Here is a 111,686-nt window from a genome sequence, read left to right as displayed (position 1 = left end):
GGCGCGCGCCGTGACCGTCGAAGGACGGCGTCCGCGCCGCGCGGGCCGTGACGCGGGTGCTCCCGCGTCGGACGACGCCCGTGCCGACGACGCGGGCCGCGGCGACGGTGCGGGCCGTGCGTCGGCCCAGGACCAGGGCCGCGCGCAGGACCAGGACCGCGCGCAGGACCAGGACCGCAGGGACCAGGGTCGCGGCCAGGACCAGAACCGCGGCCAGGACCAGGAGCAGGACCGCGACCAGCGCAACCCACGGCGCGACGACGAGGAGTCCGGGGGACGCCGTCGGCGTGGCCGGTACCGCGACCGCGACCGCAAGGGCCGCCGCGGCGGTCGGGGCTCCCAGGGTGACCTGCCGTACGACGAGCCCGAGGTCGCCGACGACGACGTGCTCCTGCCCGTGGCGGGGATCCTCGACATCAAGGACAGCTACGCGTTCGTGCGCACGTCGGGCTACCTGCCCGGCGACAACGACGTGTACGTGTCGATGAACCAGGTCAAGAAGCACGGCATGCGCAAGGGCGACGCCATCATGGGCGCCGTCAAGCAGCCGCGTGACGGCGATCCGCAGCCCCAGGGCCGCGGCTCCAAGGTCAACGCCCTCGTACGGCTCGACTCGATCAACGGGATGAACCCGGACGAGGCCCGCCGCCGGCCCGAGTTCGGCAAGCTCACGCCGCTCTACCCCCAGGAGCGGCTCCGGCTCGAGACCGAGGCGAACGTGCTCACGACGCGCGTGATCGATCTCGTCGCCCCCATCGGCAAGGGCCAGCGCGGCCTCATCGTCTCCCCGCCGAAGGCCGGCAAGACGCTCGTGCTGCAGGCGATCGCCAACGCGATCACCACGAACAACCCCGAGGTCCACCTCATGGTCGTGCTCGTCGACGAGCGCCCCGAGGAGGTCACGGACATGCAGCGCACGGTCAAGGGAGAGGTCATCGCCTCGACCTTCGACCGACCCGCGGACGACCACACCACGGTCGCGGAGCTCGCGATCGAGCGCGCCAAGCGCCTGGTCGAGCTGGGCCAGGACGTCGTCGTGCTGCTCGACTCGATCACCCGGCTGGGCCGCGCCTACAACATCGCGGCGCCCGCCTCGGGTCGCATCCTGTCGGGCGGTGTCGACTCGAGCGCGCTCTACCCGCCCAAGCGGTTCTTCGGCGCGGCGCGCAACATCGAGAACGGCGGCTCGCTGACCATCCTCGCGACCGCGCTGGTCGAGACGGGGTCCAAGGCCGACGAGGTCATCTTCGAGGAGTTCAAGGGCACCGGGAACATGGAGCTCAAGCTCTCCCGGCAGCTTGCGGACAAGCGCATCTTCCCGGCGGTCGACGTGGACGCCTCCGGCACGCGGCGCGAGGAGATCCTCATCCCGGCCGACGAGCTCAAGATCAGCTGGAAGCTGCGCCGCGTGATGAGCGCGCTCGACCAGCAGCAGGCGATCGAGCTGCTGCTCAACAAGCTCCGGGAGACCCACTCGAACGTCGAGTTCCTCCTCCAGGTGCAGAAGACCACGCCGACGGCGCCCGGTCACCGCGAGGACTGAGCCCGCTCGTAGGTCACGACGCCCCCGGCACCCAGCGGTGCCGGGGGCGTCGTCGTCCTCGGCGTGATCCCGACCTCGTCCCGCCGGACCGTGGAGTCCTCGCGCCGCCGGGGGTGCGCACGTTCTGCGATCTCCTGCTGATGCGGCGCCCTCAGGTGACGGGCGGACGAGCGCGGGCGGCGGCCGCGAGGCCGACCGCCTGGGCGCGCACGAACGCGCGGTCCACGACCGCGCCGTGCCCCGGGACGACGACGTCCCGCGCAGCCATCCGCCCGGCGAGGGCGGTGAGCTGGCGCGCCCAGCGGGCCGGGTCGCTGTCGATCTCGAGGCTCGGCTCACCCGACTCCTCGACCACGTCCCCGACCACCCACACGCCCGCGTCCGGCACGTGCACCACGAGATCGCACGTCGTGTGGGCGACGTCGAGAGGGCGCAGCACGAGGTCGCGACCGCCCGGCCGGATCGTCGTCGTGCGCGGGACCGGGACGTCCGGGGGAGCGAGGTCGACGTCGTCCCACGGTGCGTCGTCGTCGGGTGCGTGGTCGCCCGCGTGCCCCGTGGCGAGCTCGGCGGCCTCGTGCTCCGCGAGGTGCACGATGTAGCGGTGGTGCGCCCAGCTCGGGACGTCGGCGTACGCGCTCGCGCCGAACGCGTGGTCCCAGTGGGCATGCGTGAGCACGAGGCCGACGACGGGCGCGGACGTCACCTCGGCGAGCAGCCCGCGCGCACGGCGCGCCTGCGTGGGCGACCCGAGCGCGTCGACCACGACCACGCCGTGGGGCCCGACGACGGCCGTGGTCGAGACGTCGATCGCGTCGGGCCGGTGCCGTAGCACCAGCACCCGGTCCGCGACCTCGACCCACGACTCCACGGTGCCGAACCTAGCGGGGAAGATTTCGACCGGCGCCGCTGTTCTGGCAGACTGTCCCCTTGGTCTCCGGTTCACGTGGGCATCCGCCCACGACCCGGCGTCCCCGTGACGAGGAGAATCCTGTGAAGAGCGACATCCACCCGGAGTACGTCGAGACGACGGTGACCTGCACCTGCGGGAACACGTTCACGACGCGGTCCACCGCGACCTCCGGCCACATCCACGCCGACGTCTGCAGCGCCTGCCACCCGTTCTACACGGGCAAGCAGAAGATCCTCGACACCGGTGGCCGCGTGGCCCGGTTCGAGCAGCGCTACGGCAAGAAGGCCGACGCCGCCAAGTAGCATCCCGCCGCCGGCGGAGCGAGCACCCCGTGGTGCGGCTCCGCCGGCGTCGTCATGTCCGGGCAGGGCCGGCGGACGCCGGACGAGGAGGAGCGCGTGAGCGACGGCTTCGAGGCAGCGGCACCACTGCTCGACGAGCACGCCCGGATCGAGGCCGAGCTCGCCGACCCCGCGGTGCACGAGGACCAGTCACGCGCTCGCTCGCTCGCACGCCGGTACGCCGAGCTGGGCCCCGTGGTCGCGGCGTGGTCGCGCTGGCGCGCCGCGTCCGGTGACGCGCAGGCCGCGGCCGAGCTCGCGGACGACCCGGGCTTCGCGGCCGAGCTCCCGGCCCTGCGCGCGGCCGAGGACGAGGCCGCCGACGCGCTGCGGCGTGCGCTCGTCCCGCGCGACCCGGACGACGCGCGTGACGTGCTGCTCGAGATCCGCGCGGGTGAGGGCGGTGAGGAGTCTGCGTTGTTCGCGGGAGACCTGCTGCGCATGTACCAGCGCTACGCCGAGCGCAAGGGCTGGCGCACCGAGGTCCTCGAGTCCACGGCGTCCGACCTGGGCGGCGTCAAGGACGTCACGCTCGCCGTCAAGGCGCGTGGCACCACGGCCCCCGAGGACGGCGTGTGGGCGCACCTGAAGTACGAGGGCGGCGTGCACCGCGTCCAGCGCGTGCCCGTCACCGAGTCCCAGGGCCGCATCCACACGTCGGCGGCCGGGGTCGTCGCGCTGCCCGAGGTCGAGGACGCGGGCGAGGTCGAGATCGACCCGAACGACCTGCGCATCGACGTGTACCGGTCGTCGGGCCCGGGCGGGCAGTCGGTCAACACGACCGACTCGGCCGTGCGGATCACGCACCTGCCCACCGGGCTCGTCGTCTCGTGCCAGAACGAGAAGTCCCAGCTGCAGAACAAGGAGCAGGCCCTGCGCATCCTGCGTGCCCGGCTCCTCGCGGCGCGGCAGGAGGAGGCCGCGGCCGAGGCCTCGCAGGCGAGACGCTCGCAGGTGCGCACCGTCGACCGCTCCGAGCGCATCCGCACCTACAACTTCCCCGAGAACCGCATCGCGGACCATCGCACGGGCTTCAAGGCCTACAACCTCGACCAGGTGCTCGACGGCGACCTCGACCCGGTGATCCGCTCCGCGATCGAGGCCGACGAGACCGCGCGCCTCGCCGCCCCGGGCGCGGGGTCCGCGTGAGCCCCGCCGCGCCTGCGGGCCCGCCTCCGTTGCGGGCGCTCGTGCAGGGCGCCGGCCGCGTGCTCGCCGAGGCGGGCGTTCCCTCGGCAGCGCACGACGCGCACGCGCTCGCGGCCCATGTGCTCGGGGTCGACAGGATCGAGTGGGCCCTCGCGCCTGCGGACGCGCCCGACGGGTTCGCCGAGGCGTTCGCGGCCGTGGTCGACCGGCGTCGTCGTCGCGAGCCTCTCCAGCGCATCCTCGGCCGTGCGGCGTTCCGTCATCTCGAGGTCGAGGTGGCGGACGACGTCTTCATCCCGCGTCCCGAGACCGAGGTGGTGGCGCAGGTCGCGATCGACGAGGCCGCGCGGCTCGTACGCGAGGGCGCCCGACCGCTCGTCGTCGACCTCTGCAGCGGCTCCGGGGTGATCGGGATCAGCGTGGACGTCGAGGTCGACGCCGCGAGCGTGGTCGCGGTCGAGCTCTCGCCCGCGGCGGCGCGGACGACCGAGCGCAACGCGCGCCTGTGCGGTGCCCCCACCCACCGCACCGTGCCCGGGGACGTGCGTGACCCCGGTCTGCTCGCCGAGCTCGCGGGTGCCGTCGACGTCGTCGTCGCGAACCCGCCGTACATCCCGCCCCACGCCGAGCCGCTCGAGCCCGAGGTGCGTGACCACGACCCGGACCTCGCGCTCTACGGGGGAGGGGCCGACGGCCTCGACGTCCCGCGCGCCGTCGTCGTCGCAGCGGGGCGTCTGCTGCGCCCGGGCGGGCTCCTCGTGATGGAGCACGCCGAGGTCCAGGCCGCGGGAGCGCGTGCGGCCGTCGACGCGACCGGCGCGTTCACCGACGTGCGGAGCGAGGTCGACCTGACGGGACGCGAGCGCATGGTCGTGGCTCGACGGGCCACGACGGACGGCACGGGTGCCACGGCGACCTCCGACGGCGTGAAAGACTCGCGGCCGTGAGCAGCGTGATGGATGCCACCGACCCGGCGAGCTGGGGCCCGGCCCTGGACGAGGCGGTCCACGCCCTGGGTCGCGGCGGCCTCGTCGTGCTGCCGACGGACACCGTGTACGGCATCGGTGCCGACGCGTTCGCACCGCCCGCCGTCGCGGCCCTGCTCGCGGCCAAGGGACGCGGCCGCCAGATGCCGCCGCCCGTGCTCGTGCCTGACGCCCGCACCCTCGACGGTCTGTGCACGGACGTGCCGGACGAGGTCCGGGCACTCGTCGACGCGTTCTGGCCCGGCGGTCTCACGGTGATCTGCCGCGCGCAGCCGTCGCTCGCGTGGGACCTCGGCGAGACCCACGGCACGGTGGCCGTGCGCATGCCGGACCACCCCGCGGCGCTCGCCCTGCTGCGCCGCACGGGTCCGCTCGCCGTCTCGAGCGCCAACCGCACGGGCAGGGCCGCCGCGCTCACGGCCGACGACGCCCGCGCACAGCTCGGCGACGCCGTGCACGTCTACCTCGACGCAGGCACCGCCCCGGGTGGCGTGGCCTCGACCATCGTCGACGCGACGTCAGGCCTGCGGCTCGTGCGCGACGGAGCGATCAGCCTCGAGCGGTTGCGCGAGGTGGCCCCCGTGACGGGCCCGGACGACGCGGCGTCGTCCAGTGACGCCGTGGGTGGCCGCGGGTGAGGGTCTACCTGCTGGTCATGCTCGTCGCGGCGGCCGTCACGTACCTGACCACGCCGCTCGCGCGCTGGGTCGCGCTGCGCACGGGGGCGATCACCGCCGTCCGCGCGCGTGACGTCCACTCGGTGCCCACCCCGCGCCTGGGCGGGCTCGCGATCCTGCTCGGGATGGCGGCCGCGCTGGTGCTCGCGTCGCAGATGCCGTTCCTGGCCGGGGTCTTCGACTCACGCACGGCGTGGGCGATCCTCGGCGGCGCCACCCTGGTCGCGCTGCTCGGTGCCGCCGACGACGTGTGGGACCTCGACTGGTTCACCAAGCTCATCGGCCAGGTGCTCGCCGCGGGCCTGATGGCGTGGCTCGGCAACGTCCAGCTCGTCTCGGTGCCGATCGGCGGACGCACGATCGGCTCGGCCTGGCTCTCGCTCGCCGCGACGGTGCTCGTGGTGGTGATCGCGATCAACGCGGTCAACTTCGTCGACGGGCTCGACGGGCTCGCGGCCGGGCTCATCGCGATCGGTGGCGCCGGGTTCTTCGTCTACACCTACCTCCTCACGCAGGACGTCAGCCGCACCGACTACTCCAACGTCGCGACCGTGGTGATGGCGGTGCTGGTGGGCGCGTGCCTCGGGTTCCTGCCGCACAACTTCCACCCCGCCCGCATCTTCATGGGGGACTCGGGGTCGATGGTCATCGGCCTCACGATCGCGGCGGCGGGCATCGTCGTCACGGGGCAGATCGACCCCGCGATCGTCTCGGAGCAGCAGGCGATCCCCGCGTACCTGCCGATCCTCCTACCGGTCGCGATCCTCGTGCTGCCGCTGCTGGACATGGGCCTCGCGGTGATCCGCCGGGTGGGAGCGGGCAAGTCGCCGTTCCACCCCGACGCGCGGCACCTGCACCACCGGCTGCTCCAGCTCGGTCACTCGCACCGGCGCGCGGTCGTCATCATGTACCTGTGGACCGCGCTCGTGGCGCTCGGCGCCGCGGCCCTGGCCCGCTGGAGCGCGACGACGACGCTCGCCGTCGTCGGCGTGGGCGTGGTCGCGAGCGTCGCGCTCACGCTCGGCCCGCTCCGCGGGCGCGTCCGCCGTCCGTCCCACCACCGAGGAGCCTGATGTCGACCGAGCCGACCGAGCCCGCAGAGCCGGACCCCACGGTGCCCGAGGGTGCCGCGGGGGCCGCGGGGACGAGCGCGCAGGCCGAGGCGGTGCGCGCGGTGCTACGCCGGGCGCTGCGCGACATGCTGGTGCTCGTCGCCGTCCTCGCGGTGGTGGGGATCGCCGTGGGCGCCTGGGTCGCGGGGGCGCCCGGGGTGTGGGGCGCGGTGATCGGGGTGGTCGTGGCTCTCGTGTTCAGCGGGACCACTGTGGTGAGCATGCTCCGCACCGCCGAGGCCCCCGCGGCCACGACGGCAGCCGTGATCCTCGGTGCCTGGTTGGTCAAGATGATCGTGCTGGTCGCGCTGTTCGCGATGCTCCGACCGCTCGACTTCTACGACCGCAACGTCCTGGCCGTCGTCGTCGTCGTGGGTGTGCTGGGCTCGGTCTACCTCGACTACCGCGCGGTCACGCGCGGTCGAGTTCCCTATGTCGAGCCGGACGGTGGCGACGCGCCGGAGGCCTGACCGCGTCCAGGACCAACGTCCGTGGACCGGCCGTGTGAAAGACTTCACAAGTTCCGGACGGCGGTCGGATCGCCCTGCCGGATGGGTTACGATTTCGGCGATCCAACAAGGCCTGGTCCCGATGGCGTGCCCGCAGTCCGGCAGCCGAGGGGACCCACGACCCGGGGGAGTGCGCTCTGTCCACCGTCGCGACGAACCTGCTGCTCGCCGCCAGCGGTGACGACGGTGGGTTCCACCCCCCGTCGATCGCCGAGTTCTTCCCCGCCGGCTTCCTCTTCGAGGGCACGCCGTTCGAGATCAACCGCATCATCCTCGTCCGCATCGTCGCGGCCGTCGTCCTCATCGCGGTCTTCGTGATCGCGGCCCGCAAGGCCAAGCTCGTCCCGGGCCGCGGGCAGAACGTCGCCGAGATGATGCTCGACTTCGTGCGGGTCAACATCGCCGAGGAGACCCTCGGCCACAACGCGCGGCGCTTCCTGCCGATGCTGACCACGATCTTCTTCGCGGTGCTCGCGTTCAACATCACGGGCGTGATCCCGTTCCTCAACATCGCGAGCACCTCGCTCATCGGCATGCCGATCGTGCTCGCGCTGTGGGTCTACGTGATGTACCTCGCCGTGGGCATCAAGAAGTTCGGCGTGGGCGGGTACCTCAAGAACAACCTCTTCCCGCCCGGGATGCCCAAGGTGCTGTACGTGCTGGTGACGCCGATCGAGGCGCTCCAGGTGTTCGTGTTCCGGCCGGCGACGCTCGCGCTGCGACTCACGGCCAACATGATCGCGGGGCACCTCATCCTCGTGCTCTGCTTCGGCGCGACGCACTTCTTCCTCTTCTCGGCCGGCGGGGCCCTCAAGGCGATGAGCGCGCTGTCGCTCACCGCGGGTGTCGCGTTCACGCTCTTCGAGATCCTCGTCGCCGCGCTGCAGGCCTACATCTTCACCCTCCTCTCCGCCGTGTACCTCAACATGGCGGTCGAGGAGGAGCACTGATCGACCGCTCATGCACCGCATGAGCACCGACACGACGTCCGGGCACCCGGGCGCCCAACGGAAGGAACACGCACGTGGACACCACTACGCTCGCTGAGGTCAGCGGCAACGTCGCGACCATCGGTTACGGCCTCGGCACGCTCGGCCCGGGCATCGGCCTCGGCATCCTCATCGGCAAGGCGCTCGAGGGCATCGCGCGTCAGCCCGAGGTGGCCGGTCAGCTGCGCACCACCATGTTCATCGGTGTCGCCTTCGTCGAGGTGCTCGCCCTGCTGGGTCTGGTCGCCGGCTTCCTGTTCGGGGCGTGACCGCAGTGCTTGCCGAGGTGCTGGCTGCCGAGCCGGGCGAGGAGGTGCAGGGCCTCAACCTCCTCATCCCGGCGGACTACGACATCATCTGGTCGCTCGTGGTCGCCGTGATCATCGGGATCGCCTTCTACCGGCTCGTGCTGCCCAAGTTCACGGCCGTGCTCGACGAGCGCACCGAGAAGATCGAGGGCGGCCTGGCCAAGGCCGAGAACGCGCAGGCCGAGGCCGCGGCGGCGCTCGCCGAGTACCACCAGCAGCTCGCCGAGGCGCGGGCCGAGGCCGGTCGCATCCGTGAGGAGGCGCGTGCCGAGGGCAACGCGATCGTCGCCGACCTGCGGCAGAAGGCGTCGGACGACGCGGCGCGCATCCTCGAGAACGCGCAGCGCCAGATCGAGGCCGAGCGTCAGCAGGCCGCCGTCGCGCTGCGGGCCGAGGTCGGGACGCTCGCGACCGAGCTCGCGTCGCGCATCGTCGGCGAGGCCCTCGCGGACTCGGCTCGGCAGACGCGCGTGATCGACCGCTTCCTCGACGAGCTCGAGGAGACCACGGTCGCGAGCTCGACCAAGGAGGCGTGATGCGAGGCTCGAGCCAGGCCTCCCTCGAGGCCGTCGCCAGCGGGTTCGACGCCGTGCTGCGGACGGCGGGGGGCGACGCGGCGACCCTGGGGGAGCAGCTGTTCTCCGTGGTCGACGCGCTCGACGGCTCGGGCTCGTTGCGGCGGGCGCTGAGCGACCCGTCGCGCGACCCGCAGGCGAAGGCGGGCCTGGTGGCGAGCCTCCTGACGGGCAAGGTCGACGACCGTGTGGTCGAGGTGGTCTCCGCGGCCGCGCGCGCCCGTTGGTCGGCCGAGCAGGACCTGGTCGAGGCCGTCGAGGAGCTCGCGGCCGAGGCGGTGCTCGCCTCGGCCGAGAACGCGGGCGACCTCGCCCAGGTCGAGGACGACCTCTTCCGGTTCGGTCACATGCTCAGCGGCCAGCGCGACCTGCGCCGGGCGCTCACCGAGCGCAGCGCCGGGGCGGACGAGCGCGGGCGCCTGGTGCGCACGCTCGTCGAGGGCAAGGTCGAGCCCGCGACGCTGCAGCTGCTCGAGCGTGCGGCGCGCGCGCCGCGCGGACGCAGCATCACGGCGTCGATCTCGCTGCTCGAGCGCCTCGCGGCGCGCCGTCGCGAGCGTCTCGTCGCGTCCGTGACGGCGGCGACGCCGCTCACGAGCGCGCAGCAGGAGAGGCTCGCGTCGATCCTCGAGCGCGCGTACGGCCGCACCGTCCAGCTCAAGGTCTCCGTGGACCCCGAGGTGATCGGCGGCGTGCGGGTCGAGGTGGGCTCCGAGGTCGTGGACGCGACCGTGCTGGCGAACCTCGAGGACGCACGACGCCGGCTGGCGGGCTGACGCCGGCACCGACCACCGGGACCACCGCCCCACGGCGGGTCCTGCGCAGAACATGACGACCGCACCACCGGTGGGGTCACGACAGGAGAGATGACCATGGCTGAGCTGACGATCAAGCCCGAGGAGATCCGGGCGGCTCTGGACAGCTTCGTGAAGTCGTACGAGCCCACCGGCGCCGTGCGCGAGGAGGTCGGCCGCGTGACGCTGGCCGGCGACGGCATCGCGCAGGTCGAGGGCCTCCCGGGTGCGATGGCGAACGAGCTGCTCGAGTTCGAGGACGGCACCCTCGGGCTCGCGCTCAACCTCGACGTCCGCGAGATCGGCGTCGTCGTGCTCGGCGAGTTCACGGGCATCGAGGAGGGCCAGACCGTGCGACGCACGGGCGAGGTGCTCTCCGTGCCCGTGGGCGACGGGTACCTGGGCCGCGTCGTCGACCCGCTCGGCAACCCGATCGACGGCCTCGGTGAGGTCGCGACCGAGGGCCGTCGTGCGCTCGAGCTCCAGGCACCCGGCGTGATGGCGCGCAAGAGCGTGCACGAGCCCCTGCAGACCGGCCTCAAGGCGATCGACGCGATGATCCCGATCGGTCGCGGTCAGCGCCAGCTCATCATCGGCGACCGCCAGACCGGCAAGACGGCCATCGCGATCGACACGATCATCAACCAGAAGGCCAACTGGGAGAGCGGCGACCCGACCAAGCAGGTCCGCTGCATCTACGTCGCCATCGGGCAGAAGGGCTCGACGATCGCGTCGGTGCGCGGTGCGCTCGAGGACGCAGGTGCGCTCGAGTACACGACCATCGTCGCGGCGCCCGCGTCGGACCCGGCGGGCTTCAAGTACCTCGCGCCGTACACCGGTTCGGCCATCGGCCAGCACTGGATGTACGACGGCAAGCACGTGCTGATCATCTTCGACGACCTGTCGAAGCAGGCCGAGGCCTACCGTGCCGTCTCGCTGCTGCTGCGCCGCCCGCCGGGCCGCGAGGCGTACCCCGGTGACGTCTTCTACCTGCACTCCCGCCTGCTCGAGCGCTGCGCGAAGCTCAGCGACGAGCTGGGCGCGGGCTCGATGACGGGCCTGCCGATGATCGAGACCAAGGCGAACGACGTGTCGGCGTACATCCCGACCAACGTCATCTCGATCACCGACGGCCAGATCTTCCTCCAGTCCGACCTCTTCAACGCCGACCAGCGCCCCGCCGTCGACGTCGGCATCTCGGTGTCGCGTGTCGGTGGCTCGGCCCAGGTCAAGGCGATGAAGAAGGTCTCCGGGACGCTCAAGATCGACCTCGCGCAGTACCGGTCGCTCGAGGCGTTCGCGATGTTCGCCTCGGACCTGGACGCGGCCTCGCGTCAGCAGCTCACCCGTGGCGCGCGCCTCATGGAGCTCCTCAAGCAGCCGCAGTACTCCCCGTACCCCGTCTCGGAGCAGGTCGCGTCGATCTGGGCCGGCACCAAGGGCAAGCTCGACAAGGTCGCTCTGTCGGACGTGCGCAGGTTCGAGCAGGAGATGCTCGACCACCTGCGCCGCCACACCGACGTGCTGTCGACGATCGAGGAGACGGGCCAGCTCTCGGAGGACACCGAGAAGGCGCTCGAGACCGCCGTCGACGACTTCGCCCAGGGCTTCGTCGCGGGGGAGGACGCCGAGCTCACGACGGACGCGACCCTCGCGGACGGCGAGGAGGCGGACGTCGCGCAGGAGCAGATCGTCACGCAGAAGCGGGGCTGAGCCATGGCAGGCCAGCAGCGCGTCTACCGGCAGCGGATCCGGTCCACCCAGTCGCTCAAGAAGATCTTCCGGGCGATGGAGCTCATCGCCGCGTCGCGCATCGGCAAGGCGCGGGACCGCGTGAGCGCCGCGTCGCCGTACGCCCGCGCGATCACGCGTGCGGTCTCGGCGGTCGCGTCGCACACCGACATCGACCACCCCCTCACCACCGAGCGTCCCGACGCGAAGCGCGTCGCGGTGCTGATGGTGACCTCCGACCGCGGCATGGCGGGCGCGTACTCGGCGTCGGTCATCCGGGAGGGCGAGCGGCTCATCGAGCAGCTCACGTCGGAGGGCAAGGAGGTCGTGCTCTACGTCGCCGGCCGTCGCGCGGTGTCCTACTTCACCTTCCGCCACCGCGAGATCACGGGGCAGTGGACGGGCTCGTCGGACTCGCCCTCGGTCGAGACCGCCGAGGAGATCGCCCAGACCCTGCTCCAGGCGTTCCTCGCCGACCCGGCCGACGGCGGCGTGGGCGAGCTGCACGTCGTCTACACCGAGTTCGTGAACATGGTCACGCAGACCCCGCGCGTGATCCGGATGCTCCCGCTCGAGGTCGTCGAGGGCGTCGCGGACGACACGCACGAGGCCCTGCCGCTCTACGACTTCGAGCCGTCCCCGGAGGTGGTGCTCGACGCGCTGCTGCCGCGGTACATCTCGAGCCGTATCTACGCGGTCCTGCTGCAGGCGGCGGCGTCCGAGCTCGCTGCCCGTCAGCGCGCGATGCACACGGCGACCGAGAACGCCGAGGACCTCATCCGCACGTACACCAGGCTCGCCAACCAGGCCCGCCAGGCCGAGATCACCCAGGAGATCAGCGAGATCGTCTCCGGCGCGGACGCGCTGGCCTCGGCCTCCTGACGGCTCCCCACGCACACGACCACCGACCCGCTGCACACCACCGGAGAGACCATGACTGCCACCACCACCGACGCCGCGGCCCAGCCGACGGGTGCTCCCGGCACCGGCCGGGTCGCGCGGGTCATCGGCCCGGTCGTCGACATCGAGTTCCCGACCGACGCGATCCCGGAGATCTACAACGCGCTCGAGGTCGACATCGACCTCACGGCCCAGGGCGAGGACGAGACGGCGTTCACGCTGCGTCTCGAGGTCGCGCAGCACCTCGGTGACTCGATGGTCCGCGCGATCGCCCTCAAGCCGACCGACGGTCTCGTGCGCGGCGCCGTCGTCCGCGACACGGGCGCGCCCATCTCGGTGCCCGTCGGCGACGTCACCAAGGGCCACGTCTTCGACGTCACGGGTGAGGTGCTCAACCTCAAGGAGGGCGAGAAGCTCGAGATCACCGAGCGCTGGCCGATCCACCGCAAGCCCCCGGCCTTCGACCAGCTCGAGTCGAAGACGCAGATGTTCGAGACCGGCATCAAGGTCATCGACCTGCTCACGCCGTACGTCCAGGGCGGCAAGATCGGCCTGTTCGGCGGTGCCGGCGTCGGCAAGACCGTCCTGATCCAGGAGATGATCTACCGCGTCGCCAACAACCACAACGGCGTCTCGGTGTTCGCGGGCGTCGGCGAGCGGACGCGTGAGGGCAACGACCTCATCGAGGAGATGACCGACTCGGGCGTCATCAAGCAGACGGCGCTCGTGTTCGGCCAGATGGACGAGCCGCCGGGCACGCGTCTGCGCGTCGCCCTGTCGGCCCTGACGATGGCCGAGTACTTCCGTGACGTGCAGAAGCAGGACGTGCTGCTCTTCATCGACAACATCTTCCGCTTCACGCAGGCGGGCTCGGAGGTCTCGACCCTCCTCGGGCGCATGCCCTCGGCCGTCGGCTACCAGCCGAACCTCGCGGACGAGATGGGCCAGCTCCAGGAGCGCATCACCTCGACCCGCGGCCACTCGATCACGTCGCTCCAGGCGATCTACGTGCCCGCGGACGACTACACGGACCCGGCGCCTGCCACGACGTTCGCGCACCTCGACGCGACCACCGAGCTCTCGCGTGAGATCGCCTCGCGCGGTCTGTACCCCGCCGTGGACCCGCTCGCGTCGACCTCGCGCATCCTCGACCCCCGCTACGTGGGTCAGGCGCACTACGACGCCGCGGTGCGCGTCAAGCAGATCCTGCAGCGCAACAAGGAGCTCCAGGACATCATCGCGATCCTCGGTGTCGACGAGCTCTCGGAGGAGGACAAGATCGTCGTGGCGCGCGCCCGGCGCATCCAGCAGTTCCTCTCGCAGAACACGTACATGGCCGAGCAGTTCACGAGCGTCCCCGGCTCGACCGTGCCGCTCAGCGAGACGATCGAGGCGTTCACCAAGATCGCGGACGGCGAGTTCGACCACATCGCCGAGCAGGCCTTCTTCAACATCGGTGGTCTCGAGGACCTCGAGAAGAACTGGGCCCGCATCCAGAAGGAGCTCGGCTGAGTGTCGCCGACCCTCGTCCTGCCGTCCGAGAGCTAGGAGTCACCGTGGCACACCTGGAGGTCGAGCTCGTCGCGACCGACCGCAAGGTCTGGTCGGGCGCCGCGAGCATGGTCAGCGCCCCGGCGGCCGACGGCGACATCGGCATCCTGCCGGGACACGCACCCCTCCTGGCCGTCCTGCGGCCGGGAGTGGTGCGCATCCACCCGCGTGAGGGGAGCGAGCGCACCGTCCGCGTGGGCTCGGGCTTCCTCTCGGTCGACACGGACCGCGTGACCGTCGTGGTCGACCAGGTCGAGGACTCGGGCACGGTGGACGTGTCCGCCGCGGCACGCCGCTGACGGGCCCGCTGCGGTGGAGGCGCTCGGCTGGGTGGTGATGATCGGGCTGCTGCTCGCCGTGCTGCTGCTCGTCGGGCTCTTCCTGTCACGACAGCGCACCCTCTCGCAGCGGGTCGGCTCGTTCGCGTGCTCGCTGCGCCCGGCCGGCACGGGTGAGGCCGCGTGGACGCCAGGGATCGCCCAGTACACGACCGGCCGTCTGGTGTGGTGGCGCACGCTGTCGCTCGCGCCGCGGCCGGCGCACGGCTGGTCGCGTGCCGAGCTCACGCTGGTCGAGCGCGTCAGGCTCGACGAGGTCGACCACGCGGGCCAGCAGGTGCTGCTGGTGCGTTGCTGCCACGGTTCCGAGACGTTCGAGCTGTCGATGAGCGACGCGGCCTGCGCGGGTCTCGTCTCGTGGCTCGAGTCGGGCCCCCGCCCCGTCGGCCGCGTGATCTGACGCGACCGCTCCGCCGTCCCAGCGGCCCCTTCCTCCCGTCACCGTCACCCGTCACCGCCGAGGAGGCCACGTGAGGCTCGTCGTGGCGCGCTGCGCCGCCCGCTACACCGGGCGGCTCGCCGCGCACCTGCCGCTCGCGACCCGGTTGCTCGTCGTCAAGGCGGACGGCAGCGTTCTGCTGCACTCGGACGGCGGCTCGTACAAGCCGCTCAACTGGATGAGCCCGCCCTGCACCATGGCGGTGGTGGCGCCCGACGCCGAGGCCGTCGAGAGGGGTGTCACGGCCGTGTGGTGCGTGCAGCACACGAAGTCGGACGACAGGCTGGAGATCGACCTGCACGAGGTGCTGCACGACTCCCAGCACGAGCTGGGTGTGGACCCAGGACTCGTCAAGGACGGCGTCGAGGCGCACCTGCAGGCGCTGCTCGCCGAGCAGATCCAGCTGCTCGGCGACGGTCACACCCTGGTGCGCCGCGAGTACCCGACCGCGATCGGACCGGTCGACATCCTCGCGCGTGACGCGGGCGGGGCGTCGGTCGCCGTCGAGATCAAGCGCCGTGGCGACATCGACGGTGTCGAGCAGCTCACGCGCTACCTCGAGCTGCTCAACCGGGACCCGCACCTGAGCCCGGTGCGCGGCGTGTTCGCGGCGCAGGAGATCAAGCCCCAGGCGCGCGTGCTCGCCCAGGACCGCGGCATCACGTGCCTGGTGCTGGACTACGACGCGATGCGCGGCGTCGACGACGTCGCGTCCCGCCTGTTCTGACCCGCCCGGCACGCCTTCCAGCGCGTGGCCCGGCAGGATGGGGCCGTGGAGAACGCAGCCGCACCCGACCCCCACGACGCGCCGCTGGACGCCGAGCTGCGGCGGGCGCGGCTCGCAGCGCTGCGTCGCTCGTACGCACGCGCCCAGCTGCGCGAGGAGGATCTCGCGCCCACGCCGGTCGAGCAGTTCCACGCGTGGTTCGACGACGCCGTGCACGAGGGACTCACCGAGCCCAACGCGATGGTCCTCGCGACCGCAGCGCCGGACGGGACGCCGTCGGCCCGGACGGTGCTCCTGAAAGGGGCCGACGAGCGCGGCTTCGTGCTGTTCACCAACCACCGCTCCCGCAAGGGCACCGAGATGCTCGCCAACCCGCGCGCGTCCCTCGTCTTCCCCTGGTTCGAGATCGACCGTCAGGTCGTGGTCACCGGGGTCGTCGAGCAGCTGCCCCGGGCGGACTCGGCGGAGTACTTCGCGAGCCGACCGCACGACTCGCGGCTCGGTGCGTGGGCGAGCCCCCAGTCGAGCGTGGTGGCCGACCGTGCCGAGCTCGACGCCGCGTTCGACGCGCTCCGGACCCGGTACCCGGAGGGCAGCGACGTGCCGCTGCCGGACCACTGGGGTGGCTTCCGCGTGGTGCCGCAGACGGTCGAGTTCTGGCAGGGGCGCGCGTCGCGCCTGCACGACAGGCTGCGCTACCGCAGGGTCGACGGCGGCTGGGGGATCGAGCGCCTCGCGCCCTGACCGGTGGCCGCGGGGCGACGTCGCACGGGGGTGTCCTTCCCGCGAGCGGGAACGCTCCCGAACGGTGGGACGGTGAGCGCGAATCGGTTCGACCCGTGCATCATGTGGCCCCATGACGACGACGCCATCCGGCCGCACCTTCCCCGACTCGTTCGTGTGGGGAGCGGCCACCGCCTCCTACCAGATCGAGGGCGCCGTCAAGGAGGGCGGCCGCGGTCCGTCCATCTGGGACACCTACTCGGGCACCCCCGGGCGCACGCTCGACGGGCACACGGGAGAGGTCGCAGCCGACCACTACCACCGCACGGCCCAGGACATCGCGCTCATGAAGGAGCTGGGCCTCGACGCCTACCGCTTCTCGATCGCGTGGCCGCGCATCCAGCCGACGGGCTCGGGTGCCTTCAACCCCGAGGGCCTCGACTTCTACTCCCGCCTGATCGACGACCTGCTCGAGGCGGGGATCGACCCGGTCGCGACGATGTACCACTGGGACCTGCCGCAGGACCTCGAGGACGCGGGCGGCTGGCCGGCACGTGACACCGCGCTGCGCTTCGGCGACTACGCCCGCAAGCTCGTCGAGACCTACGCCGACCGCGTCAAGGTGTGGACCACCCTCAACGAGCCGTGGTGCTCGGCGTACCTGGGCTACGGCTCGGGCGTCCACGCACCGGGCCGGACCGACGGGGCCGACGCCCTCGCCGCCGTCCACCACCTCAACCTGGCCCACGGCCTCGGCGGACGCGCGGTGCGTGAGGTGCTCGGCGACCGCGCGACGCTCTCGCTCACGCTCAACCTGCACGTGGCCCGGCCGGACGACCCGACGTCGGAGGCCGACGTCGACGCCGCCCGCAAGATCGACGCCCTCGCGAACCGGGCGTTCCTCAACCCCGTCCTCGACGGCCACTACCCGCAGGACCTGCTCGACGACACGGCGAAGGTGACCGACTGGTCGTTCGTCCAGGACGGTGACCTCGCGATCACGCACACCGAGCTCGACGTGCTGGGCGTGAACTTCTACTCGACGCAGCGTGTGCGCCGGTTCACGTTCGACCACGAGAAGGCGATGGCCGACGGTCACGGGGCGTCGAAGGCGTCCGCCTGGGTGGGGGCCGACGACGTCGAGTTCCTCCCGCAGCCGGGGCCGTACACCGCGATGCGCTGGAACATCGACCCGTCCGGGATGACCGAGCTGCTCACGGGTCTCGCGCGGACGTACCCGGACCTGCCGCTCATGATCACCGAGAACGGCGCCGCGTTCGACGACGAGGTGAGCGCGGACGGCCGGGTCCACGACGTCCAGCGGGTCGACTACATCGCGCGCCACCTCGAGGCCGTGGGCCAGGCGATGGACGCGGGCGCCGACGTGCGCGGCTACTTCGTGTGGTCGCTCATGGACAACTTCGAGTGGGCCTACGGCTACCACCGCCGCTTCGGGATCATCCGGATCGACTACGACACGCTCGAGCGCATCTGGAAGGACTCGGCCTACTGGTACCGCGAGGTCACCCGCACGCACACGCTGCCGCCGGTCACGGCGGCCGCGACCCTCGCGGGCTGAGTCCCGGGCCGCTCGCCATGCCGTCCCGACGTCGCGGGAGGCGCCCCTGGGCGTCCGAACACCCCGAGCTCGACCTCGAGCGCGCCCGGGGTGGGAGCCGCGTCGAGCACGGGCCGGACGGCGACTGGGTGGTGCGCACGGTAGGCGCGGCGAACGCGACCAAGGCCTACCTCTGTCCAGGGTGCCGGCAGGAGATCCCGCCCGGGACGGCCCACCTGGTCGCCTGGCAGCAGGACCACCTGCTCGGGCCCGAGGCCGCCGTCGGTGACCGCCGCCACTGGCACACCGGGTGCTGGCGGCACCGTGGGAGCCGACGGTGACGTCGGCCGGGACGAGCGGCGGTGGGGTGGCGCCGGCCGGGACGGCGCGCACGGTCCGTCCGCGGCTGGTCGCGAGCGACCTCGACGGGACCCTGCTGCGACCCGACGGCACGATCTCCGACCGCACCGCACGCACCCTCGCCGCGCTGCACCAGGCCCGGATCGACGTCGTCTTCGTGACGGCACGGCCGCCGCGCTGGGTCGACGAGGTGGCCCACGCGGTCGCGGGTCACGGGGTCGTCGTCTGCCTCAACGGGGCCTTCGTCTACGAACCTGCTGCGGGCCGCGTGCTCGAGGCGCACCCGATCGGCGACGCGCTGGTGCGCGAGATCGTCGGGGACCTGCGCGCGGCCCTGCCGGGTGCGGCATTCGCCGTCGAGGGCGTCGCCGGCATCGCCTCGGAGGAGCACTTCGACCACGGGGAGCACCCGGTGCCGCACGGCGCCCCGGTCGGCCTGCTGGTCGAGGAGCTGCTCGACGGCAGTGCCGGCAAGCTCCTCGTGCGGTGCCGCGGCACGAGCACCGACGCCCTCGTGGCCAGGGTCGAGGAGGTCCTCGCCGGGCGCGCGGTCGTCGCCAACTCGGGCGCCGTGGGGCTCGCCGAGGTCTGCGGGCCCGACGTGAGCAAGGGCATCGCTCTCGCGCGCTGGGCCGCCTCGCGCGGTGTCGCGCCCCACGAGGTGTGGGCCTTCGGGGACATGCCGAACGACCTGCCGATGCTGCGCTGGGCGGGCCGGGCGTTCGCCGTCGCGAACGCGCACCCCGAGGTGCTCGCGGCAGCGCACGAGGTGTGCGGCTCGAACGCGGACGACGGCGTGGCGGCGCGCCTGGAGATGTTGCTCACCTGAACGCATGCGCGGGCCGGACGACGGGCCGGGGACGCCGACGGCGGACTAGGCTCGACAGCGGTCCGCGGCGGGCGCGCAGGCGCACGAGGAGAGGGAGACGATGACGAAGGACGGCATGCTCCGGCTGCACACCCTGCGGCAGGGGGAGCCCACGCTCCCGCTCGTGCTGCTGCACGGCTTCCCCCTCGACCACCGCATGTGGCTCGACGTCACCGACCTCCTGGCGGGCGACCGGACCGTCTACGCCCCCGACCTGCCGGGCTTCGGCCGGTCGCCGAGCGGGCCCGACGTGGCCGAGGGCCTGGGGCGGGACAGGGCCGTCGCGTCGCTCGAGGTCATGGCCGACGGCGTCGCCGCCGCGCTGCGCGCTTCGGGTGTCGAGCGCGCCGTCGTGGCCGGCCTGTCGATGGGCGGCTACGTCGCGATGGCGCTCGCCGAGCGTCACCCGGAGCTCGTCGCGGGTCTCGGGCTGATCGACACCAAGCCCACCGCGGACGACGACGCGGCGCGGGCCCGCCGGCTCGAGCTCGCGGACACCGTGGTCGCGGAGATGCGCGTGGACGCCGTCTTCGGGATGCGTACCTCGGTGCTCGGTGCGACGAACCGCGTGGCGCGACCGGACCTCGTCGAGCGCATCGAGCGTTGGATCCGGGACCAGGGGCCCTACGCCGTCGCGTGGGCCCAGCGGGCGATGGCGGCGCGACCGGACCGCACGGAGGTGCTGCGCGCCTTCGAGGGCCCCGCGGTGGTCGTCGTCGGTGACGAGGACGAGATGGTCTCGATCGACGTGGCGCACGAGATGGCGCAGACCCTGCAGGACGCCAGGCTCGTCGTGGTGCCACGTGCCGGGCACATGACGAGCAACGAGAGCCCCGAACCCGTGGCCTCGGCGCTCACCGCTCTGCTGCGGCGGGCCGAGCAGCGCGACCGCGCCGCGGCGGAGGCGCAGGGCTGAGGCTCAGCCCCGTGCGGGCGCGTCGCCGAGCGCGATCGCGAGGGCGTCGGCCAGGTCGATCGACTCCCCGTCCCGCGCGCCCTTGCCGAGCACGAGCGGCGGGTCGCTGGGCTCGAGCGTGGCGCCACTCAGGCGCGCCCGGAGGCTCGCGGGGACGTTGAGCAGGTAGAACGCACCATCGGTGCCCACCGCGACGGACTCGTTGCGGCGCAGGTACCAGCCCTCGGTGCTCGTCCGGTAGCGGCTCCTGCCGTCGTAGCTGCGGGCCTGCAGCCGGACCGGGGCGATGCCCCGACGCCGCGCCTCCTCGACGAACTCCAGGAGCATCTCGTGCGCGCGAGCCGACTCGACGGCGCGGCGACGTTCGAGGGCCTCGGCGTGCGCCGCCGCGGCGTGCGTGCGGTGGTCGCGCCAGTCCTCGTCAGCCACGGCCCTTGCGTGGTCCGGCCGGCTCGGCACGGGCCTCGTCCTCGTCCGGCGCGACGGCGTCCTCGGGCTCGTCCTCGTGAGGTCCAGCGGCCTCGGGCTCGTCGAGGTCCAGGTCGAGATCCTCGTCGGCAGAGCCGTCGGCGGCCTCGGTGTCGTCGGTCGCGGCGGGGGCTTCCTCCCCGGCGGCGTCCTCCCCGGCGGTCTCGTCGTCGGCGCTCTTCTCGACAGGCTCCTCGTCGCCCTCGCCGTCGGTGGCGTCCTTCGCCTCGGCCGGCTCGAGATCCGCGGACGTGGCGTCCACGGACGCGTCCTGCTCAGGCTCCTCGCCCACGATCGCGGTGGTCTGCGCCTGCGCGTCCTCGTCCGGGACGACGTCCCCGGCCGACGCGGCCTCGAAGCGCGCCGCCATGTCGTCGGCACGTTCGAGCGTCTGCCGGTTCGGCACCGGGTCGTGGCCCAGCAGGTTCCGCAGCTCGTCGAGGTAGGACGTGATCGACTCCCGCTGGCGGTTGAGGTCCTCGACCTGACGCTGGGCGCTCGTGCGCTCGCGCTCGGCCTCGGTCATCGCCTCCGACAGCGTCTTCTCGGCGTGCTCACGGGCCTCGGCGACCACGCGGTCGGCGTTGCGGCGGGCGTTGGAGAGGAGGTCCTTCGCGTGCTCGTCGGCGTCGCGGCGGATCTTCTCGGCCTGCTCGAGCGCGTTGGCGACGCGCTGCTCGGCCTCCGCGGCGTGCGCCTCGGCGTCGGCGACCAGCCGCTCGGTCTCGGCACGCGCGGCCTCGTGGCGCTCGGCGTCGGCGCGCTCGGCGGCCTCTCGTCGCGTGGCCACCTCGACCTCGGCGTCCGAGAGGAGGCGCTCGGCCTGCCCGCGGAGCGCCTCGGCCTCGGCCTTGGCGCTCGCACTGAGCTCGGCGGCCGCCCGGCGAGCCTCGGTGGTGAGGCGGTCGACCTCGAGCCGCGTCCGCTCGCGCAGCTCGCTCGTCTCGCGCTCGGCGACGGCGCGCAGCTCGGCGACCTCGCGCTCGGTGGTCTCGCGCAGCTCGGTCGTCTCGCGCTCGGTGGTCTCGCGGAGCTCGGTGGTCTCGCGCTCGGCCGTCGACCGCAGGTGCGTGACGTCCCGGGCGGCGCTCTCACGCAGCTCGGCGACCTCGCGCTCGGCCGTCGTGCGCAGCTCGGTCACGTACTCCTCGGCCTCGGTGCGCAGCGCGGTCACCTCGGTGTCGAGCTCGCTGCGCGTCGCGGCGACCTCGTCGGCGACCGCCGAGCGCAGCTCGGCCACCTCGCGGTCCGCCGTCGCGCGGACGAATCCCGCGTACTGGTCGGCCTCGGCGCGCAGGGCGGCGGTCTCGGTCTCGGCGCGCCTCAGCGTCGCGCGTGCGTCCTTGTCGGCCGTGGCCCGCACACCGTCGGCGTACTCGGTGGCCTCCGAGCGGAGCGTCGCGGCGTCGGCCTCGGCCGCCCGGGTCATCTCGGTGACCGCGTCCTGGGTCGAGCGCCGCAGCGTCGTCGTCTCGGTCTCGGCCTGCCGCCGGAGATCGGTCGCGTACTGCTCGGCGTCGCTGCGCAGGGCCGCGGCCTCCGCCTCGGTGCGCTGGCGCAGCTCGGAGGTCTCGGCGTCGGCGGTCGCGCGCAGGTCCTGCGCGTAGTGCTCGGCCTCCTCGCGCTCGCGCGTCGTCTCGGCCTCCGTGGTGCTGCGCAGCTCGGCCGCGGCGCGTTCGGTCGTGACCCGCAGCTCGGTGGTCTCGCGCTCGGCCGTCGCCCGGAGCGTGCCGAGCTCCCGCTCGAGGCTCGTGCGCCGCTCGCTCTCCTCGGTGGTGATCGCGCTCTGGATGCGCGCGGCCTCGCGCTCGGCCGAGCCGACCAGCTCCTCGGCACGGCGCTGGGCAGAGCTGAGCGTGCTCTCGGCCTCCGAGCTCGCGGTCGAGCGGACCTCCTCGGCCTCGCGGCGAGCCGTGGCCAGCAGCTCGGCGACCTCGTTCTCCGCGCGGGCGCGCATCTGCCCGGCGGCGAGCTTGGCGCGGGCGAGGGCGTCCGCCGCCTGGGCGTTGGCCTGCGCGACGACGTCGGACGACTGCTCCTCGGCCGAGCGCAGGAGCTGCTCGATGCGCGAGCCGAGGCCCGAGTAGGTGGGTCGCTCGGCCTCGCGGAGCTGTCGGTGCGCCTCCGAGAGCTCGCCCGCCACCTGCATGGCGCGGGCGTCGAGCTGCTCGACCTGGCTCCGTGCCTCCTCGAGCTGCTGCTCGAGCCGCTGCAGCCGCTGCTCCACCTGGACGCGGTCGTAGCCGCGCATGACCACGGGGAACATCGAACGCTCGTCGGCCACGGCCATCCTCCTCGGGCGACGGCGGTCGCCGTCGTGTCGGTCCTGCGCGTCGTGCCCGCCCTGCGCCCCGCGACGGGGGCCTCAGGCACCGCCGTCCAGCGTATCGGTGGACGGGCGCGGGACGTAGTGGCCGGCGGTACCCGCCTCGGCCCGCCGTCCCGAGCGCGTCCCGGGCGCGTGTCACGCGGACGCGAAGAGGCTGTGTGCTCCTCGTGAGGGACGTCCCGGACCCCGGCTCCCGCGCGCCCGCGCCCTGCGCCCTCGCCTAAGGTGGAACGTCACGTCGGAAGGGACGATCCGTGCTGCAACGCGTTCTCGCCGCCCTGCTGTGCCTGCTGGGGCTGGCGGCCATCGGCCTCGGGGTCGCCTCGGCGACCCTGTGGCGCGCCTCCGACACGCTCGCGGCCTCGGCGACGCCCGCGTCGGGCACGACGATGGTCGTGACGGCGCCGGGCGTGCTCGATCTCGCCGCCGACGAGGTGACCGTGCGCGCAGATGCGCCCGGCGCGGTCGTCGCGCTCGGCAGGACCAGCGACGTCGAGGCCTGGGTGGGCGACGACGCGCACGCCGTCATCACGGGCCTCGCCGATCTCGAGACGCTCGCGACCGACGCCGTCGCTGCCGTGGAGGAGGCTCCCGCCGACGGTGAGGAGGCTCCTGCGGAGGGTGAGGAGGCTCCTGCGGAGGGTGAGGAGGCTCCCGCCGAGGGTGAGGCGGCGGCACCGGCTCCCGCGCCCGATCCGCGAGGGTCCGACCTCTGGATCGCCGAGACCTCGGGCGAGGACGCGGCGCAGCTCACCTGGCAGGCGCAGCCCGGTCGGTGGAGCGTGCTCGTGGCGAGCACGGGTGAGTCCGCGACCGCACCGACCGTGACCCTGACCTGGCCGCAGGAGGTCACCACGCCGTGGCTGCTCCCGGGCGTGGGTGCGGGCGCCGTCCTCCTGCTCGCCGGTCTCACCTGGCTGGCCCTGCTCGTCCTTAGGTCGCGGCGCGAGCAGCGTGGACCTGCGGTGCCCGCGCGGGTACCCGCGACCGTGGGCGCCGAGGCCGCGAGCGCGGCGACGCCGTCCGGACCGCACGCCTCCGCGTCGGGCGCAGTGCCCTTGACCGCGACGACCTCGCTCGGGACGATCTCCGGCCCGGGCGCGGGCGCGGGCCCGGGCCCGGCGCCCGGGCAGCCCCTCACACGCCGCCAGCTGCGCGAGCTCGAGCGCACCGGTCAGATCGGCCCGGCGACGACGGGGTCGCTCCCCGTGGTGCCGCCCGCCGCGCAGGCGCCGGCAGAGGATGCCGCGTCGGCGGCGCCCCGGGCGACGGGAGGGCCTGCCGCGGGGGCGCACGCGCCGACGCCACCCTCGCCCCCCGCTGGATCCCAGCGCGCGACGACCGGTACCGCGTCTGCCGATGCGCCTGAGCGCGCGAGCGCCGGACCGGCCCTGGGAGCCGGCGTCGTGCCCGCGGCAGGACGCCACGCGCCGCCGACCGACGGTGCCCGGCCTCCCGTCGCGGCGGAGGGCGCCGGGGAGCGGCCGACGTCGTGGGTCGAGGCGGTGCGCGCCGGGCGGTTCCCCACCGCCGCGCGCGCGGGCACGGAACGGTCCGACCGGCCCGCGCAGGCCGGCCGGCCCGCTCCGTCGGACAGCCCTGCGCAGTCGGACAGCCCCGTGCAGTCGGACAGCCCGGCGCAGTCGGACAGGCCCTCGGCGGGTTCGCACGCCGGGTCCGCCCCGGTGACGAGGTCGGCGACGGGCGCCTCGCCGTCGGCGACGCGGCCGCCTGCCGCGGGCAGGCCACCGACCGAGGACGACGTGGCTCCCGCCTTCCGCTCGCGGCTCGCGGCGCGCTTCGCCCGGCGCCCCCGGCCCGACGGCGACGGCGCGCGTGCCGACGCACCTCCAGCGGGATCCGGTCCCGCACCGACGCCCGTCACACCCGCGGAGCCCGTCTGGACGCCGCGGCCGGGACAGCAGGGTGCCGGTGCGTCGGCCGACGCGTGGCGACGCGCGTGGGGCTTCGCACCCGGGGAGACCGAGCAGCGCGACGAGAAGGACGACACCGACGAGGGAGGGGCGCGATGACCCGCACCACGGCGCGCCGCGTACGCGCGGCACTCGCGGCGGGCGCGCTCGCCATGGTCGCCGCCTGCAGCACGCCCCTGCCCGAGCCCAGCCCCGAGCCCGCCCCGGCGGTGCCTCCTGCCGCAGTCAGCACGGAGCAGGTGGAGCGGATCCTCGCGGACCTCGACGCGGTGCTCGCGGCCGGCGACGAGGCGGAGGACGCCACAGCCCTCGAGCCTCGGATCATCGGCCCCGCCCAGACGATCCGCGAGGCGCAGTACCTCGTGGGGGACGAGGGCGAGGCCCTCACCACGATCCCGACCACGGCGCAGACGGTCGCGGTCGAGGCGACCGACGCGTGGCCCCGCACGATGTTCCTCGTCACGGACCCGCCCGAGGACCTGCAGGCCCCGTTGCTCCTGACGCTCGTGCAGCCGACGCCGCGCGACCAGTTCCGGCTCTGGTCGTGGGCGCGCCTGTTCCCCGGCGTGGAGATGCCGGCGACCACGCAGCCGCAGGCAGGCAGCACCCCCGTGGCAGTGGACGACGAGTCCCTTCGGCTCTCGCCGGCGGCGACCCTGGCCGCGTACCTCGACAGGCTCTCCCGCGGGACCCGCTCCGAGCACTGGGAGACCTTCGGGGAGGATCCGCTGAGCACGGGGATCTTCCAGACGCGTGACGCCTACCGCAGCCTCGTCGAGGACAAGGGAAGCCTCACGGAGACCCACGAGGCCCTCGACTCGGGCCCCTACGCGATCGGCACGGCCGACGGCGGCGCCATCGTCGTCGGCTCGTTCCGCACGGTGACGACGATCACGCTCGACGACAGCACGCTGACGATCGGTGACGAGACGGCGGAGCTCGTGGGCACGGACACGCTCGAGTCCAACCTCACCCTGAGCTGGGTGAGCGTGGTCGCCTTCCACGTGCCGCCCGCGGGCTCCGAGGAGCCCGTCGAGGTGCTGGGCGGCGAGCACGTCCGTGTCGCCGTGACCGGCGAGTAGCCTGCCTGCCGGACGACCCGTTCCCGACCTGGAGAAGCGACCCGACATGACCCAGCCCACCGGTCCCCAGCCGCGACTCGACGTGCGTGGCGCCGTCGACCTCTCGGGCCTCGGCCGCACGCCGACGCCGGCGCCCGGCGGCCCCGCGTCCGGAGCGGGCGCCCAGGCCCAGGGCGCCGTCGTGGACGTGACCGAGGCGACGTTCGCCGACGTCGTCCAGCAGTCGCTCGAGGTGCCCGTCGTCTTCAGCCTGTGGGCCTCCTGGAGCGAGGCGAGCAGCACGGTGACGGCCGACCTCGCGCGTCTCGCGGGTGAGCTCGAGGGCAGGTTCCTGCTCGCACGCGTGGACGTCGAGGGGTCACCCCAGATCGCGCAGGCCTTCCAGGCGCAGTCCGTGCCCGCGGTGGTCGCGGTGCTCAAGGGGCAGCCCGTGCCTCTCTTCCAGGGTCCGGCGTCGTCCGAGGACGTGCGCGCGGTGATCGACCAGCTGCTCCAGGCCGCCGCCGCGAACGGGGTGACCGGTCGGGTCGCCGTCGAGCAGACCCCGCAGGCCGACGAGCCCGAGGAGCCGCCGCTGCCCCCGCTCCATCAGGCCGCGTTCGACGCGATCGAGCGGGGTGACCTCGCCGCCGCGGCCGAGGCCTACGACCAGGCCCTGCGTGAGAACCCGCGTGACGACATGGCCTCCGCGGGCCGGGCGCAGGTCGCCCTGCTCGAGCGGACGCGTGACGTCGACCTCGCCGCCGCGCGCGAGGCCGCGGCGCAGCGCCCGGACGACGTGGCCGCCCAGCTCGCGGTCGCCGATCTGGACCTCCTGGGCGGCAAGGTCGACGACGCCTTCGCGCGTCTCGTCGACCTGGTGCGGCGCACCGCGGCGGACGAGCGCGAGCAGGTGCGCGTGCGCCTGGTCGAGCTCTTCACCGTCGTCGGCGACGCAGACCCGCGCGTGCTCGCGGCACGGCGGGCGCTCGCCAACGCCTTGTACTGACGGGCGTCAGGTCGGCCGTCAGCGGTCGATCGGTGCCTGCTCCTCGGGTACCAGGTAGAGCACACCCAGCGGCGGGACGCGCAGGTCGACCGAGAACGGCTGGGCGTGGTGCGGCACGTCCCGCGCCTCGACCCGGCCGAGGTTGCCCACGCCGGAGCCCCCGTACACGTCGGCGTCGGTGTTGAGGGCCTCGCGCCAGCCCCCGGCCTGGGGGAGGCCCACGCGGTAGCCCTCGTGAGGCGTGCCGGCGAAGTTCACGACCACGACGACGCAGCGTCCCTCGCCGTCACGTCGCACGTAGGTGAGCACGTTGTGGCCTGCGTCCTGCGCGTCGACCCACTCGAAACCGGCGGGGTCGGAGTCGAGGCGCCACAGGGCGGGCTCACCCCGGTAGAGGTGGTTGAGGTCCGTCACCAGGCGTGACACCCCGGCGTGCCGGGCGTCGTCGAGGAGGTGCCAGTCGAGGCTGCGACCCTCGGCCCACTCGGCCGCCTGGCCGAACTCGCCGCCCATGAACAGCAGCTGCTTCCCCGGGTGGGACCACTGGTAGGCGAGCAGGGTGCGCAGCCCTGCGGCCTGCTGCCAGTGGTCACCGGGCATCTTCGCGAGCAGCGAGCCCTTGCCGTGCACCACCTCGTCATGGCTCAGCGGCAGCACGAAGTGCTCGGAGAACGCGTAGACGAGCGAGAAGGTCACCTCGTGGTGGTGGTAGCGCCGGTTGATCGGCTCCTCCGCGAGGTAGCGGAGGGTGTCGTTCATCCAGCCCATGTTCCACTTGAGGCCGAAGCCGAGGCCTCCCGCGTCGGTCGGGGCCGTGACGCCCGGCCAAGCGGTCGACTCCTCCGCGATCATCATGATGCCCGGGGTCCGGCGGTAGGCCGTCGCGTTGGCCTCCTGGAGGAACCGGATCGCCTCGAGGTTCTCGCGCCCGCCGTGGACGTTGGGCCGCCACTGGCCGTGCGAGCGCGAGTAGTCCAGGTAGAGCATCGAGGCGACGGCGTCGACCCGGAGGCCGTCGACGTGGAACTCCTCGAGCCAGTAGGTGGCGTTGGCGACGAGGAAGTTGCGCACCTCGTTGCGGCCGAAGTTGAAGACGTAGGTGCCCCAGTCCGGCTGCTCGCCGAGCAGGGGGTCGGGGTGCTCGTACAGCGGGCTGCCGTCGAACCGTCCGAGCGCCCACTCGTCCTTGGGGAAGTGGGCCGGCACCCAGTCGAGGAGCACACCCACGCCGGCCTGGTGCAGGCGGTCCACGAGGTGACGGAAGTCGTCGGGGTGGCCGAACCTCGCCGTCGGCGCGTAGTACGAGCTGACCTGGTAGCCCCACGAGCCCCCGAACGGGTGCTCGGCCACGGGCAGCAGCTCGACGTGGGTGAAGCCGAGCTCGGTGACGTACTGCGTGAGCTCGTCCGCGAGCTCGCGGTACCCCAGCCCCGGTCGCCACGAGCCCAGGTGGACCTCGTAGACGCTCATCGGACCGTGGTGGGGGTCGCGGGCGGCCCGCGCGCGGAGCCACTCGTCGTCGCCCCAGGTGTGGTGCGAGTCGACGACCACCGAGGCCGTGGCCGGCGGGACCTCGGTGCCCCGCGCGAGGGGGTCCGCCTTCTGCCGCCACGACCCGTCACGCGTGAGGATCTCGAACTTGTACCGCGCGCCCGCACCGACGTCGGGGACGAACAGCTCCCACACGCCGGTGCTGCCGAGCGAGCGCATCGCGTGGGCGCTGCCCTGCCAGTGGTTGAAGTCGCCCACCACGCGCACGGCGCGCGCGTTCGGGGCCCAGACCGCGAACGACGTGCCCTGCACCTCGCCCAACGTCCCCGGGTAGGAGCGCAGGTTGGCCCCGAGCACCTTCCAGAGCTCCTCGTGCCGACCCTCCGAGATCAGGTGGAGGTCGACCTCGCCGAGCGTCGGCAGGAAGCGGTACGGGTCGTCGGCGGTCGTCGTCGACTCGCCGTACGTCACGCGCAGGCGGTAGTCGGGGATCGCGGCGGCGCTCACGGCGCAGCGCCAGATCCCGTGACGCTCGTGCTCGGCGGCATGCTCGCCGTCGGCGGTCACGACGACGACGGCATCGGCGAGCGGTCGCAGCACGCGGAAGGTGACGACGTCGCCCTCGGGGCGCGTGTCGAGGTGCGCGCCCAGCACGCGGTGCGGGTCCTGGTGGGTGCCCGAGGCGATCGCATCGAGCTCCTCGACCGGGACGGGTCGGGGCTCGGGGGCGAGCCGTGCCGACGCGGACGGGGGGTTCGGCGGCAAGGTCATGCCGTCCACCCTGCCACGCACCGTGCCACCCTGCACGGGTTGCGTGCGCCCGGCTCTCAGCCGGGCGGTGCAGCGGGCGGGTCGGAGACCAGGCGGTCGACGCCCGCGAGGGGGATGTGCTGCCAGTCGGGCCTGTTCCGCGCCTCGTAGACCACCTCGTAGAGCGCCTTGTCGAGCTCGAGGGCGTGCAGCACCGCGGAGTCACCGGCGCCTTCCGCGGCGCCGGCGTGCGCGGCGTCGGCGTGCGCGGCGTCGTCGAGCTCGGCGACGTAACCGGCGACGAGGCGCTCGCGCGCCCGCTCGACCCACGCCGGTGAGGTCGCGTGCCCGACGGCGGCCGCGTAGTCGAGCGAGCGCAGCATGCCGGCGAGGTCACGCAGCGCCAGGTCGGGCCGGGTGCGTTCCTCGGCCGACGCCTGGGGCTCGCCCTCGAAGTCGAGCACGCGCCAGCCTTCGGGCGAGTGGAGCACCTGGCCCAGGTGGTAGTCACCGTGGACGCGTTGGAGCGGGGGCAGGCGCTCGACCGTCGCGAGGCGGCCGAGCACCCGCTCGACACCGGCGGCGCGGTCGCCCAGCTCGGGCACCGCGTCGAACGCGGCGCGGGCCCGCTCACGCAGTACGTCGGCGACACGGTCGAGCGACGCGACGTCGTCGGGCACGGGCAGGGCGGTCCGCAGGGCGCGGTGCATCTGGGCCGTCGTCCGGCCCAGCTCCTCCGCCAGGTCGCCCAGGTCCTCGCCCGCCGCGGCCCGCTCGCACGCGAGGCGGAACCCGTCCTCGGCCCTCGGGACGAGCTCGCTCAGCACACCGAGGTGCCCGACGACGCCCTCGAGGTCTCGCGGGTCGGGCCACCGCGCCGCGAGCCACGCGAGCGGACGGGGGACGCCCGTCCAGCCGACCGAGCTGAGGGCGAGGGGGACCTCGACGTCGGGGCTCGGGCCGGGTGTCAGTACGCGGAAGACCTTGAGGATCCCGGCGGGGCTCGCGGCGGGCAGGAGCACCGAGGTGTTCGACTGCTCGCCCTCGAGCACCCGCATCTCGCGGACGGCGGCGTCGACCTCGGCGGCCCTGGCGTCCGGGGCACGGGGGTGCGGGTCCGCGGGTGTCGCGGCGGCGAGCCAGGCCCGCACGAAGGCGGGGTCGTGGGGGCCGTCGCGCACGGTGAGGGAGCCGAGGGTGCCGAGCACGGCCCGATCGGGCGGGTCGTCGGCGTCCTGGGGACGGCCGCCGTCGCCGTCGCCGTCGCGCAGGGTGAGCGGCACCTGGAGCACGCCGCCGGTGGGCAGGGCGAGCAGCCGCACCTCGACGCGGGCTCGCCCGAGCGGGTCGGGCAGCTCGAGCCGGGCGACTGGCCGCAGCTCTCCCTGGGCGCCCTTGGCGGGGAACCACCGCTGGTCGCCGAGCGACTGCGTGAGCAGCGCGTGGAGCTCGTCGGCGCGTGCGGCGGTGGCGGACTCGTGGCTCTCCGTGGTGTCCATCACACTCCCCATCCTCGGGCGAGGTCGCGCCGCGCGCGCGTCGGGCTCAGGGTCCGGGGGTCACCGTGAGCCAGAAGAAGTCGCGTGACCCGAGGGTGACGGTGCACGTCCCCGCCTCGCTGACGGACGGGAACCCGGCGCCGCCGAAGACGTCGTGCAGCTCGTGCCCCGCGTGGTCGGGCAGCTCGATCGTGGCCGAGCGCGGCGTCGACGCGAGGTTGGCGATGCACAGCACGGTCTCGTCCGCGTTCACCCGCAGGTAGGCGAGCACCGAGTCGTGGTCCGCGCGCAGGGCCACGAAGTCACCCGTGCCGAACACCGGGTGCTGCCGGCGCACGGCGAGCATCCCGTGGACCCAGTGCAGCAGCGACGTGGGCTGCGCGAGCTGGGCCTCGACGTTGATCGTGCTGAAGTTGTGCACGAGGGACTGGATGACGGGGAGGTAGAGCTTCCCTGGGTCCGCCGTCGAGAAGCCCGCGTTGCGGTCGGGCGTCCACTGCATCGGCGTGCGGACGGCGTCACGGTCGGGAAGCCAGATGTTGTCGCCCATGCCGATCTCGTCGCCGTAGTACAGGCACGGACTGCCCGGGAGCGAGAGCAGCAGTGCGTGGGCGAGCTCGATCTCCGCGCGGGAGTTGTCCAGGAGCGGTGCGAGGCGGCGCCTGATGCCGACGTTGGCGCGCATGCGTGGGTCGGGGGCGTACCACCCGTACATCGATGCGCGTTCCTCGGTCGAGACCATCTCGAGGGTGAGCTCGTCGTGGTTGCGCAGGAACGTGCTCCACTGGCCGCCCGCGGGCACCTGGGGCGTGTCGGCGAGGATGTCGACGATCTGGTTCGCCCGCTGGTCCTTGATCGAGTAGAAGATGCGCGGCATCACCGGGAAGTGGAAGCACATGTGGCACTCGGGCGCCTCGGCGGTCCCGTAGTAGGGGATCACGTCCTCGGGCCACTGGTTGGCCTCGGCCAGCATGATCCGTCCCGGGAACTCGGCGTCGACCATCGCGCGCAGCTCGGCGAGGTAGGCGTGCGTCTGCGGGAGGTTCTCGCAGTTCGTGCCCTCCTCCTCGAACAGGTACGGGACGGCGTCGAGGCGGAACCCGTCGACGCCCAGCCGCAGCCAGAAGCGGGCCACGTCCTTCATCGCCTCGCGCACGTGCGGATTCTCGAAGTTGAGGTCGGGCTGGTGGCTGAAGAAGCGGTGCCAGAAGTACTGGCGACGGACGGGGTCGAACGTCCAGTTGGACGTCTCGGTGTCCACGAAGATGATGCGTGCGTCCTGGTACCGCGACGTGTCGTCGGCCCACACGTAGAAGTCGCCGTACGGACCCTCGGGGTCGGAGCGCGAGGCCTGGAACCACGGGTGCTGGTCGCTCGTGTGGTTCATGACCAGGTCGATGATCACGCGCATGCCGCGGGAGTGCGCCTGCTCGAGCAGCTCGACGAAGTCCGCGATCGTGCCGTACTGCGGGGCGATCGCGGTGTAGTCGGACACGTCGTAGCCGCCGTCGCGCAGCGGCGAGGGGTAGAACGGCGGGAGCCACAGGCAGTCCACGCCCAGCCACTGGAGGTACTCGAGGCGGTCGACGAGGCCCCGCAGGTCGCCCGACCCCGCTCCGCTCGAGTCGGAGAACGAGCGGAGCATGACCTCGTAGAAGACGGCCGTGCGGTACCACTCCGGGTCGTCGGCGAGGCCGCGAGGGCTGATCTCTGGCAGGTGCGCGGTGGGCTGCGGGCGCGCCGGCAGCGCGCGCGCGGGATCCACGGTGCGGGGGTGGCCGGTGTCCACGGGCGCGGGCTCCTGGGTGTGGTCGACGGTCACAGCGTCCTCACGGAGAGCACGTGGGCGCAGCGGCTCCACGGGTCGAGACGGACGTAGGGCCGGGCGCCCCACGCGTACGTCTCTCCCGAGAGGAGGTCGTGGGCCGCGAAGGCGGGGGAGACGCCGTCGTGCGGCGCGTCGACGCCGAGAGCGGCGAGGTCGAGCTCGACGACACCCTCCCGGGTCTGGTGCGGGTCGAGGTTGACCACCACGATCACCGTGTCTGCGCGGCCGTCGGGTGACTGCGCAGGGGTGACGTGCCGGGAGAAGCACAGCAGCTGGTCGTCCGTGGTCGGATGGACGGTGAGCCCGCGCAGGCGGCGCAGGGCCACGTGGTCGCGGCGGATCTCGTTGAGCTGCGTGAGGAGTGTCGCGACGCCGAGCTCTCCGGCGCGTTCCCAGTCGCGGGGCTTGAACTCGTACTTCTCGTTGTCGATCTGCTCCTCGACCCCGGGCCGCGGCACGTTCTCGACCAGCTCGTAGCCCGAGTAGATGCCCCACGTGGGGGAGCCCGTCGCCGCGAGCACGGCGCGGATCGCGAACGCGGCCGCCCCGCCGTGCTGCACGTAGGGCGTGAGGATGTCGTGCGTCGTCGGCCAGAAGCTCGGGCGCATGTAGGCCGATGCGGGTCCCGAGACCTCCTCGAGGTACTCCGCGAGCTCCTCCTTCGTGTTCCGCCACGTGAAGTACGTGTAGGACTGGTGGAACCCGATCCGCGCGAGCGTGTGCATCATCGCCGGCCTGGTGAACGCCTCCGCGAGGAACACGACGTCGGGGTGCGCGTCGTTGACGTCCGCGATCAGGCGTTCCCAGAACGTCAGCGGCTTGGTGTGCGGGTTGTCCACGCGGAAGGCCGTGACGCCGTGGTCGATCCACACCTGGAGCACGCGGCGGATCTCGGCGTAGATGCCCTCGGGGTCGTTGTCGAAGTTGAGCGGGTAGATGTCCTGGTACTTCTTGGGCGGGTTCTCCGCGTAGGCGATCGTGCCGTCGACGCGTGTGGTGAACCACTCGGGGTGCTCGGTGACCCACGGGTGGTCGGGTGAGCACTGGAGTGCGAGGTCGAGCGCGACCTCCATCCCGAGGCCGCGCGCACGGTCGACGAACGCGTCGAAGTCCGCGAACGTGCCGAGCTCGGGGTGGATCGCGTCGTGACCGCCGTCGGGTGAGCCGATCGCGTACGGCGACCCGGGGTCGCCCGGCTCGGTGTCGAGCGAGTTGTTGCGGCCCTTGCGGTAGGTGGTCCCGATCGGGTGGATCGGGGTGAGGTACACCACGTCGAAGCCCATGTCCGCGATCGCCGGCAGGCGCTCGGCGGCGGTGCGCAGCGTGCCCGAGCGCCAGGTGCGCGTCGCGTGGTCGTACGACGCTCCCTCCGAGCGGGGGAACATCTCGTACCACGAGCCCACGAGGGCGAGCTCGCGCTGCACCTCGAGCGGCAGCGTGCCCGACGGCGACACGTGCTCGCGCAGGGGGTGGGCGGCGAGCGCCGCGCGGACCTCGGGCGAGAGCGCGGCCGCGAGCCGGGCCTGCGGCGGGCGACGCGTGTCGGCCAGCGCGGTCACGGCGTCACGCAGCACGTGCGCGTGCTCGGACGCCATCTCGGGACGGTCGGCGCAGCGGGTCAGGAGCGCGTGGCCCTCGGCGAGCATGAGCTCGACGTCCACGCCGGCCGCGACCTTGATCTCGGCGTCGTGGCTCCAGGTGCCGTACGGGTCGGACCAGCCCTCGACGCGGAAGGACCAGCGACCCGTGCGGTCGGGGACGACGTCGGCGCGGTACGAGTCGAGGCCCGGGTTGACGACACTCATCCGCACGCGCTGGTGCTCGTTGCCCTCGGGGTCCACGAGCACGGCCGTCGCCGCGACGGCGTCGTGCCCCTCGCGGAACACGGTCGCCGTGATCTCGACGGCCTCACCCACGACCGCCTTGGCCGGCCAGCGGCCGCAGGCGACGGACGGCCCCACGTCGAGCACGGGGATCCGGCCGATGACGGGGACGTGCGCGGGGTGCGCGTCCGCGGGTGCGCTGGTCGAGGGACGGGCCGGCGGGGTGGCGGCCGGGACGGCGCGGTCCGCGCGCCCGGCGGCGCGGTACGCGGGCCCGGCCGTGGGGGTCGCCTCCGCGGGGGCGACCGTGGTCGGCGGTGGCGTCGGCGAGGCCTGGCGGGACGGGCGGCGAGGCGGGCGCGCGGGGGGCTGGGTCGGCGTCACACGACGAACCTACCCACGGCGCGCGGGGGTCGGCATCTGCACGGCGCGACGGCGGGGCGTGTCGGTGCGCGCTCGCCGGTCTTTCGGCTGAATGCTTGCAGAATCTTGCAGCAAACGTTGGGTCCTGGGACCTCCACCCCTTAGGCTCGGGCCCGTGAGAGCCATCCGTCGATTCACCGTCCGCACCGTCCTGCCCGCAGAGCTCGCCGACCTCGACGAGCTCGCGCACAACCTGCGCTGGTCCTGGCACGCGCCCACGCGCGACCTGTTCTCCGGGATCGACCCGCAGCTGTGGTCGCAGGTCCACGGCGACCCCGTCGCCCTCATCGGCGAGCTCGGTCCCGACCGCCTCGCCGCCCTCGCGCGCGACGAGCAGTTCGTGAGCCGTGTCCGCGCGGAGGCCCAGGACCTGCGCGCCTACCTCACCGAGCCGCGCTGGTACCAGCAGGCCGCGGCCGCCTCGGCCGAGCAGCTGCCCGCCGCCATCGCGTACTTCTCGCCCGAGTTCGGGATCACCTCGGTGCTCCCGCAGTACTCGGGAGGTCTCGGCATCCTCGCGGGCGACCACCTCAAGAGCGCGTCCGACCTGGGCGTGCCGATCGTCGGGGTGGGGCTGCTCTACGGCTCGGGGTACTTCAAGCAGGCGCTCACGCGCGACGGCTGGCAGGTCGAGACGTACCCCGTGGTGGACCCGGACGGGCTCCCGCTGCGGCTCGTCCGCGAGGCCGACGGCTCGCCCGCGCGCGTCTCCCTCCCGCTCCCGGGTGGACGCACGCTGCACGCGCACATCTGGCGGGCCGCCGTCGGTCGGGTGCCCCTGCTGCTGCTCGACTCGAACGTGCCCGAGAACGACGACCTCGCGCGCAAGGTGACCGACCGGCTCTACGGCGGTGGTGGCGAGCACCGGCTCCAGCAGGAGCTGCTGCTGGGCGTCGGCGGCGTGCGTGCGCTGCGTGTGTGGTCGCGCCTCACCGGTGCACCGGCGCCGGAGGTCTACCACACCAACGAGGGGCACGCGGGCTTCCTCGGCATCGAGCGCATCCGCGAGCTCGTCACCGACGCGCGCCTGGGCTTCGACGACGCGCTCGAGGCGGTGCGCGCCGCGACGGTCTTCACCACCCACACGCCCGTGCCCGCGGGCATCGACCGCTTCGAGGCGTCGCTCGTCGCGCAGTACTTCGGCGGGGAGAACGCCTACGGCGACGTGCCCGTGGACCGTGTGCTCGCGCTGGGCGCCGAGGACTACGAGGGCGGGGACCCGACGCTGTTCAACATGGCGGTCATGGGGCTGCGCCTCGGCGGCCGCGCCAACGGCGTCTCGCAGCTGCACGGCCACGTCTCGCGCGGGATGTTCAACGGCCTGTGGGCAGGCTTCGACGAGTCGGAGGTGCCGATCTCCTCGGTGACCAACGGCGTCCACTCGCCCACCTGGGTCGACCGCCGGCTCGTGGACCTCGCCGCGTCCCGCCTCTCGGAGAGCGAGCTCGCCGACGGCACGGGGTGGCTGCGTACCGACGCCGTGACCGACGCCGAGCTGTGGGACATGCGGCGCACGCTGCGTGCCCAGCTCGTCGATGACGCGCGCGAGCGTGTGCGCTCCTCGTGGCGCCGCCGCGGCGCGAGCCCTGCCGAGCTCGGCTGGGTCGACGACGTGCTCGACCCGGACGTGCTCACGATCGGCTTCGCCCGTCGTGTGCCGACCTACAAGCGCCTCACGCTGATGCTGCGTGACCCCGAGCGCCTGCGCGCGCTCCTCACGCACCCCGAGCGCCCGGTCCAGCTGGTCATCGCGGGCAAGTCGCACCCGGCGGACGACCAGGGCAAGCGGCTGATCCAGCAGCTCGTGCGCTTCGCGGACGAGGAGGGCGTGCGTCACCGCATCGTGTTCCTGCCGAACTACGACATCGCGATGGCCCAGAACCTCTACCCGGGCTGCGACGTCTGGCTCAACAACCCGCTGCGCCCGCTCGAGGCGTGCGGCACGTCGGGCATGAAGGCCGCGCTCAACGGCGGGCTCAACCTGTCCATCCTCGACGGCTGGTGGGACGAGTGGTTCGACGGCGAGAACGGCTGGGCGATCCCCACGGCCGACGGCGTCGAGGACGCCGACCGGCGTGACGACCTCGAGGCGGCCGCGCTCTACGACCTCGTCGAGAACCAGGTCGCACCGAGGTTCTACGACCGTGACGAGCGCGGGCTCCCGGTGACCTGGCTCGAGATGGTCCGGCACACCCTCGCGACGCTCGGCCCGAAGGTGCAGGCCACGCGCATGGTCGCGGACTACGTGCACGAGCTGTACGCGCCCGCGGCGGTGGCCGGCCGCACGCTCGACGGCGAGGGCTACCCGGGTGCGCGCGAGCTCGCGGCGTGGAAGTCGCACCTGCGCGCCTCGTGGCCGGCCGTGCGCGTCGACCACGTCGAGTCGGCAGGTGTCGACGAGGTCGCGCAGATCGGCGACGTGCTGCAGGTGCGGGCCTACGTCTCGCTGGGTGAGCTGCGTCCCGAGGACGTCGCGGTGCAGGTCGTCTACGGCAAGGTCTCCGAGGCCGACGAGATGAGCGAGTACCGCTACGAGGAGCTCGCGTGGGCCGACAGCTACGAGGCCGGCCGGCACGCGTTCGCCGGTGATGTGCGCCTCGCGCAGTCGGGTCCGTTCGGCTACACGGTGCGCGTGGTGCCCAAGCACCCGCAGCTCACGTCGGTCGCCGAGACCGGCCTGGTGGTCAACGCCGGCTGACGCCGACACCCGACGTGCGGCCCCGCTCCTCGCCGGAGCGGGGCCGCACGCGTCCCGGACCGGCTCAGGTCACGCGCAGCTCGTGCTCCGGGAGCAGGTCCTCCTCGCGCAGGGGCCAGCGGCTCCGGCTCAGGCTCATCCGGTCCGTGTAGGGCATGTGGTCCTCGCGCTGCGTCGCCGGGGGCCCCGTCACGCGGCAACGGTGCACGAGGAGCTGTCGCCGCAGCCACAACGGGTCCTCGTCGTCACGCGACCCGCACCCGGGGCTGAGGACGGGGTCAGCGGTCGCGATGTCCACGTCGCCGTCCCAGTTGAGGTGCACGCCCTCGTGGTCCACGTAGAACCGCGAGACGCCGGTCGCCCAGCGCGAGTTCGACCCCCACCCGTGGGACAGGTCGTCGGCGGGCCGGGTGGCGCGGCGGTTGGTGAACCACAGCGTGCTCGACGTCGCCGTGCGCGGCTCGAGCAGCCACCGGGGCGACCTGACGACGACGCCGGCGCGGAAGAGCAGCAGGTCGCGCAGCCGTAGGCCGGGCCACAGGACGTCCTCGACGACGACGCGGTCGAGGGCGTCGTCGGGCACGACGGTGACGAGCTCGTGGTGGACGGGGGAGAAGTGGTCGGCGTGCTCGAAGGGCTCGAGCCCGATCGCCTCGAGGAACTGCGTGCGCAGCGTGAGCAGCGACCCGTCGAGCACCGGGGGCAGGCCGCCCGCTGCCGTGGCGGCGTGCGGCACCGCCCACGAGATCAGGTGGTCGTGGAGCACCCCGAGCGCGAACAGGTCGTGCTGCGCCGGGAGGTCGGTGGTGCCCGATCTCCGCCGCGGACCCCTGGTGCCGAGGTGGGCCGCCGCCCCCAGCCGCGCACGGGACGCCCCCCGCCAGGCCTCGAGCGTGCCCTCGACGGCGCGGCGCGTGCGCGCGTCGACGGGGTGGCCCTCGGGTGCGAGGCCGTGCAGCGCGAGGAGCGTCTCGTGCAGCGCGCGCCAGAGGTTGATGTCGTCCACGGCAGGCATCCTGCCGAGATCCCGCGCCCGCGGCGGGCGTCGTCCACAGGGTGCGGTGAGGTCTCAGCCGAGGGCGGCGGCGGCGCTGCGCCCGGCGACGCGGCCCGAGAACAGGCAGCCGCCCAGGAACGTCCCCTCGAGCGCGCGGTGCCCGTGCATGCCACCGCCGCCGAAGCCCGACGCCTCGCCCGCGGCCCACACGCCCTCGAGCACCGACCCGTCCGGCCGCAGCACACGGCCCTCGAGATCGGTGTGCAGCCCTCCGAGGGTCTTGCGCGTCAGGACCGAGAGCCGCACGGCCAGCAGCGGACCGTCGTCGGGTGTGAGGAACGGCCGCGGCGGCGCGACTCGCACGCGGCGATCCACGACGTAGCGCCGCGCCATGGCGGTCGCGACCACCTGCGGGTCCTTGCCCAGGCCGGAGGCGACCTGGGCGTCGCGCGCACGGATGGTCGCGTCGAGGCGCGCCCCGTCGATCCTGTCGGTGCCCGTCAACGCGTTCATGCGCGCGGCGAGTCCGTACGGGTCGTCGGCCCAGCAGAACTCCTGCGACTCGGCGGCGAACCGCTCGACCGGCGCGACCGCGCCCGGCAGGGCGCGCTGCACGACGGCGCGCAGGTCCTTGCCGGTGAGGTCCGGGTTCTGCTCCGAGCCGGACAGGGCGAACTCGACGCCCATGACCGCCCGGTTCAGCACGAACCATGAGTGGTCGTCGCCGCGCCCGACGACGTGCCGCAGGGCGCCCAGTGCGTCGAAGCCCGGGAACAGCGGGGCCGGCAGGCGGCCGCCGTCGGCGTCGAGCCACAGGGCGCTGGGTCCCGGGAGGATCCGGATGCCGTGGTGGCTCCACACCGGGCTGTGGTTGGCGATCCCCTCGGGGTAGTGCCACATGCGGCCCGCGTGGACCACGTGCCCGCCCGCGTGCGCGACGGCGTCGACCATCGCGCCGTCCACGTGGTCGGGTACGCCCGAGAGCATGCGCTCGGGCAGCCGTCCGTGCTCGGTCGGCCACGCGGCCCGGACCCTCGCGTGGTCGCCGCCCAGTCCGCCCGAGGTCACGACGACGGCGTCGGAGGAGATCTCGAAGGCGCCGACCACCTCGCGGCTCGAGGGCGCGCCGCGCCGGGCATCATCCGGCGCGAGGACGTCGCCCCGCACCCCCGTGACGCGTCCGTCGGTCACGACGAGCGACGTCACGCGGTGCCGGGTGCGCAGGCGGAGCAGCCCCGCCTCGCCCGCGGCGTGCATCGCGCGTACGAACGGCTCGCACACGCCCGGGCCGGTGCCCCACGTGATGTGGAAGCGCGGCACCGTGTTGCCGTGCCCGCCCGTGGGGTAGCCGCCGCGCTCGGCCCACTGGACGAGCGGGAACCACCGCACGCCCAGGTCGTGCAGCCACGCACGCATGGGCCCGGCCGCGAAGTGGACGAACGCCTCGGCCCACGCGCGCGGGTTGCGGTCGAGCGGGTCGTCCGGGTCGAAGCCCGCCGAGCCGAGCCAGTCGGCGAGCGCGAGGTCGACGCCGTCGTGCACGCCGAGGCGGCGCTGCTCGGGGCTGTCGACCAGGAACAGGCCGCCGAACGACCACCACGCCTGGCCACCCAGGCTCGCGCGGGGCTCGGCATCCAGGAGGGTCACCCTGCGGCCGGCGGCGGTCAGCTCGGCGGCCGCGACGAGGCCCGCGAGGCCCGCTCCCACGACCACGACGTCGGTGTCGGTCATGCGACCCGACGCTAGTGGAGCGTCAGCCCGACGTGTAGACGCGCAGCGAGAGCGGTTCGACCAGTGCGTGGCCCGGAGCGCTGCCGTTGCCCCAGTCGGGGTCCGTGATCTCGTCGGGATGCTCCGCGACGCTGTCCCACGCGAGCTGCCACGGCGCCTCGGGCGAGGGCGGCAGCGTGACGTCGACCGCGTCGAGTGCGCCGTTGATCACCACGACCGTCGACGTCCCCGCCGACGACGTGCGGATCATCTGGAGGGTGCGGACCGTCGGGTCGTGCCAGAGCCGGTGGTCGAGCGGGCTGCCGTCCGCGAGCCGCCAGTCGAGGTCGGGGCGCGTGTCCTGCGGGCCACGGGGCCGGCCGAGGTAGAAGTCCCACGTGCGGAGCTCGGGCCGGCGTGCGCGCAGCGCGAGCAGGTGGCGCGTGGTGGCCAGGAGGTTCTCGCGCCACGGGGCGAGGTCCCAGCGCAGCCACGACGTCGGGCCGTCCTGGCTGTACGCGTTGTTGTTGCCGTGCTGCGTGCGACCCATCTCGTCCCCCGCGCACAGCATGGGTGTCCCGGCCGAGAGCAGGAGCGTCCCCATGAGGTTGCGGATCGAGCGGCGCCGCAGCGGCAGGATCTCGCCGCCCGGTGCCCCGGCCGCCACCGGTCCCTCGACGCCGTGGTTCCACGAACGGTTGTCGTTCGTGCCGTCGCGGTTGCCCTCGCCGTTCGCCTCGTTGTGCTTGTGCTCGAAGGCCACGAGGTCGGCCATCGTGAAGCCGTCGTGCGCCGTCACGTAGTTGACCGACGCCACGGCTCCCCGGGTGAGCGGAGGGTCGCCGTGGCCGAACAGGTCGACCGACCCGGCGAGGCGCGTCGCGAGCTCGCGGACGCCGTGCCCCGGGCGCCCGTGGGCGGCCTGCCCTGGGTCGACGAGCCAGAACGTGCGCACCGCGTCACGGAACCTGTCGTTCCACTCCGCGAAGGGTTCGGGGAAGGCACCCGTGCGCCAGCCGCCCGGGCCCAGGTCCCACGGCTCGGCGACGAGCTTGCGGTCGCGCAGCACGGGGTCGGTGCGCAGCGCGACCAGGAACGGGTGGGACGGTGTGAAGCCCTCGTCGTCGCGGCCGAGCGTCACCGCGAGGTCGAAGCGGAAGCCGTCCACGCCCACCACGTCGGCCCAGTAGCGAAGCGAGTCGAGGGCCATCTGCACCACGCGCGGCCTGCGGAAGTCGAGCGAGTTGCCGCAGCCCGTCACGTCGGCGAAGCGCGCCGGCGAGCCGCCGTCGTGCAGGTAGTACACCGTGGGGTCGAGCCCCCGCCACGAGATCTGCGGCCCGTCCGTGCCGCCCTCGCACGTGTGGTTGTAGACGACGTCGAGCAGCACCTCGATCCCGGCCTCGTGCAGCAGGCGGACCATGCCCTTGACCTCGGCGAGCACCGCCTGCGGGCCCTGTGCGCGCGCCTGGGCGGTCGCGTACCGGGGCTCGGGCGCGAAGAAGCCCAGGGTGTTGTAGCCCCAGTAGTTGGTCAGGCCCTGGCGCAGCAGGTGCGGCTCGCTCACCGAGGCGTGGATGGGCAGCAGCTCGAGGGTCGTGACGCCGAGACGGCGCAGGTGGGCGATGGTCGCGGGGTGCGCCGCACCCGCGTAGGTGCCGCGAAGGTGCTCAGGGACCTCGGGCAGCTGCTTCGTGAGGCCTCGCACGTGCGCCTCGTAGACGACCGTGTCGGCCCACGGGACGCTCGGGCGCGGCACAGGGGCCGCGTCGAACCCGTCGTCGACGACGACGGCGTGCGGCACGTGGGCCCGCGAGTCCGTCGGGTCGAGCTCGGGGGTGCGCCCTGCTGGCCGACCGTGCTCGTCGTGGCCCTGCCCGTCCACGCCGTGCTCGTCCATGCCGTGCTCGTCGAGGCGGTGCCCGTGCACCGCCTGCCCCAGCACGAGCTCGCCGTCGATGCCGCGTGCGTAGGGGTCGACCAGCAGCTTCGCCGGGTTGTAGCGCAGGCCGGCGGCCGGGTCCCAGGGGCCGTGGGCGCGGAAGCCGTACCGCTGCCCCGCGCGGACGCCGGGCACGTGACCGAGCCACACGCCGTGCACCGGACCCTCGAGGGGCACGCGACGCTCGGTCCACCCGTCCGGCGACGCGGCGTCGCGGTCGAGCAGGGACAGCTCGACCGCGGTCGCGTGCGACGCCACGACGGCGACCTGCACGCCGTCGCCGTCGAGGTGCACGCCCAGGCGGTGCCGGTACCGGGCCGCCGCGCGGTGCTCGGGCACGCGGGCTGGTTCGGAGGAGGACCACGGGCTCACGAGGGTCAAGTGTGGGCCATCCGCGGGCCGGGCCGCAGAGCGGTCCACGAGACACCGTGCGGCAGGCCGGCGACCGGCACGCCCGTGCGGGAGCCGGCCACCGGCACGCCCGCGCGGGAGCCGGCCACCCCACACCTGCACACCCGCGCGGGAGCCGGCCACCGGCACGCCCGCGCGGGAGCCGGCCACCCCACACCTGCACACCCGCGCGGCCATGGGCGCGCGTCGGCGCCAGGCCCGGCCGGGCGGTAGCCTGCCGGGGGCACGCGAGACGAGGGAGACGTCCTGGCATGAAGATCGTGGTCTGCGTCAAGCACGTCCCTGACGTGCAGGGTGACCGAGGCTTCACGGACGACGGGACCGTCGACCGTGGCCAGGGCGACGGGACCCTCAACGAGCTCGACGAGAACGCCGTCGAGGCCGCGGTCCAGCTCGTCGAGCAGCACGGCGGCGAGGTGACGGTGCTCACCATGGGGCCCGCCGACGCCGAGGACGCGGTGCGGCGTGGCCTGCAGATGGGTGCCGCGCACGCGGTGCACGTGCAGGACGACGCCCTCGAGGGGTCGGACGCCTTCGCGACGGCCTCGGTGCTCGCCGCCGCCGTGCGGCGGATCGCCGAGGACGGCGCGGTGGACCTCGTGGTCACGGGCATGGCGTCGCTCGACGGGCTCATGTCCGTGCTGCCGAGCCTGCTCGCGGCCCGCCTGGACCTGCCCCAGGCGACGCTCGCGGCCGAGGTGACGGTCGACGGCGGCGTCGTCCGCGTGCGGCGCGAGCTCGACCACGCCACCGAGGTGCTCGAGGCCCCCCTGCCCGCCCTCGTCTCGGTCACCGACCAGGCGAACCAGCCGCGCTACCCGAACTTCAAGGCCATCATGGCCGCCCGCAAGACCCCGGTGACCACGTGGTCGCTCGCGGACCTCGGCCTCGACGCGAGCGAGGTGGGCGCCGCCGGGGCGCGCACACGTGTGCTCGAGGCCACGCCGCGGCCGCCGCGCGAGGACAGGGTGCTGATCACGGACGAGGGCGACGCGGGCGTCCGCATCGCGCAGTACCTCGTCGAGAACCGGCTGGTGTGAGGAATCCCATGACTGCTCCCGTGCTCGTCCTGGTCGACCACCACGACGGCGTGCCCCGCGCCTCGGGGCTCGAGCTGCTCACCGCCGCCCGCGACCTCGGTCCGGTCGAGGCGGTGTGCATCGGCGAGGCCGGTGCACAGGCTGCCGCCGAGGTGGGCCGGTTCGGCGCCGGCGCGCTGCACGTGCTCACCCCGGGGACGACGGCGCCCGTCGCGCTCGCGGCCGCCCTCGCGCGCCTCGTCGAGACGACCGGTGCGGCGACGGTGCTGATGTCCTCGACGTTCGAGAACAAGGAGCTCGCTGCGCACCTCGCACTCGTGACCGATGCCGGACTGGTCGTGGACGCGGCCGGACTCGAGACCGCCGACGGCGGGCGCGTGGTGACCGTGCAGCAGGCGTTCGCCGCGACGTGGACGCTGCGCAGCGAGGTGCTGCGCCCGCGTGCCGTCGTCGCGCTCAAGCCCAACGCGGTTCCTGCGACGCCCGTCGACACGCCGTTCGAGCCCACGGTCACGACCCACGACGTCGACGTCTCCGCGATGCGCGAGCGTGTCGTCGAACGCACGCCGCGACCCACGTCGGGACGCCCCGACCTCACCGAGGCCCAGGTGGTCGTCGTGGGCGGCCGCGGGACCGAGGGCGACTTCTCGGCGGTCGAGGAGCTCGCCGACGTGCTGGGCGCGGCCGTGGGGGCCACCCGTGTCGCGACCGACGAGGGCTGGATCGGCCACGAGGCCCAGATCGGTCAGACGGGCGTCACCGTCTCGCCGCGGCTCTACGTGGGTGCCGGGGTCTCCGGCGCGGTGCACCACCGTGGCGGCATGCAGGCGTCGGGGACGATCGTCGCCGTCAACGCGGATCCCGAGGCGCCGATCTTCGAGATCGCGGACCTCGGCGTGGTGGGCGACCTCTTCACGATCCTCCCGCAGGCAGCCGCCGAGCTGCGCCGCCTTCGTCCCGAGGGCTGAGCCTCACGGCGTCCTGAGCCTCACGGCGTCCTGAGCCGCAGCGTGCTCTGGCTCAGAACGTGCTGAGCCACGCGAGTGCGGCGCGGCCCTGGGCGCCCTGGAACGCGCGCAGGTTCGCGATGCCCCGCGGCGGCGGCTGCACCGAGCCGTGGACGAAGTAGCCGGCCAGGCCCGCGAGCGCGGCGCGCACGGCGTCCCGGTCGGCGCCACGGGCATTGGGGTGACGCCAGAAGTGCTCGGCCGGGTCGCCGCCACCCTGCATCGCGACGCTCGGCAGCATCCCCAGCAGGTCGAACCAGCGCGCGCCGTCGGCACTCGCGTGCGGCCAGTCGATGAGCCAGACGCGCTCGTCGTCGGCGTCGAGCAGGATGTTGTCCGCCCGCAGGTCGTTGTGGACGAGCGTGGTGCCGGTCGCGGCGCGCGGTCCCTCCGTCTCGAGCTCGCACAGCTCGTCGAGGTGGGCGCGGAGCCATGCACCGTGCGCTCCGGCGGCATCGACGGCCCGGTCCAGGGCCGCGCCGTCCTGCGCGAGCGCGCGCCAGCCCGACATGAACCGGGCCAGCCCGGCGGCGAGCGGGGGCAGCCGCCCGGAGAAGGGCGTCCCGTTGTCCGCGAGCTCGGCCACCGCCTCGAGCACCCGGCTCAGCTCGTCCGCGCGCCACGGGCTCTCGGGGGTGCGGCCGTGCACCGGCGCGAACCCGAGCAGCACCCACGTGCCGTCGTCGTCCGACCACAGGAGCTCGGGTGCGCAGACACCGTCGGGCACGTGCTCGGACGCGCGCATCTCGGCGCGTGCGAGATCCGGAGAGTCGGGGTTCTGCTCGGGCGAGACCGCCTTGACGAACACCTGCGTGCCGTCCGCGAGATCGAGCACCGCGGCGTACCCCGGGCTGAACCCGTTGGTCGCGCTCGCCTCGGCGGTGACCTCGGCCCCGGCCATCTCGGCGATGCGACGGCGCACGGCGCGGGGGAGGTCCGCCCAGCCCAGCCGTGAGCCGCTGAAGGCGAGAGGGGTGGGTGGCTGCTCGGTCACCGGGGAATTGTGCCAGGTGGTGCGGTGGCTGCGGTGGAGCAGCTGTGGGGGAACCGTGGCGGGGGCTGCGGTACGGGCGGGCTCCGCCGTCCTCCGTAGACTCGCGGCCGTGTCCTCACTCGGAGCCGGCCGGGAGGCGTACCTGGATCACGCGGCGACCACCCCGATGCACCCGCTCGCGCTCGAGGCGATGGCCCGCGAGCTCACCCGCACCGGGAACCCCTCGTCCCTGCACGCCGCAGGGCGTGCTGCCCGTCGCGTGGTCGAGGAGTCACGGGAGCGCATCGCGGCCGCCCTTGGTGCGGACCCGGGCGAGGTGCTCCTGACGTCGGGGGGCACCGAGGCCGACAACCTCGCTGTCAAGGGGATCGCCTGGGCACGGCGCAGGGCCGATCCCGCCGCCAGACGGCTGCTCGTCTCGGCCGTCGAGCACCATGCCGTCCTGGATCCTGCACGCTGGCTCGTCGAGCACGAAGGGGCCTCGCTCGTCGAACTGCCCGTCGACCGCGACGGCGTGCTCGCGCTCGGCGGGCTCGCCCGGGCCCTGGACGCCGACGACGCCGAGGGCGCCCCGGCACTCGTGAGCGTGATGTGGGCGAACAACGAGACGGGCGCCGTCCAGCCGGTGCGGGGCGTCGTCGGGCTCGCGCACGAGCGGGGTGTCCCGGTGCACGTCGACGCGGTGCAGTCGGTGGGCACGCTGCGGGTCGACCTGCAGCAGGTCGCGGCCGACGCCGTCAGCGTGTCGGCGCACAAGGTGGGCGGACCCGTCGGCATCGGTGCCCTGGTCGCCCGGCGCGGTCTCGCGCTCGAGCCTGTGCTGCACGGCGGCGGTCACGAGCGTGGCGTCCGTTCGGGCACGCTGCCGGCCGCCGCCGCGGCGGGTTTCGCCGCGGCGCTCGAGGCCGCGGTCGCGTCGCGAGAGGCCGAGGCGAGGCGCCTCGAGGGGCTGTGCGAACGCCTCGTCGAGGGCGTGCGTGCCACCGTGCCCGACGCCGTCCTGCAGGGGCCCAGGATTGGGGCCGCGGGCGAGGACGGCGGCCCTGCGCGGCTGCCGGGCATCGCGCTGTGGACCTTCCCGGGCTGCGACGGCGACTCCCTCATCTACCTGCTCGACACCGCAGGCGTGCGGTGCTCGACGGGTGCGGCGTGCACCGCGGGCGTCGCGCAGCCGTCACACGTGCTGCTCGCCTCGGGGCTCGGCGAGGAGCAGGCGCGCGGCGCGCTGCGGCTCTCGCTCGGGCGCACCTCGACGGAGGCCGACGTCGATCACGTGCTGGCCGTCCTGCCAGACGCCGTCGCCCGCGCCCGCCGCGCCGGTCTCGCCTGAGCTACGGCGACGCGCTCGGCAGGCGCGCTCGGCAGGCGCATGCGGCGGGGCTCGCGGAGCGGGCGCGCGGCGGGGGACGCGGAGCGGGCGTGCGACGGGGACGCGCAGCGGACGTGCGGCGGGGGGACGCCGATGGGGCATGCGACCGGCTGTGGACGGCGCGCCGGATCACTCCGCCGTAGCGGCAGGATCGGCGTGCGCCGGCGGTCGGGCGTAGCGACGGCCCAGGGGAGAGGTCCACGTGGTGCTGCCCGTGGTCGGGTCCCGCACCGGCGTCCAGCCATGGTGCGTCTTGAGACGGTGGTGATGGCGGCAGAGGGCGTGCAGGTTCTCGGCCCGCGTCTGCGTGTCAGCCGGACGCGAGCTGTCGAAGGGCTCGATGTGGTCGAGGTCGCAGCGCGACGACGGCACCTGGCAACCGGGGAACGTGCACGTCACGTCGCGCTCGATCACGAGCCGCGCGAGGGCAGCGCCCGGGCGGTAGCCGATCGTGTCCGGTGATCTCTCCGCCGACCCGCGCGCGCGGCTGGGCGCCGCGGGTCCTGGGGCGCTGGACGCGAGGGAGGGTGACGGGGGTGACTCCTCGCGCGTGGAGGGCTCGCCTGGGGGTGGCTCGCCGGGCGCTCGTTCGCGCGGGGTGCGCTCGTGCCGGGGTGGCTCGCCCGGCGCTCGTTCGCGCGGGATGCGCTCGTGCCGGGGCGGCTCGTCCGGCGACGCCTCGTGCGAGGTCCGCGTGGCTGGGGACGGCTCGTGCGAGGATCGCGGCGTCGGGGAGCGGCGCCACCCCTGCGCGGGGCCGGCGATCTCGCCCGTGCGGGGGTCGATGACGACGGGCTCGAGCGTCGCGTCGTGGAGCGACTCATGGACGAGGACGGTGGGGATCGCGCCGTAGCCCGCGAGCTCCGCGACGTCGTCGGCGTGCAGGCCCGTGAGCGGCACGGTGACCTGGAGGTGCGGGCGTCGGGTCCTGCGGACGGGCAGCGGACCATCTGGTCCGACCCCTGCGTCGAGGACGCGACGCATCACGTCGGTCAGCGCATCGGCACGGCGCGCATCCACGGAGCGGTCGTCCTCGGGCCGCACCGACGCTGCGATCGCGTCGACGGCGGTCATCACCGTCATCGCGTCGGTCGCGGGCAGGAACGCCGTGACCCACGCCATCGCGTCGGGGGCCGGGGTCATCCGGACGCAGCGGTCACCGCGGGCGCGCGTGTGCCTGACGCGCAGCGCCGCGGGGTCGAGCGCCGCCTCGGCCCGGCGCACCGCCGCGCGCAGCTGCGGAGCCGTGCGGGACGGCGCCGTCGGCAGCACCTGGGTGAGGATCTTCCGGGCGTCCTCGAAGGACCGGTGCCGCGTCTCTCGCACCAGCGCGTCCGCCTTGCGCACGTCGAGCAGACCCGCGGCGAGGGCGTCGTGGACCTCGGGCAGGTGGGCCAGCGCGCGTCCGCGATCGACGAGCTGCTCGGCCGAGCGCCGCGAGGTGGCGAGCCGCACCGCGATCTCGTCGGCCACCGCCTCGAGGCGTGCACCACCGGCTCGGCGCTCGACCTCGGCTGCCGCTGCGGCCTGGCGCGCCGCAGCCCACGCGATGGCGCGCTCCCACCCCGCCACGACCTCGAGCAACGTCGCGTCGTCGAGGTCGCCCGGCTCGAGCGACGCGAGCTCGGTGACCAGCTCGGGGTCCGGAGCCCGGTCCTCGAGGCGCGCCGCGACGGGGTGACGGTCGGCCCACGCCGCGGGCTGCGGCACGCGTGGGCGAGCACGCACCACCTCGGCGGCGAACATCAGCTCGCTCGGGCCGGGGTGGGGGACCAGGGACATACCCCGACAGTACGGACGACGTCCGACACACATGCGAGGCACGGAGAAGCAACGTGCGGGGTGCGACGTGCGGGGTCCGGGGTGCGCCGGCGAGCCACCGGCGAGCCCCTCGCTACGATCGCCCGATGCAGCCGGACCTGTCCCGCCCCCACGCCCCGGCGAGCGATGCCGTCGTCGTCCTGCGCACGGACCGCCTGCTGCTGCGCGCGTTCGGCCCCGACGACGTCGCGGCGTTCGCGGCGATGAACGCGGACCCGGTGGTCATGGAGCACTTCGTACGACCCCAGACCCCTGCCGAGACGGAGGCCTTCGTCGCCCGCATCGAGGCGCACTGGCGTGAGCACGGCTGGGGGCTGTGGGCGCTCGAGCGACGCGACACGGGCGCGTTCATCGGATACACCGGGCTGTGGCCCGTGCGGTTCGAGGCGACCTTCCAACCCAGGGTGGAGGTGGGCTGGCGTCTCGCGGCCGCCCACTGGGGCCACGGGTTCGCCACCGAGGCCGCCCACGCCGCCCTGGACCACGCCTTCGGGGCGCTCGGCTGGCCCGAGGTCGCGTCGTTCACCGCCCGCGGCAACCTGCGCTCGCGCGCCGTGATGGAGCGGATCGGGATGCGTCGGGACCCGTCGTGCGACTTCGAGCACCCGGCCGTACCCGTGGGTCACCCGGTGCGTCCGCACGTCTTCTACCGCATCGCCGCCGGCGACCCGCGGCCCGAGCACCCCCGCGCCGAGCGCCTGCGCCGCTGAGGACCTTCCCGGTGATGGGCCGGCCGGCCCGGGGTCACTGCCGTCCGGGGTCGGGCGCCGTCCGCGTGGCCCCGAGCCGCCACGTACCCTGGCCGCATGCGTGTCCTGGCAGCGCTCTCCGGCGGCGTCGACTCGGCGGTCGCGGCCGCACGCGCGGTCGACGCCGGCCACGACGTCGTCGGCGTCCACATGGCGCTCTCGCGCAACCGTGACCAGATGCGTACGGGCTCGCGAGGCTGCTGCTCGATCGAGGACGCGGGCGACGCGCGCCGCGCGGCCGACGTGCTGGGCATCCCGTACTACGTGTGGGACCTGTCGGAGCGGTTCGAGCAGACGGTCGTCGCGGACTTCCTCGCCGAGTACGAGGCGGGGCGCACACCCAACCCGTGCGTCCGCTGCAACGAGCACATCAAGTTCGAGGCACTGCTCGACAAGGGCGTGGCGCTCGGCTTCGACGCGGTCTGCACGGGTCACTACGCGCGCGTGGAGATCGACGACGACGGCGTGCGCGCGCTGCACCGGGCCCGCGACGCGGCGAAGGACCAGTCGTACGTCCTCGCCGTCATGGGGCCCGAGCGGCTCGCACGGGCGATGTTCCCGCTGGGCGACGCCGCCACGAAGGACGACGTGCGCCGCGAGGCCGCCGCTCGGGGGCTCTCGGTCTCGGCCAAGCCCGACTCGTACGACATCTGCTTCGTGGCCGACGGCGACACGCAGGGATTCCTGCGCGAGCGCCTCGGGAGCCGCCCCGGCGACGTCGTCGACGCGGACGGGACCGTGGTCGGCCGGCACGACGGCGCCTACGCCTACACGGTGGGCCAGCGGCGCGGGCTCGCGCTGGGCCGACCGGCTGCCGACGGCCGCGCCCGCTACGTGCTCGAGGTCCAGCCCGCGACCAACACCGTGGTGGTCGGCGCGGCCGAGCTGCTCACGGTGCACCGCCTCACGGGCGAGCGTGCGGTCTGGTTCGACGACGCACCGCGGGCCTGGCGGGAGTGCGCGGTCCAGGTGCGGGCGCACGGCACGCCGGTCCCCGGGCGGGTGCGTGCCGCGTCCACGGGTGCCCAGGACCTCGAGGTCGAGCTGCACGAGGGGCTGCGTGGGATCGCGCCCGGTCAGTCCGTGGTCCTCTACGACGGGACGCGCGTGCTCGGTCAGGCGACCGTGGCCGGGTCCGGCCGGTGACGGGCGTCAGCGTCCTCGGCCCGTGGCCCGGGACGAAGGTGCTCGAGGCGCAGCGCACGGCGGTCGACGAGCTCGCCCGCGCCCCGCACGGCGTCGAGCCGCTCCCACCGACCGTCCAGCTGCCCTCGCGCGGGCCGTGGGCGGAGTCGGTCGCGCGTACCGCGGCGCTCCTGCCCGAGATGCCTGTGGAGCTCGGGCCGCACGGCTGGAAGCTCGCCGACCGCCCGGGGGCCGACCAGCGTCGCACGGAGGCGTTGCTGCGGGAGGACCTCGACGCGCTCGCGGTCGCGGCCCACGGCTGGACGGGGCGGCTCGTGGTGTCGGTGCGCGGCCCGTGGAGCCTCGCCGCGATCCTGTACCTCGCGCGCGGCGACCGTGTGCTCGCCGACGCCGGCGCGGTGCGCGACGTCGTCGCGGCGCTCGCCGAGGGGCTCGGTCCCCTCCTCGCCTCGGTGCGCGCGTCGGTGCCCGGTGCCGAGCCCGTCGTCGTGCTGCGCGAGCCCATGCTTCCCGACGTGCTGGGCGGCACCGTCGCGACGTTCTCGGGGCACGGTCGACTCGCGGCGGTCGAGGGCGAGCTGGTCGCCCAGGGCTTGACGTCAGTGGTCGACGGTGCTCGTGCGGCGGGGGCCGTCGAGGTGGTCGCCCACGGTGGGCTCCGCTTCGCGTCGAGGGCGCTCACGGCCCTCGCGGCGAGCGGGGCGGACGCGGTGGGCCTCGGGGCCGATGCCGTGCGCGGGCCCCAGTGGGAGCAGGTGGCGGCCGTCGTCGAAGCGGGCCGTCGCATGTGGTTCGGGCTGCCGCCCGAGCGCAACGGACGCCGCACCGACGTCGCGAAGGTCGCGCGTGGGATCGCCCGGCCCTGGACCGCCGTCGGTCTGCCGGCGCGTGATCTCGCCGACGTCGCCGTGCACGTCGAGGCGTCGCCGACGCTCACGGGCGGCGACCTGGTGATCAACGACCTGCGCGCGCTGCGCCCTGCGATCGCGTCGGCGGTGCGCGTGGCCGCCGAGCTCGCCGAGACCGCCGACGCCGGCTGAGGCATCCGTCAGTCGCGCGGCGAGAGCACGCAGAACTCGTTGCCCTCGGGATCCGCCAGCACGACCCAGCTGACCTCCGGACCCTGGCCCACGTCGACCCGGGTCGCGCCGAGCTCGATCAGACGCTGGACCTCGGCCGCCTGGTCGTCATCGGCGCGTGGCGCGAGGTCCAGGTGCAGTCGGTTCTTCACCGTCTTGCCCTCGGGCACCGGGACGAAGACGAGGCCGGGCCCCTGCTCCTCGACCGGGACCGAGGCCCTCGCGGTGAGCGCGTGCGGCGGGACGAGCACCACCTCGTCGTCGGCCTCGTAGGCCTTCTCCCAGCCGAGGGCCGTGGCCCACCACCGGGCCTGGGCGTGGACGTCTGTGCAGTCGACGACGACGGAGTACCAGCGGACGGGCATGACGCGCTCCCGGGGCGAGGACGAGGTGACGGGACTCAGGTCGAGCCCGTCACCCGGACGCTAGACCCGTGCACCGACACGTCGCGCCTCGTTCAGCCCGCCAGCCGCTCCCACAGGAACCGGTACGCCAGCGCGGACATGTGCGCGGCCTGCGAGTTGTCCGCCGCGCCGCCGTGCCCGCCCTCGACGTTCTCGTAGTACGTCACGTCCTTGCCCCACTCGCGCAGCCGGGCGGCGAGCTTGCGGGCGTGGCCCGGGTGCACGCGGTCGTCACGGGTGGAGGTCGTGAGGAGCACGGGCGGGTAGTCCGTGCTCTCCTCGACCAGGTGGTACGGCGAGAAGGTGCGGATGAACCCCCACTGCGCAGGGTCGTCCGGGTCGCCGTACTCGGCCATCCACGAGGCACCCGCCAGCAGGCGCGAGTACCGGCGCATGTCGAGCAGCGGGACCTGGATGACGACGGCACCGAACAGGTCGGGACGCCGCACGAGCATGTTGCCCGTGAGCAGACCGCCGTTCGAACCGCCCTGGATCCCCAGGTGCGCAGGCGCGGTGACGCCCCGGCCCACGAGGTCCTCCGCGACCGCCGCGAAGTCCTCGTAGGCACGGTGCCGGTTCTCCTTGAGCGCGGCCTGGTGCCAGCGCGGGCCGTACTCGCCGCCGCCACGGATGTTGGCGACGGTGTAGACCCCGCCGCGCTCGAGCCACGCACGGCCGAGGCCGCCCGAGTACGAGGGCAGCAGCGAGATCTCGAACCCGCCGTAGCCGTAGAGGAGCGTGGGCGCGGTGCCGTCGTGCTCGAGGTCCTCGCGGGCCACCTGGAAGTACGGGACGCGCGTGCCGTCGGCCGACGTCGCGAAGTGCTGGCTCACGGCGAGGCCGGTGGTGTCGAAGAACGCGGGCATCCCCTTGAGCGGCTCGGGCGCGGCGTCCGCCCCCACCGTCGCGAGCGAGAGGGTGGTGGGCGTGAGGTAGTCGGTGGTGACGAGCCAGACGTCGTCACTCTCCACGCGGTCGACGGCGCGCACGCCGACGGTCCCGATCGAGGGGACCCCGGCCAGCTCGCCACGCTCCCACGGGACGCCGGCCACGGCCTCACGCGGCGGGGTCAGCACCTCGAGGCGGTTCTTGACGTCGTCGAGGACGGTCAGCACCAGGTGGTGGCGCGTGAACGCCGCCCCGGACAGGGATGTCGTCGGGCTCGGGGCGAACAGCACCGTGAGGTCGCGGGACCCTGCGAGGAAGTCCTCGAGCGGTGCGGCCAGCAGCGAGCCGCCTGCGAAGGTCGGGCCGCCCTCGACGGGAGTCCAGTCCTCGCGCAGCGTGACCGTGAGCCACTCGCGGTGGAAACCGACCTCGGCCGAGGTGGGGACCTCGACCCGGACGAGGGCGCCCTCGCGCAGCAGGAAGGTCTCCTCGGCGTAGAACGCGATGGTCCGCACCACGTACTCCCGCTCGAACCCCGGCGTGCGGTCCTTGAACGCCGCGATGTACATGTCCGTCGCGGCGCCCTCGTACACCGTCTCGGCGGCCTCCAGCGGGGTCCCGCGGCGCCAGCGCTTGGCGATCCGGGGATACCCCGACGGCGTCATCGACCCCGGCCCGAAGTCCGTCGCGACGAAGATCTCGTCCTCGTCGACCCACGACACCGTGCCCTTGGCCTCGGGACGCAGGAAACCGCCGTCGGCGGGGTCGACGAACTGCTTGGTGACCAGGTCGAGCTCGCGCGTCACGTCGGCGTCCGAGCCGCCGTGGGACAGCTCGACGAGGGCCTTGCGGTACTCGGGCCGCAGCACCGTGGCGCCGTGCCACACCCAGTCCTCGCCCTCGGCCGCGTTGAGGGCGTCCAGGTCGAGGACCGTCTCCCAGTCGGGTTCGGGCGTGCGGTAGCTCTCGAGCGTCGTCCGCCTCCACAGCCCGCGCGGGTGCTCGGCGTCGCGCCAGAAGTTGTACAGGTGCTCGCCGATCCGGCTGACGTCCGGGATCTTGGCACGCGAGTCGAGCACCTCGCGGATCGCGTCGCGTGTGGCACCGAACTCGGGGGTCGCGCCCAGGGCCGCGGCGGTCTCGGCGTTGCGCTCACGTACCCAGGCCAGCGCGCGCTGCGACTCGACCTCCTCGAGCCAGGTGTACGGGTCGCCAGGGGTCTCGGGGGAGTCGCTCACGGGCACACCCTAGGAGGTGCCCGGGCGTCCGGGGCGCCGAGGGGCGCCGGGCGGGTACGTGGGCGCTGGACGATGTGCGGGCGCGCGGGGTGTCGGTGGCGCGCGCCATGATGGGCCCGTGACCGAGCCGCCCCAGCCCGTGACCGCGCAGCCCCAGCCCGACACCCCTCTCGACGAGCGCGACGTCGGCCTCGACGAGGCCGCGGCGCGACACCGCTGGGAGGACCTCGCGCGCGAGGTCACCGAGCACCAGTTCGCCTACTACGTGCGGGATGCCCCCACCGTCAGTGACGCGGAGTACGACGTGCTCCTGCGCCGGCTCAGCGCGCTCGAGGACGCCTACCCCGAGTACGGGCTGCGCACGCCGGACTCGCCGACGCAGAAGGTGGGCGGCACCTTCTCGACCGAGTTCACCGCCGTCGAGCACGTCGAGCGGATGCTGAGCCTCGACAACGCGTTCTCGGCCGACGACGTCGCGGCGTGGGACGCGCGCGTGCGGCGCGAGCTCGACACGGCGGCAGCCGACCTCCACTACCTGTGCGAGCTCAAGATCGACGGCCTCGCGATCGCGCTGCTCTACGAGCACGGGCACCTCGTCCGAGCCGCGACGCGCGGTGACGGGCGCACCGGCGAGGACGTCACGCTCAACGTGCGGACCATCGAGGGCGTGCCCCACCGGCTCACGGGCGACGACCTGCCCGAGCTGATCGAGGTGCGCGGTGAGGTGTTCCTCCCGGTCGAAGGGTTCGCCCAAGTCAACGCGCAGCAGGTGGCCGCGGGCAAGCCGCCCTTCGCGAACCCCCGGAACACGGCGGCCGGGTCGCTGCGGCAGAAGGACCCCCGCGTCACGGCGTCGCGCCCGCTGCGCATGTTCTGCCACGGGATCGGAGCCCTGCGCTGGAGCGGTCACGACGCCGCGACGGCACGGCAGTCGGACACCTACGCGCTGCTCGCGCGGTGGGGCCTGCCGGTGTCGCCCTACACCCAGGTCGTCGACGACCTCGCGGGTGTGCAGCGGATGATCGACCACTACGGCGCGCACCGGCACGACGTCGAGCACGAGATCGACGGGATCGTCGTCAAGGTGGACGAGACCACGCTCCAGCGACGGCTCGGCGCCACCAGCAGGGCACCCAGGTGGGCGGTCGCCTACAAGTACCCGCCCGAGGAGGTGAACACGCGCCTGCTGAGCATCGAGGTCAACGTCGGCCGCACGGGCCGGGTGACCCCCTTCGCGGTCATGGAGCCCGTCAAGGTCGCGGGCTCGACCGTCGCGATGGCCACGCTCCACAACCAGGACGTGGTCAGGGCCAAGGGCGTGCGCATCGGCGACATGGTGGTGCTGCGCAAGGCGGGTGACGTGATCCCCGAGATCGTCGGTCCGGCACCGCGGGCCGCCGACGACGACTGGCCGCGCACGGACTTCGTGATGCCGAGCGAGTGCCCCGCGTGCGGCACGCGGCTGCGCGCGCTGCGCGAGGGCGAGGTGGACCTGCGCTGCCCGAACGCGCGCACGTGCCCCGCCCAGGTGCGCGGCCGCGTCGAGCACATCGGGTCGCGCGGGGCGCTGGACATCGAGGCCCTGGGGGAGGTCACCGCAGCGGCCCTCACCCAGCCTCAGGTGCCGCAGACCCCGCCCGTGGTCAGCGACGCGTTCCTGTTCGACCTCGTGGGCTACCCGCAGGACGCTGACGAGGCCACGCGGCAGCTCGTGCGCGAGGCCAGCCTCGCCCGTCTCGCCGAGGTCGAGGTCGTGGTGCGGGACCCGGACACGGGCGAGCCGCGCGCGGACGACGACGGCGTGGTGCGGCGTCGCGCACCGTTCCGCCGTCGGCTCACCCACACCAAGGCGGCGCGGCAGGCCGCCGAGGCCGAGGGGCGCACGCTGGCCGAGTGGGAACCGTCGGGTGCCGCGCGCACGCTGCTCGACGAGCTCGACGCGGCCAAGAGCAAGCCCTTCTGGCGCGTGCTCGTCGCGCTCAGCATCCGCAACGTCGGACCCACGGCCGCCCGAGCACTCGCACAGCGCTTCGGCGCGATGTCCGAGCTGCGTGCGGTGCTCGACGGTGACCGTGAGCAGGCGGTGGCGACGCTCTCGGAGATCGAGGGCCTGGGCCAGGTGATCGCCGAGTCGATCCTCGACTGGTACGGGGAGGAGTGGCACCGCGAGGTCCTCGACCGGTGGTCCGCTGCGGGTGTGCTGATGCGCGACGAGCAGGACGCCTCGCTCGAGCGCACGCTCGAGGGCCTCACGGTCGTGGTCACGGGTTCGCTCGAGGACTACTCGCGCGACGGCGCGAAGGAGGCGATCCTCGCCCGGGGTGGAAAGGCTGCCGGGAGCGTCTCGAAGAAGACCGACTACGTGGTCGTCGGCGAGAACGCCGGTGCCAAGGAGGCCAAGGCGCGCGAGCTGGGCCTGCGGATCCTCGACGAGGAGCAGTTCACCGTGCTGCTGACCCAGGGTCCCGGCGCCCTGGGCGACGACTGACCGGGGCCTCGCGCCCCCCCGGAACCGAGGAGTCCCATGCAGATCCGTACCGCCCACGAGGACGAGCTCGCGCGCGTCGGCGACCTGACGGCGCAGGCCTACCTCGCGGACGGTCTGATCGAGGCCGACCACGACTACGTCGACGAGCTGCGTTCGGCCGTGCGCCGTGCCCACGAGGCCACGGTGCTCGTGGCGGTCGAGTCGGGTGCGGTGGTGGGCACGGTCACGCTCACCGGGCACGGATCGGAGTGGGCCGAGGTCGCGCGCGACGGCGAGGCCGAGATCCGGATGCTCGCCGTGGATCCCCTGGCGCGAGGGCGCGGTGTCGGCGAACGGCTCGTGGTCGCCGCCGTGGACGCGGCGCGTGAGCGTGGAGCCCGGGCGTTCGTGCTGTCGAGCCTCGAGGAGATGCGCACCGCGCACCGCATCTACGAGCGTCTCGGCATGGTCCGGGTGCCGGAGCGTGACTGGTCGGTCGAGGGCTACCGGATGCGTGTCTACTCCCTTGCGCTCGCGGGCCATGGCCCGGCCGGGAGCGAGGAGGCCGACGGTGCCGACGGAGCCGTCGGCGGTGCGCACGGCGATGTCTGAGGAGCTTCCCGCGCCGGGAGCCCTCATCGAGACCGCGACGTGGCCTCCCGTCGACGTCAGCGAGGTGGGCGGGTGGCGCGTGGGGCGGTCGGGCGGCTTCACCCGCAGGGCGAACAGTGCCTTGCCGTCGCTCGCCGCGCACCGGACGCGCCTGGGCGACCTCGCAGCGACGGCGGCCGTGGCCAGGACGCTCGGCGAGGTCGAGGCGCTCTACGCCGAGCACGGTGCGCGGAGCGTGGTGCGCCTGGACCCCCGCACGGCCCCGGGCCTCGACCGCCTCCTGGCCGAGCGTGGCTACCGCGCGGTGGCGCCGACCGTGGTGATGGCTGCGCCGCTCGCCGGCACGTCGCGCGAAGGCGCGCTGCCCGGCGGCACGCTGTCCGACCGCACGCTGTCCGACCGCACGCTGTCCGCCCGCACGCCGTCCGCCCGCACGCCGTCCGGCGGCACGCTGCCCGACGGCATGGTGCCGTCGCGCGTGTCCTCCACGCGCGCGACCGGAGCCGACGGGTTGCGGGTCGCGTGGTCCGAGCGCCCGGACGACGGGTGGCTCGAGACATGGCTCGGCGTCAAGGCGACCACCACCACCGACGCCACCCTCGCGCGGCGCATCCTGGAGGGGGCGCCCGCCCGGTACCTGACGGCCCACGACGCTGGCGGACGCATCGGCGTCCTCCGTGCAGCGCCGTCGCACGGCTGGCTTGCTCTGAGCTGCCTGGCGGTGGAGCGGCGCGCCCGGCGCAGGGGAGTGGCGCGCGCACTCACCCGCGTCGCCCTCGAGGGCGCCCCGGCGGGTGTAGGGCGCGCGTTCCTGCAGGTCGAGGAGTCGAACCGGGCCGCCGTCGCGCTCTATCGCCAGATGGGGTTCGTCCCCGTGGACGCGTACCACTACCGGGAGCGCTGAGCCCCGGCCGGGTGCTGAGTCCGGACCTCAGGACAGGAGGGCGTCGATCGCGGTGGACGAGAGCACGTGCTCGGCCGCCATGGAGCTCGCGCCGAGCACGCCCGCGCGGCCCCGGGTCCGGCTCTGGACGATGCGCAGGTGCTGGGTCGCGAGCGGGAGCGACCTGCGGTAGACGACCTCGCGGATGCCCGCGAGCAGGTGCTCGCCGGCCTCGGCGAGGTTCCCGCCGATCACGATCATCGACGGGTTGAGCATGCTCACGCACGCGGCGAGCACGCCACCGATGGTGCGGCCCGCCTCGCGGACCTCGTGTCCCGCACGAACGTCGCCGGATCGCACGAGCGCGACGACGTCGGCGCTGGTGGCCGCCGGGACGCCCTGCTCGGTGAGTCGCGTGGCGACCGCCCTGCCGCTCGCGACCGCCTCGAGGCAGCCGGTGTTGCCGCACCGGCACAGCAGGTCGGGACCGTCGGGAACGGCGATGTGGCCGAGGTCGCCCGCGGCGCCCTGCGCCCCCCGGCGGATCCCGCCGTCGCTGATCACCCCGGCACCGATGCCGGTCGCGACCTTCACGAAGAGCAGGTGGTCCACGTCCGGGAACTCGGCGCTGTGCTCGCCGAGGGCCATGAGATTGACGTCGTTGTCGACGAGCACGGGTGCGCCGAGCAGTTCGCGCAGCAGGCCGGGGACGTCTGCGTCGTCCCACCCGGGCATGATCGGCGGGTTCGTGGGCCGTCCCGTGGCGTGGTCCACGGGACCAGGGAGCCCGACCCCGACGCTGACAAGGTCCGACATCGAGCGGCCCGCCTGGTCGACGAGCGCACGGCCCACCGCCGCGACGTGGTCGAGCACGGGTTCTGGACCGTCGGCGATCGCGATCGGCTCGTGGTGCTCGGCGAGCACGGTCGAGGCGAGGTCGGTGACCGCGAGGCGCGCGTGCGTCGCGCCCAGGTCGACGGCGAGCACCACGCGTGCGCTCGGGTTGAAGGCGAACGTGGCGGGCGGGCGCCCGCCCGTCGAGCTGGCCTCACCCGCCGGGGCGACGAGGCCGGAGGCGAGGAGGAGGTCGACGCGCGCGGCGATCGTGGAGCGCGCCTGGCCCGTCACCTGGGCGAGCTCGGCCCGCGTGCGCGCCCTGCCGTCGCGCAGGAGCTGGAACATCTCGCCGACCCCGGTGGGCCGGGCGACGGTGCGGGCATGCGACTCCATGACGCGCAGTCAAGCACAGGACGAGGCAGAAGATGGGCCACTTCGACAGGTCACATTCCCATAACGCGTCTCATACCTGGCAACTTTTGCTTGACGCTCGACAGAACCTGAGTAGTTTCGCCCGCATGGTCGCTGATGCCCACCACGAGCCGCTGCTTCACATGCGCGGCATCGTCAAGCACTTCCCCGGTGCGAAGGCCCTCGACGGCGTCGACCTCGAGATCCTCCCGGGGGAGGTGCACTGCCTGCTCGGGCAGAACGGCGCCGGCAAGTCGACGCTCATCAAGGTGCTCGCGGGAGCGCACCGGCCGGACGCCGGGACGATCCTGTGGAAGGGCGAGCCGCTCCGGACGACGTCGCCCGTGGCGGCCCTCCGCGCGGGCGTCGCCACGATGTACCAGGAGCTCGACGTGGTGCCGGGTCTCACCGTCGCCGAGAACGTCTTCCTCGGGCACGAGCTCGCGACCGCCGGCGTGACGCGCCGCCGCGAGCTCCACCGCAGGACGCAGGCGATCCTCGCCCGCCTGGGACACGGGGACATCTCGCCGACGCGCGAGGTCGGACAGCTCTCGGCCGCCGGCCAGCAGATCGTCAGCATGGCGCGGGCACTCTCGCACGACGCCCGTCTGATCGTCATGGACGAGCCGTCCGCCGTCCTCGACTCCGAGGAGGTCGCGAACCTCTTCCGGGTCGTCCGCCAGCTCACCGCCGACGGGGTCGCGGTGGTCTACATCTCCCACCGTCTCGAGGAGATCCGCCAGGTCGGCGACCGGATCACCGTCCTCAAGGACGGGCGCACGGTCGGGGCCAACCTCCTGGTCGGCGACACGCCGACGGCCGACCTCATCCGGCTCATGACGGGCCGCACGGTCGAGGGCTCGTTCCCGGAGCGCGCCGCGGTCGACCGCGACGCGGAGGAGCTGCTCGCGGTCGAGGGGCTGGGGTTGCGCGGCGTGTTCGACGACGTCTCGTTCACCGTCCGCGCAGGTGAGGTCGTCGGCCTGGCCGGGCTCGTCGGGGCCGGACGCTCCGAGATCCTCGAGACCGTCTACGGGGCCCGACGCGCGACCGCCGGCCGCGTCACCGTCGCGGGTCGCCGGCTGCGTCCCGGCTCGGTCGGCGCGGCCGTGCGGGCCGGGATCGGGCTGGCGCCCGAGGAGCGCAAGAGCCAGGGGCTGCTCCTCGGCGAACCCGTCTACCGCAACATCACGCTGTCGAGCTTCGGGCGGTTCGCCTCGGCCGGCTTCCTCGACGAGCGCGCCGAGCGCGCCGCCGCCCGCGAGCAGATCACGGCGCTCGACCTGCGCCCCGACGACCCCGACCGCGACGCCCGGACGCTGTCGGGAGGCAACCAGCAGAAGGCGATGCTCGCGCGCTGGCTCGTGCACGGCTGCCGCGTGCTGCTGCTCGACGAGCCGACCCGCGGCGTGGACGTGGGTGCGCGCGCCGAGATCTACGGCCTGATCCGCGACCTCGCCGCACGCGGCGCCGCGATCGTCGTCGTCTCGAGCGAGATCGACGAGGTGCTGGGCCTCGCCGACCGCGTCCTGGTGATCTCCGAGGGCCGCGTGGTGCACGCGGGCCCGTCCGACCGGATCGACGAGCACGGGGTCCTCGACCTCGTGATGGAAGGAAGTGTCGCGTGAGCGAGCAGACCCCGCCCGGCCTCGCGACGGCCGGCAGCATCCCGCCCGACCCGGACGACCCGGTCCGCATGCAGCGCACGGGCCCGACCGCCACCGCGAGCCACGGCCCCTCGCCGTCGGGCGCGTGGCGGCGGCTGGTCGCGGGCGGCGCGGGGCGCAACCTCGGCCTCGTCGTCGCCCTGCTCCTCATCTGCGCGGTCGGTGTCGCGACCGCGGGGGAGCGCTTCGCGAGCGTCGACAACCTCATGACGATCCTGCGGCTCGCGGCCATCTACGGGGTGCTCGCGATCGGCATGACCTTCGTCATCACCGGGGGCGGCATCGACCTCTCGGTCGGCTCCGTGCTGGGTCTGTCGACGGTGTGGGCCAGCACGCTCGCGACCCAGACGATGGCGCGCGAGACCCACTGGGCGGTCATCGTCTTCACCGCGCTCGCCGTCGGGGTGGTCGCCGGGCTCGTCAACGGGGTGCTGATCGCCTACGGCAAGGTCGTGGCGTTCATCGCGACCTTGGCGATGCTCGTCGCCGCCCGTGGCCTGGCCGAGGTGATCGCCAACCGTCGCACGCAGATCGTGGACGTCCCGGCGTTCCTCGACGTCTTCCGGGCGGACGTCCTGGGGGTCTCGGTGCTCGTGTGGATCTTCGTCGTGGTCGCCGTCGCCGCCTGGGTGGTCTTCAACCGGACGACGTTCGGCCGCCGGACGCTCGCCGTGGGCGGCAATCCCGAGGCCGCCAGGCTCGCCGGCATCGACGTGCGGCGTCACACGATGTGGCTGTACGCCCTCTCGGGCCTGACGGCGGGGATCGCGGGCGTCATGATGCTCGCGCGCACCACGGCCGGCTCCTCCACGAACGGCCAGCTCTACGAGCTCGAGGCGATCGCGATCGTCGTCATCGGCGGCACGCTCCTCGCGGGCGGGCGCGGCACGATCGTCGGCACCGTCATCGGGGCCGTGATCTTCGCGACGCTGGCCAACGTGTTCACCCAGAACAACCTCTCGATCTCGGCGCAGTCGGTCGCCAAGGGGGCGATCATCGTCGTCGCCGTGCTGCTGCAGCAGCGCTTCGCCGCGCGCCACCGGTCCACCTGACCCCATCCGCAGCACACGCCCACCCGCAGCACGCACCCTTCCGCAGCACTGCCGTCCGTCACTTCAAGGAGGAAGTCATGTCCGCACACCTGCGCCGCCGCTGGATGCTCACCACCGGAGCACTCGCCGCGTCCGCCGTCCTGCTCGCCGGATGCACGTCCAACACGCCCGAGCCGCAGGACGAGGAGGACGGCGGCGACACCGCCCAGGGCGCGACCTCGAACAACGACGAGACGGGCGAGACGGTCACCATCGGCTTCTCGGCGCCGGCCGCCGACCACGGCTGGATGGGTGCGATCACCCGGGCCGCCCTCGACGAGGCCGCGAAGTACGACGACGTCGAGCTGGTGGTCGCGGAGGCGACCAACGACGTCAACCTCCAGATCAGCCAGGTCGAGACCTTCATCAACGACGGCGTCGACGCCATCGTGCTCCTGCCGTTCGACGGCGCCGCGCTGACCGAGGTCGCGACGGAGGCGATGGAGGCCGGGATCGCCGTCGTCAACGTCGACCGCGAGTTCGCGAGCCCGTTCGCGGCCCGCACCACGGTGCTCGGCGACAACTACGGCATGGGCGTGAGCGCGGGGACGTACATCTGCGAGCAGGTCGGCGACAACCCCGACGCGGTCGTCGCCGAGATCGCCGGCATCGACTCGCTGCCGCTCACCCAGGACCGCAGCCAGGGCTTCGCCGACGCGCTCGCGGACTGCGGGCTCGACGTCGACAACCGTGTCGCAGCCGACTTCACGGTCCAGGGTGGTCAGTCCGCCGCGGCCAACCTGCTGCAGGCCGCGCCGCAGATCGACGCGCTCTGGAACCACGACGACGACCAGGGCGTCGGTGTGCTCGCAGCGATCGACGAGGCCGGTCGCGACGAGTTCCTCATGGTCGGCGGCGCCGGCTCGGCGAACGTCATGCGCGCCATCCAGGCCGACGACTCCGTGCTCAAGGCGACCGTCATCTACCCGTCCACGCAGGCGGCGGACGGCATCCGGCTCGCGCGCCTGATCGTCCAGGGCAAGGCGCTCAGCGACCTGGTCGAGGTCGAGGTGCCCCGCACCGTCCAGCTCTACGCGCCCGTGGTCACCAAGGAGAACGTCGAGGAGTACCTGCCGACGGCCTTCGAGTCCTGAACCTGCCGCAGGGAGGGCGCGCCCGCGGCACGGGCCGCGGGCGCGCACCGGACGAGACGAGAGGACGGCGTCCATGACGCACGAGGACGTTCCCCGCCTGGGGATCGGGATGATCGGTTACGCCTTCATGGGCGCGGCGCACTCGCAGGCGTGGCGCGTCGCCCCGCGGTTCTTCGACCTGCCCCTGCGTCCGGAGATGACCGTGGTCGCGGGCCGCAGCCGTGACGCGGTCGACGCCGCGGCGCGGCGGCTCGGCTGGCACGATGCCGAGACCGACTGGCGGCGGCTGATCGAGCGGGACGACGTCGACCTCGTGGACATCTGCACCCCCGGTGACACGCACGCGGAGATGGCGGTCGCCGCGCTCGAGGCCGGCAAGCACGTGCTGTGCGAGAAGCCGCTCGCCAACTCGGTGGCCGAGGCCGAGGCGATGACCGCCGCGGCCGAGGCGGCGAGCGCGCGCGGGGTGCGCGCGATGGTCGGCTTCACCTACCGGCGGGTGCCGGCCGTCGCGCTCGCCCGCGAGCTCGTCGCCGAGGGCCGCATCGGGGCGGTGCGCCAGGTGCGCGCGCAGTACCTGCAGGACTGGCTCGCCGACCCGGCCGCGCCGCTCTCGTGGCGGCTCGACCGCGCCAAGGCCGGGTCCGGGGCACTGGGCGACATCGCGGCGCACGTCGTCGACCTCACGCAGTTCATCACCGGCGAGGTGGTCACGGGGGTCAGCGGCATGCTCGAGACGTTCGTCCACGAGCGCCCCGTGGCCACGGAGTTCTCGGGCCTGCACGGCTCGGCCGGGGCGGAGCGCGGTCGCGTCACGGTCGACGACGCCGCGCTGTTCACGGCCCGGTTCTCGGGTGGCGGGATCGGCACCTTCGAGGCGACGCGCATGGCCTGGGGTCGCAAGAACGCCATCCGGGTCGAGGTCAACGGCACACGGGGCTCGATCGCGTTCGACTTCGAGGACATGAACGTGCTCCACCTGTTCGACGCGGCCGACGACGCGCGCGTCGCGGGGTTCCGGCGGATCGTCGTGACCGAGCCCGACCACCCGTACGTGGGTGCGTGGTGGCCCGCCGGTCACGGGCTCGGCTACGAGCACGGGTTCGTCCACCAGGCCGTCGACCTGGTGCGTGCGCTCGGCGCGGGCGAGCAGCCGCGTCCGTCCTTCGCCGACGGGCTGCAGGTGCAGCGCGTGCTCGACGCGGTCGAACGCAGTGCGGGCGCGTCGAGCACCTGGACCGACGTCGCCGGCTGAGCGGCACCGAACACACCACGAGGAGCTGACATGGCACGACCGATCACGCTGTTCACGGGCCAGTGGGCCGACCTCCCGTTCGAGGAGGTCGTGCGGCTCGCCGCGGGCTGGGGGTACGACGGCCTCGAGATCGCCTGCTGGGGCGACCACCTCGACGTGCGACGCGCGGCCGAGGACGAGGCGTACGTCCAGGCGAAGCTCGCGCTGCTCGAGGAGCACGGGCTGCGGGTCTGGGCGATCTCCAACCACCTCACGGGCCAGGCCGTGTGCGACGACCCGATCGACGAGCGCCACCGCGGCATGCTGAGCGACCGCGTGTGGGGCGACGGCGACCCCGAGGGGGTGCGACGGCGTGCCGCCGAGGAGATGCAGCTCACCGCGCGCGCTGCCGCGAACCTCGGCGTGCGGACCGTCGTCGGCTTCACCGGCTCGTCGATCTGGAAGTACGTCGCGATGTTCCCGCCGGTGAGCGAGGAGCTGGTCGAGGCCGGGTACCGCGACTTCGCGGACAGGTGGAACCCCGTCCTCGACGTGTTCGACGAGGTGGGCGTGCGGTTCGCGCACGAGGTGCACCCGAGCGAGATCGCCTACGACTACTGGACGACGGTGCGCACGCTCGAGGCGATCGGGCACCGCGAGGCGTTCGGCCTCAACTGGGACCCTAGCCACTTCGTCTGGCAGGACCTCGACCCGGTGGGGTTCATGTGGGACTTCCGGGACCGGATCTACCACGTCGACTGCAAGGACGCGAAGCGCCGTGTCGGCAACGGCCGCAACGGCCGCCTGGGCTCGCACCTGCCGTGGGCCGACCCGCGCCGCGGCTGGGACTTCGTCTCGACCGGCCACGGCGACGTGCCGTGGGAGGACTCGTTCCGCATGCTCAACACGATCGGGTACGACGGGCCCGTCTCGGTCGAGTGGGAGGACGCCGGCATGGACCGGCTCGTCGGGGCGCCCGAGGCGCTCGCCTTCGTGCGCCGGCTCGCGTTCGACCCGCCGTCGGCGTCGTTCGACGCCGCGTTCAGCACGCGGTGAGGGTGGTTCCCCTGGGGTGAGCCGGTGAGGGTGGCACCTGCCGGGCGGCGGTCGCAGCGCCGCCGCCCGGCGGGTGACCGATACTGGGCCGATGATCTCCCAGCACCTCGCCCAGGCCCTGCGCGACGCGGGCGTCCGGTGGTCCCCCGCCGCGGGGGACCGGTTCGTCATCCCGCAGCCCGAGCTCGACGGCGAGGTCTTCACCCTGAGCGAGATGACGATCGAGGCGCGTGAGTACCCGACGGGCACGATCCTCGGCTTCAACGGGACCACCGAGTGGGCTCTCGACTCGGTCGCGCAGGACGACGCGCTGTGGTTGCCGCGCGAGGACCAGCTGCGCACGCTCCTCGGTCGCACGTTCGTCTCGCTCGAGCAGACGGACCCCGACGGCGCCGAACCGTGGGTCGTCACGACCCGCCGGGACGGCGGGACGGAAACTTTCGCAGCCGACGCCGCCGCCGAGGCCCTCGGACTCGCGGTTCTCGACCTCGCCCGCCGTGCGACGGCACCCATCACCTGACGGACTTCCCTCCTGAGCGGTCGTCTGGCTAGGCTGAGGTATCGATCGCATCGGCGAAAGTATCGCCACCCCGCAACGGAGCGGGCGCACCGGTCACCGGTCCGCCGCGCGCGGGAGACCGAGGAGGCCGAGTGGATCCGTACTTCGCCACGTCCGACCCGTGCTGGCTGCGACCCGAGAACGCGCGCGCGCTGCTCGACCGGGAGGTCGTCGTGCGCGGCGACGGATGCGCGGCGACCGTGCGACGCGATGTCGACCTGCTGCGTGCGCTCACGGGCCTCGCTCCCGTGGCCGGTCGCGGGCGCGTACTCGTCGCGACGGTCGGCGACCTCACCGCCGAGGGCGACGACGACGTCGTCGGCCGCGTCCCGGAGGGGCTGACGGCCGACGGGTACGCCGTCGTGCCCGACGACGAGGGCGTCGTCGTCACGGCGCTCGACGAGCGTGGACTGCTGCACGGCTTCTACGCGCTCCAGCGCCACGGCGAGCAGCTGCTCACGACCGACGTCCCCGTGCTCGACGTGCCGGGCAACCCCGTCCGCATGATCAACCAGTGGGACAACATGCGTGCCGACGGGCCGATGGGCTCGGTCGAACGCGGGTACGCGGGCAGGTCGATCTTCTACGCGGACGGCCGGGTGGTCGCCGACAGGTCCCGCATCCGCGACTACGCGCGCCTGCTGGCGTCGGTGGGGATCAACGCGCTGTCGCTCAACAACGTCAACGTGCACGCGGACGAGAGCCGGCTGCTCACCGAGCACCTGGCCGACGTCGCCGACCTCGCCGGGATCCTGCGCGAGTACGGCATCGCGGCCTACCTGAGCGTCAACTTCGCCGCGCCCATCGAGCTCGGCGGTCTCGCCACCGCGGACCCTCTCGCCCCCGACGTCGCGGCCTGGTGGCGCCGCACCACGGACGCCGTCTACGAGGCGATCCCGGACTTCGGCGGCTACGTGGTCAAGGCCGACTCGGAGAACCGTCCGGGCCCGTTCAGCTACGGGCGCGACCACGCGGACGGGGCGAACCTGCTCGCCGCCGCACTCGAGCCGCACGGCGGCCGCGTCTTCTGGCGCTGCTTCGTCTACGACCACCAGCAGGACTGGCGTGACCGCAGCACCGACCGCGCCCGTGCCGCGTACGACCACTTCATGCCGCTCGACGGGCGCTTCGCGGACAACGTGGTGCTCCAGGTGAAGATGGGGCCGATGGACTTCCAGGTGCGCGAGCCCGTGTCGCCGCTCATCGGTGGGCTCGAGCGGACCAACGTCGCGGTCGAGTTCCAGGTGACCCAGGAGTACACCGGTCACCAGAAGCACGTGTGCTACCTCGTGCCGCAGTGGCGCGAGGTGCTCGACTTCCCGACGCGTGGGGACGACGGCGCGCCGGTGCGCGAGATCGCGGCGGGCCGCACCTTCGCCCGTCCGGTGTCCGGGGTGTGCGCGGTCTCGAACGTCGGTGACGACCGCACGTGGACGGGTCACCCGCTCGCCCAGGCCAACCTGTACGGGTTCGGACGGCTCGCCTGGGACCCGACGCTCGCTCCCGACGTCGTGCTCGACGAGTGGCTCGCGCTGACGTTCCCCGGCGCGGACGAGGTGCACGCGGCGCTGCGCGAGATCATGGCGGGCTCGTGGCTCACGTACGAGCGCTACACGGCGCCGCTCGGCGTCGGCTGGATGGTCAACCCCGGCAGTCACTACGGGCCGAGCGTGGACGGGTACGAGTACACGGCCTGGGGCACCTACCACTTCGCCGACCGCGACGGCGTGGGCGTGGACCGCACGGTGGCGACGGGCACGGGGTTCGCAGGTCAGTACCACGAGCCGTGGGCCTCGACCTACGAGGACGTCACGACGTGTCCCACCGAGCTCGCGCTCTTCTTCCACCACCTGCCCTACGACCACACCTTGCGCACGGGCAGCACCGTCATCCAGCACATCTACGACACGCACTTCGTCGGGGTCGAGGAGGTCGAGGCGATGGTCACGCGCTGGCAGGGTGTGGCGCACCTGGTGGCGGCCGAGGTCTCCGACGAGGTCTCCCGGCGCATGGCCGAGCAGCTGCGGAGCGCGCGTGAGTGGCGCGACCAGATCACCACCTACTTCTGGCGCAAGTCCGGGGTCCCGGACGCCCACGGCCGGGCGATCCACTGAGGTCGGGCGACCTGGGGAGGGCGCGATGGCGGGGTCGAAAGTCTCGGGCGACGCGGCGACACCTCGTGGTGTCGGCGAGGACGGCGCCGCCTCGTCGGTGGCGACCGGGCCCGGCACGCGGGCGGACGACGAGACCCCGTGGAGGCGGTCCGGACGGCTACGATCGTCCGTGGGGCACGACGGTGCCGCGGCGTCCCGGGCCCGGACCCGGGCGGGAGCTGAAGGGTTGACGGAGATCACCACCCCACGCACGACGATCGCAACGATCGCCCAGGAGGCCGGGGTCTCGGTGCCGACCGTCTCCAAGGTGCTCAACGGCCGCGCCGATGTCGCGGACGCGACGCGTGAGCGCATCGAGGAGCTCATCCACCAGCACGGCTACCGGCGCCGCAGGGCCGCGTCGCCGGCCACGGCCCCGATGGTGGACCTCGTCTTCCACCAGCTCGGCAGCGCCTGGGCGATGGAGCTGATCCGCGGCGTCGAGGAGGTCGCGCGCGACGCGGGCGTCGAGGTGGTGCTCTCGGAGTGCGGCGAGGGACGTGTCCCGCGCAAGGAGTGGCTCGAGAGTGCGCTCAAGCGCCGACCGCTCGGCGTGATCATGGTGTTCTCCGACCTCGAGCCCGCGCAGCGGCGTCAGCTCGAGGCCCGCAACATCCCGTTCGTGATCGTGGACCCGGTGGGCGACGAGAGCGACGACGTCCCGTCGATCGGCTCGGCCAACTTCAGCGGTGGTCTCGCTGCCACACGGCACCTGCTCGGGCTGGGCCACCGACGCATCGGCATGATCGGCAGCGCCGTGGACGTCGCGTGCAGCCGCGCCCGCATCGCCGGCTACCGCGCCGCGATCGAGGGCCACGGGATCGTGTACGACCCTGCGCTCGTGCGACACGGAGACTTCTACGTCGACGGCGGCCATCGCCACGGCCGTGACCTGCTGCAGCTCGACGACCCTCCCACGGCGATCTTCGCCGGCAGCGACCTGCAGGCCCTCGGTGTGTACAAGGCCGCGCGGGAGCTGGGCCTCGAGATCCCGCGCGACCTGTCCGTGGTGGGCTACGACGACCTGGACGTGGCCCGCTGGGTGGGGCCCACGCTGACCACCGTCGAGCAGCCGCTCATGGAGATGGCCGAGCAGGCCACGCGCCTGGTCCTCGCGCTCAGCCGAGGTGAGCGCCCGTCGAGCACGCGGATGGACCTCGCGGTCTCGCTGGTGGTGCGCGAGAGCACCGCGCCGCCGGCGCGCCCGGCCGACACCGCGCCGCCGGCGCGTGCGGGCTGACCGGCCGGGTCCGGTCGTCGTCCCGGTGACGGGGCACCACTAGACTCGGCGACCATGTCCTCCCTCTCCCGTGACGAGGTCGCGCGCCTGGCCGGCCTGGCCCGGATCGACCTGACCGAGACCGAGATCGACCGCCTCGCGGGTGAGCTCGACGTGATCGTCGAGTCCGTGGCGCGCGTGAGCGAGATCGCCACGCCCGACGTGCCCGCGACCAGCCACCCTCTGCCGCTCACGAACGTGTTCCGCGACGACGTCCCGGCCGAGCCGCTCCCGGTCGACGACGCCCTCGCCGCCGCACCCGCCGCCGAGGGTGGTCGCTTCGCCGTCCCCCAGATCCTCGAGGAGGACTGATGCCCGGTCGCCACGCCGCCGGACCGAGCTCCGAGCTGACCCGCCTGAGCGCCGCCGAGCTCGCCGAGGCCCTCCGGGCCGGACGCGTGACCTCGGTCGAGGTGACCCAGGCCCATCTCGACCGGATCGCCGCCGTCGACGGCGCGGTCCACGCCTTCCTGCACGTGTCGGCGCAGGACGCGCTCGCGACCGCGCGTGACGTCGACGCGCGCCGCGCCGCGGGCGAGGAGCTGCACCCGCTGGCAGGTGTGCCCGTCGCGGTCAAGGACGTCGTCGTGACCAAGGGCATGCCCACGACGGCCGGGTCGCGGATCCTCGAGGGCTGGGTGCCGCCCTACGACGCGACCCTGGTCGAGCGCCTGCGCGCGGCGCGCATGCCGATCCTCGGCAAGACGAACATGGACGAGTTCGCGATGGGCTCGTCGACCGAGCACTCGGCGTACGGGACCACCCACAACCCGTGGGACCTCGAGCGCATCCCGGGCGGTTCGGGGGGTGGCAGCGCCGCGGCGGTCGCCGCGTTCGAGGCGCCGCTCGCGATCGGCACGGACACGGGCGGCTCGATCCGCCAGCCGGGGGCCGTGACGGGCACGGTCGGGGTCAAGCCCACCTACGGCGGAGTCTCGCGCTACGGCCTGGTCGCGCTCGCGTCGAGCCTCGACCAGGCGGGGCCCGTGACGCGCACCGTGCTCGACTCGGCGCTCCTGCACGAGGTGATCGGCGGGCACGACCCGCGGGACTCGACCTCCCTGACCGACGCGCTGCCGGACCTCGTGGGCGCGGCCCGTCGCGGGGCCACGGGCGACCTGACCGGCGTGCGCGTCGGCATCGTCGACGAGCTCAACGGCGAGGGCTACTCCGACGGCGTGCGCGCACGCTTCGACGAGTCCGTCGCCCTGCTGCGGGAGGCGGGCGCCGAGGTGGTGCACGTGTCGTGCCCGCACTTCGGGTACGCGCTCGCGGCCTACTACCTGATCCTGCCGAGCGAGGCGTCGAGCAACCTCGCCAAGTTCGACGGCATGCGCTTCGGCCTGCGGGTGGAGCCCGAGGACGGTCCGGTCACGGCCGAGCGCGTGATGGCCGCCACACGCGGCGCGGGCTTCGGTGACGAGGTCAAGCGGCGCATCATCCTGGGCACCTACGCGCTCTCGGCGGGCTACTACGACGCCTACTACGGCAGCGCCCAGAAGGTCCGGACCCTCATCCAGCAGGACTTCGCGGCCGCGTTCGAGCAGGCCGACGTCCTGGTCTCGCCGACCGCGCCGACGACGGCGTTCCGGCTGGGCGAGAAGCTCGACGACCCGCTCGCGATGTACCTCAACGACATCGCGACGATCCCGGCCAACCTCGCGGGCGTCCCGGGCATGTCCGTGCCCAACGGGCTGTCGGACGACGGCCTCCCGGTGGGCTTCCAGATCCTCGCGCCCGCGCGCGCCGACGACCGGCTCTACCGCGTGGGTGCAGCCCTCGAGGCGCTCCTCGAGAGCGGCTGGGGGCACCCGCTCCTCGCCGAGGCGCCCGAGCTGCCGACGACGGTGACCGTCCCGACGACCGAGGAGAGCATCCGATGAGCACCCAGGTCACACGGCTGGTCGACTACGACGACGCGGTGCGCCGGTTCGACCCGGTGATCGGCATCGAGGTGCACGTCGAGCTCGGCACCCGCACCAAGATGTTCGACGCGGCGCCCACCGAGTTCGGTGCCGAGCCGAACACCCAGGTGACGCCGGTCTCGCTCGGCCTGCCCGGCACCCTGCCGGTGCTCAACCGGACCGCCGTCGAGCACGCCATCCGGATCGGTCTCGCCCTCAACTGCGAGATCGCCGAGACGTGCCGCTTCGCGCGGAAGAACTACTTCTACCCGGACGTGCCGAAGAACTTCCAGACCTCCCAGTACGACGAGCCCATCGCGCACGACGGCTGGGTGGACGTCGAGCTCGAGGACGGCACCACGGTGCGCGTCGAGATCGAGCGCGCGCACATGGAGGAGGACGCCGGGAAGAACACGCACGTGGGCGGCGCCACGGGGCGCATCCACGGCGCGGAGTACTCGCTGGTCGACTACAACCGCGCGGGCATCCCGCTCGTCGAGATCGTCACCCGCCCCATCACCGGTGCGGGGGAGCGGGCTCCCGAGGTCGCGCGCGCCTACGTGCAGACCCTGCGCGACCTGTTCCGGGCACTGGGTGTCTCCGAGGCGCGGATGGAACGCGGCAACGTGCGTGCGGACGTGAACGTGTCGCTGCGGCCGTCGCCCGAGGCGCCGCTCGGGACGCGCACCGAGACGAAGAACGTCAACAGCTTCCGCTCGGTCGAGCGTGCCGTCCGCTACGAGATCTCGCGCCAGGCCGCGGTGCTCGACGCGGGCGACCGCGTGGTCCAGGAGACGCGGCACTGGCACGAGGACACGGGGATCACGACCTCGGGCCGCGTGAAGTCCGACGCCGAGGACTACCGCTACTTCCCGGAGCCGGACCTGCTGCCCGTGGCTCCCAGCCGCGCCTGGGTCGAGGAGATCCGCGCGACGCTGCCCGAGCTGCCGGCGGTGCGTCGCCGGCGCCTGCAGGCGGAGTGGGGCTTCGCCGACGCCGAGATGCGCGACGTGGTCAACGCGGGCGCGGTCGAGCTCATCGAGGCGACGGTCGCCGCGGGTGCCGCACCCGCGGCCGCACGCAAGTGGTGGATGGGTGAGCTCGCGCGCACGGCCAAGACCGACGGCGTCGAGCTCGCGGCGATGCCCGTCACGCCCGCGCAGGTGGCCGAGCTCCAGGGGCTCGTGGACGCCGGCCGGATCAACGACAAGCTGGCGCGGCAGGTGCTCGCGGGCGTGCTCGCGGGGGAGGGCTCGCCCGAGCAGGTGCTCGTCGCACGTGGCCTCGAGGTCGTCTCGGACGACGGCGCGCTGCTCACCGCGATCGACGAGGCGCTCGCGGCCCAGCCCGACGTGGTGGCCAAGGTCAAGGCGGGGAACCTCGGCCCGGTGGGCGCGATCATCGGCGCGGTCATGAAGGCGACCCGCGGGCAGGCAGACGCCGGACGTGTGCGCGAGCTCGTGGTCGAACGCATCGAGCAGTCCTGACCGGTCGCGTGCCACCACGCGACCGCCGTCACTGAGGAGCGACATGAGGACACCCCGGCTCGGCGGAGAGCTCGTCACGCTGCGTCCCGTGGGGCCGCAGGACGCCGACGGCATGTGGGAGATGGTCAACGATCCCGAGGGCCGCCGGCTCACCGGGACCACCGCGACGTTCACGCGCGCCGAGATCGACACGTGGTGCGCCGAGGTGGACGCGCGTCCCGGGCGTCTCGACTGGGCGATCCTGCACGACGACGACGAGTACCTGGGCGAGATCGTGCTCAACGACGTCGACGACCACGCCCGCAGCGCGAACCTGCGACTCGCGCTGCGTCCCGGCCAGCGCGGGCGCGGGTTCGGCGGCGAGGCGATCCAGCTCGTCCTCGAGCACGCGTTCGCCGACGCGCCCGAGGGGCTCGGCCTGCACCGGGTGGGCCTCGACGTGCTGAGCATCAACCCGCGTGCGCGGGCGCTCTACGAGAGCCTCGGCTTCGTCGAGGAGGGGCGTCTGCGGGACGCGCACCGCGACGGTGAGTTCTGGTGCGACGTCATCCTCATGGGGCTGCTCGAGGACGACGACCGCCCCGAGCGCTGAGGGCGCCGGGCAACGGTCGGCGCTCCGGGCCCACCGCGTCCGGGCGTCAGGCGACGCCTGTGGCGCGCGGGGCGCGGGGGGCGCCGGTCGAGCCGCGCACGAGCAGGCGGGTGGGCAGCCGCACGTGGGTCTCGCGGTCCGTGACTCCGCGCATCAGGTCGAGCAGCAGCGTGATCGCCTCGGCGCCCATGCGCTGGAGGGGCTGGCTCACGGTGGTGAGTGAGGGCTCGACGACGGCCGACTCGGGGATGTTGTCGAAGCCCACCACCGAGACGTCCTCGGGCACGCGCAGGCCCAGCTCCCGGGCGACCTCGAGCACCTGGATGGCCGAGAGGTCGTTGGCCGCGAAGATCGCCGTCGGGCGCTCCGGCATCGTGAGCAGCTCCCGGGCGGGCCCCTCGGCGGTCTCCGGGCGGTAGCCGCCGACGCGCATGAGCGCTGGGTCGACCTCGATCCCGGCGCCCGCGAGCGCGGTCCGGTACCCCTCCTCGCGCAGCCGGGCTGACTCCAGGTCTGCTCGGCCGCCGAGGAAGCCGATCCTGCGGTGACCGAGGTCGAGCAGGTGCTCGGTCGCGCGGATGGCGCCGTGGGCGTTGTCGGAGTCGATCGTCGGCATGCCCGTGGGCCCCAGGTGCGGGTCGACGGCCACCACGGGGATGCCAGGGTCGGCCTCCATGACGGTCGGGGTCACGAGGATGGCACCGTCGATCAGCGTCCCGCTCAGCCGCGAGAGGTAGCGGCGCTCCCAGCCCACGTTGCTGCCGGCCCGGCCGCCACCGGAGTACGCGAGGAGCTCGTACCCCGAGCCGTGGATCGCGCTCGAGGTTCCCTTGAGGATCTCGGTGCTGAACGGTTCGAACTCGGCGACCAGGATGCCGATGACGTTGGTGCGCCGGCTGCGCAGGCTGCGGGCGACGAGGCTCGACTCGTAGCCCAGCTGGTCGATGACCTCCTGCACCCTCGCGGAGGTGGAGACAGCCACCCCGTACCGGCCGTTGATGACCTTCGACACGGTCGCGACGGAGACACCGGCCATGCGCGCGACGTCGTTGATCGTCACGCGCGTCCTTGGCTGCATGACGACATCATAGCGGTTCGGTAACGTTATCGATATCGGTTGACACGGCTGCTCTCCTGTGTGAGAGGCTCGCCACGCCAGCCCGTGACAGGGAGAGGAGCGTCAAAGAAGACCCGGGCTCCGAAGTCGCCGCGAGAGCCGCCCGGCCTCGCCCCACGGAGCCTGAAAGTCCCCGACAGCCGATCCGGCGTCGCGGCGCTGGTAGACCCTCCGCCCTCGGGCGGAGCTGCCCACCCCGGCAACTCAACGAAGAGGACGATCATGAAGACTCGCAAGCTCATGGCGCCAACAGCTGTGCTGATGGCGACCGCGCTCCTGGCCGCGTGCGGCGGCGGCGACAGTGGTGGTGGCGACGGTGGTTCGGGTGGGGAGGACGGAGGCGACACCACGCTCACGTTCTGGCACAACTCCACGACCGGCCCCGGCAAGGAGTACTGGGACGAGACCGCCCAGATGTTCGAGGACGAGACCGGCGTCAAGGTCGAGATCCAGTCCATCCAGAACGAGGACATGGACGGCAAGCTCCAGACCGCGCTGAACTCGGGTGACGCACCCGACGTCTTCATGGCGCGCGGTGGCGGCAAGCTGGCCGACATCGTCGAGGCCGGCCAGGTGCTCGACCTCACCGGGCTGATCGACGAGGACGTCGAGGCGGCCGTCAGCGGCACCCTCAACGCGTTCACGATCGACGGCAAGCCCTACGGCATGCCGACGTCCGTGCTCCCGGGCGGCATCTACTACAACGAGACGATGTTCGAGGAGGCCGGCATCGAGGGCACGCCCGAGACGATCGCCGACCTCGAGGACGCCGTCGCGAAGCTCAAGGAGATCGGGATCGACCCGATCGCCCTCGGTGGCAAGGCGGCGTGGCCCGCGGCCCACTGGTACTACTTCTTCGCGCTGCGCAGCTGCTCGCAGGACGTCATGGAGAGCGCTGCCGAGTCGATGTCGTTCGACGACCCGTGCTGGACGGAGGCGGCCGAGGCGCTCAACGACTTCGCCGCGACCGAGCCGTTCAACGAGGGCTTCCTCACCACCGACGCCCAGGGCAGCGCGGCCTCGTCGGCCGGCCTGATCGCCAACGACCTCGCCGCCATGGAGCTCATGGGCGCGTGGAACCCGGGCGTCATCGCCGACCTCACGCCGGAGAAGCAGCCGAAGGAGGACCTGGGCTGGTTCCCGTTCCCGGCCGTCGAGGGTGGCGAGGGTGACCCGACCGCGATGATGGGTGGCGTCGACGGCTACTCGTGCTGGGCCCAGGCCCCGGCCGAGGAGTGCGCCTCGTTCCTCAACTTCTTCATGTCGCAGGAGCGCCAGGAGGCGTACGCCGAGGCGTTCGTCACCCTTCCCGCGAGCCAGGAGGCACAGGGCGTCGTCACCGACCCGGCCCTCCTCGACGTCCTCGAGGCGTACAACGAGGCCGCCTACGTCCAGGTGTGGCTCGACACGCTGTTCGGTCAGAACGTCGGCAACGCGCTCAACGCCGGTGTGGTCGAGATGCTCGCGGGCAACGGCAGCCCTGACGGTGTCATCAAGGCCGTGAGCGACGCCGCCGCCAAGGAGTAACCACACCCATGAGTGACTCCCTGGGCGAGAACACGCTCACGACGACGTCGCCCGAGGGTCCCTCGCGGGCCGGGGGCGGTGCCACCACGGCGCCGTTCCCGGCCCGGCGGTCGCGCCGCCGCGGCCCGGACTGGGTCAAGCGCGGCGAGATCGCGCTGCTCGCGGGCCCCGCCGTCGTCATGTTCCTCGCGTTCGTCATCTTCCCCGTGGTGATGGCCGCGTACTACGGCTTCTACAAGTGGAACGGGTACGGGTCGCCGACCGAGTTCGTCGGCCTCGACAACTACGTCGCGATCTTCGGCGACAGCACGTTCCACGACGCGCTCAAGCACAACGGCTTCATCGTGGTGATGTCGCTCGTCCTGCAGGGACCTGCGGCGGTCGCGATGGCCCTGCTGCTCAACCAGCGCATGCGCGGCCGGTCGCTCATCCGGGTGCTCATCTTCGTGCCGTACGTCATCGCCGAGGTGATCGTCGGCACGGGCTGGTCTCTCATGCTGCGCACCACGGGCGCGGTCAACGCCGTGCTCGACGGCATGGGGCTCGACTGGCTGTCGATGGACTGGCTCGCCGACCCTGACGTGGCCATCTGGTCCCTGATGATCATCATCACCTGGAAGTACATCGGCTTCGCGGTGATCCTGTTCCTCGCGGGGCTCCAGAGCATCCCGGAGGAGCTGTTCGAGGCCGCCGCCATCGACGGCGCCTCCTACTGGCAGATCCAGCGTCGCATCACGCTGCCGCTGCTCGGCCCGACGATCCGGATCTGGGCGTTCCTGTCGATCATCGGCTCGCTCCAGCTCTTCGACCTCGTCTACATCATCTGGGGTCAGTACGTGTCCGCGACCGCGGGCACGTCCACGATGGCGACCTACATGGTCCTCAACGGGCGACTCGCCGGGAACTACGGCTTCGGCAACGCGGTCGCGGTCGTGCTGTTCCTCATCTCCCTGGCCATCGCCCTCGTCTACCAGCGGTACGTGCTGCGTCGGGACACCGAGGGCGCGCTCACGGAAAGGAAGAAGCGATGAGCGCGAGCGCCGTCTCCGCACCACCGCTGCCGCCGGCGCGGCGCACCCGCCGCAGGCGCGAGAGCGGTCGGCTGGGCCGCAGCGGACCCCTGACCTACCTGGTCGCCTTCTTCTTCGTCGGCATCTGCATCGGGCCGGTCGCCTACATCATCCTCGGCGGCTTCCGGAACAACTCGCAGATCATCACGAGCCCCGCCGGTTTCCCCAACCCGTGGGAGTTCACCAACTACACCAGCGTGCTGCAGAACGACATCTTCTGGCGGCAGATGGGCAACTCGGCGATCAGCGCGATCACGACCACGCTGGGCGTCGTCGTCCTTGGTGTCATGGCCAGCTACGTGCTGGCACGGTACGACTTCAAGGGGCGCGGAGCGCTGTACTCGCTGTTCGCGGCGGGCCTCATGTTCCCCATGACCGTCGCGATCACGCCGCTCTACATCCTGATCCGAGACATGGGGCTGACGAACACCCTCGCGGGCATCATCCTCCCGCAGATCGCGTTCGCCCTGCCGACGACGGTCATCATCCTCGTGCCGTTCCTGCGGGCGATCCCCAAGGAGCTCGAGGAGGCGGCCGCGATCGACGGTGCGAGCCGGCTCGGCTTCTTCTTCCGGATGGTCGTGCCGCTGTCCCTGCCCGGGGTGATCACCACCGGGATCCTCGCGTTCATCGCGAGCTGGAACAGCTACATGCTCCCGCTGTTCATCCTGAGTGACGAGGCGTCGTACACCCTGCCGCTCGGGGTGCAGGCGTTCGCGGCGCAGTACTCGGTCGACACGGCCCGTGTGCTCGCGTTCACGTCCTTGTCGATGATCCCCGCCCTGATCTTCTTCTCGCTCTTCGAGCGGCGGATCGTCGGCGGCCTCACGGGAGCCGTCAAGGGATGATCCCCGGGTCGCGGCGGTGGCCCACCGCCGCTGCCGCGACCCGCGGGTCCGACTGCACCTGCCCTGAGCGGCAGGGGCCCCGCACCACGTACGTCCTGAACGACAACCGATCGCACCCGCCCGGGCCACGGCCCCGCGGTGCGCACGGCCTGGGTCCCGCCCGGCGGGAGCGCCAGGTACCAGCCGAGGAAAGAAGGATCCGGTGACCGACGTCCCCGCCATGCCCGAGGTGTCCGAACGCGTCCGCGCGCTCCACGCCCGCATGACGCTCGAGGAGAAGCTGGCGCAGATCGTCGGCTACTGGATCGACCAGAACGGGACGGTCGCGCCCATGCAGGCCGAGATGGCCGCGGGCGAGGGGGACCCGTCGCGGCTGGGTGAGATCACCCGGCACGGCATCGGCCACTACACCCGGGTGTACGGGACCCGTCCCGTCGAGCCCGCCGAGCGGGCCGCGTGGCTCTGGGCCGAGCAGCGCAGGCTCAAGCGCGAGACCCGCCTCGGGATCCCGGCGCTCGTGCACGAGGAGTGCCTCACGGGCCTCGCCGCGTGGCGGGCCGCGACGTTCCCCACGCCGCTCGCGTGGGGTGCGTCCTTCGACCCGGAGCTCGTGCGCGAGGTCGGTCAGGTGATCGGTGACTCGATGCGCACCCTGGGTGTGCACCAGGGCCTCGCGCCTGTGCTCGACGTCGTGCGCGACCCGCGGTGGGGGCGGGTCGACGAGTGCATCGGCGAGGACCCGTACCTCGTCGGCACGGTCGGCACCTCGTACGTGCGCGGCCTGCAGGACGCCGGGGTGCACGCGACCCTCAAGCACTTCGTCGGCTACTCGGGATCGCGCGGCGGCCGCAACCACGGGCCGGTCTCGGCGGGTCCCCGTGAGGTCGCCGACGTCCTGCTCCCGCCGTTCGAGATGGCGATCCTCGACGGCGGCGCGCGCTCGGTCATGAACTCGTACTCCGACGTCGACGGGATCCCCGCGGCGGCGGACGCGGGGCTGCTGACCGAGCTCCTGCGCGAGCGCTGGGGGTTCGACGGCGTCGTCGTGGCCGACTACTTCGCGATCGCCTTCCTCGAGGTCATGCACCGCGTCGCGGCCGACCGCGGCGAGGCCGCCTCGCTGGCCCTCCGCGCCGGGATCGACGTCGAGCTGCCGAACGGCGACGCGTACCTCGAGCCCCTGGCCGAGCAGGTGCGCTCGGGGGCGCTCGACGAGCGCTTCGTCGACCGCGCGGTGCTCCGCGCACTCGCGCAGAAGGAGGTGCTCGGCCTGCTCGACGACGACGCGTTCGAGGACGAGCCGCCGTCGTCGGTCGACCTGGACACCCCGCGTCACCGCGAGCTGGCCCGGCGCCTCGCCGAGGAGTCCGTCGTGCTGCTGGCGAACGACGGCGTGCTGCCGCTCGCCGGGTGGGGCACGCCGCCCGCGCGCGTCGCCGTGGTCGGACCCAACGCCGACCGTTCCGAGGCGCTGATGGGCTGCTACTCGTTCGCGAACCACGTGCTGGCGCACCACCCGGGGGTCGAGCTGGGCTTCGAGATCGCCTCGGTCGCCCGTGCCCTCGAGGGTGCGTTCGCACCGGCCGGGCTGCCGCAGCCCGAGCTGGTCCACGTCGAGGGCTGCACGGTCGAGGGCGACGACAGGTCCGGCTTCGCCGCGGCCGTCGACGCGGTGGCCGGTGCGGACGTCGCGGTCGTGGTCGTCGGCGACCAGGCGGGGCTCTTCGGCCGCGGGACCGTGGGCGAGGGGAACGACGCGGAGTCGCTCGAGCTTCCCGGTGTCCAGCGCGCCCTCGTGGAGGCGCTCGTCGAGACCGGGACCCCGGTGGTGATGGTGCTGCTGACCGGACGGCCCTACGCGATCGGGTGGGCGCTCGACGGCGCGGCCCCCCGACCCGCGGCCGTGGTCCAGGCGTTCTTCCCGGGTGAGGGTGGAGGCCTGGCCGTGGCGGACGTCCTGACCGGCCGGGTGAACCCGTCCGGTCGGCTCCCGGTCTCCCTGCCGCGGGGGACCGGTGCGATGCCGTACGGCTACCTCCAGCCGCTCCTGGGTGGTCCGTCGGACGTGACGTCGGCCGACCCGACGCCCGTCCGCCCGTTCGGCTTCGGCCTCTCGTACGCGTCCTTCGCCTACTCCGACCTCGAGGTCGACGCGTCGGTCGCGTCGTCGGGGAGCTTCACGGCCTCGGTCACCGTGACCAACACCGGCTCCGTCAGCGGCGCCGACGTCGTGCAGCTCTACGGGTCCGACGTGCAGGCGAGCGTGACCCGTCCGGTCGTGCAGCTGCTGGGCTACGCGCGCACGGAGCTCGCGCCCGGCGAGTCGGCACGCGTGCGCTTCCGCGTCCCCGCGACGCGGGTCGCCTTCTCCGACCGGCGCATGGTGCGGATCGTCGAGCCGGGCGACCTGGAGGTGTGGGTGGCGGCGCACGCCGCCGCGTCCGGCGACGGCGCGGCCACCAACCACACGGACGGCGCCATCCCCTCCGGGACCCGCGAGCGACACGTGAGCCCGCGCGGGGCGGCGACGCCGCGCGCTCGCGTGACGATCACGGGTCCGGTGCACGAGGTCGGCGTCGCCGACCCGCGGTGGGTCGAGGTCGACGTCGAGCGCGTCGCGAGCGGCGTGCCTGCATGAGCACGGTGCACAACCCGGTGCTCCCAGGGTGCTACCCCGACCCGACGGTCTGCCGCGTGGGCGACACGTTCTACCTGGTCACCTCGACGTTCGAGTACCTGCCCGGGCTTCCGGTGTTCCGCAGCACCGATCTGGCGACGTGGGAGCAGATCGGCCACGTCGTCGACCGGCCAGATCAGCTCGACTACACCGGCCTCGCGTCCTCGAGCGGGCTCTACGCGCCCACGCTGCGCCACCACGACGGCGTCTTCTACCTCGTCTGCACGCTCGTGGACCAGAAGGATCCCGCGCGCGGCGGCAACTTCGTCATGACGGCGACCGACCCCGCCGGGCCGTGGTCCGACCCGCACTGGCTCGGGATCTCCGGCATCGACCCGTCGATCTTCTTCGACGACGACGGTCGCGCGTGGTGCCACGGCACGCGCCTCGCCGAGGAACCCGAGTGGCACGACCAGACCGAGGTGTGGCTGCGCGAGCTCGACCTCGAGCGCCTCGAGCTCGTCGGGCCCGAGCACGTGCTGTGGAGCGGGGCCCTGCGCGGGGCGGTGTGGGCCGAGGGTCCGCACCTCTCCAAGGTCGACGGGACCTACTACCTCCTGGCGGCCGAGGGCGGTACGGAGATCCACCACGCCGTCTCCGTCGCGCGCGCCGACGCGGTCACGGGACCGTACGAGGGCTGCCGGGCCAACCCCGTCCTCACGCACCGGCACCTCGGCCGGCGCGCGGACGTCGTCGGCGTGGGCCACGCGGATCTCGTCCAGGCGCCCGACGGCTCGTGGTGGGCGGTCCTGCTCGGCATGCGCCCCTACGGCGGTTACCACTACAACCTCGGGCGCGAGACGTTCCTCGTCCCGGTCGAGTGGGAGGACGGCTGGCCCTTGTTCGCGCCCGACCGCGGGCGCGTGCCGCTCGAGGTGGAGCTGCCCTGGGCGGTCACGGCGCGGCCTGGTGCTGCGCAGGGCGCGACGACGGGCGTCGTCCCTGCGACCGACCTGCGGTGGACCGCCGTGCGCGCCCTCCCGTCCGAGGTCGCCGTCGCCCGTGGCGCGGGCTGGGACCTTCCCCTGCGGCCGAGCACCCTGTCGGACGTCGACGTGCCGGCTTTCGTGGGCGTGCGCCAGCAGCACCGCGACGTCGACCTGCGTGCCGCAGTGGTCGTCGAGCCGGCGCCGGGGGAGGAGGCGGGGCTGGCGATCCGGCAGTCCGAACGTGACCACGTACGCCTGTGCGTGACGACGGCCGAGGACGGCCCCGGCCGGCGGGTCGTCGCCGTCCACGTCCGCGGCGGGGTCTCGACGGTCCTCGCCCAGCTACCGCTCGACGGGCCGGCGTCCGAGCCCGTGGGGCTGGTGCTCTCGGCGCGTGGGCAGGACTACCGGCTCCTCGTCGAGCAGGGCACCGGTGACCGCCTGCGGCGGACCACGGTCGCCACGGTCGACGGGCGCACGCTCGACACCGTCGCCGCCGGCGGGTTCCTGGGCCTCTGGCTCGGTGCCTACGGCTCGAGCAACGGGCGCCCGACGTCGTCCGTCGCGCGCGTGCAGCAGGTCGAGTACTGCCCGGTGGGCTGAGACCTCCGCGGTCTCACGTGGCTGGCCCGAGGGGCGGCGCCCCACCTCGACGACGCCGATCCTCGACGGTGTCCCACCCCGGTGGGAGAGTGGACGCCATGGCATCGCTGACCGCCGCCGAGGTGAGCCGACAGGTCGACGCGAGGCACTGGCGCGTCGTCCTCGGCCGTCTGGAGGCGACCTTCCGCACGGGGACGTTCGCCGCGGGGGCCCAGCTCGTCGGGCGGATCGCGGAGGCCGCCGAGGCGCGCGGGCACCATCCCGACGTCGACCTTCGCTACCCGCACGTGCACGTGCGGCTGGTCTCGCACGACGCGGGCGGGCTGACGTCGCGTGACGTCGACCTCGCCGCCGCGGTGAGCGCGGTCGCCGACGAGCTGGGGCTCGACGCCGAGCAGGCTGCGCCGCAGGCGCTCGAGGTCGCGGTCGACGCGCTCGACATCCCGGCCGTGCTGCCGTTCTGGCGCGCCGTGCTCGGCTACGTCGACGAGCCCGCACCCGCCCCTGACGCGCTGCCCGCCCTCGTCGACCCGCGCGGGGTGGGTCCGGCGTGCTGGTTCCAGCAGATGGACGAGCCCCGGCCCCAGCGCAACCGCCTGCACGTCGACGTCAGCGTGCCGCACGACGTCGCGGAGCAGCGGGTGGCCGAGGCCATCGCCGCGGGCGGCCGACTCGTGAGTGACACCCGTGCGCCGGCGTTCTGGGTGCTCGCCGACGCCGAGGGCAACGAGGCGTGCGTGTGCACCTGGCAGGCGAGGGACGAGGCCGGCTGAGCCCGCGCACGGCGGGGTGCCCGCATGCTGGTCGACCGGAGTGCGACCCGTCCCACGGCGGCGCCCGCCGCGGTCCTAGACTCCGGCCATGACCGAGCAGAGCCCCGCCGTCCAGTCCAGCACCGGGTCCGTCGCGGGTGGTGCCCCCGACATCAAGCCCCGCAGCCGTCAGGTGACCGACGGGCTCGAGGCCACGGCCGCGCGCGGCATGCTGCGCGCCGTGGGACTCGGCGACGAGGACTTCGCCAAGCCACAGATCGGCGTCGCGAGCTCGTGGAACGAGATCACGCCGTGCAACCTCTCGCTCGACCGGCTCGCCAAGGCCGTGAAGAACGGCGTGCACGCCGCGGGCGGCTACCCGCTCGAGTTCGGCACCATCTCCGTCTCCGACGGCATCTCGATGGGCCACGAGGGCATGCACTTCTCGCTCGTGAGCCGCGACATCATCGCCGACAGCGTCGAGACCGTGATGCAGGCCGAGCGGCTCGACGGGTCGGTGCTGCTGGCCGGCTGCGACAAGTCGCTGCCCGGCATGCTCATGGCGGCCGCACGGCTCGACCTCGCGTCGGTGTTCCTCTACGCCGGCTCGATCGCCCCGGGGTTCGTCAAGCTCACCGACGGCACCGAGAAGGAGGTCACGATCATCGACGCCTTCGAGGCCGTCGGGGCGTGCGCACGTGGCCTCATGAGCACCCAGGACGTGGACCGGATCGAGCGCGCGATCTGCCCGGGTGAGGGTGCGTGCGGCGGCATGTACACCGCGAACACCATGGCGTCGGTGGCCGAGGCCATGGGCATGTCGCTGCCCGGCTCGGCGGCCCCGCCGTCGGCCGACCGTCGTCGCGACACGTTCGCGGTGCGCTCGGGCGAGGCCGTGGTGGAGATGCTCCGCCGCGGGATCACCGCGCGGCAGATCATGACCAAGGAGGCGTTCGAGAACGCGATCGCCGTGGTCATGGCGTTCGGCGGCTCGACCAACGCGGTGCTCCACCTGCTCGCGATCGCGCACGAGGCCGAGGTCGACCTGTCGCTCGACGACTTCGCACGCGTGGCGGCCAAGGTGCCGCACCTGGGCGACCTCAAGCCCTTCGGCCGCTACGTGATGAACGACGTCGACCGCATCGGCGGCGTGCCCGTGGTCATGAAGGCCCTGCTCGACGCCGGGCTGCTGCACGGCGACTGCCTCACCGTGACGGGCCGCACGGTGGCCGAGAACCTCGCGGACGTCGCGCCTCCGGACCCGGACGGCAAGATCCTGCGGGCGCTCGACGACCCGATCCACCGCACGGGCGGGATCACGATCCTGCACGGCTCGCTCGCACCCGAGGGGGCGGTCGTGAAGTCGGCGGGCTTCGACTCCGACGTCTTCGAGGGCACCGCGCGTGTGTTCGACCGCGAGCGTGCCGCGATGGACGCGCTCGAGGACGGCACCATCCAGGCGGGTGACGTCGTCGTGATCCGGTACGAGGGCCCCAAGGGCGGCCCGGGCATGCGCGAGATGCTCGCGATCACGGGTGCGATCAAGGGGGCCGGGCTCGGCAAGGACGTCCTGCTGCTCACCGACGGGCGCTTCTCGGGAGGCACCACGGGGCTCTGCGTGGGCCATGTCGCCCCCGAGGCCGTCGACGCCGGGCCGATCGCCTTCGTACGGGACGGCGACCGGATCCGGCTCGACGTCGCGAACGCGCGGCTCGACCTGCTCGTCGACCCGGCCGAGATCGAGGTGCGCCGCACGGGCTGGGCGCCGCTGCCGCCGCGGTACACCCGCGGCGTGCTCGGCAAGTACACCAAGCTCGTGCAGTCGGCCAGCACCGGCGCCGTGCTGGGCTGACCCGTGGCGAGGGTGATCGACGAGATCGACGCGAAGGTCCGCGCCTTCATCGAGGCCCAGGCGGTCTTCTTCGTCGCGACCGCGCCCCTCGCGGCCGACGGTCACGTGAACCTCTCGCCCAAGGGCGGGACGGGCACGCTCGTCGTCGTGGACCCGCACACGGTCGCGTACCTGGACCTGACGGCGTCGGGCGCCGAGACGATCGCGCACCTGCGCGAGAACGGGCGCATCACGGTGATGGTGTGCGCGTTCGAGGGGCGGCCGTCGATCGTGCGCCTGCACGGCCGCGGCCGCGTGGTGGCCGCGGTGGACCCGGAGTTCGCCGCATGGGTCGAGCGGTTCCCGGCCCACCCGGGGGCTCGCGCCGTCGTGGTCGTCGACGTGACACGGATCTCGGACTCGTGCGGCTTCGCCGTCCCGCTCATGCAGCTCGTGGGGGAGCGCGACGTGCTGGACCAGGCCAACGCGCGCAAGGGCGAGGACGGGCTCGCGGCGTACCGTGCCACCAAGAACCGCGTGAGCATCGACGGGCTTCCCGCGGTCGACTGGTGACGCGGTGTCCGTGCGGGCGGTCCCGGATGGCGGACCTGTGATCCGGATGCTGAGACGGCCGGGGCGGTGCGTGACATCGAGCCTACGCAGGCGTAGGCTCGCCGACGTGCAGATGAACCTCGTAGTAGTTCTGTAGGCGCCGGACACGTCCGCCCCGCAGAGCGACTCGTCCGCGCGCCCACCCCTCGAGAGCCCAGCCGGGCCGAGGGGTTTTTTCATGCAAGACCCCTTTTCACGCACGAACCCGAGGCAGGGAGATCGACGATGGTCCAGGGCCCGAACCCGGCGGCCCCCACAGGGGCGGCCAGCGGCGTGCACGAGGCGACCCAGGTCGCGCGACCGGCCCGCGGGGTCACCCCGGCCGACGTCGTACGTCCCGCCGGCGCAGCTCCCGTCGTCACCAACGCCTCGGACGTCCCGGCGCAGGGCAAGGAGATGACCGGCGCCGAGGCCATCGTCCGGTCCCTCGAGCAGGCCGGGACGGACGTCGTCTTCGGCATCCCGGGCGGCGCGATCCTGCCGACGTACGACCCGCTGATGGACTCGAAGTCGCTGCGGCACATCCTCGTGCGCCACGAGCAGGGCGCGGGCCACGCGGCGTCGGGCTACGCGTACACGAGCGGGAAGGTCGGCGTGTGCATGGCGACCTCGGGGCCCGGGGCGACCAACCTCGTGACCCCGATCGCCGACGCCAACATGGACTCGGTGCCGATGGTCGCGATCACCGGTCAGGTGGGCGCGTCCATGATCGGTACGGACGCGTTCCAGGAGGCCGACATCGTCGGCATCACGTTGCCCATCACCAAGCACAACTTCCTCGTGACGGACCCGGCCGAGATCCCGACCGTGATCGCCCAGGCCTTCCACATCGCGCGCACGGGCCGTCCCGGTCCGGTGCTCGTGGACATCGCCAAGTCGGCCATGCAGTCGACGACGACGTTCCGGTGGCCCAGCTCGATCGACCTGCCGGGCTATCACCCCGTCACCAAGCCGCACGCGAAGCAGATCCGCGAAGCGGCCCGCCTGCTCGCGACCGCGCGCCGTCCCGTGCTCTACGTGGGCGGCGGGGCGATCCGCTCGGGCGCGAGCGCCGAGCTGCGCCGGCTGGTCGACCTCTCGGGCGCCCCGGCGGTCACGACCCTCATGGCCCGCGGCGCCCTGCCCGACTCCCACCCGCAGAACCTCGGGATGCCCGGCATGCACGGCACGGTGCCCGCGGTCGCGGCCCTGCAGAAGGCCGACCTCATCGTGGCGCTCGGTGCCCGTTTCGACGACCGCGTGACGGGCAAGCTGAGCTCGTTCGCGCCGCACGCGACCGTGGTGCACGCGGACATCGACCCGGCCGAGATCGGCAAGAACAGGCGGGCCGACGTGCCGATCGTGGGTGACCTCCGTGAGGTCATCTCCGACCTGCTGCCCGAGCTCGAGCGTGAGCACGCCCAGCACGGCAGGCCCGACCTCGAGGGCTGGTGGCGTCAGATCGACGACTGGCGCGAGACGTTCCCGCTCGGCTACACCGACCCGGAGGACGGCCACCTCGCGCCGCAGCACGTCATCCAGCGCCTCGGCGAGCTCGCCGGACCGGAGGCCGTGTACGTCGCGGGCGTGGGCCAGCACCAGATGTGGGCCGCGCAGTTCATCCGCTACGAGCGGCCCAACGCGTGGCTCAACTCGGGGGGCCTGGGCACCATGGGCTACTCGGTGCCGGCCGCGATGGGCGCCAAGGTGGGTGACCCCGGCCGCACGGTGTGGGCGATCGACGGCGACGGCTGCTTCCAGATGACCAACCAGGAGCTCGCGACCTGTGCGATCAACGAGATCCCCATCAAGGTCGCGGTGGTCAACAACTCCTCGCTCGGCATGGTGCGCCAGTGGCAGACGCTGTTCTACGAGTCGCGCTACTCGAACACCGACCTCCACACGGGCCACGGCACGCGACGCATCCCGGACTTCGTCAAGCTCGCCGACGCGTACGGCTGCGTCGGCCTGCGGTGCGAGTCCGCGGCCGACGTCGACGCGACCATCAAGCGCGCCATGGAGATCGACGACCAGCCCGTGGTCGTGGACTTCACGGTCTCGCGGGACGCGATGGTGTGGCCCATGGTCGCGGCCGGTGTGAGCAACGACGAGATCCAGTACGCGCGCGGCATCAGCCCGGCCTGGGAGCGGGAGGAGTGATGCCCGCGATGCGACGCCTGGGTCTGCTGGGCGGCACGTCGTGGGAGTCCACCGCTCACTACTACAGCGGGCTCAACGAGGGCGTGCGTGCGCGGCTCGGCGGTCACCACTCGGCCGACCTGCTGCTGCGCTCGGTCGACTTCGCCGACGTGGTGCGGCTCCAGGAGGCGGGGGACTGGGACGAGCTCGGCCGCCGCTACGCCGCCGAGGCCGCCGTTCTCGCGGGTGCCGGGGCACAGGTGCTCGGCATCCTCGCGAACACGATGCACCTGGTGCACGACGACGTCGTGCGCGGCTCAGGGCTCGAGGTCGTCCACGTGGTCGACGTCGTCGGCCGCGCGGCGCGCGCGCTCGGCGTGACCGCCGTCGGGCTGCTCGGCACGCGCTACACGATGGCGCACCCCACGCTCTACCCCGAGCGGCTCGAGGCGCACGGGGTGACGACGATCGTGCCGGGCGAGGCCGACCAGGCCGAGGTGCACCGCATCATCTACGCCGAGCTCGTGCACGGGCAGGCGCGCGACTCCTCGCGCGAGGCGCTGCGCGACGTCGTCGGGCGGCTCGCCGAGGCCGGCGCCGGCGCCGCGGTGCTCGGCTGCACCGAGCTGGCGATGCTCCTCGACGCGAACGACCCCGCCGCGGCCCCGCTGCCGCTGCTCGACACCACGTCCCTCCACGTCACCGCACTCCTCGACGCGGCGCTCACGCCGCAGGCCTCGGCCGTCCACACAGAAGAAGGTGCAGCATGAGCAGGCACACGCTCTCGGTGCTCGTCGAGAACAAGCCCGGCGTCCTCACGCGCGTCGCGGGCCTGTTCGCACGGCGTGCGTTCAACATCCACTCGCTCGCGGTGGGGCCCACCGAGCACGACGAGATCTCGCGCATCACGGTGGTCGTCGACGTCGAGGAGAACCCGCTCGAGCACGTGACCAAGCAGCTCAACAAGCTGGTCAACGTCATCAAGATCGTCGAGCTCGAGCCCGAGGCCTCGGTGCAGCGCGAGCTGCTGCTGGTCAAGGTGCGGGCCGAGCTGGCCGTGCGCTCGCACGTCCTCGAGGTCGTCGAGCTGTTCCGTGCCCACGTCGTCGACGTCGTCCCGGACGCCGTCACGATCGAGGCCACCGGCAGCCCGGGCAAGCTCGACGCACTTCTCAACGCCCTCGAGCCGTTCGGCATCCGCGAGATCGTGCAGTCCGGCACCGTCGCGATCGGTCGCGGCTCGCGCTCGATCACCGACCGTGCCCTGGAACGCGTGAGCCGTTCCGCCTGAGACCCGTCAGACTGACCCGTACACGAACGAACCAAGGAGAAGCCCCGTGGCTGAGATGTTCTACGACGACGACGCCGACCTGTCCCTCATCGCCGGCCGGAAGGTCGCCGTCATCGGCTACGGCAGCCAGGGGCACGCGCACGCGCTGAACCTGCGCGACTCTGGCGTCGACGTGCGCGTCGGCCTGCGTGAGGGCTCGGCCTCGCGCGCCAAGGCGGAGGAGCAGGGCCTGCGGGTGACCTCGGTCGCCGAGGCCGTCCAGGAGGCCGACGTCGTCGTGATCCTCGCGCCGGACCAGGTGCAGCGGCACATCTACCGCGACGAGATCGCTCCGAACCTGCGCGAGGGTGCCGCCCTCGTCTTCGGGCACGGCTTCAACATCCGCTTCGGCTACATCACCCCCGAGGCCGGGCACGACGTCGTCATGGTCGCGCCCAAGGGCCCGGGCCACCTGGTGCGCCGCGAGTACGAGGCGGGCCGTGGCGTGCCCGTCATCGTCGCGGTCGAGCAGGACGCGTCGGGCCGGGCCTGGGACCTCGCGAAGTCCTACGCCAAGGCCATCGGCGGCCTGCGCGCGGGTGGCATCAAGACCACCTTCACCGAGGAGACCGAGACCGACCTCTTCGGCGAGCAGGCCGTGCTGTGCGGCGGTGCGTCGCAGCTGGTCCAGTACGGGTTCGAGGTGCTGACCGAGGCTGGCTACCAGCCCGAGGTCGCGTACTTCGAGGTGCTGCACGAGCTCAAGCTCATCGTCGACCTCATGGTCGAGGGCGGCATCGCCAAGCAGCGCTGGAGCGTCTCGGACACCGCCGAGTACGGCGACTACGTCTCGGGCCCGCGGGTCATCTCGCCGCAGGTCAAGGAGAACATGAAGGACGTGCTCGCGGACATCCGCAGCGGTGCCTTCGCCGAGCGCTTCATCGGCGACCAGGACGCGGGTGCCCCCGAGTTCAAGGAGCTGCGCGAGAAGGGTGCTCAGCACCCGATCGAGGCCACCGGTCGTGAGCTGCGCAAGATGTTCTCGTGGATCGAGAACCGTGACGACGACTACACCGAGGGCTCGGCCGCACGCTGACCCTGGCCCGTCCGTGACCACGGAGGGACCTGCGCCACGCCGGTGCGGGTCCCTCCGTCGTCCCGGCCCGCGAACCATCCGACATTCGAGAACTGCGTCCCGAGGTGTGGGACGCGGACTAGGATCCGAGGCATGTCGAACACCGTGAAGCTCGCAGTCGTCGCCGGGGACGGGATCGGGACGGAGGTCGTCGAGCAGGGCCTGCGTGCACTCGACGCCGCGCTCGCGGGCTCGGGCGTCACGGTGGCCACGACCGAGCTCGACCTGGGCGCGCGCCGCTGGCACGCGACGGGGGAGACCCTCACGGACGCCGACCTGGCGACCGTCCGCGAGCACGACGCGATCCTGCTCGGTGCGATCGGTGACCCGTCGGTCCCGTCGGGAGTGCTCGAGCGCGGCCTCCTCCTGCGCCTGCGGTTCGAGCTCGACCACTACGTGAACCTGCGCCCCGCACGGCTCTTCCCGGGCGTGCGCTCGCCGCTCGCCGAGCCGGGCGACGTGGACTTCGTCGTCGTCCGCGAGGGCACCGAGGGCCCGTACGTGGGCAACGGCGGCGCGATCCGCGTCGGCACGCCGCACGAGGTCGCGAACGAGGTCAGCGTCAACACCGCATACGGCGTCGAGCGCGTCGTGCGCGACGCCTTCGCCCGGGCCCAGGCCCGCTCGCGCAAGCACCTCACCCTGGTGCACAAGCACAACGTCCTCGTGCACGCCGGTCACCTGTGGCGGCGTACCGTCGAGGCCGTCAACGCCGAGTTCCCCGAGGTCACCACCGACTACCTCCACGTGGACGCGGCGACCATCTTCATGACCACCAACCCCTCGCGGTTCGACGTGATCGTCACGGACAACCTCTTCGGGGACATCCTCACCGACCAGGCCGCCGCGATCACGGGCGGCATCGGTCTCGCGGCGTCCGGGAACATCAACCCCGACCGCACCAGCCCGTCGATGTTCGAGCCCGTCCACGGCTCGGCGCCGGACATCGCGGGGCAGGGCAAGGCCGACCCGACGGCGACGGTGCTCAGCGTGAGCATGCTGCTGGCCCACCTGGGCCACGCCGACGCCGCCGCCCGCGTCGAGCACGCGGTCGCGGCAGACCTGACCGAGCGCGGCGACACCCGCCGCAGCACGGCCGAGGTGGGCTCGGGCCTGGTCGCCCGCATCACGGGCTGACCGTCCTGCGGTCGGGGCGTGTCGCGGACGGCACGGCCCCCGGTACCGTCGACCCCGAGCACGGTCGTCGACCGGCTCGGCGAAAGGAACCCCATGAGCACCACCGTGGACCCCGCTCCGGCGACGGCGGCCTTCGAGATCCGCCCCACGTCGAGCCCGTGCCCGGACGCCGAGCGCGCCGAGCTGCTCGCGACGCCGACCTTCGGCACGGTCTTCACCGACCACATGGCGCGCGTCACGTGGTCGGCCGAGCACGGGTGGCACGACCGCCGCGTCGAGCCCTACGGGCCGCTCGCGCTCGACCCCGCCGCCGCGGTGCTGCACTACGGCCAGGAGGTCTTCGAGGGCCTCAAGGCGTACGGGCACGCCGACGGCTCGGTGTGGACCTTCCGGCCGTGGGCGAACGCGACCCGCTTCGCGGCCTCGGCCCGCAGGCTCGCGCTGCCCGAGCTCGCGGTCGAGGACTTCCTCGGCTCGATCGAGGCCCTTGTGCGCACCGACGCGGCCTGGGTGCCGTCGGGCGAGGAGACGAGCCTGTACCTGCGCCCGTTCATGTACGCGTCGGAGACGTTCCTCGGCGTGCGTCCGGCGCGTGAGGTCGAGTACGTCGCGATCGCCTCCCCGGTGGGCCCGTACTTCGCGAGCGGCGTCAAGCCGGTGTCGATCTGGGTGGTGCGGGACTACCACCGCGCGGGCCCGGGCGGGACGGGCGCGGCCAAGTGTGGCGGCAACTACGCCGCGAGCCTGCTCCCGCAGCAGGAGGCGTACGCGCGCGGCTGCGAGCAGGTGTGCTTCCTCGATGCCGCGACCCACAGCGAGCTCGAGGAGCTCGGCGGGATGAACGTGTTCGTCGTCGGTGCTGACGGCTCGGTGCGGACGCCCCCGCTCAACGGGTCGATCCTCGAGGGCGTCACGCGCTCGTCGGTGCTCACGCTCCTCGCCGAGGCGGGTCACGACGTGCAGGAGGCGCCGATCCGGCTCGCCGACCTGCGCGCGGGCCTCGAGGACGGTTCGGTCGCCGAGGTGTTCGCGTGCGGCACCGCCGCCGTGGTCACCCCGATCGGCCGGCTCGCGAGCGACGACTTCGACCTGACGGTCGCCGACGGCGGCACGGGCCCGGTCACGGCCGCCGTCCGCGGCCAGCTCACCGACATCCAGTACGGCCGCGTGAGCGACACCCACGGCTGGATGCACCGCCTGCTCTGAGTGGGACGAGGAGTGCTCGCGCTGGCGAGGTGGCCGCGCGAGCACCCCTCACCACCCGACGGCGACCAGACCCTGCTGGCCGAGGTGGACCACCGACGCCCCGTCCCACACGAAGAGATCGGGATCCGCGTCGCTCCGGGCTGGTCGCGCGAGGACGGCCACGCGCGTGCCGTCCGCGGTCCCGGCTGCGTCGATGACCGCCATGCCCGCGAGCTCGGCGATCTCACCGTCCGCGCGGCCGTCCGGCCCGACGGTCAGCACACGGTAGGTGTCAGGTCCCGGATCGAACCCCCACCCGTGGGCCGCGAGCAGGAGCCTGCCGTCCGCGAGCGCCTGCGGGGCGTTCGCGCTCTGCTCCTCCGTGGTGCCGAGCCGGTGGGAGGCGAGACCTTCGAGAGTCGTCGTCGTCTCGGGGTCGATGCGCACGACGTCGAGCCCTTCGCCCCACCCCACGGGCAGGTAGAGGCTCGTCCCGTCGCTCGACCAGCTCGGCTGTCCGATTGCCCGGGCCACGTTGTACTCGTCCCACGTGACGTGCCGTACCTCCTCCGTCGCGAGGTCGACGATGTTGAGGCCGAACGACTCCGCCCCTTGTGGTGCGTCGGGGTCGGCACCCGCGAACGCGAGGGTGCGGCCGTCCGGGCTGAGGGCCGGCCCGTACCCGCGCAAGCCCTCGAAGACGGGCTCCGCGTCGCCGTCGGGGAGGGACACCCGCAGGATCCCGAAGCCGTCCCCGTAGTGGCCGACGTACGCGACCGTCCGGTCGGCGGACACGGTCACGTGCGTCTTGAGCGGGTCGCCGTCGATGGCGATCCCATCGGTGACGACCTCGACGCGGTCGCCGGTGACGGGATCGATCATCACGAGCTCGCCGGCGGTCGTGACCGCGACCAGCGACGCAGGCCCCGCCGGGATCGGGGGCTCCTCCTCATCCGTGTCCGGAACGTCCTGCGTGGGCTCCTCTGTGTCCGGGGCGGGGTCGTCGTCCGTCCTGGGTTCGGAGGTGGGCTCCGGGGCCGGATCCGTGGTGGGCGCCGCTGGGGGTGGGTCCTGCGTGGCCCATGGTGCGGCCTGGACGGCGACGGCCAGGGCGAGGACGGCTGCGGTGCCGAGCCCGGCGGTCAGTCCGGTGCGCACCGCGCGGCGTCGGCGCACCGAGCGCACGACGTCGTCGGGCTCGACGGGGGCGGTGGGGAGGTCGGCGGAGTCGCTGAGGCGGCGCAGGCCTGCGCCGAGGTCGTAACCCATGTCAGCTCCTTCCTGCGCGCTGGGGGGGGGGGGGGTGGACGGTCGCGTCGTCGTCGTCCGCGGGTGGCTCGATCGGGCCGAGGTGGCGCTCGAGCTTGGTGAGGGCGTTGCTGAGGTAGCGCTTGACCGTTCCGGTCGCGAGTCCCATCGCGTCGGCGACCTGGGGCTGGGTCATGTCCTCGAAGAACCGCAGCACGACGACGGCGCGTTCCTGGGGGGACAGTGCGCCCAGAGCCTCGGTCAGGGCGGCGTTGTCCGTCACGGCGGCGTCGTGGGCGTCGGTGTGCTCGGGTGTCGCGACGAGGTGCTGGACGCGGCGGAACGTGCGCCCGCGGCGGTACCCGTCGACGTAGAGGTTGGCGATGGTGCGTCGGACGTAGGCCTCGAGTGCGGTGGCCTCGAACCCCGAGCGGGTGCGCAGCACCACCTTGACCAGCGCGTCCTGGACCAGGTCCTGCGCCGCGGCGACGTCGCCGGTGAACAGGTAGGCATACCGCGTCAGCGGCTCGCCCCGTGTCCGCACCAGCTCAGCCAGTGCGGCGTCGCGGTCTCGGCTTCGCATCGCTTCCTCTCCGTGGTCGTCGGGCAGCTCCGCCCCGGCCCTCACCTCCCCGACGGTCGCCGCTCCCGAATGGTTGTAGCAGCGCACCCGTCCACTTGTGCGGACCTCCGAGTCCGCAGACATCGACCTGGGCTGCGGACCCGGGCACCCGGGTCACGTGCTCCGGGCCCGCTGGCCCGGTGCGACCGTGGTCGGTGCGGACGACTCGGACGAGATGATCACGCGTGCCCGCGCGGACGCTCGGCGGGGTCCTTCGGCCGCGGCTCTCACCAGTCGACAGCGACGATCCCTGTCGACAGCACCCTGGGTCCCGACCCCACGTCCCAACGCGTCAGGGCGAACGTCCAGGCACCGGGGTCGTCGTCGTCGAGCTGAGCGTCGACGTACAAGCCGACCGGCCCCGACGGGTCACCGCTGAGGGACCGGGGGTAGGGGGCCGACGGGACGACCTCGTGCAGCACCTCACCCGACACCTCGTCGACGACGGCGAGGAGCGGTTCCGGGTCGGCGTCGTAGTAGCCCGCCTCTCCCGGGCTGACGACGTCGTCCCATGCGCCCTGCTGCCCGGCGACCAGCAGCCGTCCGTCGCCGAGAGAGGCGACGCGGTTCCATGCCACGCCCCACTCCTCCGTGTCCGTCGTGGGACCGAGCACGGCTCCCGCCTCGACGGACGCGCTCTCGGCGCCGGGAACGACGTCGATCGTCAACACCTCGGTCGCGTAGGGGCTGTCGAACCAACCCGCGACGACGTGCACCTCGGTGCCGTCGCTCGACCAGGCGGGGCTGCCGAAGACACGCTCGCAGGCCGTGCACGTGTCGTCGGGCACGTGCCTGACCTCACCGGTGGCGAGATCCAGGAGGTTGAGCCCGTAGAGCTGTCCGTCGCCACCGGGTGGTGGCCCGATGTACGCCAGGGTCACGCCGTCGGGGCTGACGGCCGGACTCCAGCCCGATGTCACCAGGGTCTCAGCTGCGCCGGTGGCGAGGTCCACCCGCTGGATGCGCGCGTCCTCCCACTGGCCGTCGGCGACGTACGCCACGCCACGCTCCCGGTCGACGGCGAGGTCCCATGTGCTCCAGGCATCGGCACCGGATGTCCGCGCCGCAGCCTCGCGTACCGTCCGCAGGACCTCACCGGTGCCGGGGTCGAGCTCGACGAGGTGACCGTCGACCGTGAGCCCGAGTGCGGGTGGCGGGGGAGGGGGCTCGGGCTCGTCCTCGACCGTCGGCGGAGACTCGGTCTCCTCCTCGGGTTCGGGGCTCTCGCTCTCCTCCGGCGCCGGCTCGATCGTCCGCTCATGGGTGGGCGTGGGCGCCGCTGGGGGTGGGTCCTGCGTGGCCCATGGTGCGGCCTGGACGGCGACGGCCAGGGCGAGGACGGCTGCGGTGCCGAGCCCGGCGGTCAGTCCGGTGCGCACCGCGCGGCGTCGGCGCACCGAGCGCACGACGTCGTCGGGCTCGACGGGGGCGGTGGGGAGGTCGGCGGAGTCGCTGAGGCGGCGCAGGCCTGCGCCGAGGTCGTAACCCATGTCAGCTCCTTCCTGCGCGCTGGGTGGGGTGGGGGGGGACGGTCGCGTCGTCGTCGTCCGCGGGTGGCTCGATCGGGCCGAGGTGGCGCTCGAGCTTGGTGAGGGCGTTGCTGAGGTAGCGCTTGACCGTTCCGGTCGCGAGTCCCATCGCGTCGGCGACCTGGGGCTGGGTCATGTCCTCGAAGAACCGCAGCACGACGACGGCGCGTTCCTGGGGGGACAGTGCGCCCAGAGCCTCGGTCAGGGCGGCGTTGTCCGTCACGGCGGCGTCGTGGGCGTCGGTGTGCTCGGGTGTCGCGACGAGGTGCTGGACGCGGCGGAACGTGCGCCCGCGGCGGTACCCGTCGACGTAGAGGTTGGCGATGGTGCGTCGGACGTAGGCCTCGAGTGCGGTGGCCTCGAACCCCGAGCGGGTGCGCAGCACCACCTTGACCAGCGCGTCCTGGACCAGGTCCTGCGCCGCGGCGACGTCGCCGGTGAACAGGTAGGCATACCGCGTCAGCGGCTCGCCCCGTGTCCGCACCAGCTCAGCCAGTGCGGCGTCGCGGTCTCGGCTTCGCATCGCTTCCTCTCCGTGGTCGTCGGGCAGCTCCGCCCCGGCCCTCACCTCCCCGACGGTCGCCGCTCCCGAATGGTTGTAGCAGCGCACCCGTTCATCCCGTGCGGACCTCCGGTCGCAGGGATACCTTGATGTCGAGATATCTGGAGGCTTCGTCGTATGTGGGACCCGCAGACCTACCTTGCCTATGCCGACGAGCGCAGCCGACCTTTCGGTGAGCTCGTCGCGCGCATCCGCGTCGACGACGTGCGCGCGGTCGTCGACCTGGGCTGCGGGCCCGGGCACCTGAGTCACGTGCTCCGGGCCCGCTGGCCGGGTGCGACGGTGGTCGGTGTGGACGCCTCGGACGAGATGATCACGCGTGCCCGCGCGGACGACGACGATCCGCGGACCCGCTACGAGCGCGCCGACCTGCGCGCATGGCAGCCCGGCGAGCCCGTCGACGTGGTCGTGACCAACGCGGCGCTCCAGTGGGTGCCCGGCCACCTCGACCTGCTGCCGGCCCTCCAGGACGCCGTCGGGCCGGGGGGAGCGTTCGCCCTGGGGGTCCCGGGGAACTTCGAGGCTCCCAGCCACGTGCTCCTGCGCGATCTCGCGAGTCGGCCGGACTACGCGCCGCACCTGCGTGAGGTGGTGCACCCCGCGGCGCACGACGCCGCGACCTACCTGGAGACTCTCGCGCGCCCCGGGTGGGCGGTCGACGCGTGGGAGTCCACCTACCTGCACGTGCTCCAGGGTCCCGACCCCGTTCTGCGCTGGGTACGGGGCACGGGCGCACGGCCCGTACTCGCGGCGCTACCTCCCGACCTCCGTGCACGCTTCGAGTCCGAGTACGGTGCGGCCCTGCGCGCCGCCTACCCCGAGCGTGCGCACGGCACCGTCCTGCCGTTCCGTCGTGTCTTCGCCGTTGCCCACCGGACCGCGTGACACGAGCGGGCGGCGTCTTCCTGCGGTGGCGTAGGTATGGCATGATGCCCGCGTGACCCAGTTCACCCTCATTATCGAGTAGCGCGTTCGGCACACTCCGCCGAACGCGCAGACCTCCCGCATCCCGGGGGGTCTTTTTGTTGGTCCGGGCACCACCCCCGCCCGGTACCGGCGTCGTCGTCCGCGCCCGGCACACCCCGTCGGGACCCTCCCCGCAGAGCTCGTGGACGACGCATGCTTTCCTGGCAGTGACGCAGCACCCGACCCGCCGGCCCGGCGCCGGCGGCGGACGAAGAGAGCCACGCGTGCAGACCACGACCTTCGACGTCTACGACACGACCCTGCGCGACGGTGCGCAGCAGGAGGGGATGAACCTCTCCGTGGCGGACAAGCTCGCCATCGCGCCGCTGCTCGACGAGCTCGGGGTGGGCTACATCGAGGGCGGCTGGCCGGGTGCGATCCCCAAGGACACCGAGTTCTTCAGGCGCGCCGCCAAGGAGCTCGACCTGCGCAACGCCGAGCTCGCGGCGTTCGGATCGACCCGCAAGGCAGGCACGACGGCGTCCCAGGACGCCCAGGTGCGCGCGCTGCTCGACTCCGAGGCCCCGGTGGTGACGCTCGTCGCGAAGTCCGACGTGCGGCACGTCGAGCGTGCGCTGCGCACCACGCCCGAGGAGAACCTCTCGATGATCGCGGACACCGTCGCGCTGCTGGTCCGCGAGGGCCGGCGTGTGGTGCTCGACGCCGAGCACTTCTTCGACGGCTACGTGTTCGACCGCGACTACGCGCTGCGCGCCGTGCTCGCCGCGTTCGAGGCCGGGGCCGAGACCGCGTGCCTGTGCGACACCAACGGCGGCATGTTGCCGGACCGTGTCCACGAGATCGTGAGCGCCGTGCGCCGCGAGACCGACGGGCGCCTGGGCATGCACGCGCACAACGACTCGGGCTGCGCGGTCGCGAACACCCTCGCGGCGGTAGGCGCGGGCGCTGCACACGTCCAGGGCACCGTGAACGGCTACGGCGAGCGCACGGGGAACGCGGACCTGCTCACGGTCGTCGCGAACCTCGAGCTGAAGGAGGGGCGCACGCTGCTCGCGGGTGACGGGCTGCGCGACATGACGCGCATCGCGCACGCGATCGCCGAGATCACGAACATCGCGCCGTTCGCGCGGCAGCCGTACGTGGGGGCGAGCGCGTTCGCGCACAAGGCCGGCCTGCACGCGAGCGCGATCAAGGTGGACCCGGACCTCTACCAGCACGCCGACCCGACGGCCGTGGGCAACGACATGCGCATGCTCGTCTCGGACATGGCCGGGCGCGCGTCGATCGAGCTCAAGGGCCGAGAGCTGGGCTTCGACCTCGCCGGTCGTGACGACGTCCTCACGGCCGTGACCCAGCGGGTCAAGGACGCCGAGGCCCAGGGGTACACCTACGACGCGGCGGACGCCTCGTTCGAGCTGCTGCTGCGTGAGGAGCTCGACGGCGCGCGTCCACGTTTCTTCCGCACGGAGAGCTGGCGGGTGCTCGTCGAGACCGTGCCCGGCGACCCGACCGAGGCCGATGCCGAGGCAACGGTGAAGATGCACGTGGGCGGCGAGCGCGTGATCGCGGTGGGGGAGGGCAACGGGCCGGTCAACGCGCTCGACCACGCGCTGCGCAAGGCCGTCGCCCCCTGCTACCCGGAGATCGAGCGGTTCGAGCTGATCGACTTCAAGGTGCGGATCATGGACACCCAGCACGGTACGGACGCCGTGACACGCGTGCTGGTCGAGACCATGGACACCGGCTCCGAGGCCGTCTGGAGCACCGTCGGCGTGGGGCCCAACGTGGTCGAGGCCTCGTGGGAGGCCCTCGTCGACTCGATCGCCTTCGGCCTGCTGCGCGCGGGGGTGCCGAACCGGTCCTGACGCCGGGCTCAGCGCGTCGACGCGCAGCCCTCGTCGCCGGGGAGCAGCACGCGCACCCACAGCTCGAGGACCTCGCCGTCGTGCTCGACCCTGTCGTTGGCGCGGGCGTCGGTGAGCATCTCGGCGAGCGCGGTCGCGTCCTCCCCGTCGACGACGGTGCACTCCTCCGGTGCCTGCGCGAGCGGCCACGTGTGCACGGTCGGGGCGGGGTCGGCGGTCTCGGCCGCGGGGTCGACCGGGCGGGTCATCACCGCGAACGCGTCCGGCACCCACGGACCGGTCTCCTCGGCGTCCGCGACCGAGGCGCGCACGTCCTCCAGGAACGCGGAGAGCGTCGTGCGCGCCATGCGTTCCTCCTCGCTGAGCCCCTCGACGGCGATGCCGTCGCCGTCCTCGCCCGGGCCCCCGCCGATGCCCAGTGCCTCGGCCCGGTGCACCCACGTGTCGCCGTCGCGGCGGATCGTGAGCTGTGTCGCGCCCGCGTCGGCGACCGGCGGGGTGCCGTACTCGACCTCGGAGAGCAGGCCGGCCTCCTCGGCCTGCGCGAGGAGGGCGGTCACGACGTCGTCGGGCACGTCGTGGGTCACGAGGTTGGGGAGCATGCGCCCCGGGTACTCGAGCGTGGTGGGACCGTGCGTGACGGCGGTCCCGTCCGGGTAGAGCGTGAGCTCGGCGACCGTCAAGAAGTCCCATCCCACGGGCACGAAGCCGCCCACGTGCGCGATCTCGAGCGCGGGCTCGCCGAGCTGCGGCGGCCGGGCGGTCTCCTCGTCGGCGGGGACGTCACCGGAACCACCGGCAGGCGTCGCGCCGTCGTCGCCACCGAGGCTCGCGCAGGCGGTCAGCGTCAGCGCGAGCGCGCCGAGGGCGGCGACCGGCCAGGTGTGCCGGCGGGTCGTGCGTCCGGGTGTGCGCATGGTGCTCCCTCCTCCGTGCGGACCGGTGGGCCCGTCACCACGTCTGTGTGCGCAGCCGTGGTGACCTTGCACGGGGAGGAGGGTCAGCCCAGGGGCGTGTGCGCGGGGTCGACGCGCTCGGCCGCGGGCGGCGGGCCGGGCGGGGTGCCGTCGCCGAAGGGACGCCCGCCGAGCTCCTCGCGTCCGTGGGGCGTCGTCCAGCCGGAGAGGTCCGGGCCCTGGGGCACGATCTGGTGCGGGTTCAGGTCGGTGTGCACCACGTAGTAGTGCTCCTTGATCTGGGCGAAGTCGATCGTGTCGCCGAACCCGGGCGTCTGGAACAGGTCGCGCGCGTAGCCCCACAGCGCGGGCATCTCGCTGAGCTTGTTCCGGTTGCACTTGAAGTGCCCGTGGTAGACGGCGTCGAAGCGCGCGAGTGTGGTGAACAGGCGCACGTCCGCCTCGGTGATCGTGTCGCCCACCAGGTAGCGCTGGGTGCTCAGGCGCTCCTCGAGCCAGTCGAGCGAGGCGAACAGACGGGCGTAGGCGGCGTCGTAGGCCTCCTGCGAGCCCGCGAAGCCGCAGCGGTAGACGCCGTTGTTCACCTCGCTGAAGACACGCTCGTTGACCTCGTCGATCTGGGCGCGCAGGTGCGGTGGGTACAGCTCGGGTGCGCCCTCGCGGTGGTGGGCGGTCCACTGCGTCGACATGTCGAGGGTGATCTGCGCGTAGTCGTTGGTGACGACCTGGCCCGAGGGGACGTCGACGATCGCGGGCACGGTGATGCCGCGCGAGTACTCGGGATCGCGTGCCAGGTAGGCGTCGCGCAGCCGCTCGATGCCGAGCACGGGGTCGCGGCCGTCGGGGTCGAGGTCGAAGGTCCACGAGCGCTCGTCGTGGGTCGGCCCCGGCATGCCCACCGAGATCGCGTCCTCGAGGCCGAGCAGGCGTCGCACGATCAGCGTGCGGTTCGCCCACGGGCACGCGCGCGCGGCGACCAGGCGGTAGCGGCCGGCCTCGACGGGGAAGCCGTCCTCGCCGCCCAAGGTGATCCGCGTCGGGATGTACCGGGTGTCGCGCGTGAACTCCTTGCCCTTGACCGAGTAGGTGCCCTGGGTCGCGTGCTCGGGGTGGTCCTGCTCGCGCTCGGTCGTCGTGCCCTGCGTCGTGTCGTCCACGGTGCTGTCCCTCCCGGGTGATTCACGTTTCAACTATCCTAGCCTGGTCGTGCGAGAGGCGCGCGGCAGCGGACATAGGGTGGTGACATGCGCGGTGAGTACAAGGTCCCCGGCGGCAAGCTCGTGGCGGTCGACGTCGAGGTGACCGACGGTCGCCTGTCGCACGTCGTCGTGAGCGGCGACTTCTTCCTCGAGCCGGACACCGCGCTCGAGAGCATCGACGCCGCGCTGCTCGGCATGCCGGAGACGGCCAAGGTCGACCAGCTCACCGCGATCGTCGAGAGCGTGCTGGGCGACGACGTGACGATGGTCGGCTTCAGCCCCGAGGCCGTCGCGATCGCCGTGCGCCGCGCGCTCGGCCACGCGACCCGCTGGGAGGACCACGAGTTCGAGGTGGTGCACGAGGGCCCCGAGTCGCCCGCGATGCACATGGCGCTCGACCAGGTGCTCGCCGAGGAGGTGGGCGAAGGACGCCGCCGGCCGACGCTGCGCATCTGGGAGTGGGGCGCACCCGCCGTCGTGATCGGCTCGTTCCAGTCGCTGCGCAACGAGGTCGACCCCGAGGGCGCCGAGCGGCACGGGATCACCGTGGTGCGCCGCATCTCGGGCGGCGGGGCGATGTTCATCGAGCCCGGCAACACGATCACCTACTCGCTCACCGTGCCGGCCTCCCTCGTCGAGGGCCTGAGCTTCGAGCGCTCGTACGCGTTCCTCGACGACTGGGTGCTCGGTGCGCTCGGACAGCTCGGCATCGACGCCACGTACGTCCCGCTCAACGACATCGCGTCGCCCGCGGGCAAGATCGCCGGTGCCGCCCAGAAGCGCATGGCCAACGGCGCCGTGCTGCACCACGTGACCATGGCCTACGACATCGACGCGTCGAAGATGCTCGAGGTGCTGCGCATCGGCCGCGAGAAGATGTCCGACAAGGGCACCAAGAGCGCCAACAAGCGGGTCGACCCGCTGCGCTCGCAGACGGGCATGGCCCGCGCCGACGTCATCGAGGCGTTCAAGGACCACTTCCGCTCCCGCTACGCGACGGTCGACGGCGCGGTGACGCCCGACGAGCGTGCCCGTGCCGAGGAACTCGCGCGCAGCAAGTTCTCGACCCACGAGTGGACCTCGCGCGTCCCCTGATCCGTCGATCGCGCGCGGACGGCTCGGGCCGCCAGCCGCTCAGCGGCGTCGGACGCGCACGGTCGTCACAGGCGCCGGGCGCGGTGGGACGTGAACGCCGCGAGGACGATCAGCATGACGCCGATCGCGACGGTGCCGAGCGAGTCGACCACGGCGCCGCCGGCGGTCATGCGGCCCAGGCCGATACCGGCGACGACGATGCCGATCGCCCCGACGATCCAGGCCAGGGCGACCAGGGCGCGTGCGGCAAGACTCGGTGCGTGGGCGGGGACGCTGCTCATGGGGCTCTCACTCCGTCGTGGGGGCCGCCGGAGCAGGGGAGGCTCCGGCTTCTCGCGCGGTCCAGCATCCCGGAGCGCGGATGTTCTTGTCGAGAGGCGGTCCGCCTCGCGGGCGGCTCGCGCCTCAGCGCGGCGGGCGTTCCCCGAAGACTGCGGTGCCGAGCCGCACGATCGTCGCGCCCTCCGCGACCGCGAGGGCGGCGTCGCCGGTCATGCCCATCGAGAGCCCGCGGGCGTCCCCCGTGCCGGGGACTCCCGACTCCACGAGGTCGTCACGCAGCCCGCGCAGGCGCGCGAACCCCGCCCGCACCACGCCGTCGTCGGGGGAGCGGGCCCCGATCGTCATGAGGCCCGTGAGCCGCAGCCGCGGGAGCGAGGCGACCTCGGTCGCGAGGGCGAGCGCGTCCTCGGGCGCGACGCCGAACTTGCTCGCCTCACCCGAGACGTTGACCTGCACCATCACGTCGAGCTCGCGGTCGGTGGCCTCGCACCGGGCCGACAGGCGGTGCGCGAGGTCGAGCGAGTCCACGCTCTCGACGCAGGCGACCCAGCGCAGCGCGGCGTTGACCTTGTTCGACTGCAGGTGCCCGATCAGGTGCAGCTCGACGCCGTCGGGCAGGTCGGGGGCCTTGGCGAGCACCTCCTGCACGCGGTTCTCGCCGAGGAGGGTCGCGCCGGCCGCGACCGCCGCGCGCACGACGGCGGTCGACATGGTCTTGGTCGCGAGCAGCAGCCGGACGTCGGCCGGGTCCCGGCCGGCGGATCGGGCGGCGTCGTCCAGACGGGAGCGCGCCGCGGCGAGGCGCTGCGCGACGAGCGCCGCGCGGTCGTCGTCGGAGGGCACGGGACGACCCTACCGACGGTCCCGTGCCCGGGTGGTGCGAGGTGACGCGGGCGCGCAGGCACGGCACAGTGGCGGCATGAGAACCCTGCTGAACATCATCTGGCTGGTCTTCGCGGGGTTCTGGCTCGCACTCGGCTACGCGGCCGCGGGGATCATCTGCTTCGTGCTGATCGTGACCATCCCGTTCGGCATCGCGTCGTTCCGCCTCGCGGGGTACGCGCTCTGGCCGTTCGGTCGCGAGGTCGTCGAGCGCCCGACGGCGGGCGTGATGAGCGCGATCGGCAACGTGATCTGGCTGGTCGTGGCCGGGATCTGGCTCGCGATCGGGCACGTCGTCACCGCGATCCCGCTGTTCGTCACGATCATCGGGATCCCGATGGGCTGGGCGAACCTCAAGCTGATCCCGGTGAGCCTCATGCCGCTCGGCAAGGAGATCGTGCCGAGCTCGCACCGCTTCGGCGAGCGCTGAGCGTCACACCTGGACGGCGCGACGCGTCATCCCCGTGGCGGCGGTGTGCCGCCGATCCCGAGAGGACGTGCGCATGGATCAGACCGAGCTCGCCGACCAGTTCGAGCTGCACCGGCGCAGGCTCGTGGGGGTGGCCTACCGGATGCTCGGCTCGGTGGCCGAGGCCGAGGACGTCGTCCAGGACGCGTGGGTGCGGCTCGCGCGTACCGAGGCGCAGGTCGACGAGCTCGGTGCGTGGCTCACGACCGTGGTCTCGCGCCTGTGCCTGGACCGGCTGCGCTCGGCCCGCGCCAGGCGTGAGCAGTACGTGGGTCCGTGGCTGCCCGAGCCGCTCGTGCACGACCTCGCCGGGCACGCCGTCGGGCCGGCCGAGCTGGTCGAGGTCGACGAGTCGGTGCGGCTCGCGCTGCTCGTGGTGCTCGAGCGGCTGAGCGCCGAGCAGCGCGTCGCGTTCGTGCTGCACGACGTGTTCGACGTCCCGTTCGGCGAGGTCGCGGAGGTGCTCGGGACGAGCCCGGCGGCGGCGCGGCAGCACGCCTCGCGCGCGCGTCGCGCGGTGCACGCGGAGGCTCCGGCCACCGCGCCGCCGCCAGCGGGGCAGAGCGAGGTGGTCGAGGCGTTCTTCCGCGCGGCCGCGGGCGGGGACCTGCACGCGCTGACCCGCACCCTCGCGCCCGACGTCGTGCTGATCTCCGACGGTGGCGGCCGGGCGCGGGCGGCGCTGCGCCCGATCCACGGCACCGACAAGGTCGCACGCTTCCTCCTCGGCCTGGCCGGGTACTACCCGGGCGTGCCGTTCAGCGGGCGGCCCGTGCTCGTCAACGGCGAGATCGGGCTGGTGGTGCAGGTGCGGCCGGACCCGGCCGGGCCGCCCGACGTGAGCGTCGTCGTGCCGCACGTGGGCGCCGACGGGCTCGTCCACGGGATCGACGTGCTGCGCAACCCCGAGAAGCTCGGCGACCTCGAGGCGCTCGCGCGGCTCGGCGGAGGCTGACCGCTCATCGCTGCGACTGCGGCTGCGACGACGGCAGTGCGCACACCGCGGCATCGGTGAAGCCCTGGCTCGTCAGCCCCAGGGCGTGGTTGATCCGCGAGCGGTGGTTCTCGAGCGCGACCAGGAACGTGAGCTCGACGACCCCGGCGTCGCCCAGGTCCTCACGCAGCTCGGCCACCTGGGCGTCGGTGACCGTGGGCGGGGTCGCGGTCATCGCGTCGGCGTAGGCCATCGCGCGCTTCTCCACCGCGGTGAACAGGTCCGAGGAGGCGTAGTCCGGCACCGCGAGGATGCGCTCGGGCGTGAGGCCCTCGCGCAGGGCGAGCATCGCACCGAAGTCGATGCACCAGGGGCAGCCGATGGTCACGGCCGCACGCTGCAGCACGAGGTCGCGCAGAGGGCGTGGCAGCCGGTGCCGCATCGTCATGAGGCCGCCCTCGTGCGCGAGGGTGCGCCAGAAGATGCCGCCGTGGTGAGCCGCGAGCCGGCTCGGCTCGAGGTCCTTGCCGAACAGTGCGCGTGAGGCGGCGAGGGCCGCACGGCGGGCGGGGCCGAGGCGGGTGGGGAAGGGTATGCGGGTCACGGGAACCTCCGTCGTCGGGTGCGCAGGGGCGCTGTCACCCTCCTGACGACGCGGACGCGCCGGATGTGACACGAGCTCAGCCCGACGACGCAGGTGCGTCCGTGCGAGGTGCGATCAGCCGCGGGCGATGTCGGCCACGACCGCCTCCGTGAGACGCACGAGGTCCGCGGGCGCGAGCTCGACGTCGAGACCGCGACGTCCCGCCGAGACGAGCACCGCGTCGAACAGCTCGACGCTCTCGTCCACGACTGTGGGGTGCCGCTGGCGCTGGCCGAGCGGGGAGATCCCGCCGACGACGTACCCGGTGGCCCGCTCGGCCACCGCGCGGTCGGCCATCGCCGCACGCTTGCCGCCCACGGCGTGCGCGAGGGCCTTCAGGTCCAGCGTCGTGGTGACGGGCACGACGGCGACCGTGAGCACGCCGTCGACCGTGGTCATGAGGGTCTTGAAGACCCGCTCGGGCTCGACCCCCAGTGCGTGCGCCGCCTCGAGCCCGTACCCGAGGTCGGACGACGCGTCGTGCGTGTACGCGTGCACGGTGTGCGGGATCCCGGCGGCCTCGAGCGCCCGCAGCGCAGGCGTCCCGCCGCTGCCGCCACCCCCATCCCGACGTGCCACCCCGCCACCCTAGGGCCGCGACCCGCCAACCCAGATCGCGGGGGAGTGGGTCAGAGGGGGCCTGCGGTCAGGATGCGGAGGGTGACCTCGCCCGCGGCGTCGGTGGCCGTGAGGTCGACGTCGGCGTCGATGCGCCAGTCGTGGTCGCCCGCCGGGTCGTCGAGCACCTGGCGCACCTCCCAGCGGCCCGGGTGCTCGGTGATCCGCAGCAGCGCCGGGCCGCGCGCGGCCGGGCCGATCCCGACGTCGTCGTGCAGGTCGAAGTACGGGTCCAGCGCGTCACGCCAGCGCTCGGCCGTCCACGGGGCGCCGTCGGCGTCCACGTCACCCAGGGCGCCGAGCGCCTCCCAGCGCTCGCGCGCGACCAGCTCGACCCGACGGAACAGGGCGTTGCGCACCAGCACGCGCAGCGCACGCGGGTTGGCGGTGACCGACGGCGGTGCGGGCTCGCCGGCCTCCGCGGGTGCGGTCGCGACGGCGTCGGGGTGCTGAAGGCGCTCCCACTCGTCGAGCAGGCTCGAGTCCGTGCCGCGCACCAGCGCCCCGAGCCACTCGACCAGGTCCTCGAGCTGCTCGTCGCGACGCTCGGGCGGCACCGTCTGGCGCAGCGCGCGGTACGCGTCGGCGAGGTAGCGCAGCAGCACGCCCTCGGTGCGCTCGAGGCCGTAGAGCGAGACGTACTCGGTGAACGTCGTCGCTCGTTCCACCATGTCCCGCACCACGGACTTGGGCGAGAGCTCGTGGTCGGCGACCCACGGGTTCGTCCGGCGGTAGATCGCGAAGGTCGTCTCGAGCAGCTCGGCGAGGGGGCGCGGGTACGTGACGTCCTCGAGGGCCTCCATGCGCTCGGTGTAGTCGTACCCCTCGGCCTTCATCGCGCCCACGGCCTCGCCGCGCGCCTTCTTCTCCTGCGCGTAGAGCACCTGGCGCGGGTCGTCGAGCGTCGCCTCGACCACCGAGACCACGTCGAGGGCGTAGGCGGGATCCTCGGCGTCGAGCACCTCGAGGGCGGCGTACGCGAACGGCGACAGCGGCTGGTTGAGCGCGAAGTCGGCCGGCAGGTCCATGGTGAGGCGCACCGTGCGCCCGTGGCCGTCGGGGCGGGGAACGCGCTCGACGACGCCCGCGGTGCGCAGGGACCGGTAGATCCGCACGGCCTGGCGCACGTGGCGCCCGCGCGCGGCGGCGGGCTCGTGGTTGTCTGTGAGCAGGCGCGTCATCGCCTCGACCGGGTCGGCGCCGCGGTCGCCGCGCGCGAGCACGTTGAGCACCATCGCGTGGGTCACCGCGAAGCTCGAGGTCAGCGGTTCGGGTGGGGCGTCGCGTAGGCGCTCGAACGTCTTGTCGGTCCAGTTCACCGAGCCCTCGGGCGCCTTCTTGCGCACGATCTTCTTGAGCTTCTTCGGGTCGTCACCCGCCTTGGCGAGCAGCTTGCGGTTCTCGATCACGTGGTCCGGTGCCATGACGAGCACCTCACCAAGGGTGTCGAACCCGGCGCGGCCCGCGCGGCCGGCGATCTGGTGGAACTCGCGCGCCGTGAGGTGACGCATCCGCACGCCGTCGTACTTGACCAGGGAGGTGAGCACCACGGTGCGGATGGGGACGTTGATGCCGACGCCCAGGGTGTCGGTGCCGCACACGACCGTGAGCAGGCCGCGCTGCGCGAGCCGCTCGACCACACGCCGGTACCGCGGCAGCATCCCGGCGTGGTGCACGCCGATGCCGTGCCGCAGCAGCCGCGAGAGCGTCTTGCCGAACCCGGTGCCGAAGCGCACGTCACCCAGCTCGGCCGCGATCGCGTCACGCTGCTCGCGTGAGGCGAGCGTGCTCGACATGAGCGCCTGCGCGCGCTCGACGGCGTCCTTCTGCGTGAAGTGCACCAGGTACACGGGTGAGCGGCGGGTCGCGACGAGCTCCTCGACCACCTCGTGCAACGGCTCGACCACGTAGCTGAACGTCAGCGGGACGGGCCGCTCGGCGCTCGTGACGGCCGCGACGGGACGGTCGGTGCGGCGCTGCAGGTCCTCGACGAAGAACCCCACGTCGCCCAGCGTCGCGGACATCAGCAAGAACTGCGTGCGCGGCAGCTCGAGCAGCGGCACCTGCCACGCCCAGCCCCGCTGCGGGTCCGCGTAGAAGTGGAACTCGTCCATGACCACCTGCCCGACGGCGTCCTGGCCGGGTACGGCCGGGTCGTCGCGGTGGTCCGGGCGTTCGGCGCTGCCGTCGCCCGTGCGCAAGGCGATGTTGGCGAGGATCTCCGCGGTGCAGCAGATGATCGATGCGCCCGGGTTGACGCTCGAGTCGCCCGTCATCATCCCGACGTTGTGGGAGCCGAAGGCGCGCACGAGGTCGAAGAACTTCTCGCTGACGAGGGCCTTGAGGGGTGCCGTGTAGTAGGTGCGCCGCCCCTGCGCGAGGGCGACGAAGTGCGCGGCCATCGCGACCAGCGACTTCCCCGAGCCCGTGGGCGTGGACAGGATCACGTGCGCGCCGGTGACGAGCTCGAGCAGCGCCTCGTCCTGGGCGGGGTAGAGCTCGAGGCCCTGGTCCGCGGCCCAGCCGACGAACGCCTCGTAGAGGGCGTCGGGGTCGCTCGGGTCCGCCGGGACGCGCGAGGCGAGGTCGGCCGGTGCGTCGGTGGTCTGCGTGGGGGTGGCGGGCGTCGAGGTCATCGCGCCCATCCTCGCAGGAGCCGCTGTGCGGACGCGTCAGACGAGCACCTGGGTGAGGGACGCGGCGCCGTCGGGCGCCCACCGCACGGTCGCGAGGCTCCCGTTCACGAGCGCCAGGTGCGGGGCGACGTGTCCGCAGTCGACGTCGAGCAGCACCGGCACGCCGAGGTCGCCGAGCGCGTCGGCCACGGCGTCGTCCTGGGAGTAGCCGGGCGAGCCGGGGGCGCTCGTGCGTCCCACGAGCACCGCCGTCGCGTGCTCGAACCATCCCGCGCGGCGCAGCGCGTGCAGCCGGCGGCCGATCTCGAACGCGGGCGCCTCGGCGGCCTCGAGGTGCAGCAGCAGGCCCTCGGGCGCGTGGTGCGCGACGAAGCCCGCGACGTCGCCCTCGGGTGTGCCCGCGAGGTTCGCCACCGTCTCGATGCAACCGCCGAGCAGCCGTCCGGTCGCGGCGAACGCGCCGTCGCCGTCGGCCCGTCGCCACGTCCCGGGCTCGGTGAGGCGGTACGTCGTCGTCGTCGGGTCGGCCACCCAGTCGTCGAAACCGGGTGCGCGGTGGAGCCGCGAGGGGCCCTGCACGACGACGGCGCCCGCGGGTGCCGTCACGACGTCGAGCCACGAGCGCAGTGGGGCGGGCACCGCGTACGGCGTGTCCATGAGGTTCTGGCCGTGGAGGGTTGCGACGCCCGTGCGCGTCGTCAAGGCGACCAGGAGCATCGCGATGTCGGAGAAACCGACCACCCAGGTGGGCTCGGCGGCGGCGATCCGCTCCCAGTCGAGCAGGGGGAGCAGGTCGACGGCGAGCTCGCCACCCCACGGTGGCACGACGGCCCGCACCTCGGGATCCGTCAGCATGTCCGTGAGCTCGGCGGCGCGCTCGGCCGCGGGCGCGCTCACGGGTCCGGAGCCGTCGAGGCAGCCACCCAGCCGCACGCGGAACCCGCGCGACTCGAGGTGCCCGACGGCGACGTCGAGGCGCGCTCGCAGCGCCGCCGGCACGCCCGACGACGGCGCGGTCACGCCGATCAGGTCACCCGTGCGGAGCGCCGCCGGGTAGCGGAGGCTCATGCGTCCTCGTCCAGGCCGGGGTCGAGCGTGCGGCACACGGCGACGAGTCGGCTGCGCAGGACGCTCGCGCGCTCGGCGAACTCCCGCTGCCGGGTGACGTACTCGGCCTTGCCCGCCGGGGTCTCGATCGCCACTGCCCGCTCGCCCAGGCTCGACACGTCGTAGGGCGACGCCTGCATGTCGAGGGTGCGGATGTCCCGTGCGAGCTCGAAGGAGTCGAGCAGCAGATCACCCCGTACCGCCGGCCCCAGCTTCAGTGCCCATTTCAAGCAGTCCATGTTCGCGTGGAGGCAGCCCGGCTGCTCGAGCTCGGGCTGGGTCTCACGGGTCGGAGCGAGCTGGTTGCGCGGTACGGCGTCGGGCGTGAAGAAGCGGAACGCGTCGATGTGCGTGCACCGCAGCCGGTGCGTCTCGACGACGGCGTCGGTGCCCGCCTGGCCCAGGCGCAGCGGCAGCGGGTGACGGTGCTCGGCCTGTCGGTAGACCATCGCCCACTCGTGCAGGCCGAAGCACCCGGCGAAGGCCGGGCGCGACGCGGTCGCGGCGAGCAGGCGGTGCACGTACCGCACCGTGCTGCCGCGATCGGCGAGGAACGTGGCGACGTCGAGCGAGACGACGCCGTCGTCGTCGGTCCGGTACCACCGCCACGCCGCGTGCGGAGGAACGGCGTCGGCCGGGTCCTCGGGGGCCGGGCCGAGCGCGGTACCGACGCCGGGGTGCCAGCGGCGCAGGCGCGCGGGCGTGAGCCCGTAGTAGTCGTAGAGGAAGTCGTCGACGGGGTGCGTCTCGCTGCGGGCGCGGCGTTCACGGCGTGCGGTCGTGAGCTCGTCGGCTCGGCGGGCGTGCGCAGCGGCGGCCTCGTGCCACGCGGCCGGGCCCAGGGTCCGGGACGTCGCGAGGGTCGGCGTGGTCACGCGACCAGGGTAGGCGGGGGACGTCGTCGGGGCGGCTGGGGCTCTCCCACACCACGTGTGTGGAGCGAATCCGGGGGCGACACGCCGCCGGGGCGCACGGGTCCGCTCCACATGGGTCGGGTTCGCTCCACGCAGTTGTCGGGTTCGCTCCACACCCGTCCGGGACGCTCCACACCCGGCCGACGGGCCGGCCTTAAGGTGTGCGCCATGCCTGAGCCCCACGCCGTCGACCCGCTGGCTCCCGAGCGCACCGCCGTCGAGATGTGGACGGACGGGGCCTGCAAGGGCAACCCGGGCCCGGGCGGCTGGGGCGCCTGGATGCGCACGGGCAGTTACGAACGCGAGCTGTTCGGCGGTGACCCGGTCACGACCAACAACCGCATGGAGCTCACGGCGGTCATCGAGGGTCTCAAGGCCCTCAACCGTCCGTGTGCCGTGACCCTGCACGTCGACTCGACGTACGTGATGAACGGGATGAGCCGCTGGCTCGCGGGCTGGAAACGCAACGGGTGGCGCACCGCCGACAAGAAGCCGGTCAAGAACGAGGACCTCTGGCGCGCGCTCGACGAGCAGGTCGCCCGGCACACGGTGACGTGGGTGTGGGTCAAGGGGCACTCGGGCGACCCGGGCAACGAACGCGCCGACCAGCTCGCCAACCGCGGGGTCGACCAGGTACGCGCCGCTCGCTGAGCCACCGATGGTCCCTGCCGACCATTGGCTGAGACGCATCGTCTTGTGTCTTGATACGACCGGCGGCGTGCGGGTTACTGGGGCCGTGAGCACCACCTACACCCACGGCCACCACGAGAGCGTGCTGCGGTCCCACCGCTGGCGCACCGCCGAGAACTCGGCGGCCTACCTGCTGCCCGAGCTGCGGCCCGGCATGCGTCTGCTCGACGTGGGCTGCGGCCCTGGGACGCTCACGGTCGACCTGGCGCGCCGCGTCACGCCGGGAGAGGTGATCGGTGTGGACCGCTCGGCCGCCGTGCTCGACCTCGCGCGTGCGGAGGCCGCCGGCCTCGAC

97 protein-coding genes and 1 pseudogene (1 of these 98 running past the window's edge) are annotated in these 111,686 nt (G+C 73.2%); 69 read left to right on the top strand and 29 right to left on the bottom strand.

Going from position 1 to position 111,686, the window contains the following annotated elements; all coding sequences use genetic code 11:
* Positions 1 to 1,543, top strand: a 1,543-nt coding sequence (rho, locus tag GXB85_RS07060) for a transcription termination factor Rho (RefSeq protein WP_161916919.1), incomplete at its 5' end; no start/stop codon positions are given.
* A gap of 151 nt (positions 1,544 to 1,694) precedes the next feature.
* Here rho and GXB85_RS07055 read toward each other — a convergent pair.
* Positions 1,695 to 2,414, bottom strand: coding sequence for an MBL fold metallo-hydrolase (locus GXB85_RS07055; protein WP_161916918.1), 720 nt, complete (start codon positions 2,412 to 2,414; stop codon positions 1,695 to 1,697).
* 122 nt (positions 2,415 to 2,536) lie between these two features.
* Here GXB85_RS07055 and rpmE point away from each other — a divergent pair, with 122 nt between their 5' ends.
* From rpmE to GXB85_RS06950, 21 genes are all read left to right on the top strand, one after another.
* On the top strand, positions 2,537 to 2,758 hold the full coding sequence (gene rpmE / locus GXB85_RS07050; protein ID WP_161916917.1) for a 50S ribosomal protein L31: 222 nt from the start codon (positions 2,537 to 2,539) through the stop codon (positions 2,756 to 2,758).
* A gap of 96 nt (positions 2,759 to 2,854) precedes the next feature.
* Positions 2,855 to 3,946, top strand: coding sequence for a peptide chain release factor 1 (prfA, locus tag GXB85_RS07045; RefSeq protein WP_161916916.1), 1,092 nt, complete (start codon positions 2,855 to 2,857; stop codon positions 3,944 to 3,946).
* On the top strand, positions 3,943 to 4,893 hold the full coding sequence (prmC, locus tag GXB85_RS07040) for a peptide chain release factor N(5)-glutamine methyltransferase (RefSeq protein ID WP_161916915.1): 951 nt from the start codon (positions 3,943 to 3,945) through the stop codon (positions 4,891 to 4,893). The genes prfA and prmC overlap by 4 nt, the downstream gene beginning before the upstream one ends.
* An 8-nt stretch (positions 4,894 to 4,901) precedes the next feature.
* Complete coding sequence (locus GXB85_RS07035; protein ID WP_161916942.1) at positions 4,902 to 5,570, top strand: L-threonylcarbamoyladenylate synthase; 669 nt, start codon at positions 4,902 to 4,904, stop codon at positions 5,568 to 5,570.
* Positions 5,567 to 6,682, top strand: coding sequence for an MraY family glycosyltransferase (locus GXB85_RS07030; RefSeq protein ID WP_161916914.1), 1,116 nt, complete (start codon positions 5,567 to 5,569; stop codon positions 6,680 to 6,682). The genes GXB85_RS07035 and GXB85_RS07030 overlap by 4 nt, the downstream gene beginning before the upstream one ends.
* Entirely contained in the window at positions 6,682 to 7,191 is a 510-nt protein-coding gene (locus GXB85_RS07025) for a hypothetical protein (RefSeq protein ID WP_161916913.1), read from the top strand. Before GXB85_RS07030 ends, GXB85_RS07025 begins: the two co-directional genes overlap by 1 nt.
* A gap of 176 nt (positions 7,192 to 7,367) precedes the next feature.
* Positions 7,368 to 8,180: a F0F1 ATP synthase subunit A gene (gene atpB, locus GXB85_RS07020; RefSeq protein WP_161916941.1), complete on the top strand. Its 813-nt coding sequence runs from the start codon at positions 7,368 to 7,370 to the stop codon at positions 8,178 to 8,180.
* Positions 8,181 to 8,254: 74 nt separating this feature from the next.
* Positions 8,255 to 8,488: an ATP synthase F0 subunit C gene (gene atpE / locus GXB85_RS07015; protein WP_161916912.1), complete on the top strand. Its 234-nt coding sequence runs from the start codon at positions 8,255 to 8,257 to the stop codon at positions 8,486 to 8,488.
* The gene (locus GXB85_RS07010; protein WP_161916911.1) at positions 8,485 to 9,063 is read left to right on the top strand and encodes a F0F1 ATP synthase subunit B; all 579 of its coding nucleotides are present in this window, start codon (positions 8,485 to 8,487) and stop codon (positions 9,061 to 9,063) included. The genes atpE and GXB85_RS07010 overlap by 4 nt, the downstream gene beginning before the upstream one ends.
* Positions 9,063 to 9,878 carry a F0F1 ATP synthase subunit delta gene (locus GXB85_RS07005; protein ID WP_161916910.1) on the top strand — a complete coding sequence of 272 codons (816 nt, stop codon included), beginning with the start codon at positions 9,063 to 9,065 and terminating at the stop codon, positions 9,876 to 9,878. Before GXB85_RS07010 ends, GXB85_RS07005 begins: the two co-directional genes overlap by 1 nt.
* A 96-nt stretch (positions 9,879 to 9,974) precedes the next feature.
* Positions 9,975 to 11,609 (top strand): F0F1 ATP synthase subunit alpha, encoded by a 1,635-nt coding sequence (gene atpA, locus GXB85_RS07000; RefSeq protein ID WP_161916909.1) that lies wholly within the window; start codon positions 9,975 to 9,977, stop codon positions 11,607 to 11,609.
* A gap of 3 nt (positions 11,610 to 11,612) precedes the next feature.
* Positions 11,613 to 12,509 (top strand): F0F1 ATP synthase subunit gamma, encoded by an 897-nt coding sequence (locus GXB85_RS06995; protein WP_161916908.1) that lies wholly within the window; start codon positions 11,613 to 11,615, stop codon positions 12,507 to 12,509.
* Between the two features lie 51 nt (positions 12,510 to 12,560).
* A complete protein-coding gene (gene atpD / locus GXB85_RS06990) occupies positions 12,561 to 14,039 on the top strand; it encodes a F0F1 ATP synthase subunit beta (protein ID WP_161916907.1) in 1,479 nt (492 codons plus the stop codon).
* 44 nt (positions 14,040 to 14,083) lie between these two features.
* On the top strand, positions 14,084 to 14,377 hold the full coding sequence (locus GXB85_RS06985; protein WP_161916906.1) for a F0F1 ATP synthase subunit epsilon: 294 nt from the start codon (positions 14,084 to 14,086) through the stop codon (positions 14,375 to 14,377).
* A gap of 13 nt (positions 14,378 to 14,390) precedes the next feature.
* Positions 14,391 to 14,816 (top strand): DUF2550 family protein, encoded by a 426-nt coding sequence (locus GXB85_RS06980; RefSeq protein ID WP_370524063.1) that lies wholly within the window; start codon positions 14,391 to 14,393, stop codon positions 14,814 to 14,816.
* Between the two features lie 70 nt (positions 14,817 to 14,886).
* A complete protein-coding gene (gene nucS / locus GXB85_RS06975) occupies positions 14,887 to 15,582 on the top strand; it encodes an endonuclease NucS (RefSeq protein WP_161916905.1) in 696 nt (231 codons plus the stop codon).
* Between the two features lie 45 nt (positions 15,583 to 15,627).
* Positions 15,628 to 16,326, top strand: coding sequence for a pyridoxamine 5'-phosphate oxidase (pdxH, locus tag GXB85_RS06970; protein WP_370524062.1), 699 nt, complete (start codon positions 15,628 to 15,630; stop codon positions 16,324 to 16,326).
* A 112-nt stretch (positions 16,327 to 16,438) separates the two neighbouring features.
* Positions 16,439 to 17,884: a GH1 family beta-glucosidase gene (locus GXB85_RS06965; protein ID WP_161916904.1), complete on the top strand. Its 1,446-nt coding sequence runs from the start codon at positions 16,439 to 16,441 to the stop codon at positions 17,882 to 17,884.
* A gap of 17 nt (positions 17,885 to 17,901) precedes the next feature.
* Positions 17,902 to 18,204, top strand: coding sequence for a hypothetical protein (locus GXB85_RS06960; protein WP_161916903.1), 303 nt, complete (start codon positions 17,902 to 17,904; stop codon positions 18,202 to 18,204).
* Positions 18,201 to 19,052 carry an HAD family hydrolase gene (locus GXB85_RS06955; protein WP_370524061.1) on the top strand — a complete coding sequence of 284 codons (852 nt, stop codon included), beginning with the start codon at positions 18,201 to 18,203 and terminating at the stop codon, positions 19,050 to 19,052. Before GXB85_RS06960 ends, GXB85_RS06955 begins: the two co-directional genes overlap by 4 nt.
* A gap of 100 nt (positions 19,053 to 19,152) precedes the next feature.
* Positions 19,153 to 20,007, top strand: a complete 855-nt coding sequence (locus GXB85_RS06950) for an alpha/beta fold hydrolase (RefSeq protein ID WP_237728050.1) — start codon at positions 19,153 to 19,155, stop codon at positions 20,005 to 20,007.
* 3 nt (positions 20,008 to 20,010) lie between these two features.
* On the opposite strand, the gene GXB85_RS06945 is transcribed toward GXB85_RS06950, so the two are convergent.
* Together GXB85_RS06945 and GXB85_RS06940 are read right to left on the bottom strand one after the other, a co-directional pair.
* On the bottom strand, positions 20,011 to 20,436 hold the full coding sequence (locus GXB85_RS06945) for a hypothetical protein (protein ID WP_161916902.1): 426 nt from the start codon (positions 20,434 to 20,436) through the stop codon (positions 20,011 to 20,013).
* Entirely contained in the window at positions 20,429 to 22,759 is a 2,331-nt protein-coding gene (locus GXB85_RS06940) for a hypothetical protein (RefSeq protein ID WP_202627655.1), read from the bottom strand. Before GXB85_RS06940 ends, GXB85_RS06945 begins: the two co-directional genes overlap by 8 nt.
* A 299-nt stretch (positions 22,760 to 23,058) precedes the next feature.
* Between GXB85_RS06940 and GXB85_RS06935 the strand changes: the two genes are divergently transcribed.
* Genes GXB85_RS06935 through GXB85_RS06925 form a run of 3 tightly spaced genes read left to right on the top strand, consistent with a single transcriptional unit; the run spans position 23,059 to position 26,808 of the window.
* A complete protein-coding gene (locus tag GXB85_RS06935; RefSeq protein WP_161916901.1) occupies positions 23,059 to 24,837 on the top strand; it encodes a hypothetical protein in 1,779 nt (592 codons plus the stop codon).
* On the top strand, positions 24,834 to 25,820 hold the full coding sequence (locus GXB85_RS06930; protein ID WP_161916900.1) for a hypothetical protein: 987 nt from the start codon (positions 24,834 to 24,836) through the stop codon (positions 25,818 to 25,820). Before GXB85_RS06935 ends, GXB85_RS06930 begins: the two co-directional genes overlap by 4 nt.
* 46 nt (positions 25,821 to 25,866) lie before the next feature.
* A complete protein-coding gene (locus tag GXB85_RS06925; protein ID WP_161916899.1) occupies positions 25,867 to 26,808 on the top strand; it encodes a tetratricopeptide repeat protein in 942 nt (313 codons plus the stop codon).
* A gap of 18 nt (positions 26,809 to 26,826) precedes the next feature.
* Here GXB85_RS06925 and glgB read toward each other — a convergent pair whose 3' ends face one another.
* The 4 genes from glgB to GXB85_RS06905 all read right to left on the bottom strand — a co-directional run bounded on the left by glgB (position 26,827) and on the right by GXB85_RS06905 (position 34,583).
* Positions 26,827 to 29,070 carry a 1,4-alpha-glucan branching protein GlgB gene (gene glgB, locus GXB85_RS06920; RefSeq protein ID WP_161916898.1) on the bottom strand — a complete coding sequence of 748 codons (2,244 nt, stop codon included), beginning with the start codon at positions 29,068 to 29,070 and terminating at the stop codon, positions 26,827 to 26,829.
* A 56-nt stretch (positions 29,071 to 29,126) separates the two neighbouring features.
* A complete protein-coding gene (locus tag GXB85_RS06915; protein ID WP_161916897.1) occupies positions 29,127 to 30,548 on the bottom strand; it encodes a phosphotransferase in 1,422 nt (473 codons plus the stop codon).
* A 46-nt stretch (positions 30,549 to 30,594) separates the two neighbouring features.
* Positions 30,595 to 32,265 carry a maltose alpha-D-glucosyltransferase gene (gene treS / locus GXB85_RS06910; RefSeq protein ID WP_237728063.1) on the bottom strand — a complete coding sequence of 557 codons (1,671 nt, stop codon included), beginning with the start codon at positions 32,263 to 32,265 and terminating at the stop codon, positions 30,595 to 30,597.
* 101 nt (positions 32,266 to 32,366) lie between these two features.
* A complete protein-coding gene (locus GXB85_RS06905; RefSeq protein ID WP_161916896.1) occupies positions 32,367 to 34,583 on the bottom strand; it encodes an alpha-1,4-glucan--maltose-1-phosphate maltosyltransferase in 2,217 nt (738 codons plus the stop codon).
* Positions 34,584 to 34,737: 154 nt separating this feature from the next.
* Between GXB85_RS06905 and glgP the strand changes: the two genes are divergently transcribed.
* On the top strand, positions 34,738 to 37,320 hold the full coding sequence (glgP, locus tag GXB85_RS06900; RefSeq protein ID WP_161916895.1) for an alpha-glucan family phosphorylase: 2,583 nt from the start codon (positions 34,738 to 34,740) through the stop codon (positions 37,318 to 37,320).
* A gap of 64 nt (positions 37,321 to 37,384) precedes the next feature.
* Here the strand turns inward: glgP and GXB85_RS06895 are convergent, their stop codons facing one another.
* From GXB85_RS06895 to glgX, 3 genes are all read right to left on the bottom strand, one after another.
* Complete coding sequence (locus GXB85_RS06895) at positions 37,385 to 38,326, bottom strand: hypothetical protein (protein WP_161916894.1); 942 nt, start codon at positions 38,324 to 38,326, stop codon at positions 37,385 to 37,387.
* Positions 38,327 to 38,389: 63 nt separating this feature from the next.
* Entirely contained in the window at positions 38,390 to 40,048 is a 1,659-nt protein-coding gene (locus GXB85_RS06890) for an FAD-binding dehydrogenase (RefSeq protein WP_161916893.1), read from the bottom strand.
* A gap of 22 nt (positions 40,049 to 40,070) precedes the next feature.
* Positions 40,071 to 42,308 (bottom strand): glycogen debranching protein GlgX, encoded by a 2,238-nt coding sequence (gene glgX / locus GXB85_RS06885; RefSeq protein WP_370524060.1) that lies wholly within the window; start codon positions 42,306 to 42,308, stop codon positions 40,071 to 40,073.
* 323 nt (positions 42,309 to 42,631) lie between these two features.
* Here glgX and GXB85_RS06880 point away from each other — a divergent pair, with 323 nt between their 5' ends.
* Both GXB85_RS06880 and GXB85_RS06875 read left to right on the top strand, forming a co-directional pair.
* Complete coding sequence (locus GXB85_RS06880; protein ID WP_161916891.1) at positions 42,632 to 43,420, top strand: electron transfer flavoprotein subunit beta/FixA family protein; 789 nt, start codon at positions 42,632 to 42,634, stop codon at positions 43,418 to 43,420.
* A gap of 8 nt (positions 43,421 to 43,428) precedes the next feature.
* Positions 43,429 to 44,388 (top strand): electron transfer flavoprotein subunit alpha/FixB family protein, encoded by a 960-nt coding sequence (locus GXB85_RS06875; protein ID WP_161916890.1) that lies wholly within the window; start codon positions 43,429 to 43,431, stop codon positions 44,386 to 44,388.
* A 52-nt stretch (positions 44,389 to 44,440) separates the two neighbouring features.
* Here GXB85_RS06875 and GXB85_RS06870 read toward each other — a convergent pair whose 3' ends face one another.
* Positions 44,441 to 45,421 carry a phosphotransferase family protein gene (locus GXB85_RS06870; protein WP_370524059.1) on the bottom strand — a complete coding sequence of 327 codons (981 nt, stop codon included), beginning with the start codon at positions 45,419 to 45,421 and terminating at the stop codon, positions 44,441 to 44,443.
* A gap of 109 nt (positions 45,422 to 45,530) precedes the next feature.
* On the opposite strand from GXB85_RS06870, the gene GXB85_RS06865 reads away from it, so the two are divergent.
* Positions 45,531 to 46,751: a cysteine desulfurase family protein gene (locus GXB85_RS06865; RefSeq protein WP_370524058.1), complete on the top strand. Its 1,221-nt coding sequence runs from the start codon at positions 45,531 to 45,533 to the stop codon at positions 46,749 to 46,751.
* A gap of 168 nt (positions 46,752 to 46,919) precedes the next feature.
* Here the strand turns inward: GXB85_RS06865 and GXB85_RS06860 are convergent, their stop codons facing one another.
* Positions 46,920 to 48,572: an HNH endonuclease signature motif containing protein gene (locus tag GXB85_RS06860; RefSeq protein ID WP_161916888.1), complete on the bottom strand. Its 1,653-nt coding sequence runs from the start codon at positions 48,570 to 48,572 to the stop codon at positions 46,920 to 46,922.
* Between the two features lie 125 nt (positions 48,573 to 48,697).
* Between GXB85_RS06860 and GXB85_RS06855 the strand changes: the two genes are divergently transcribed.
* The 3 genes from GXB85_RS06855 to GXB85_RS06845 all read left to right on the top strand — a co-directional run bounded on the left by GXB85_RS06855 (position 48,698) and on the right by GXB85_RS06845 (position 51,546).
* Positions 48,698 to 49,321 carry a GNAT family N-acetyltransferase gene (locus GXB85_RS06855; protein ID WP_161916887.1) on the top strand — a complete coding sequence of 208 codons (624 nt, stop codon included), beginning with the start codon at positions 48,698 to 48,700 and terminating at the stop codon, positions 49,319 to 49,321.
* 96 nt (positions 49,322 to 49,417) lie between these two features.
* Positions 49,418 to 50,506: a tRNA 2-thiouridine(34) synthase MnmA gene (gene mnmA / locus GXB85_RS06850; RefSeq protein ID WP_161916886.1), complete on the top strand. Its 1,089-nt coding sequence runs from the start codon at positions 49,418 to 49,420 to the stop codon at positions 50,504 to 50,506.
* Complete coding sequence (locus tag GXB85_RS06845) at positions 50,503 to 51,546, top strand: hypothetical protein (protein ID WP_161916885.1); 1,044 nt, start codon at positions 50,503 to 50,505, stop codon at positions 51,544 to 51,546. The genes mnmA and GXB85_RS06845 overlap by 4 nt, the downstream gene beginning before the upstream one ends.
* 8 nt (positions 51,547 to 51,554) lie before the next feature.
* Here the strand turns inward: GXB85_RS06845 and GXB85_RS06840 are convergent, their stop codons facing one another.
* On the bottom strand, positions 51,555 to 51,950 hold the full coding sequence (locus GXB85_RS06840) for a VOC family protein (RefSeq protein ID WP_161916884.1): 396 nt from the start codon (positions 51,948 to 51,950) through the stop codon (positions 51,555 to 51,557).
* Positions 51,951 to 52,042: 92 nt separating this feature from the next.
* Positions 52,043 to 54,115 carry a prolyl oligopeptidase family protein gene (locus tag GXB85_RS06835; RefSeq protein WP_370524057.1) on the bottom strand — a complete coding sequence of 691 codons (2,073 nt, stop codon included), beginning with the start codon at positions 54,113 to 54,115 and terminating at the stop codon, positions 52,043 to 52,045.
* A gap of 118 nt (positions 54,116 to 54,233) precedes the next feature.
* Between GXB85_RS06835 and ligA the strand changes: the two genes are divergently transcribed.
* Genes ligA through GXB85_RS06820 form a run of 3 tightly spaced genes read left to right on the top strand, consistent with a single transcriptional unit; the run spans position 54,234 to position 58,098 of the window.
* On the top strand, positions 54,234 to 56,603 hold the full coding sequence (ligA, locus tag GXB85_RS06830; protein WP_370524056.1) for an NAD-dependent DNA ligase LigA: 2,370 nt from the start codon (positions 54,234 to 54,236) through the stop codon (positions 56,601 to 56,603).
* Between the two features lie 36 nt (positions 56,604 to 56,639).
* A complete protein-coding gene (locus GXB85_RS06825) occupies positions 56,640 to 57,194 on the top strand; it encodes a GNAT family N-acetyltransferase (RefSeq protein ID WP_161916882.1) in 555 nt (184 codons plus the stop codon).
* On the top strand, positions 57,187 to 58,098 hold the full coding sequence (locus tag GXB85_RS06820) for a GNAT family N-acetyltransferase (protein ID WP_161916881.1): 912 nt from the start codon (positions 57,187 to 57,189) through the stop codon (positions 58,096 to 58,098). Before GXB85_RS06825 ends, GXB85_RS06820 begins: the two co-directional genes overlap by 8 nt.
* A 27-nt stretch (positions 58,099 to 58,125) precedes the next feature.
* Here GXB85_RS06820 and GXB85_RS06815 read toward each other — a convergent pair whose 3' ends face one another.
* Positions 58,126 to 59,307 carry an ROK family protein gene (locus GXB85_RS06815; protein WP_237728049.1) on the bottom strand — a complete coding sequence of 394 codons (1,182 nt, stop codon included), beginning with the start codon at positions 59,305 to 59,307 and terminating at the stop codon, positions 58,126 to 58,128.
* Positions 59,308 to 59,432: 125 nt separating this feature from the next.
* Here GXB85_RS06815 and GXB85_RS06810 point away from each other — a divergent pair, with 125 nt between their 5' ends.
* The 12 genes from GXB85_RS06810 (at position 59,433) to GXB85_RS06755 (ending at position 73,441) form a co-directional block, all read left to right on the top strand.
* Complete coding sequence (locus tag GXB85_RS06810; protein ID WP_161916880.1) at positions 59,433 to 60,953, top strand: sugar ABC transporter ATP-binding protein; 1,521 nt, start codon at positions 59,433 to 59,435, stop codon at positions 60,951 to 60,953.
* Entirely contained in the window at positions 60,950 to 62,044 is a 1,095-nt protein-coding gene (locus GXB85_RS06805) for an ABC transporter permease (protein WP_370524055.1), read from the top strand. Before GXB85_RS06810 ends, GXB85_RS06805 begins: the two co-directional genes overlap by 4 nt.
* A gap of 77 nt (positions 62,045 to 62,121) precedes the next feature.
* Positions 62,122 to 63,177 carry a substrate-binding domain-containing protein gene (locus GXB85_RS06800; protein WP_161916879.1) on the top strand — a complete coding sequence of 352 codons (1,056 nt, stop codon included), beginning with the start codon at positions 62,122 to 62,124 and terminating at the stop codon, positions 63,175 to 63,177.
* A 73-nt stretch (positions 63,178 to 63,250) separates the two neighbouring features.
* Positions 63,251 to 64,432: a Gfo/Idh/MocA family protein gene (locus GXB85_RS06795; RefSeq protein WP_237728048.1), complete on the top strand. Its 1,182-nt coding sequence runs from the start codon at positions 63,251 to 63,253 to the stop codon at positions 64,430 to 64,432.
* A gap of 30 nt (positions 64,433 to 64,462) precedes the next feature.
* The gene (locus GXB85_RS06790) at positions 64,463 to 65,467 is read left to right on the top strand and encodes a sugar phosphate isomerase/epimerase (protein WP_161916878.1); all 1,005 of its coding nucleotides are present in this window, start codon (positions 64,463 to 64,465) and stop codon (positions 65,465 to 65,467) included.
* A gap of 91 nt (positions 65,468 to 65,558) precedes the next feature.
* Positions 65,559 to 65,987: a pilus assembly protein CpaE gene (locus GXB85_RS06785; protein WP_161916877.1), complete on the top strand. Its 429-nt coding sequence runs from the start codon at positions 65,559 to 65,561 to the stop codon at positions 65,985 to 65,987.
* Positions 65,988 to 66,118: 131 nt separating this feature from the next.
* Positions 66,119 to 68,140, top strand: a complete 2,022-nt coding sequence (locus GXB85_RS06780; RefSeq protein ID WP_370524054.1) for an alpha-glucuronidase — start codon at positions 66,119 to 66,121, stop codon at positions 68,138 to 68,140.
* Positions 68,141 to 68,366: 226 nt separating this feature from the next.
* Positions 68,367 to 69,419, top strand: coding sequence for a LacI family DNA-binding transcriptional regulator (locus GXB85_RS06775; protein WP_237728047.1), 1,053 nt, complete (start codon positions 68,367 to 68,369; stop codon positions 69,417 to 69,419).
* A 54-nt stretch (positions 69,420 to 69,473) separates the two neighbouring features.
* The gene (gatC, locus tag GXB85_RS06770) at positions 69,474 to 69,770 is read left to right on the top strand and encodes an Asp-tRNA(Asn)/Glu-tRNA(Gln) amidotransferase subunit GatC (RefSeq protein ID WP_161916875.1); all 297 of its coding nucleotides are present in this window, start codon (positions 69,474 to 69,476) and stop codon (positions 69,768 to 69,770) included.
* The gene (gene gatA, locus GXB85_RS06765; RefSeq protein WP_161916874.1) at positions 69,770 to 71,341 is read left to right on the top strand and encodes an Asp-tRNA(Asn)/Glu-tRNA(Gln) amidotransferase subunit GatA; all 1,572 of its coding nucleotides are present in this window, start codon (positions 69,770 to 69,772) and stop codon (positions 71,339 to 71,341) included. Before gatC ends, gatA begins: the two co-directional genes overlap by 1 nt.
* Positions 71,338 to 72,849 (top strand): Asp-tRNA(Asn)/Glu-tRNA(Gln) amidotransferase subunit GatB, encoded by a 1,512-nt coding sequence (gene gatB, locus GXB85_RS06760; protein WP_161916873.1) that lies wholly within the window; start codon positions 71,338 to 71,340, stop codon positions 72,847 to 72,849. Before gatA ends, gatB begins: the two co-directional genes overlap by 4 nt.
* Before the next feature lie 43 nt (positions 72,850 to 72,892).
* Entirely contained in the window at positions 72,893 to 73,441 is a 549-nt protein-coding gene (locus GXB85_RS06755; protein WP_161916872.1) for a GNAT family N-acetyltransferase, read from the top strand.
* Positions 73,442 to 73,487: 46 nt separating this feature from the next.
* Here the strand turns inward: GXB85_RS06755 and GXB85_RS06750 are convergent, their stop codons facing one another.
* Positions 73,488 to 74,519, bottom strand: a complete 1,032-nt coding sequence (locus GXB85_RS06750) for a LacI family DNA-binding transcriptional regulator (protein WP_161916871.1) — start codon at positions 74,517 to 74,519, stop codon at positions 73,488 to 73,490.
* A 261-nt stretch (positions 74,520 to 74,780) separates the two neighbouring features.
* Here GXB85_RS06750 and GXB85_RS06745 point away from each other — a divergent pair, with 261 nt between their 5' ends.
* The 14 genes from GXB85_RS06745 (at position 74,781) to GXB85_RS06680 (ending at position 92,273) form a co-directional block, all read left to right on the top strand.
* Positions 74,781 to 76,085 (top strand): extracellular solute-binding protein, encoded by a 1,305-nt coding sequence (locus GXB85_RS06745; RefSeq protein WP_161916870.1) that lies wholly within the window; start codon positions 74,781 to 74,783, stop codon positions 76,083 to 76,085.
* 8 nt (positions 76,086 to 76,093) lie between these two features.
* The gene (locus GXB85_RS06740; protein ID WP_161916869.1) at positions 76,094 to 77,116 is read left to right on the top strand and encodes a carbohydrate ABC transporter permease; all 1,023 of its coding nucleotides are present in this window, start codon (positions 76,094 to 76,096) and stop codon (positions 77,114 to 77,116) included.
* A complete protein-coding gene (locus GXB85_RS06735) occupies positions 77,113 to 78,003 on the top strand; it encodes a carbohydrate ABC transporter permease (protein ID WP_161916868.1) in 891 nt (296 codons plus the stop codon). Before GXB85_RS06740 ends, GXB85_RS06735 begins: the two co-directional genes overlap by 4 nt.
* A gap of 220 nt (positions 78,004 to 78,223) precedes the next feature.
* The gene (locus GXB85_RS06730) at positions 78,224 to 80,641 is read left to right on the top strand and encodes a glycoside hydrolase family 3 N-terminal domain-containing protein (RefSeq protein ID WP_161916929.1); all 2,418 of its coding nucleotides are present in this window, start codon (positions 78,224 to 78,226) and stop codon (positions 80,639 to 80,641) included.
* Complete coding sequence (locus GXB85_RS06725; RefSeq protein WP_161916867.1) at positions 80,638 to 82,212, top strand: glycoside hydrolase family 43 protein; 1,575 nt, start codon at positions 80,638 to 80,640, stop codon at positions 82,210 to 82,212. Before GXB85_RS06730 ends, GXB85_RS06725 begins: the two co-directional genes overlap by 4 nt.
* 98 nt (positions 82,213 to 82,310) lie before the next feature.
* The gene (locus GXB85_RS06720; protein ID WP_161916866.1) at positions 82,311 to 82,985 is read left to right on the top strand and encodes a 4a-hydroxytetrahydrobiopterin dehydratase; all 675 of its coding nucleotides are present in this window, start codon (positions 82,311 to 82,313) and stop codon (positions 82,983 to 82,985) included.
* 88 nt (positions 82,986 to 83,073) lie between these two features.
* Entirely contained in the window at positions 83,074 to 84,816 is a 1,743-nt protein-coding gene (gene ilvD, locus GXB85_RS06715) for a dihydroxy-acid dehydratase (RefSeq protein WP_161916865.1), read from the top strand.
* Positions 84,817 to 84,819: 3 nt separating this feature from the next.
* Entirely contained in the window at positions 84,820 to 85,368 is a 549-nt protein-coding gene (locus tag GXB85_RS06710) for a pyridoxamine 5'-phosphate oxidase family protein (protein ID WP_161916864.1), read from the top strand.
* A gap of 264 nt (positions 85,369 to 85,632) precedes the next feature.
* Complete coding sequence (locus GXB85_RS06705) at positions 85,633 to 87,546, top strand: acetolactate synthase large subunit (RefSeq protein WP_161916863.1); 1,914 nt, start codon at positions 85,633 to 85,635, stop codon at positions 87,544 to 87,546.
* Positions 87,546 to 88,295 carry an aspartate/glutamate racemase family protein gene (locus GXB85_RS06700; RefSeq protein WP_237728046.1) on the top strand — a complete coding sequence of 250 codons (750 nt, stop codon included), beginning with the start codon at positions 87,546 to 87,548 and terminating at the stop codon, positions 88,293 to 88,295. Before GXB85_RS06705 ends, GXB85_RS06700 begins: the two co-directional genes overlap by 1 nt.
* Positions 88,292 to 88,816 (top strand): acetolactate synthase small subunit, encoded by a 525-nt coding sequence (ilvN, locus tag GXB85_RS06695; protein WP_161916862.1) that lies wholly within the window; start codon positions 88,292 to 88,294, stop codon positions 88,814 to 88,816. The genes GXB85_RS06700 and ilvN overlap by 4 nt, the downstream gene beginning before the upstream one ends.
* A 46-nt stretch (positions 88,817 to 88,862) precedes the next feature.
* Positions 88,863 to 89,891, top strand: coding sequence for a ketol-acid reductoisomerase (ilvC, locus tag GXB85_RS06690; protein WP_161916861.1), 1,029 nt, complete (start codon positions 88,863 to 88,865; stop codon positions 89,889 to 89,891).
* Between the two features lie 132 nt (positions 89,892 to 90,023).
* Positions 90,024 to 91,067 carry a 3-isopropylmalate dehydrogenase gene (locus tag GXB85_RS06685; RefSeq protein WP_161916860.1) on the top strand — a complete coding sequence of 348 codons (1,044 nt, stop codon included), beginning with the start codon at positions 90,024 to 90,026 and terminating at the stop codon, positions 91,065 to 91,067.
* 93 nt (positions 91,068 to 91,160) lie between these two features.
* A complete protein-coding gene (locus tag GXB85_RS06680; RefSeq protein WP_161916859.1) occupies positions 91,161 to 92,273 on the top strand; it encodes a branched-chain amino acid aminotransferase in 1,113 nt (370 codons plus the stop codon).
* Positions 92,274 to 92,321: 48 nt separating this feature from the next.
* Here the strand turns inward: GXB85_RS06680 and GXB85_RS06675 are convergent, their stop codons facing one another.
* Together GXB85_RS06675 and GXB85_RS06670 are read right to left on the bottom strand one after the other, a co-directional pair.
* Positions 92,322 to 93,521, bottom strand: coding sequence for a PD40 domain-containing protein (locus GXB85_RS06675; protein ID WP_161916858.1), 1,200 nt, complete (start codon positions 93,519 to 93,521; stop codon positions 92,322 to 92,324).
* A gap of 1 nt (position 93,522) precedes the next feature.
* Positions 93,523 to 94,083, bottom strand: coding sequence for an RNA polymerase sigma factor (locus tag GXB85_RS06670; protein ID WP_161916857.1), 561 nt, complete (start codon positions 94,081 to 94,083; stop codon positions 93,523 to 93,525).
* Between the two features lie 97 nt (positions 94,084 to 94,180).
* Between GXB85_RS06670 and GXB85_RS18790 the strand changes: the two are divergent.
* Positions 94,181 to 94,324 (top strand): annotated as a pseudogene (locus tag GXB85_RS18790) (trans-aconitate 2-methyltransferase); the annotation flags it as partial.
* 25 nt (positions 94,325 to 94,349) lie between these two features.
* Here the strand turns inward: GXB85_RS18790 and GXB85_RS18110 are convergent.
* Positions 94,350 to 95,612: a hypothetical protein gene (locus GXB85_RS18110; RefSeq protein ID WP_237728045.1), complete on the bottom strand. Its 1,263-nt coding sequence runs from the start codon at positions 95,610 to 95,612 to the stop codon at positions 94,350 to 94,352.
* Position 95,613: 1 nt separating this feature from the next.
* Positions 95,614 to 96,174, bottom strand: a complete 561-nt coding sequence (locus tag GXB85_RS06660; RefSeq protein ID WP_161916855.1) for an RNA polymerase sigma factor — start codon at positions 96,172 to 96,174, stop codon at positions 95,614 to 95,616.
* Positions 96,175 to 96,330: 156 nt separating this feature from the next.
* Here GXB85_RS06660 and GXB85_RS06655 point away from each other — a divergent pair, with 156 nt between their 5' ends.
* Complete coding sequence (locus GXB85_RS06655) at positions 96,331 to 97,098, top strand: methyltransferase domain-containing protein (protein ID WP_161916854.1); 768 nt, start codon at positions 96,331 to 96,333, stop codon at positions 97,096 to 97,098.
* Positions 97,099 to 97,403: 305 nt separating this feature from the next.
* A complete protein-coding gene (cimA, locus tag GXB85_RS06650) occupies positions 97,404 to 99,005 on the top strand; it encodes a citramalate synthase (RefSeq protein WP_161916853.1) in 1,602 nt (533 codons plus the stop codon).
* An 8-nt stretch (positions 99,006 to 99,013) separates the two neighbouring features.
* Here the strand turns inward: cimA and GXB85_RS06645 are convergent, their stop codons facing one another.
* Both GXB85_RS06645 and GXB85_RS06640 read right to left on the bottom strand, forming a co-directional pair.
* Positions 99,014 to 99,922: a hypothetical protein gene (locus GXB85_RS06645; RefSeq protein ID WP_161916852.1), complete on the bottom strand. Its 909-nt coding sequence runs from the start codon at positions 99,920 to 99,922 to the stop codon at positions 99,014 to 99,016.
* Between the two features lie 83 nt (positions 99,923 to 100,005).
* Positions 100,006 to 101,079, bottom strand: a complete 1,074-nt coding sequence (locus GXB85_RS06640; protein ID WP_161916851.1) for a glutathione S-transferase C-terminal domain-containing protein — start codon at positions 101,077 to 101,079, stop codon at positions 100,006 to 100,008.
* An 87-nt stretch (positions 101,080 to 101,166) separates the two neighbouring features.
* On the opposite strand from GXB85_RS06640, the gene GXB85_RS06635 reads away from it, so the two are divergent.
* Complete coding sequence (locus tag GXB85_RS06635; protein WP_161916850.1) at positions 101,167 to 102,216, top strand: biotin/lipoate A/B protein ligase family protein; 1,050 nt, start codon at positions 101,167 to 101,169, stop codon at positions 102,214 to 102,216.
* 65 nt (positions 102,217 to 102,281) lie between these two features.
* Here GXB85_RS06635 and GXB85_RS06630 read toward each other — a convergent pair whose 3' ends face one another.
* The gene (locus GXB85_RS06630) at positions 102,282 to 102,497 is read right to left on the bottom strand and encodes a hypothetical protein (protein WP_161916849.1); all 216 of its coding nucleotides are present in this window, start codon (positions 102,495 to 102,497) and stop codon (positions 102,282 to 102,284) included.
* A 124-nt stretch (positions 102,498 to 102,621) separates the two neighbouring features.
* Positions 102,622 to 103,341: a YggS family pyridoxal phosphate-dependent enzyme gene (locus GXB85_RS06625; protein WP_161916848.1), complete on the bottom strand. Its 720-nt coding sequence runs from the start codon at positions 103,339 to 103,341 to the stop codon at positions 102,622 to 102,624.
* Between the two features lie 76 nt (positions 103,342 to 103,417).
* Here GXB85_RS06625 and GXB85_RS06620 point away from each other — a divergent pair, with 76 nt between their 5' ends.
* A complete protein-coding gene (locus tag GXB85_RS06620; protein WP_161916847.1) occupies positions 103,418 to 103,810 on the top strand; it encodes a YccF domain-containing protein in 393 nt (130 codons plus the stop codon).
* Between the two features lie 73 nt (positions 103,811 to 103,883).
* The gene (locus tag GXB85_RS06615; RefSeq protein ID WP_161916846.1) at positions 103,884 to 104,804 is read left to right on the top strand and encodes a sigma-70 family RNA polymerase sigma factor; all 921 of its coding nucleotides are present in this window, start codon (positions 103,884 to 103,886) and stop codon (positions 104,802 to 104,804) included.
* Positions 104,805 to 104,808: 4 nt separating this feature from the next.
* Here GXB85_RS06615 and GXB85_RS06610 read toward each other — a convergent pair whose 3' ends face one another.
* The 5 genes from GXB85_RS06610 to GXB85_RS06590 all read right to left on the bottom strand — a co-directional run bounded on the left by GXB85_RS06610 (position 104,809) and on the right by GXB85_RS06590 (position 110,662).
* Positions 104,809 to 105,387 carry a carboxymuconolactone decarboxylase family protein gene (locus GXB85_RS06610; RefSeq protein WP_161916845.1) on the bottom strand — a complete coding sequence of 193 codons (579 nt, stop codon included), beginning with the start codon at positions 105,385 to 105,387 and terminating at the stop codon, positions 104,809 to 104,811.
* Between the two features lie 114 nt (positions 105,388 to 105,501).
* Positions 105,502 to 106,005: a Cys-tRNA(Pro) deacylase gene (gene ybaK / locus GXB85_RS06605; protein WP_161916844.1), complete on the bottom strand. Its 504-nt coding sequence runs from the start codon at positions 106,003 to 106,005 to the stop codon at positions 105,502 to 105,504.
* Between the two features lie 50 nt (positions 106,006 to 106,055).
* A complete protein-coding gene (locus tag GXB85_RS06600) occupies positions 106,056 to 108,680 on the bottom strand; it encodes an RNA helicase (RefSeq protein ID WP_237728044.1) in 2,625 nt (874 codons plus the stop codon).
* 36 nt (positions 108,681 to 108,716) lie between these two features.
* Positions 108,717 to 109,748 (bottom strand): S66 peptidase family protein, encoded by a 1,032-nt coding sequence (locus tag GXB85_RS06595; protein WP_161916842.1) that lies wholly within the window; start codon positions 109,746 to 109,748, stop codon positions 108,717 to 108,719.
* On the bottom strand, positions 109,745 to 110,662 hold the full coding sequence (locus GXB85_RS06590; protein WP_370524048.1) for a 3-methyladenine DNA glycosylase: 918 nt from the start codon (positions 110,660 to 110,662) through the stop codon (positions 109,745 to 109,747). Before GXB85_RS06590 ends, GXB85_RS06595 begins: the two co-directional genes overlap by 4 nt.
* 207 nt (positions 110,663 to 110,869) lie before the next feature.
* Here GXB85_RS06590 and rnhA point away from each other — a divergent pair, with 207 nt between their 5' ends.
* On the top strand, positions 110,870 to 111,352 hold the full coding sequence (rnhA, locus tag GXB85_RS06585; RefSeq protein WP_161916841.1) for a ribonuclease HI: 483 nt from the start codon (positions 110,870 to 110,872) through the stop codon (positions 111,350 to 111,352).
* A gap of 85 nt (positions 111,353 to 111,437) precedes the next feature.
* Positions 111,438 to 111,686 carry the 5' portion of a methyltransferase domain-containing protein gene (locus tag GXB85_RS06580; RefSeq protein WP_370524047.1) on the top strand. The gene runs 552 nt beyond the window's last position, so the window shows 249 of its 801 coding nt (coding positions 1-249); it begins with the start codon at positions 111,438 to 111,440; the stop codon falls past the right edge of the window.

This window comes from Cellulomonas sp. APG4 (assembly GCF_009996735.1).
Lineage (GTDB): Bacteria > Actinomycetota > Actinomycetes > Actinomycetales > Cellulomonadaceae > Actinotalea.
Note: the sequence above shows the minus strand (reverse complement) of the source record. Positions and strands in the feature narration are given on the sequence as shown.

What these genes read in the sequence shown, in the direction of transcription:
- GXB85_RS07005 (WP_161916910.1), top strand. Translation starts at nt 9,063, where the DNA reads ATGCGAGGCTCGAGCCAGGCCTCCCTCGAGGCCGTCGCCAGCGGGTTC.
- ilvN (WP_161916862.1), top strand. Translation starts at nt 88,292, where the DNA reads ATGAGCAGGCACACGCTCTCGGTGCTCGTCGAGAACAAGCCCGGCGTC.
- GXB85_RS06660 (WP_161916855.1), bottom strand. Translation starts at nt 96,174, where the DNA reads ATGCGAAGCCGAGACCGCGACGCCGCACTGGCTGAGCTGGTGCGGACA.
- GXB85_RS06600 (WP_237728044.1), bottom strand. Translation starts at nt 108,680, where the DNA reads ATGACCTCGACGCCCGCCACCCCCACGCAGACCACCGACGCACCGGCC.
- GXB85_RS07035 (WP_161916942.1), top strand. Translation starts at nt 4,902, where the DNA reads ATGGATGCCACCGACCCGGCGAGCTGGGGCCCGGCCCTGGACGAGGCG.
- GXB85_RS06815 (WP_237728049.1), bottom strand. Translation starts at nt 59,307, where the DNA reads ATGGAGTCGCATGCCCGCACCGTCGCCCGGCCCACCGGGGTCGGCGAG.
- GXB85_RS06855 (WP_161916887.1), top strand. Translation starts at nt 48,698, where the DNA reads ATGCAGCCGGACCTGTCCCGCCCCCACGCCCCGGCGAGCGATGCCGTC.
- glgB (WP_161916898.1), bottom strand. Translation starts at nt 29,070, where the DNA reads ATGACCTTGCCGCCGAACCCCCCGTCCGCGTCGGCACGGCTCGCCCCC.
- GXB85_RS06790 (WP_161916878.1), top strand. Translation starts at nt 64,463, where the DNA reads ATGGCACGACCGATCACGCTGTTCACGGGCCAGTGGGCCGACCTCCCG.
- GXB85_RS06700 (WP_237728046.1), top strand. Translation starts at nt 87,546, where the DNA reads ATGCCCGCGATGCGACGCCTGGGTCTGCTGGGCGGCACGTCGTGGGAG.
- GXB85_RS06735 (WP_161916868.1), top strand. Translation starts at nt 77,113, where the DNA reads ATGAGCGCGAGCGCCGTCTCCGCACCACCGCTGCCGCCGGCGCGGCGC.
- GXB85_RS06740 (WP_161916869.1), top strand. Translation starts at nt 76,094, where the DNA reads ATGAGTGACTCCCTGGGCGAGAACACGCTCACGACGACGTCGCCCGAG.
- GXB85_RS06615 (WP_161916846.1), top strand. Translation starts at nt 103,884, where the DNA reads ATGGATCAGACCGAGCTCGCCGACCAGTTCGAGCTGCACCGGCGCAGG.
- GXB85_RS06645 (WP_161916852.1), bottom strand. Translation starts at nt 99,922, where the DNA reads ATGCGCACACCCGGACGCACGACCCGCCGGCACACCTGGCCGGTCGCC.
- GXB85_RS06995 (WP_161916908.1), top strand. Translation starts at nt 11,613, where the DNA reads ATGGCAGGCCAGCAGCGCGTCTACCGGCAGCGGATCCGGTCCACCCAG.
- ilvD (WP_161916865.1), top strand. Translation starts at nt 83,074, where the DNA reads ATGACCGAGCAGAGCCCCGCCGTCCAGTCCAGCACCGGGTCCGTCGCG.
- GXB85_RS06930 (WP_161916900.1), top strand. Translation starts at nt 24,834, where the DNA reads ATGACCCGCACCACGGCGCGCCGCGTACGCGCGGCACTCGCGGCGGGC.
- GXB85_RS06960 (WP_161916903.1), top strand. Translation starts at nt 17,902, where the DNA reads ATGCCGTCCCGACGTCGCGGGAGGCGCCCCTGGGCGTCCGAACACCCC.
- GXB85_RS06725 (WP_161916867.1), top strand. Translation starts at nt 80,638, where the DNA reads ATGAGCACGGTGCACAACCCGGTGCTCCCAGGGTGCTACCCCGACCCG.
- GXB85_RS06820 (WP_161916881.1), top strand. Translation starts at nt 57,187, where the DNA reads ATGTCTGAGGAGCTTCCCGCGCCGGGAGCCCTCATCGAGACCGCGACG.
- atpD (WP_161916907.1), top strand. Translation starts at nt 12,561, where the DNA reads ATGACTGCCACCACCACCGACGCCGCGGCCCAGCCGACGGGTGCTCCC.
- GXB85_RS06880 (WP_161916891.1), top strand. Translation starts at nt 42,632, where the DNA reads ATGAAGATCGTGGTCTGCGTCAAGCACGTCCCTGACGTGCAGGGTGAC.
- GXB85_RS06825 (WP_161916882.1), top strand. Translation starts at nt 56,640, where the DNA reads ATGCAGATCCGTACCGCCCACGAGGACGAGCTCGCGCGCGTCGGCGAC.
- GXB85_RS06670 (WP_161916857.1), bottom strand. Translation starts at nt 94,083, where the DNA reads ATGCGAAGCCGAGACCGCGACGCCGCACTGGCTGAGCTGGTGCGGACA.
- GXB85_RS06620 (WP_161916847.1), top strand. Translation starts at nt 103,418, where the DNA reads ATGAGAACCCTGCTGAACATCATCTGGCTGGTCTTCGCGGGGTTCTGG.
- GXB85_RS06730 (WP_161916929.1), top strand. Translation starts at nt 78,224, where the DNA reads ATGCCCGAGGTGTCCGAACGCGTCCGCGCGCTCCACGCCCGCATGACG.
- rnhA (WP_161916841.1), top strand. Translation starts at nt 110,870, where the DNA reads ATGCCTGAGCCCCACGCCGTCGACCCGCTGGCTCCCGAGCGCACCGCC.
- GXB85_RS06875 (WP_161916890.1), top strand. Translation starts at nt 43,429, where the DNA reads ATGACTGCTCCCGTGCTCGTCCTGGTCGACCACCACGACGGCGTGCCC.
- GXB85_RS18110 (WP_237728045.1), bottom strand. Translation starts at nt 95,612, where the DNA reads ATGGGTTACGACCTCGGCGCAGGCCTGCGCCGCCTCAGCGACTCCGCC.
- GXB85_RS06950 (WP_237728050.1), top strand. Translation starts at nt 19,153, where the DNA reads ATGACGAAGGACGGCATGCTCCGGCTGCACACCCTGCGGCAGGGGGAG.
- gatC (WP_161916875.1), top strand. Translation starts at nt 69,474, where the DNA reads ATGTCCTCCCTCTCCCGTGACGAGGTCGCGCGCCTGGCCGGCCTGGCC.
- GXB85_RS06705 (WP_161916863.1), top strand. Translation starts at nt 85,633, where the DNA reads ATGGTCCAGGGCCCGAACCCGGCGGCCCCCACAGGGGCGGCCAGCGGC.
- atpA (WP_161916909.1), top strand. Translation starts at nt 9,975, where the DNA reads ATGGCTGAGCTGACGATCAAGCCCGAGGAGATCCGGGCGGCTCTGGAC.
- mnmA (WP_161916886.1), top strand. Translation starts at nt 49,418, where the DNA reads ATGCGTGTCCTGGCAGCGCTCTCCGGCGGCGTCGACTCGGCGGTCGCG.
- GXB85_RS06795 (WP_237728048.1), top strand. Translation starts at nt 63,251, where the DNA reads ATGACGCACGAGGACGTTCCCCGCCTGGGGATCGGGATGATCGGTTAC.
- GXB85_RS06925 (WP_161916899.1), top strand. Translation starts at nt 25,867, where the DNA reads ATGACCCAGCCCACCGGTCCCCAGCCGCGACTCGACGTGCGTGGCGCC.
- GXB85_RS06595 (WP_161916842.1), bottom strand. Translation starts at nt 109,748, where the DNA reads ATGAGCCTCCGCTACCCGGCGGCGCTCCGCACGGGTGACCTGATCGGC.
- GXB85_RS06915 (WP_161916897.1), bottom strand. Translation starts at nt 30,548, where the DNA reads ATGGACACCACGGAGAGCCACGAGTCCGCCACCGCCGCACGCGCCGAC.
- GXB85_RS06685 (WP_161916860.1), top strand. Translation starts at nt 90,024, where the DNA reads ATGTCGAACACCGTGAAGCTCGCAGTCGTCGCCGGGGACGGGATCGGG.
- gatA (WP_161916874.1), top strand. Translation starts at nt 69,770, where the DNA reads ATGCCCGGTCGCCACGCCGCCGGACCGAGCTCCGAGCTGACCCGCCTG.
- GXB85_RS06800 (WP_161916879.1), top strand. Translation starts at nt 62,122, where the DNA reads ATGTCCGCACACCTGCGCCGCCGCTGGATGCTCACCACCGGAGCACTC.
- GXB85_RS06840 (WP_161916884.1), bottom strand. Translation starts at nt 51,950, where the DNA reads ATGCCCGTCCGCTGGTACTCCGTCGTCGTCGACTGCACAGACGTCCAC.
- GXB85_RS06755 (WP_161916872.1), top strand. Translation starts at nt 72,893, where the DNA reads ATGAGGACACCCCGGCTCGGCGGAGAGCTCGTCACGCTGCGTCCCGTG.
- GXB85_RS06720 (WP_161916866.1), top strand. Translation starts at nt 82,311, where the DNA reads ATGGCATCGCTGACCGCCGCCGAGGTGAGCCGACAGGTCGACGCGAGG.
- GXB85_RS06635 (WP_161916850.1), top strand. Translation starts at nt 101,167, where the DNA reads ATGCGCGGTGAGTACAAGGTCCCCGGCGGCAAGCTCGTGGCGGTCGAC.
- GXB85_RS06675 (WP_161916858.1), bottom strand. Translation starts at nt 93,521, where the DNA reads ATGGGTTACGACCTCGGCGCAGGCCTGCGCCGCCTCAGCGACTCCGCC.
- GXB85_RS06965 (WP_161916904.1), top strand. Translation starts at nt 16,439, where the DNA reads ATGACGACGACGCCATCCGGCCGCACCTTCCCCGACTCGTTCGTGTGG.
- GXB85_RS06890 (WP_161916893.1), bottom strand. Translation starts at nt 40,048, where the DNA reads ATGACCGACACCGACGTCGTGGTCGTGGGAGCGGGCCTCGCGGGCCTC.
- GXB85_RS06860 (WP_161916888.1), bottom strand. Translation starts at nt 48,572, where the DNA reads ATGTCCCTGGTCCCCCACCCCGGCCCGAGCGAGCTGATGTTCGCCGCC.
- GXB85_RS06655 (WP_161916854.1), top strand. Translation starts at nt 96,331, where the DNA reads ATGTGGGACCCGCAGACCTACCTTGCCTATGCCGACGAGCGCAGCCGA.
- GXB85_RS06810 (WP_161916880.1), top strand. Translation starts at nt 59,433, where the DNA reads ATGGTCGCTGATGCCCACCACGAGCCGCTGCTTCACATGCGCGGCATC.
- GXB85_RS06745 (WP_161916870.1), top strand. Translation starts at nt 74,781, where the DNA reads ATGAAGACTCGCAAGCTCATGGCGCCAACAGCTGTGCTGATGGCGACC.
- GXB85_RS07025 (WP_161916913.1), top strand. Translation starts at nt 6,682, where the DNA reads ATGTCGACCGAGCCGACCGAGCCCGCAGAGCCGGACCCCACGGTGCCC.
- GXB85_RS06785 (WP_161916877.1), top strand. Translation starts at nt 65,559, where the DNA reads ATGATCTCCCAGCACCTCGCCCAGGCCCTGCGCGACGCGGGCGTCCGG.
- GXB85_RS06750 (WP_161916871.1), bottom strand. Translation starts at nt 74,519, where the DNA reads ATGCAGCCAAGGACGCGCGTGACGATCAACGACGTCGCGCGCATGGCC.
- gatB (WP_161916873.1), top strand. Translation starts at nt 71,338, where the DNA reads ATGAGCACCCAGGTCACACGGCTGGTCGACTACGACGACGCGGTGCGC.
- GXB85_RS06630 (WP_161916849.1), bottom strand. Translation starts at nt 102,497, where the DNA reads ATGAGCAGCGTCCCCGCCCACGCACCGAGTCTTGCCGCACGCGCCCTG.
- GXB85_RS06680 (WP_161916859.1), top strand. Translation starts at nt 91,161, where the DNA reads ATGAGCACCACCGTGGACCCCGCTCCGGCGACGGCGGCCTTCGAGATC.